This window comes from Aureimonas sp. D3 (assembly GCF_001463805.1).
GTDB classification, from domain to species: Bacteria; Pseudomonadota; Alphaproteobacteria; order Rhizobiales; family Rhizobiaceae; genus Aureimonas; species Aureimonas ureilytica_A.
In genome coordinates this window covers 1-114,142 of the sequence record NZ_BBWM01000052.1, presented here as the reverse complement: position 1 = coordinate 114,142, position 114,142 = coordinate 1, and the positions used below count along the sequence as shown (strand labels likewise).

The 114,142-nt window shown below is 64.5% G+C and carries 102 protein-coding genes, 1 tRNA gene, 1 pseudogene and 1 riboswitch (1 of these 105 cut by a window edge); of the genes and pseudogenes, 57 read left to right on the top strand and 47 right to left on the bottom strand.

Annotation, left to right across the window (positions count from 1 at the left end; translation table 11 throughout):
- The 3 genes from AUL36_RS15545 to AUL36_RS15535 all read left to right on the top strand — a co-directional run.
- Positions 1-2,842 carry the 3' portion of a phage tail tip lysozyme gene (locus tag AUL36_RS15545; RefSeq protein ID WP_062222200.1) on the top strand. Its footprint begins 155 nt before the window's first position, so only the last 2,842 of its 2,997 coding nucleotides appear in the window; its start codon lies beyond the left edge, outside the window; the stop codon is at positions 2,840-2,842.
- A 212-nt stretch (positions 2,843-3,054) separates the two neighbouring features.
- Positions 3,055-5,397, top strand: a complete 2,343-nt coding sequence (locus tag AUL36_RS15540) for a hypothetical protein (protein ID WP_156418412.1) — start codon at positions 3,055-3,057, stop codon at positions 5,395-5,397.
- Position 5,398: 1 nt separating this feature from the next.
- The gene (locus tag AUL36_RS15535; protein ID WP_062222196.1) at positions 5,399-7,990 is read left to right on the top strand and encodes a hypothetical protein; all 2,592 of its coding nucleotides are present in this window, start codon (positions 5,399-5,401) and stop codon (positions 7,988-7,990) included.
- 157 nt (positions 7,991-8,147) lie between these two features.
- Here AUL36_RS15535 and AUL36_RS24880 read toward each other — a convergent pair whose 3' ends face one another.
- The 3 genes from AUL36_RS24880 to AUL36_RS15525 are packed head-to-tail and all read right to left on the bottom strand — an operon-like array spanning position 8,148 to position 8,856.
- Positions 8,148-8,270, bottom strand: coding sequence for a hypothetical protein (locus tag AUL36_RS24880; RefSeq protein ID WP_280137994.1), 123 nt, complete (start codon positions 8,268-8,270; stop codon positions 8,148-8,150).
- An 18-nt stretch (positions 8,271-8,288) separates the two neighbouring features.
- Complete coding sequence (locus AUL36_RS15530) at positions 8,289-8,600, bottom strand: type II toxin-antitoxin system YafQ family toxin (protein WP_062222194.1); 312 nt, start codon at positions 8,598-8,600, stop codon at positions 8,289-8,291.
- Positions 8,581-8,856: a type II toxin-antitoxin system RelB/DinJ family antitoxin gene (locus AUL36_RS15525; protein ID WP_062222193.1), complete on the bottom strand. Its 276-nt coding sequence runs from the start codon at positions 8,854-8,856 to the stop codon at positions 8,581-8,583. The genes AUL36_RS15530 and AUL36_RS15525 overlap by 20 nt, the downstream gene beginning before the upstream one ends.
- Before the next feature lie 153 nt (positions 8,857-9,009).
- On the opposite strand from AUL36_RS15525, the gene AUL36_RS15520 reads away from it, so the two are divergent.
- From AUL36_RS15520 to AUL36_RS15505, 4 genes are all read left to right on the top strand, one after another.
- Positions 9,010-11,331 carry a hypothetical protein gene (locus tag AUL36_RS15520; RefSeq protein WP_062222191.1) on the top strand — a complete coding sequence of 774 codons (2,322 nt, stop codon included), beginning with the start codon at positions 9,010-9,012 and terminating at the stop codon, positions 11,329-11,331.
- A gap of 62 nt (positions 11,332-11,393) precedes the next feature.
- Entirely contained in the window at positions 11,394-12,254 is an 861-nt protein-coding gene (locus AUL36_RS15515; protein WP_062222189.1) for a glycoside hydrolase family 108 protein, read from the top strand.
- A 66-nt stretch (positions 12,255-12,320) separates the two neighbouring features.
- Complete coding sequence (locus tag AUL36_RS15510; protein WP_062222187.1) at positions 12,321-12,725, top strand: hypothetical protein; 405 nt, start codon at positions 12,321-12,323, stop codon at positions 12,723-12,725.
- Positions 12,726-12,793: 68 nt separating this feature from the next.
- Positions 12,794-15,007 carry a DUF2341 domain-containing protein gene (locus AUL36_RS15505; RefSeq protein WP_062222185.1) on the top strand — a complete coding sequence of 738 codons (2,214 nt, stop codon included), beginning with the start codon at positions 12,794-12,796 and terminating at the stop codon, positions 15,005-15,007.
- Between the two features lie 128 nt (positions 15,008-15,135).
- Here the strand turns inward: AUL36_RS15505 and AUL36_RS15500 are convergent.
- A tRNA-Thr gene (locus tag AUL36_RS15500) sits at positions 15,136-15,211 on the bottom strand.
- Between the two features lie 130 nt (positions 15,212-15,341).
- Positions 15,342-16,301, bottom strand: coding sequence for an NAD(P)H-dependent flavin oxidoreductase (locus AUL36_RS15495; RefSeq protein ID WP_062222183.1), 960 nt, complete (start codon positions 16,299-16,301; stop codon positions 15,342-15,344).
- 351 nt (positions 16,302-16,652) lie between these two features.
- Between AUL36_RS15495 and AUL36_RS15490 the strand changes: the two genes are divergently transcribed.
- The 4 genes from AUL36_RS15490 (at position 16,653) to AUL36_RS15475 (ending at position 20,420) form a co-directional block, all read left to right on the top strand.
- Entirely contained in the window at positions 16,653-17,462 is an 810-nt protein-coding gene (locus AUL36_RS15490; RefSeq protein ID WP_062222181.1) for a hypothetical protein, read from the top strand.
- 56 nt (positions 17,463-17,518) lie between these two features.
- Entirely contained in the window at positions 17,519-18,328 is an 810-nt protein-coding gene (locus tag AUL36_RS15485) for an exonuclease domain-containing protein (protein ID WP_062222179.1), read from the top strand.
- A 72-nt stretch (positions 18,329-18,400) separates the two neighbouring features.
- Positions 18,401-20,062, top strand: coding sequence for a cisplatin damage response ATP-dependent DNA ligase (locus AUL36_RS15480; RefSeq protein WP_062222177.1), 1,662 nt, complete (start codon positions 18,401-18,403; stop codon positions 20,060-20,062).
- Positions 20,063-20,153: 91 nt separating this feature from the next.
- The gene (locus tag AUL36_RS15475; protein WP_156418411.1) at positions 20,154-20,420 is read left to right on the top strand and encodes a DUF6460 domain-containing protein; all 267 of its coding nucleotides are present in this window, start codon (positions 20,154-20,156) and stop codon (positions 20,418-20,420) included.
- A gap of 9 nt (positions 20,421-20,429) precedes the next feature.
- On the opposite strand, the gene AUL36_RS15470 is transcribed toward AUL36_RS15475, so the two are convergent.
- Genes AUL36_RS15470 through AUL36_RS15460 form a run of 3 tightly spaced genes read right to left on the bottom strand, consistent with a single transcriptional unit; the run spans position 20,430 to position 22,815 of the window.
- Positions 20,430-21,329: a histone deacetylase family protein gene (locus AUL36_RS15470; RefSeq protein ID WP_062222173.1), complete on the bottom strand. Its 900-nt coding sequence runs from the start codon at positions 21,327-21,329 to the stop codon at positions 20,430-20,432.
- 20 nt (positions 21,330-21,349) lie between these two features.
- On the bottom strand, positions 21,350-22,465 hold the full coding sequence (locus AUL36_RS15465; protein ID WP_062222171.1) for a quinone-dependent dihydroorotate dehydrogenase: 1,116 nt from the start codon (positions 22,463-22,465) through the stop codon (positions 21,350-21,352).
- Positions 22,462-22,815 (bottom strand): DUF952 domain-containing protein, encoded by a 354-nt coding sequence (locus AUL36_RS15460; RefSeq protein ID WP_062222286.1) that lies wholly within the window; start codon positions 22,813-22,815, stop codon positions 22,462-22,464. The genes AUL36_RS15465 and AUL36_RS15460 overlap by 4 nt, the downstream gene beginning before the upstream one ends.
- Positions 22,816-22,974: 159 nt before the next feature.
- Between AUL36_RS15460 and AUL36_RS15455 the strand changes: the two genes are divergently transcribed.
- The 4 genes from AUL36_RS15455 to AUL36_RS15440 all read left to right on the top strand — a co-directional run bounded on the left by AUL36_RS15455 (position 22,975) and on the right by AUL36_RS15440 (position 26,345).
- Positions 22,975-23,412, top strand: a complete 438-nt coding sequence (locus tag AUL36_RS15455; RefSeq protein WP_062222170.1) for a secondary thiamine-phosphate synthase enzyme YjbQ — start codon at positions 22,975-22,977, stop codon at positions 23,410-23,412.
- Positions 23,413-23,487: 75 nt separating this feature from the next.
- Complete coding sequence (gene mscL / locus AUL36_RS15450) at positions 23,488-23,943, top strand: large conductance mechanosensitive channel protein MscL (RefSeq protein WP_058633823.1); 456 nt, start codon at positions 23,488-23,490, stop codon at positions 23,941-23,943.
- Positions 23,944-24,060: 117 nt separating this feature from the next.
- Positions 24,061-25,230, top strand: a complete 1,170-nt coding sequence (locus tag AUL36_RS15445) for a pyridoxal phosphate-dependent aminotransferase (protein WP_062222167.1) — start codon at positions 24,061-24,063, stop codon at positions 25,228-25,230.
- A complete protein-coding gene (locus AUL36_RS15440) occupies positions 25,227-26,345 on the top strand; it encodes an AbrB family transcriptional regulator (protein WP_062222165.1) in 1,119 nt (372 codons plus the stop codon). The genes AUL36_RS15445 and AUL36_RS15440 overlap by 4 nt, the downstream gene beginning before the upstream one ends.
- Before the next feature lie 68 nt (positions 26,346-26,413).
- Here AUL36_RS15440 and hemA read toward each other — a convergent pair whose 3' ends face one another.
- The 3 genes from hemA to AUL36_RS15430 all read right to left on the bottom strand — a co-directional run bounded on the left by hemA (position 26,414) and on the right by AUL36_RS15430 (position 28,991).
- Positions 26,414-27,691, bottom strand: a complete 1,278-nt coding sequence (hemA, locus tag AUL36_RS15435) for a 5-aminolevulinate synthase (RefSeq protein ID WP_062222285.1) — start codon at positions 27,689-27,691, stop codon at positions 26,414-26,416.
- 144 nt (positions 27,692-27,835) lie between these two features.
- Complete coding sequence (locus AUL36_RS24250) at positions 27,836-28,000, bottom strand: hypothetical protein (protein ID WP_192843419.1); 165 nt, start codon at positions 27,998-28,000, stop codon at positions 27,836-27,838.
- A 34-nt stretch (positions 28,001-28,034) separates the two neighbouring features.
- Complete coding sequence (locus AUL36_RS15430; protein ID WP_062222163.1) at positions 28,035-28,991, bottom strand: NAD-dependent epimerase/dehydratase family protein; 957 nt, start codon at positions 28,989-28,991, stop codon at positions 28,035-28,037.
- Positions 28,992-29,002: 11 nt separating this feature from the next.
- On the opposite strand from AUL36_RS15430, the gene AUL36_RS15425 reads away from it, so the two are divergent.
- The 4 genes from AUL36_RS15425 (at position 29,003) to AUL36_RS15410 (ending at position 33,821) form a co-directional block, all read left to right on the top strand.
- A complete protein-coding gene (locus AUL36_RS15425) occupies positions 29,003-29,554 on the top strand; it encodes a sugar transferase (protein ID WP_062222161.1) in 552 nt (183 codons plus the stop codon).
- Positions 29,544-30,239, top strand: coding sequence for an endonuclease/exonuclease/phosphatase family protein (locus tag AUL36_RS15420; protein WP_062222159.1), 696 nt, complete (start codon positions 29,544-29,546; stop codon positions 30,237-30,239). The genes AUL36_RS15425 and AUL36_RS15420 overlap by 11 nt, the downstream gene beginning before the upstream one ends.
- A gap of 283 nt (positions 30,240-30,522) precedes the next feature.
- A complete protein-coding gene (locus AUL36_RS15415) occupies positions 30,523-31,614 on the top strand; it encodes a siderophore-interacting protein (protein WP_062222157.1) in 1,092 nt (363 codons plus the stop codon).
- 464 nt (positions 31,615-32,078) lie between these two features.
- Positions 32,079-33,821: an ABC transporter ATP-binding protein gene (locus tag AUL36_RS15410; RefSeq protein WP_062222155.1), complete on the top strand. Its 1,743-nt coding sequence runs from the start codon at positions 32,079-32,081 to the stop codon at positions 33,819-33,821.
- An 84-nt stretch (positions 33,822-33,905) separates the two neighbouring features.
- On the opposite strand, the gene AUL36_RS15405 is transcribed toward AUL36_RS15410, so the two are convergent.
- Positions 33,906-36,092: a TonB-dependent siderophore receptor gene (locus tag AUL36_RS15405; protein ID WP_062222153.1), complete on the bottom strand. Its 2,187-nt coding sequence runs from the start codon at positions 36,090-36,092 to the stop codon at positions 33,906-33,908.
- Between the two features lie 370 nt (positions 36,093-36,462).
- Here AUL36_RS15405 and AUL36_RS15400 point away from each other — a divergent pair, with 370 nt between their 5' ends.
- Both AUL36_RS15400 and AUL36_RS23320 read left to right on the top strand, forming a co-directional pair.
- Entirely contained in the window at positions 36,463-37,440 is a 978-nt protein-coding gene (locus AUL36_RS15400; protein ID WP_058633816.1) for a malate dehydrogenase, read from the top strand.
- A gap of 145 nt (positions 37,441-37,585) precedes the next feature.
- Positions 37,586-38,296, top strand: coding sequence for a cell wall hydrolase (locus AUL36_RS23320; protein ID WP_306302838.1), 711 nt, complete (start codon positions 37,586-37,588; stop codon positions 38,294-38,296).
- Between the two features lie 15 nt (positions 38,297-38,311).
- Here AUL36_RS23320 and AUL36_RS15390 read toward each other — a convergent pair whose 3' ends face one another.
- The gene (locus tag AUL36_RS15390; RefSeq protein ID WP_062222151.1) at positions 38,312-39,157 is read right to left on the bottom strand and encodes an oxidoreductase; all 846 of its coding nucleotides are present in this window, start codon (positions 39,155-39,157) and stop codon (positions 38,312-38,314) included.
- Between the two features lie 186 nt (positions 39,158-39,343).
- Between AUL36_RS15390 and AUL36_RS15385 the strand changes: the two genes are divergently transcribed.
- Entirely contained in the window at positions 39,344-40,246 is a 903-nt protein-coding gene (locus AUL36_RS15385; protein WP_062222283.1) for a D-alanyl-D-alanine carboxypeptidase family protein, read from the top strand.
- 3 nt (positions 40,247-40,249) lie between these two features.
- On the opposite strand, the gene AUL36_RS15380 is transcribed toward AUL36_RS15385, so the two are convergent.
- Together AUL36_RS15380 and AUL36_RS15375 are read right to left on the bottom strand one after the other, a co-directional pair.
- Complete coding sequence (locus AUL36_RS15380; protein WP_062222149.1) at positions 40,250-41,041, bottom strand: SDR family NAD(P)-dependent oxidoreductase; 792 nt, start codon at positions 41,039-41,041, stop codon at positions 40,250-40,252.
- Between the two features lie 81 nt (positions 41,042-41,122).
- A complete protein-coding gene (locus AUL36_RS15375) occupies positions 41,123-41,788 on the bottom strand; it encodes a sulfite oxidase-like oxidoreductase (RefSeq protein WP_062222147.1) in 666 nt (221 codons plus the stop codon).
- Between the two features lie 569 nt (positions 41,789-42,357).
- On the opposite strand from AUL36_RS15375, the gene AUL36_RS15365 reads away from it, so the two are divergent.
- The 3 genes from AUL36_RS15365 to AUL36_RS15355 all read left to right on the top strand — a co-directional run bounded on the left by AUL36_RS15365 (position 42,358) and on the right by AUL36_RS15355 (position 43,862).
- Positions 42,358-42,690: a hypothetical protein gene (locus AUL36_RS15365; RefSeq protein ID WP_062222143.1), complete on the top strand. Its 333-nt coding sequence runs from the start codon at positions 42,358-42,360 to the stop codon at positions 42,688-42,690.
- Between the two features lie 3 nt (positions 42,691-42,693).
- Positions 42,694-43,050 (top strand): DUF305 domain-containing protein, encoded by a 357-nt coding sequence (locus AUL36_RS15360; RefSeq protein ID WP_062222141.1) that lies wholly within the window; start codon positions 42,694-42,696, stop codon positions 43,048-43,050.
- A gap of 71 nt (positions 43,051-43,121) precedes the next feature.
- Complete coding sequence (locus tag AUL36_RS15355; protein WP_062222139.1) at positions 43,122-43,862, top strand: phosphatase PAP2 family protein; 741 nt, start codon at positions 43,122-43,124, stop codon at positions 43,860-43,862.
- A 42-nt stretch (positions 43,863-43,904) separates the two neighbouring features.
- On the opposite strand, the gene AUL36_RS15350 is transcribed toward AUL36_RS15355, so the two are convergent.
- The 10 genes from AUL36_RS15350 to AUL36_RS15305 form a co-directional block, all read right to left on the bottom strand.
- Positions 43,905-45,008 (bottom strand): substrate-binding domain-containing protein, encoded by a 1,104-nt coding sequence (locus AUL36_RS15350; protein ID WP_058600444.1) that lies wholly within the window; start codon positions 45,006-45,008, stop codon positions 43,905-43,907.
- A 63-nt stretch (positions 45,009-45,071) separates the two neighbouring features.
- A complete protein-coding gene (locus tag AUL36_RS15345; protein ID WP_062222137.1) occupies positions 45,072-46,016 on the bottom strand; it encodes an ABC transporter permease in 945 nt (314 codons plus the stop codon).
- 14 nt (positions 46,017-46,030) lie between these two features.
- On the bottom strand, positions 46,031-46,984 hold the full coding sequence (locus AUL36_RS15340) for an ABC transporter permease (protein WP_058600446.1): 954 nt from the start codon (positions 46,982-46,984) through the stop codon (positions 46,031-46,033).
- Entirely contained in the window at positions 46,981-48,489 is a 1,509-nt protein-coding gene (locus tag AUL36_RS15335; protein WP_062222136.1) for a sugar ABC transporter ATP-binding protein, read from the bottom strand. Before AUL36_RS15335 ends, AUL36_RS15340 begins: the two co-directional genes overlap by 4 nt.
- Positions 48,479-49,204, bottom strand: a complete 726-nt coding sequence (locus AUL36_RS15330; protein ID WP_062222132.1) for an SDR family oxidoreductase — start codon at positions 49,202-49,204, stop codon at positions 48,479-48,481. The genes AUL36_RS15335 and AUL36_RS15330 overlap by 11 nt, the downstream gene beginning before the upstream one ends.
- Positions 49,205-49,249: 45 nt before the next feature.
- The gene (locus AUL36_RS15325) at positions 49,250-50,338 is read right to left on the bottom strand and encodes an NAD(P)-dependent alcohol dehydrogenase (protein WP_058600449.1); all 1,089 of its coding nucleotides are present in this window, start codon (positions 50,336-50,338) and stop codon (positions 49,250-49,252) included.
- A gap of 109 nt (positions 50,339-50,447) precedes the next feature.
- The gene (locus tag AUL36_RS15320; protein WP_082655872.1) at positions 50,448-51,392 is read right to left on the bottom strand and encodes a helix-turn-helix domain-containing protein; all 945 of its coding nucleotides are present in this window, start codon (positions 51,390-51,392) and stop codon (positions 50,448-50,450) included.
- Positions 51,389-52,786 (bottom strand): FGGY-family carbohydrate kinase, encoded by a 1,398-nt coding sequence (locus AUL36_RS15315; RefSeq protein WP_062222131.1) that lies wholly within the window; start codon positions 52,784-52,786, stop codon positions 51,389-51,391. Before AUL36_RS15315 ends, AUL36_RS15320 begins: the two co-directional genes overlap by 4 nt.
- Before the next feature lie 3 nt (positions 52,787-52,789).
- Positions 52,790-53,104 (bottom strand): L-rhamnose mutarotase, encoded by a 315-nt coding sequence (locus AUL36_RS15310; RefSeq protein WP_062222280.1) that lies wholly within the window; start codon positions 53,102-53,104, stop codon positions 52,790-52,792.
- An 11-nt stretch (positions 53,105-53,115) separates the two neighbouring features.
- A complete protein-coding gene (locus AUL36_RS15305) occupies positions 53,116-53,922 on the bottom strand; it encodes a DeoR/GlpR family DNA-binding transcription regulator (RefSeq protein ID WP_062222130.1) in 807 nt (268 codons plus the stop codon).
- Between the two features lie 190 nt (positions 53,923-54,112).
- Here AUL36_RS15305 and AUL36_RS15300 point away from each other — a divergent pair, with 190 nt between their 5' ends.
- From AUL36_RS15300 to AUL36_RS15285, 4 genes are all read left to right on the top strand, one after another.
- Positions 54,113-56,194 carry a bifunctional rhamnulose-1-phosphate aldolase/short-chain dehydrogenase gene (locus AUL36_RS15300; RefSeq protein WP_062222128.1) on the top strand — a complete coding sequence of 694 codons (2,082 nt, stop codon included), beginning with the start codon at positions 54,113-54,115 and terminating at the stop codon, positions 56,192-56,194.
- Between the two features lie 77 nt (positions 56,195-56,271).
- Complete coding sequence (rhaI, locus tag AUL36_RS15295; protein ID WP_062222126.1) at positions 56,272-57,567, top strand: L-rhamnose catabolism isomerase; 1,296 nt, start codon at positions 56,272-56,274, stop codon at positions 57,565-57,567.
- 10 nt (positions 57,568-57,577) lie between these two features.
- Positions 57,578-58,132, top strand: coding sequence for an SIS domain-containing protein (locus AUL36_RS15290; RefSeq protein ID WP_062222125.1), 555 nt, complete (start codon positions 57,578-57,580; stop codon positions 58,130-58,132).
- A 79-nt stretch (positions 58,133-58,211) separates the two neighbouring features.
- Positions 58,212-58,535 carry a hypothetical protein gene (locus AUL36_RS15285; RefSeq protein ID WP_062222124.1) on the top strand — a complete coding sequence of 108 codons (324 nt, stop codon included), beginning with the start codon at positions 58,212-58,214 and terminating at the stop codon, positions 58,533-58,535.
- Positions 58,536-58,603: 68 nt separating this feature from the next.
- On the opposite strand, the gene AUL36_RS15280 is transcribed toward AUL36_RS15285, so the two are convergent.
- The 3 genes from AUL36_RS15280 to AUL36_RS15270 all read right to left on the bottom strand — a co-directional run bounded on the left by AUL36_RS15280 (position 58,604) and on the right by AUL36_RS15270 (position 61,126).
- Positions 58,604-58,969: a hypothetical protein gene (locus AUL36_RS15280; RefSeq protein WP_062222122.1), complete on the bottom strand. Its 366-nt coding sequence runs from the start codon at positions 58,967-58,969 to the stop codon at positions 58,604-58,606.
- 134 nt (positions 58,970-59,103) lie between these two features.
- Positions 59,104-59,502, bottom strand: a complete 399-nt coding sequence (locus AUL36_RS15275) for a response regulator (RefSeq protein WP_062222278.1) — start codon at positions 59,500-59,502, stop codon at positions 59,104-59,106.
- Positions 59,503-59,734: 232 nt separating this feature from the next.
- Positions 59,735-61,126, bottom strand: a complete 1,392-nt coding sequence (locus AUL36_RS15270) for an MATE family efflux transporter (protein ID WP_244497142.1) — start codon at positions 61,124-61,126, stop codon at positions 59,735-59,737.
- 256 nt (positions 61,127-61,382) lie between these two features.
- On the opposite strand from AUL36_RS15270, the gene araD1 reads away from it, so the two are divergent.
- The 12 genes from araD1 to AUL36_RS15210 all read left to right on the top strand — a co-directional run bounded on the left by araD1 (position 61,383) and on the right by AUL36_RS15210 (position 74,594).
- Positions 61,383-62,372, top strand: a complete 990-nt coding sequence (araD1, locus tag AUL36_RS15265) for an AraD1 family protein (RefSeq protein ID WP_062222118.1) — start codon at positions 61,383-61,385, stop codon at positions 62,370-62,372.
- Between the two features lie 10 nt (positions 62,373-62,382).
- On the top strand, positions 62,383-63,312 hold the full coding sequence (locus AUL36_RS15260; RefSeq protein ID WP_062222116.1) for a Gfo/Idh/MocA family protein: 930 nt from the start codon (positions 62,383-62,385) through the stop codon (positions 63,310-63,312).
- A gap of 4 nt (positions 63,313-63,316) precedes the next feature.
- Positions 63,317-64,390, top strand: a complete 1,074-nt coding sequence (locus AUL36_RS15255) for an aldose epimerase family protein (RefSeq protein ID WP_062222114.1) — start codon at positions 63,317-63,319, stop codon at positions 64,388-64,390.
- A gap of 66 nt (positions 64,391-64,456) precedes the next feature.
- Positions 64,457-66,289: an IlvD/Edd family dehydratase gene (locus AUL36_RS15250; RefSeq protein WP_062222112.1), complete on the top strand. Its 1,833-nt coding sequence runs from the start codon at positions 64,457-64,459 to the stop codon at positions 66,287-66,289.
- 31 nt (positions 66,290-66,320) lie between these two features.
- Complete coding sequence (locus tag AUL36_RS15245) at positions 66,321-67,199, top strand: SMP-30/gluconolactonase/LRE family protein (RefSeq protein WP_058600462.1); 879 nt, start codon at positions 66,321-66,323, stop codon at positions 67,197-67,199.
- 2 nt (positions 67,200-67,201) lie between these two features.
- A complete protein-coding gene (locus tag AUL36_RS15240) occupies positions 67,202-68,119 on the top strand; it encodes a 2-dehydro-3-deoxygalactonokinase (protein ID WP_062222110.1) in 918 nt (305 codons plus the stop codon).
- Between the two features lie 6 nt (positions 68,120-68,125).
- Positions 68,126-68,767, top strand: a complete 642-nt coding sequence (locus AUL36_RS15235) for a 2-dehydro-3-deoxy-6-phosphogalactonate aldolase (RefSeq protein WP_058633791.1) — start codon at positions 68,126-68,128, stop codon at positions 68,765-68,767.
- A 164-nt stretch (positions 68,768-68,931) separates the two neighbouring features.
- Complete coding sequence (gene chvE, locus AUL36_RS15230) at positions 68,932-69,996, top strand: multiple monosaccharide ABC transporter substrate-binding protein (protein ID WP_058600465.1); 1,065 nt, start codon at positions 68,932-68,934, stop codon at positions 69,994-69,996.
- Positions 69,997-70,244: 248 nt separating this feature from the next.
- Entirely contained in the window at positions 70,245-71,306 is a 1,062-nt protein-coding gene (gene chvE / locus AUL36_RS15225) for a multiple monosaccharide ABC transporter substrate-binding protein (protein WP_058600466.1), read from the top strand.
- A 107-nt stretch (positions 71,307-71,413) separates the two neighbouring features.
- Positions 71,414-72,955 (top strand): multiple monosaccharide ABC transporter ATP-binding protein, encoded by a 1,542-nt coding sequence (gene mmsA / locus AUL36_RS15220; protein ID WP_062222108.1) that lies wholly within the window; start codon positions 71,414-71,416, stop codon positions 72,953-72,955.
- Positions 72,945-74,150 (top strand): multiple monosaccharide ABC transporter permease, encoded by a 1,206-nt coding sequence (gene mmsB / locus AUL36_RS15215; RefSeq protein ID WP_058600468.1) that lies wholly within the window; start codon positions 72,945-72,947, stop codon positions 74,148-74,150. Before mmsA ends, mmsB begins: the two co-directional genes overlap by 11 nt.
- Positions 74,151-74,300: 150 nt before the next feature.
- Positions 74,301-74,594, top strand: a complete 294-nt coding sequence (locus AUL36_RS15210) for a DUF2218 domain-containing protein (RefSeq protein ID WP_062222106.1) — start codon at positions 74,301-74,303, stop codon at positions 74,592-74,594.
- Positions 74,595-74,636: 42 nt separating this feature from the next.
- Here the strand turns inward: AUL36_RS15210 and choV are convergent, their stop codons facing one another.
- The 3 genes from choV to AUL36_RS15195 all read right to left on the bottom strand — a co-directional run bounded on the left by choV (position 74,637) and on the right by AUL36_RS15195 (position 77,833).
- Entirely contained in the window at positions 74,637-75,839 is a 1,203-nt protein-coding gene (gene choV / locus AUL36_RS15205) for a choline ABC transporter ATP-binding protein (protein ID WP_058600470.1), read from the bottom strand.
- Between the two features lie 3 nt (positions 75,840-75,842).
- Complete coding sequence (choW, locus tag AUL36_RS15200) at positions 75,843-76,697, bottom strand: choline ABC transporter permease subunit (RefSeq protein WP_062222104.1); 855 nt, start codon at positions 76,695-76,697, stop codon at positions 75,843-75,845.
- 188 nt (positions 76,698-76,885) lie between these two features.
- Entirely contained in the window at positions 76,886-77,833 is a 948-nt protein-coding gene (locus tag AUL36_RS15195; RefSeq protein ID WP_374700780.1) for a choline ABC transporter substrate-binding protein, read from the bottom strand.
- Between the two features lie 348 nt (positions 77,834-78,181).
- Between AUL36_RS15195 and betB the strand changes: the two genes are divergently transcribed.
- Both betB and betA read left to right on the top strand, forming a co-directional pair.
- Complete coding sequence (gene betB, locus AUL36_RS15190; RefSeq protein WP_244497141.1) at positions 78,182-80,284, top strand: betaine-aldehyde dehydrogenase; 2,103 nt, start codon at positions 78,182-78,184, stop codon at positions 80,282-80,284.
- Positions 80,285-80,298: 14 nt separating this feature from the next.
- On the top strand, positions 80,299-81,969 hold the full coding sequence (gene betA / locus AUL36_RS15185; protein ID WP_062222101.1) for a choline dehydrogenase: 1,671 nt from the start codon (positions 80,299-80,301) through the stop codon (positions 81,967-81,969).
- Here the strand turns inward: betA and AUL36_RS15180 are convergent.
- From AUL36_RS15180 to AUL36_RS15130, 11 genes are all read right to left on the bottom strand, one after another.
- Positions 81,962-82,738, bottom strand: a complete 777-nt coding sequence (locus AUL36_RS15180) for a hypothetical protein (protein ID WP_062222099.1) — start codon at positions 82,736-82,738, stop codon at positions 81,962-81,964. The genes betA and AUL36_RS15180 overlap by 8 nt on opposite strands.
- A complete protein-coding gene (locus AUL36_RS15175; protein WP_306302837.1) occupies positions 82,735-83,898 on the bottom strand; it encodes an electron transfer flavoprotein subunit alpha/FixB family protein in 1,164 nt (387 codons plus the stop codon). Before AUL36_RS15175 ends, AUL36_RS15180 begins: the two co-directional genes overlap by 4 nt.
- Positions 83,898-85,820: a (Fe-S)-binding protein gene (locus AUL36_RS15170; RefSeq protein WP_062222096.1), complete on the bottom strand. Its 1,923-nt coding sequence runs from the start codon at positions 85,818-85,820 to the stop codon at positions 83,898-83,900. The genes AUL36_RS15175 and AUL36_RS15170 overlap by 1 nt, the downstream gene beginning before the upstream one ends.
- Positions 85,821-85,862: 42 nt before the next feature.
- Entirely contained in the window at positions 85,863-87,905 is a 2,043-nt protein-coding gene (locus AUL36_RS15165) for an NADH:flavin oxidoreductase (RefSeq protein WP_062222094.1), read from the bottom strand.
- The gene (locus tag AUL36_RS15160) at positions 87,902-88,924 is read right to left on the bottom strand and encodes a GlxA family transcriptional regulator (protein WP_062222092.1); all 1,023 of its coding nucleotides are present in this window, start codon (positions 88,922-88,924) and stop codon (positions 87,902-87,904) included. The genes AUL36_RS15165 and AUL36_RS15160 overlap by 4 nt, the downstream gene beginning before the upstream one ends.
- A gap of 4 nt (positions 88,925-88,928) precedes the next feature.
- Positions 88,929-90,032 (bottom strand): hybrid-cluster NAD(P)-dependent oxidoreductase, encoded by a 1,104-nt coding sequence (locus AUL36_RS15155; RefSeq protein WP_062222090.1) that lies wholly within the window; start codon positions 90,030-90,032, stop codon positions 88,929-88,931.
- 9 nt (positions 90,033-90,041) lie between these two features.
- Positions 90,042-91,316, bottom strand: a complete 1,275-nt coding sequence (locus AUL36_RS15150) for an aromatic ring-hydroxylating oxygenase subunit alpha (protein WP_062222088.1) — start codon at positions 91,314-91,316, stop codon at positions 90,042-90,044.
- Between the two features lie 227 nt (positions 91,317-91,543).
- Positions 91,544-92,119, bottom strand: coding sequence for a sarcosine oxidase subunit gamma (locus tag AUL36_RS15145; protein WP_062222086.1), 576 nt, complete (start codon positions 92,117-92,119; stop codon positions 91,544-91,546).
- Positions 92,112-95,084, bottom strand: a complete 2,973-nt coding sequence (locus AUL36_RS15140) for a sarcosine oxidase subunit alpha family protein (protein ID WP_062222084.1) — start codon at positions 95,082-95,084, stop codon at positions 92,112-92,114. The genes AUL36_RS15145 and AUL36_RS15140 overlap by 8 nt, the downstream gene beginning before the upstream one ends.
- Positions 95,081-95,422, bottom strand: a complete 342-nt coding sequence (locus tag AUL36_RS15135) for a sarcosine oxidase subunit delta (RefSeq protein ID WP_058600482.1) — start codon at positions 95,420-95,422, stop codon at positions 95,081-95,083. The genes AUL36_RS15140 and AUL36_RS15135 overlap by 4 nt, the downstream gene beginning before the upstream one ends.
- 31 nt (positions 95,423-95,453) lie before the next feature.
- On the bottom strand, positions 95,454-96,710 hold the full coding sequence (locus AUL36_RS15130; RefSeq protein WP_058633776.1) for a sarcosine oxidase subunit beta family protein: 1,257 nt from the start codon (positions 96,708-96,710) through the stop codon (positions 95,454-95,456).
- Positions 96,711-96,979: 269 nt separating this feature from the next.
- On the opposite strand from AUL36_RS15130, the gene ybaL reads away from it, so the two are divergent.
- The 6 genes from ybaL (at position 96,980) to AUL36_RS15100 (ending at position 102,470) form a co-directional block, all read left to right on the top strand.
- Positions 96,980-98,830: a YbaL family putative K(+) efflux transporter gene (gene ybaL, locus AUL36_RS15125; RefSeq protein WP_062222083.1), complete on the top strand. Its 1,851-nt coding sequence runs from the start codon at positions 96,980-96,982 to the stop codon at positions 98,828-98,830.
- Positions 98,831-98,942: riboswitch (TPP riboswitch) on the top strand.
- A 155-nt stretch (positions 98,943-99,097) separates the two neighbouring features.
- Positions 99,098-100,060 carry an FAD-dependent oxidoreductase gene (locus AUL36_RS15120; RefSeq protein ID WP_062222273.1) on the top strand — a complete coding sequence of 321 codons (963 nt, stop codon included), beginning with the start codon at positions 99,098-99,100 and terminating at the stop codon, positions 100,058-100,060.
- Positions 100,057-100,254, top strand: coding sequence for a sulfur carrier protein ThiS (gene thiS, locus AUL36_RS15115; protein ID WP_062222081.1), 198 nt, complete (start codon positions 100,057-100,059; stop codon positions 100,252-100,254). Before AUL36_RS15120 ends, thiS begins: the two co-directional genes overlap by 4 nt.
- Positions 100,255-100,258: 4 nt before the next feature.
- The gene (locus AUL36_RS15110) at positions 100,259-101,029 is read left to right on the top strand and encodes a thiazole synthase (protein WP_062222079.1); all 771 of its coding nucleotides are present in this window, start codon (positions 100,259-100,261) and stop codon (positions 101,027-101,029) included.
- The gene (locus tag AUL36_RS15105) at positions 101,026-101,640 is read left to right on the top strand and encodes a thiamine phosphate synthase (protein ID WP_062222077.1); all 615 of its coding nucleotides are present in this window, start codon (positions 101,026-101,028) and stop codon (positions 101,638-101,640) included. Before AUL36_RS15110 ends, AUL36_RS15105 begins: the two co-directional genes overlap by 4 nt.
- 113 nt (positions 101,641-101,753) lie before the next feature.
- Positions 101,754-102,470, top strand: a complete 717-nt coding sequence (locus AUL36_RS15100) for a GntR family transcriptional regulator (protein ID WP_062222076.1) — start codon at positions 101,754-101,756, stop codon at positions 102,468-102,470.
- Positions 102,471-102,499: 29 nt separating this feature from the next.
- On the opposite strand, the gene AUL36_RS15095 is transcribed toward AUL36_RS15100, so the two are convergent.
- Positions 102,500-103,462: an alpha/beta fold hydrolase gene (locus AUL36_RS15095; RefSeq protein ID WP_062222074.1), complete on the bottom strand. Its 963-nt coding sequence runs from the start codon at positions 103,460-103,462 to the stop codon at positions 102,500-102,502.
- A 94-nt stretch (positions 103,463-103,556) separates the two neighbouring features.
- Between AUL36_RS15095 and AUL36_RS15090 the strand changes: the two genes are divergently transcribed.
- Positions 103,557-104,543, top strand: coding sequence for a ribonuclease T2 family protein (locus AUL36_RS15090; protein ID WP_062222073.1), 987 nt, complete (start codon positions 103,557-103,559; stop codon positions 104,541-104,543).
- Positions 104,544-104,546: 3 nt separating this feature from the next.
- Here the strand turns inward: AUL36_RS15090 and AUL36_RS15085 are convergent, their stop codons facing one another.
- The gene (locus AUL36_RS15085; RefSeq protein ID WP_058633767.1) at positions 104,547-104,843 is read right to left on the bottom strand and encodes a Dabb family protein; all 297 of its coding nucleotides are present in this window, start codon (positions 104,841-104,843) and stop codon (positions 104,547-104,549) included.
- 186 nt (positions 104,844-105,029) lie between these two features.
- On the opposite strand from AUL36_RS15085, the gene ettA reads away from it, so the two are divergent.
- The 5 genes from ettA (at position 105,030) to AUL36_RS15060 (ending at position 110,018) form a co-directional block, all read left to right on the top strand.
- Positions 105,030-106,679 carry an energy-dependent translational throttle protein EttA gene (gene ettA / locus AUL36_RS15080; RefSeq protein WP_058633913.1) on the top strand — a complete coding sequence of 550 codons (1,650 nt, stop codon included), beginning with the start codon at positions 105,030-105,032 and terminating at the stop codon, positions 106,677-106,679.
- A 102-nt stretch (positions 106,680-106,781) separates the two neighbouring features.
- Positions 106,782-108,269: a sensor histidine kinase gene (locus tag AUL36_RS15075; RefSeq protein ID WP_062222071.1), complete on the top strand. Its 1,488-nt coding sequence runs from the start codon at positions 106,782-106,784 to the stop codon at positions 108,267-108,269.
- Complete coding sequence (locus AUL36_RS15070; protein ID WP_062222069.1) at positions 108,262-108,645, top strand: response regulator; 384 nt, start codon at positions 108,262-108,264, stop codon at positions 108,643-108,645. Before AUL36_RS15075 ends, AUL36_RS15070 begins: the two co-directional genes overlap by 8 nt.
- A gap of 126 nt (positions 108,646-108,771) precedes the next feature.
- Positions 108,772-109,422: a DedA family protein gene (locus tag AUL36_RS15065; protein WP_058600494.1), complete on the top strand. Its 651-nt coding sequence runs from the start codon at positions 108,772-108,774 to the stop codon at positions 109,420-109,422.
- Between the two features lie 8 nt (positions 109,423-109,430).
- Entirely contained in the window at positions 109,431-110,018 is a 588-nt protein-coding gene (locus AUL36_RS15060) for an MOSC domain-containing protein (RefSeq protein WP_062222067.1), read from the top strand.
- Positions 110,019-110,129: 111 nt separating this feature from the next.
- Here the strand turns inward: AUL36_RS15060 and AUL36_RS15055 are convergent.
- Together AUL36_RS15055 and tsaA are read right to left on the bottom strand one after the other, a co-directional pair.
- Positions 110,130-110,432 (bottom strand): annotated as a pseudogene (locus tag AUL36_RS15055) (DUF2293 domain-containing protein); the annotation flags it as partial.
- A complete protein-coding gene (gene tsaA, locus AUL36_RS15050; RefSeq protein ID WP_062222063.1) occupies positions 110,432-110,923 on the bottom strand; it encodes a tRNA (N6-threonylcarbamoyladenosine(37)-N6)-methyltransferase TrmO in 492 nt (163 codons plus the stop codon). The pseudogene AUL36_RS15055 and the gene tsaA, both read right to left, overlap by 1 nt.
- Before the next feature lie 115 nt (positions 110,924-111,038).
- On the opposite strand from tsaA, the gene AUL36_RS15045 reads away from it, so the two are divergent.
- Together AUL36_RS15045 and metF are read left to right on the top strand one after the other, a co-directional pair.
- Positions 111,039-112,040 (top strand): ArsR/SmtB family transcription factor, encoded by a 1,002-nt coding sequence (locus AUL36_RS15045; RefSeq protein ID WP_062222061.1) that lies wholly within the window; start codon positions 111,039-111,041, stop codon positions 112,038-112,040.
- Between the two features lie 10 nt (positions 112,041-112,050).
- The gene (gene metF, locus AUL36_RS15040) at positions 112,051-112,968 is read left to right on the top strand and encodes a methylenetetrahydrofolate reductase [NAD(P)H] (protein ID WP_062222271.1); all 918 of its coding nucleotides are present in this window, start codon (positions 112,051-112,053) and stop codon (positions 112,966-112,968) included.
- A gap of 339 nt (positions 112,969-113,307) precedes the next feature.
- On the opposite strand, the gene AUL36_RS15035 is transcribed toward metF, so the two are convergent.
- A partial coding sequence (locus AUL36_RS15035) for an amidase family protein (protein ID WP_192843844.1) occupies positions 113,308-114,142 on the bottom strand: 835 nt, incomplete at its 5' end.

Sequence of the window (114,142 nt, the reverse complement as noted above, 5' to 3'; positions counted from 1 at the left end):
CGACGCCTTCCGAGAGAAGGAAGCCACGATCGACAGTCAACGCGATCTGGCAGCGAACGGACCTCGTCCATCGGAGATTTCCGGCGGCGTCACCACCACCACGACCGGCGGCGCACCGCTGGCCTATTCCGCGTCCGGTCAGCCCCTGCCGGCCCCCGCGACCGGCGGGAAGGACTTGGATGATCGCGGACGCTATATCTATCAAGGGCTTCGGAAGCGCGGTTTAAGTCACGTTGCAGCGGCGGCTTCGGTCGGCCATGGCCGGCAGGAAAGCTCTCTGAACGCAGCCGGGCCGGATGGCGATAGCGGAACCTCGTCGGGCGTCTGGCAATGGCGCAACGAGCGCCGCACCGCCTTGCAGAGTTTCGCGCAGTCGCGCGGGGCGAATTGGCGCGATGTCGATACGCAGATGGACTTCTTCGTCCATGAGCTGAAGACGAGCCCCGGCGAACGCCTCGCCTGGAACCGGCTTCAGACGGCGACGGACTACACGTCGGCGGCCGAAGCCCTCATGCACTTCGAGCGCCCCAAGGGCTACACCGCGCGGACGCCGCGCGCCGGGCATGGTTGGGACAACAGGCTCGCCAACACGCTCTGGGCGGGCGCGTTCGGTGAGGGCTACGAGGCGGGTGCGCCCGCCGCCCACGCGCTCGCGCCGACGCCGGCCCCCACGGGCGCGGCCGCTGCCATTGAGGCGATCGCACCATCTGCATCAACGCCTTCGCCCGGCGCGTCTGCCGCGACGGCCGTCGCGCCCGAAAGTGTCGGGCCGCCGAGCGTATCACGCACGGTCGAGCCGCTGGCCGCTCGCGCAAAGGGTGGCGGCTGGCGACCAACAAATTCGATTACGGTGTACGGGCGCGCCTATGACGCGGCCGGGATGCGGACATATCTCGAACAGCTCGACACGACGATCCGCGCCGACGCGGATGCGGTTTATCAGCGGTTCAAAGATGATCCCGCCGCGCTTGATGGGGCCTTCCAAGCCCTGCGCACCGTCCACATGCAGGACCATGTGTTCCCTGAGGTTGCCGCCGATTATGATAAGGCGTTTCTCCATGTCACGCAGCCATACCGGAATTTGGCGCGGGAGAGCCTGGACCAGCGTCGGAAGCAGACCGACCGAGCGGACTTCCTAACGCGCGCCGCCGAGATGGAAACGGTCACCGCTCGGAACGTCGCCGCTTTTGATCCCACGAGCGATGACGCGGCCGAGGCGATCGCGTCGAGCCAGCAGGCGCTGGACGCGCATTTCGATAGTGCCGTGGCGCGCCGTATCCTCGATCCCGACGACGCGGCCAAGGCCAAGCTCGCAAGTAGGCGGCAGACGGCCGTCGCGTTCTATGGGCGACAGGCCGAGCTTCTGAAGACGCCCGAAGAGGTCGCGGCGCTGAAGGAGACCATGCGCAAGGACTTCGCCAGCGGCGGACTGGCCGGCATCGACGGCGGCGGATGGGCCGAGCTGGAGGCAACGCTGGATCGCACCCGTGGCGAGAAGCATCGCATCGGCTCGGAAGCCGATCGGACGCTGAAGGCGCGAGGGGATTCGATCGCCGAGCGCGTCGCCGCCGGCATCGAGGTCGATAGCGCCGAGATGGGCCGCTTCATGCTCGACCGGAAGACGGCCCCGAAGGGCGCGGCGATCGTCAATGAAACCATGGAGAAGGTCAGCGCCGCGCGCATCCTGCGCGATAAACCGTTGAACGAGGCCGAAACCTATGTCCTCGGCCTGGAGCGCGACGCCTCGGCCGTGACGAACGGCACGGCGGATTTCGCGCGCGCCGAGCTGGAGCGGATGAAGTCGCAGGCGAAGGAAAACCCGGTCGGGCTCGCCGAGCGCAAAGGGCTTCTGCCGCCAGAAGAGGGCTCGCTGATCGACGCGCAATCGCCCGATGACCTGATCGGCCGCGTGAAGCTGCGCGTGGAGCGCGCCGAGCTGGCGGCCGAACATTTCGGGGTGACGCCGAAATACCTGAAGCCGGGCGAAGCGGCGGCGATCCGCGCCATGGTGGAACAGAACCCAGCGAATGCCGCTTCGCTTGCCGCCGGCATCGTGCGCGGTGCCGGGCCGCGCGTGGGTGCCGTCTTGAGTGAACTTCACGACGACGCCCCCGCTGTGGCGCAAGCCGGCATCATCCTCGCCGGCGGCGGATCGCCCAAGGCTGCGGCCGACGTGATCGAAGGCTATGGCAAGGGCGCTGACGGAAAAGCACGCCCGGCCATCCTTGATGACAAGCGGCGGGCATTCGTCGTTCAGCAGACGTTCGGCGGGGCCTATGCCGGCGCGCCCGCGTTCGGAACGCGCGCGATCGCAACGGCTGAAGCCATCGCCAAAACACGTCTGGAGAAAACCGGCATCGATCCCAAGAGCGAGGCGGCCGTTCCCGTGTTCGAGCGCGCTTTGCAGGAAGCGTCCGGCGCGGTCTTCGAGGGTGACGTGCAGTATGGGGGCATCACCACTGTTTCCCGAGGCGGGCTCTTCGGCATAGGTGCCGATCATCCTGAAGTCATCGTTCCTTCTTCGATCCGTGCGGATCGATTTGACGAAGTGATTGACGCGATCCGCGATAACGATCTCTTGCCAAAGGAGGGCGAACGTTCGCGAGTCGGTAGGCCATTCTTCACGTCCCCAGCCGTCCGCGAGAACGGCAAACCCTACAGCGCGGCCGATCTCAAAGCGGCCAAGCCTGTAGCGGTGAAGGGAGGGTATCAGTTCGCGGTCGGCGACCCGACATCGGACGATCCGCGATGGATCGGCGGCGCTGATGGGCGCCCCTTTGTGCTCGCGATCGAGGCGATGCGCCCGCTCCTTGAGGCTCGTGTGCCGGGAGCGTTCCGGTGAGTATCTTCGATTTTGCTCCGGATTACGCTTCCTCTGGAAAGACGATTACGTTTGGCGATCCATCGGACACCACCCTTTCCAAGTTGAAGCGCGGTGCAAGTGCCGTGGTCGAAGTGGGGGCGGAAGCCGGCGGGTATCTCCCTGGCGTCATGCTCGTGCAACAGGAAGCCAACCTGATTGGCAGTCTTTGGAACGACGATCAACGTTCGAAGATGGCCGAGCTAGACGCGGCCAATCATGAGGTTGCGACCTACAACAACAACACCTTCGCCCGCGAAGACGCGCAGATCGAAGCCTATCGGCGGCGCATTGATCGCATCCATGAGGTAACGGGCGTCCAGCTCCGCAACCCCATGGAGCTGCGGAAAGGGTCGGTGGTCGCGGACTACGGTGCTGGCCCTGACGTGATGGGCGGTCGTGCCGTGCTCCGCGACGAGGCTGAGCGTGAGATGGCGGACTTCCGCGCCAAGCTCGCCGAACTGAGCCAACAGCATCCCGACCAGGCGCAGCTCTTCAATCCGGATTTCGACGCCGAGGTGCGTGGCATTACCGTCGCAGCGGATCAGCGGCTGAAGGCGGCAGAGAAGGCGGCAGAGGACTTGCCCGCCATTTCGCGACTGGCGGCGACGTTGACCGGCAGCGTCCGGGGCTCTCTCCGCGATCCACTCCAGATCGCAACCTTGTTCGTGGGCGGCGGCGCTGGCGTCGCGAAGAGCGTCATCGGTAGGATCGGTCAGGTCTTTCTGACGGAAGCCGTCATCAATGCCGGCGTGGAGAGCGCCGTGCAGCTTCGCGCCCAGCAATGGCGCGCGGAGAACGGTCTCGAAAGCGGGATCGTGCCGGCACTCAAACAGGTCGGCTTGGCCGGTCTCTTCGGCGGCGCGTTCGGTGGTCTCGTCCAGGGCGGTCGTGAGGTAGCGGCGGCGCTGAAGGTGACGGATCGCGCCGGCATCGAGGCGATCGAGCGGCTGGCGACGGGCGAGGCCAAGGCCGGCGATTTCGAGGATGTGGCGCGCCGCCTCGGCGTCGAGCTCGACCCGGCCGAGCTGCGCACGGCGCGCGTCGCGGCGGACCAAAAGACACTCGACGATGCGGCGTTCGGCTCGCTGCCCGGCCTCACCGACGACGAGGCGGGCGCGATGCGCAATGCCGCGACACGCGCTATCGAGCGCGGCGAGCCCATGCCGGCGGGGCCGGTCATCAAGGCCCCGCGCGACCCTTCGGAAAATGTCGTCCTGTCGGAAGCCGTGCCGGCGGCCGAGCGTGTGGAAGTGCAGGGAAGGCCGGTGGCCTTCGAGCGGTTCGATCCGCGATCCCTCAATACCGACGCCGTCGCCTACCAGTACAAGGGCGGCGGCGACGAGGCCGGCGTGACCGATCGCCTGCGCGAGGTGAAGCGATGGGACGCCACCGCGTCGGGCAAGGTCATGGTCCACGAACGGACGAACGGGCAACGCTTCGTCGCGGACGGGCACCAGCGCCTTGGGCTCGCCAAGCGGCTGCAAGGCGAGGGCGACGCCAATGTCCGGCTCGACGGCTATTTGTTCCGCGAGGCGGACGGCTGGACGGCCGAAGACGTGCGGGCGCTGGCGGCCAAGAAGAACATGCAGGAAGGATCGGGAGAGGCGATCGACGCCGCGCGTGTCATGCGCGATCGACCCGACCTTCTGGACGATGGCTTGCCGATGTCTGGCGCGATGATGCGCAAGGCGACGGCGTTGGCCCGGCTGTCCGACGACGCCTGGGGCATGGCCGTCAACGGGGTGATCGACCAGAACCATGCCGCGCTGATCGGCGAGCTGGTGCCCGATGCCGCGATGCACGCGGCGGCGATCGCCGATCTCGCCAAGTTCGATCCCGAGACCGATCGGGTTGCGCGGACTTACATCGAAGAAATCATGGCGAGCGGCGTCCGGCACGAAACGCAGACCGACATGTTCGGCTCGTTCAATCTGGCGAAGTCGCTGATGGGCGAGCGCGTGAAGGTGTTCGACGCGGCGGTTAAGCTTCTTCGGCAGGACAAGCGTCTCTTCGACATGTTGGGTGAACGCGCCGACGTGATCCAGGCGGCAGGCAATGCGCTCGACCTCGAAGGGAATGCCGTCCGTGCGGTCACAGCGGACACTGTGGGCGAGATCGTGGGGCGCTTGGCCCGATCCAAGGGTCCGATCTCGGACGCGCTCACAGAGGCCGCAGGGCGCCTTGCTGATGGCTCCAATGCCATGCGCGAGGCAAGGGCTTTCATCGCGGACGTTCAGAACGCGATCGAGCGCGATGGACTGCCGACGCTTCTCGAAGCGCCGACGCCGCAGCTTGCGCCATCGCGTGTCGCTGAGCCGGCCACGCGCGAGGCCGAGGCGGCAGCAGGTGCGATGCCGGAAGAACAGAGCCTGTTCCAGGCCGCCGAGGCGGAAGGTCAGGTCTCGCTCTGGGAGGCGCTTCCGAACGGGACCGATGCGGAAGGCGCGACCCGATACACCACCGGCCGCGAGCTACTGGCGCAAGCCAAGCGCGACGGCTTCCTGTCCGATGCCGTGAGTTTCTGCGAGGTTTGAGATGGCGTTTCAGGATTGTTTGCGCGGCGCGATCGAGGCGGGCGACATGACACGCGAGGAAGGCGAAAGCCTCCTGCGCGACTTCGAAGGCAAGTTCGCCCAGAAGCGGCTCCAGCTCGGCGACGATGCGGCGGCCCAGGCGGCGAAGGATGAGTTGGCGCGTGAGCTGCGTGCGCAGGCGATCGAAAAGGCTCGCCGTGCCGTGCTGACCGAAAAGGCTCGGGTTCGCCTGAAGGATCGCATCCTTGGCTATCGCGACGAGAAGGGGCAGGCGGACGTGTACGAAGCGGCCGTGCAGGTGCTGTCCCACTACGGCTATGCTGGCGCGGGAAGCGTCCGGGGGCAGACGGACGCGATCATATCCATGGCGCACGGTAAGCTGACGGACCTCATGAGCGCGACGCGCCGCGACCACGTCACGGGCTTGCGCACCGCCAGCGCCGGTCTGGTGCGTGACATGGTTCGCGTTCTGCACGGGGAGACCGTGGCCGACGCGACGGCCGCCCGGTTCGCCGGCGATCTGTCCCGAGTCTTCGAGGATCTCCGCAATCGCTTCAATGCCGCTGGCGGCGCGATCCCGAAGCTCGACGGCTTCGGCCTGCCGCATTCGCATAATGGCCTCGCCATCCGTCAGGCAGGGCGCGAAGAGTGGAAGAAGTTCATTCGGCCGCTGGTCGATCCCGACCGCATGTTGCACCCGTTGACGGCCGAGCCGGTCGGCGTTGCCGGTCTCGATAAGGCGCTCGACCACGTCTTCGACAGCGTCACGACGAGCGGTTGGGCGCACCATGCGCCGCAAATGAAATCCATGGGTGCCGGCTCGCTCGCCACGCAGCGGCAAGACCATCGCTTCCTGACGTTCAAGTCGGCCGACGACTGGATGACCTACAATCAGGCGTTCGGCGAGGGCGATCCGGTTCAGGCCATGTTCCGGCATGTCAACGGCATGGCCCGCGACATCGCCGCGATGGAAGTGCTCGGGCCTAACCCGAATGCCATGGTGGAATGGATGATCCAGAATGTCCGGGCCGAGATCGCGAAAGCCGACCTCGGCAAGTCATCCTATGCAAAACTGCGAAGCAGGGCAGCGAAATGGGCGAGTGGTACGGCGCCCGGCTCCTTTGCCGAATGGCAGATGAAGGCGCTTTGGTCGGAGCTGCGTGGGGCTCCAACCGCCGCCGCTGGCATCTCGACAACCATGGATACGGTGAAGAACCTGATGAACGCAGCGCTTCTGGGCGGCGCGGGCATCACGGCCATAGCGACCGATCCGTTCATTGCTGCCGGCGCGCGGTTCCTGGGTGGCTTGCCGATCGTCCATAAGGACATGTTCGCCATGCTGAAGATGCTAAAGGCGTCGAACCGGGAGGAAATCCAGCGCGCCGGCGTGATCTGGGGCGACTACATGCATGTCATGGAAGGCGAGGCCCGGTTCGTTGGCCCGATGCTCGGCCAACATTGGTCACAGCGCCTGGTCGATCGCTCGATGATGCTGAACCTCCTGACGCCGCTGACAACGGGCCGCAAGCTCGTGGAAGCCCGTGCCTGGCAGGCGACGCTGGCCGATCATGCGGCCTCGGACTTCTCCGCGCTGCCCGAGCGACTGCGCGTGACCATGGAAGGCTTCGGGATCGACGCGGCCGATTGGGAGATCATGCGCGCCAGTGTCGATCCCGCCGGCTTCGTCACGCCCATGTCGATCGCCGATCGGGGCGGCGAGGTGCGCTATCTTCAGCCGGGGCCGGACGGCGCGCTGGTGGACGCCGAACTGGCGGCCGAGACGAAAGCGCTTCGTCACCGCGAAGTGGCCGAGAAGCTGGCCGAGCTGACGGCGGCCTGGTCGGAACGCTCGGCGCCGGGCGGGACGCCGAACGCTCGCTCCTTCGTCATGGGCGGTCTGTCGCGAGGAACATATACGGGCGAGGCCGTCAGCTTCGCGCTTCAGTTCAAGAGCTTCGGCCTGAGCTTCACGACGTTGCAGCTCGAAGCCATGCAGCGGATCACCGCCATGCAATCCGGCGGTAGAGCCGTCGCGTTTGGATATGGCACTGCCCTGGTTGCCTCACTCAGCTTGGGCGCCGCGATGGCGATGCAGATCAAGGCGCTGACTGATGGCAAAGATTTGGAGGATATGAGCCCAACCAATGGTCAGTTCTGGTGGCGCGCGATGATGCAAGGCGGTGGCTTCGGTCTGTTCGGCGATTTCATCAACTCGTCCACCAACCGCTTCGGTGGCGGCTTGCAAGACACTCTGGCTGGCCCCGGTGCCGCCTTCATCTCCGATGCGGGCAAGCTGGCGGCGATCCCGTTGCAAGCGGCGCTGGGTGAAAAGGTCAATCCCGGTCGGCAAGTCGTGGACTTCGCTGGGCGCTACACACCTGTCGTCGCGTCGAATTGGGCGACACGCGGGGCCTATCGCCGGCTCTTCCTCGATCAGCTCCAGTGGCTGACCGATCCCGAGGCCGACAAGAGCTTCAAGTCGAAGGCCCGTAGCTTGAAGAGCAGGATAGGGCAGGACTATTGGTGGGCGCCTGGTCAGGCTCTGCCGTCGCGCGGGCCGCGCATCGCTGCGCCGCCCGAGCCAAATGACTAGCTCGGGATTAGCGATGCGTCGTGCGATCCGTCACGCGATACACGCCATAGCCCAGGGCAAAGACGATGGCGGGCATAACGAAAAGGGCGAAGAATTCGAAGAGCGTCACGGCTGGAGCCTTCCGGGGATGCGCCTTGCCACCGAAACGGATTCGCTTTCAGCGCTTTCCATACTTGCGGTCGAACGCGCGCGCATTGCGTCCGAGCCAGAGATAGCCGACCAGGGCCATGACGAGGCCGCCGACAGGCAGCGGCCACGCGGTTCCGAGAAGTTCATCCATTGCCGGATTCTCCTGCGCTTACTCGAAGAGTTCTGCATGGGTGCCCGTACGGGTAAACACGACCATGGTCTTGGTCAGCTTGTAGATCAGCAGGAAGTCACCGCCGACGTGAAGCTCTTGATAGCCGTCCCATTGGCCGGTGAGGGTATGGTCGAGCCATTCCGGCGGCAATGGCCGTTCGTTCGCCATGACAAGGAACATGGCCTCGCGCAGGCGGACCATGTCGAGCCGTCCAGCCTTGTTGTGTCGATCCCAGTCCTTTCGAAACTCCTTGGTGTAATCGGAGGCCAGCGGCAGGGCCGCTCGCTTGCTACTCGCGGCCCGTTTCAAGCGCGTCCATCATCTCGTTAGCGTTGGAAAAGCGGGCGGCGCGACGGGACGCGATCTCGTCCGCTTCGGCCATCGCCGCGCGGGTCGTCGCATTGGGGACGCGAATGTCGAACGGGATCGCGCGGTCATGCGCCACGCGGGTTAGGAATATGTTCACCGCGCTGGACAAGGTCAGGCCCATCGCTTCCAGAGCTTCGGCCGCATTCTTTTTCACGGTCTCGTCAATCCGCGTGGTGATGGTTGTGGTCGCGGGCATGGCAACCTCCATAGTCAGGATGGTGTGTTACATTGTCATACGGGCAGCGAATGGCAAGAGGTGACAGAGCGTCTTTCTAACCTCCTTCCGCTGAGCAGCAGTTAAGGGGGATTCATCGCCACCATGCTGGCGGGGTCGCTTCGGAGCCCTGCCATGACCAATCCTTATCCGCTGCCCCGCCAGACGCGCGAGACCGCCCCGATCGCCGGCGACGGGCGGTCGACTTATGGGCCTTTCGCCTTTCGCATCTGGGACGCAGAGGACGTGATCGCCGAGGTGAGCCGCGCGGGAAAAGCCTATGCGCCCGAGGCCGTCACCATCCAGAAGGTCGCTGGTCAGCCCTTCGATTATTTCACCGCGACCTTCGCCACAGCGCTTCGCAATGGCGACAAGGCGGTGCTGCAAGGGCGGCGCTTGCATGAGCGCGCCATCGACGTTTTGCGCGGTGGTGTGGTCGTCGGCAATGCCCTGGAGCGCGAGCTGACGGCGATCGGCACGGTGTTGCAGGAACTGCGGCGTGATGCTGATCGGGCGCTGTCGGGCGACCATTTCGGCGGCGGCTCGTCGGGGGGGGACCTCGGGATTTCGGACATTGCCGGTCTGAAGGAAGCCCTTGAGGCTTGCGAACAGATTGCGAACAAGAACAAAGCCAACGGCTATGCGGGGCTTGGCACCAACGGAAAGTTGTCCAAGGCCGTCCTTCCCGATTTGAGCGGCGGCGGGGCGGTGACGGTCGCGACACGCTCCGATCTGGCTGGGAGCCCCACGGGCAGCGGCATCGCCCTTTATCTTGCCGAGGCGGGGCGGGAAGGCATGTGGCTGTGGCGCGAGGGCGATTATGCCGCCCGTGTCGCGGCGGACCCGCGACAAGCGCAGTATGTGGCGTCCTCTACCGTCAGCGCCGGTCTTGGCTGTTGGGTGCGCGCCGATGTCGAGCATCTTCAGGTCACGCGCTATGGCGCGGTTCCCGCGACCAAGTCGTCCGCGTCAGAGAACGCGAGCGCCTTGCGCGCGGCGATCGACACGGCCAGCGCCAGCGGAGGCGGCGAGATCGTCATTCCTGCCGGCACCTGGCATCTCGACAGCAAGGTGGACAAGACGCTTCAGAAAGGTGGCGTCAGGCTGAGCGGCGCCGGGCCTGACGTGACGCGGCTCGTCTTCACAAAGGGCGATGGCGGTGTTCACCTGACCTATCCCGACGATGGTTGGTGGTTCGACGGAATGGCAGGCGTCGCCCATCTGAGCGATCTAAGCCTCGTGACCACGCAAGCCAGCGGCGGTGTCGCCTTCAGCATCAATGGACGCACCGTGGGCGGCCGACCGATGGAGCCGACGACATTCGAGAATGTCCGGCTGCGCGGCGACGCAGCCGACACCTATTGGACCACGGCCATCGATCTTCTCGATGTCAGCTTGTCTCGCTTCGACACGGTGCAGGTCTTCAACGCCGTCGCCGATCCCAGCAAGGGAACCGGCTTTTCGATCCGCTCGTCCGGATCGGGCCGCGATCCCGTCGAGCATCTTCTGAACAATTGCGGCGTGACATATGGCGCGGCGGCCGTGCAGGCCGGCTCCTATGTCGAAGGCATCCAGATCAACAACGCCGTCTTCGTCGCCACCGACTACGGTGTCTATTGGGATGCGTCCGCCACGGCCGAAAGCCATCTCGGCCTCGTCAACAGCCATATCAACGCGCGCCGGTGCTGCGTCGCCCTGGCGCGGGTTCATCACAGCCTCATTCAGGGGAACCTGTTCTTCATTCAGGCGAGCGACACCAGCGTCGGCCTCAGCCTCAACAGCGTCGGGGAAACCGACATCAGCCACAACGTCCTTCGCGGCAACGGCGGGAACACCGCCATGTACATCGAGGACAAGCTCGGCGAGATGGCGACCCGCCGCCTCAGCATCGGCCGCAATCTCCTGGCCGGTTTCCAGACGGGCTACCTCATTGCAGCCAACGCGCAGAACATCGTTCTCAACGAAGCGGATCAGGTATTCCAGCAGGTCAACACCCCGATCATCAACAACAGCGGAAAGTCGCTTTACCCATCGGCGAGGGGAACGCCTCGCGGCGGCACGTTCTCCCATGTCGGCGGCGTGTCGCTCTCTGCCGACACGGAACGGTTGCTCCTGTGGAACTCGATCGTCCAGCAGGACAATCCCGGCAACGACATGGCCGATGGTATCTGGCGCGCTCCAGAGGCCGGCGTCTACATGTTCGCCGCCTCGATCAATCTGAACGCCAATTCCGGCGCGGATACGAAGTCCTTCCTGTTCGCCAAGTACAACAACAACGAGGTGTCGGCTCTGACCGAATGCTGGCGCAACGGCGGATCGCCGGGCCGCATGAACCTTTCGTTGGTGCGGTGGATGAATGCCGGCGACACGATGCAGTTCACCGTCAACCCCGGCAATGTCGCGACCTCGACCGAATCCGGTTCCCGCAACCTGCTGCACGTTCGCAAGATCGGCTGACGGCGCACTTGAGGGGCTGACGGCCCCCTTACTCTGACGGCTCCCGCACTGGAGCCGTCGCCATGGTCGCAGCCAATTACAGCCCCGCTCTCGCCCGCATCCTCGTGCACGAGGGCGGCTATGCCAACCATCCCAAAGACCCCGGCGGGGCGACGATGAAGGGCGTGACGCAGCGCGTCTATGACGCCTTTCGCGCACGCTCCGGACTGCCGAAGGTCTCCGTCCGGGCGATCAGCACCGCCGAGCTGGAGACGATCTACGCCGACCAGTACGGCCGCGCCGTTCGCTTCGATCAGCTCCCGATCGGGCTCGACTATGTGGTGTTCGACGGCGCCGTTCATTCCGGCCCCGCGCAGTCGGTGAAGTGGCTCCAGCGCGCGCTTCAGGCCCTCGGCCTTTATGCTGGCAAGATCGACGGCATCCCCGGCAACGGGACACTGGCGGCCGTCGATCGCGTCACCGACGTGGACGCGTTGATCGCTCGCATCTGTGACCTGCGCCTGGCCTTCCTGAAGGCGCTCAAGACCTATGCCACGTTCGGCAGAGGCTGGCGCGCTCGTGTCGATCAGGTCGGCGACGCCGGGCAGGATTGGGCGGACGGCTCGGTTCCGGCCGACGCGAACCTCTCTTACGAGCCCGGCATGGAAGTGAAGGCGGTCGTCGCCGACGCGGCGCTCCCGCCCGCGCCGATCGCAACGCCGACGATCGGCGCCGCCGGCGGTGGCATCGCGGTCGCGATCGAAGCCGCCCGCCAGCAGGTTCTTCCCTTTGCCGGCCTGTCCGGCCTGGTCGATCATGTCCTCTTCGCCCTGACACTCGCCGGCTCGGCCGTGGCGATCGGCGGCATGGCTTGGGGCGTCTATGCCCAGCATCGCCGCTCGACCGTCGCGGCCGTGCTCGATCTCGACCAGGCTGCGGCATGAGGTGACGCGATGGCCCTCTGCGACGCCGAACCCCTCAACAAACAGGCAGGCAGGAGAACCGGCGTCGTGAGCTGGCTCACACAGAACTGGAATGTGCAGACGGTGATCGCGGTCGGGGCGGTGGCGTTCGCCGCCGCCTCGACCTTCTTCACCACGGGCTACAAGATCGAACGGCTGGAAGAGTTCAAGGCCACGCACGAGGCGTACCACAAGGAGCGGTCGAACGAGCTGGCGGAACTCGCCGGTCGAAACGAACAGCGCTTTGCCGGGATCGACGCCCAACTGCGTCGCGTGGACGAGCTGACGTTCCGCGTCGCTCGCGCCGACGAAAGCATTTCCTCGACCAAGGAGGCGATCGGCAAGCTCGAAGGCACGGTGAACAGCCTGACCTCCGACATCCGCGTCATGCGCGAAATCCTGGAGCGCATGGACAGCCGCCGCCTGCCATCGCCCCGCACGCCGGCCAACTGACCCGGCCACAGTTCCGGGTCGCCTGTCGGTCCGCGAAGCTCCCCAACTCCCAACAAGGTAGACCACCCATGGCGTTCAAGCTGAATGCGTTGTCGCGCGTCGCGACAAGCGATCGCGGCAACCGCGAGCGGACCAACTTCTATGTCTATTCCACCGGCGACAGCGCGGCCGAGATCACGGCCGATGGCTATTTCAGCGGCGCACTCCAGTATGCCGACCTCGATGTCGGCGATGTGATCGACTGTGTGTGTGCGGTTCGCGATACGCCAACGGCCATGAAGATGATTGTCTCCTCGGTCGTGAAGGCCGCGAACGCGGCAACGGGCATCGTGCAGGTGCGACAGAACAGTGCGGCAGGGGGGAGCATTCCCGTTTCCACCAACTGGACGCAGGAACGCGCCGTCACCATCGCCAACACGGCGGGCGCGGCGGCGACGGGCTACCAGAGCCTGGTCCTGCTCGATGCCAGCAACTTCGACTTCGTCGGCGTCGATGCCGCCGGCAACGGGCTGCGCTTCCTCGACAGCGACCGGGCGACGGCGCTGCCCTACTGGATCGAGACGTTCGACGCCTCGGCCAAGACCGCCCGTGTCTGGGTCAAGGCGAACCTTGCGGCGGGCGCGACCAAAACCGTCTATCTCTACTCGGGGAAGACCGACGCGGTGTCGAAGTCCCGCATCGACGCGACCATGGAGTTCGGCGACGACTTCAAGGGAACGCCGGGCTGGATGCGCGAGGTCGTGGTGAACCCGATCGTGAAGGCCGTGCCGACGACCTGGCGCGCCGACATCGCAGGCGACCCCATGGTGATCAAGCCGAGTGCGTCGCGTCCGCGCTGGGGCGCCTTCTACTTCGGCGCCAACGGCAATGGCGGTGGGATCGGCTACATGGAAGCCGACAAGGACGCCGCGTCCTGGGACGGCCGGACCTGGCTGGACAAGTCGGCGGACCCGATCCTCGCCGCCGGTGGCCCCGATGACATGCACTTCGCCATCAAGCCGTCCGTCTTCGAAGAGGGCGGCAAGCTGCATATGGCCTATGCCGGGCGGACGAACGGGGCGAACTGGAAAATCCTCTACGCCACGGCCGACGCCGACAAGCCTCTCGGTCCCTGGACGAAGGTGGGTGTCCTGCTCGCGCCGGACGGTTCCGAGGCTGAAGGCTCGCGCATCGACTGCCCGTGCTGGTTCCGCGACCCGAAGGACGGCAAGGTCAAGCTCTACTATTCGGGCAACGAGGCCGTCGCCAACGAGCCCCGGAACATGCTGCTCGCCACGGCCGAGTCGTTCGCCGGCCCGTTCACGCGCCGCAGCCAGCCGCTGGTCATGCACTCGGCCGTCAAGGATTCGATCTCGTGGATGGCCGGCGGTCTCGGCGGCATGTCGATCCGCATCCTCGCGGATGGCACCTACGAGATGGCCTATAACGCGTTCGACGCGGACGGCATCTCGCGCATGGGACGCACGACCAGCACGGACGGCGTGACCTGGACGCTGAAGGCGAGCGATCTGATGTTCGATCGCATCGCCGGCGCCTGGGACGCGGTGAAGCTCTATCGCCCCTGCATCTACGACATCGGCGATGGCGTGATGCGGCTTCTCTACAACGCCCTCGGCGGGACCGAGAACATCGGCTATGCCGAGTTCGGCACCGTCTGGGATGCGTCGAAGTGGACGCCGAACTATCAGGGACAGGCGCGTCAGCACATCGAGAACGGCGCGCTGCGCTTCGAGGAAACGCAGGGCAGCAATCCCGGCAACTACTTCATGATGACCTCGGCCTATAAGCCGGGCGACAATATCGTGGTGGAAGCGCGGGCCAAGCTCCTGGCCTTCCATGATTCGGGCTATGCGGAGGTGGCGCCGATCCATCTCTCGGGCAATCGTCCGTTCCCGTCCAATCCGGCGCCCGCGCACTTCCTGTTCGTCTCGGCCAACAGCAAGGACGTTCGCCACCAGAACGCCTATGCCCCATCTGGCGGCTGGCCTTGGGGCTCGGAAGACGTGGTGCTGGGCAGTCTCCCGACGATGGGCACCTATCACCGCTATCGCGCGACGCTCAGGTCCGATTCGAAAGACTGGGAAGTTCTGTCGGACGCCAGCGTCTCGCTCGGCAAGGTCTCGGCCAACACCGATGACCCGCTGACCAACGATCTCCCGCTGGCCTTCGGCCTGCATGGGGCCGGCATGGACCTCGACTTCGTCTTCGCGCGCAAGCACATGACGACGCCACCGACCGTCAGTGTTGGGGCGGTGAACGCGGTGTCCCGCGCGGATCTCTGATTGGGACTGAAAGGCGCTCGCTGACCCGGAGGTGAGAGCCCAAAGGTGAGAGGCTTAAGTGAGATTTCTCACCCTCTCACCTGTTCTCATGATGTTCTGCGGTGAGGAGCGTAAAGCCTTGAAAAGACTGGTGCCGCTTAGGTGACTCGAACACCTGACCCCATCATTACGAATGATGTGCTCTACCGACTGAGCTAAAGCGGCTTGACCTTGCGTTCCCGCCGGCCGTGAGCGAGTAACTACCCAATTCATCGGACGGCCGCAAGAGGGAAAATCGAAATTTGGGCCGTTCGGGAAAGGCGGCCGGTAAGTCTCTGAGTTCCTTCGGTATCGATCAGATGGACCCGAGCCGAGAGCGGGCGGCGGCGTATTCCCGTTCGAATCGTTCGATGAGATTCGCAGTGGGAACGATGGAGTCGATAGAGCCGATCCCTTGGCCGGCGCCCCAGATGTCCTTCCAGGCCTTGGCAGCCTTGTCGCCAGCAAAATCCATCTTGGACGGATCGGATTGGGGAAGGTGATCGGGGTCGAGGCCGGCCGCGAGGATGGAGGCACGCAGGTAGTTGCCGTGAACGCCGGTGAAGAGATTGCTGTAGACAATGTCGGTCGCGTGGCCATCGACAATGGCCTGCTTGTAGACCTCCGCGGCGTTGGCTTCGTCCGTGGCGATGAAGGCGGAGCCGATATAGGCCCCGTCCGCCCCCATAGCTTCGGCCGCCAGAATGCCCGCGCCATTTGCGATGGCGCCCGAAAGGAAGAGCGGGCCGTCGAACCAGCGGCGGATTTCGGACAAGAGGGCGAATGGCGACAGCGTACCGGCGTGCCCGCCTGCGCCGGCCGCCACGGCGATCAATCCATCCGCGCCCTTCTCGATGGCCTTGCGCGCGAAGCGGTCGTGGATGACATCGTGAAGGACGAGGCCGCCATAGGAATGAACGGCTTGGTTGACCTCTTCGACCGCCCCGAGCGAGGTGATGACGACGGGAACCTTGTGATCGACGCAAACCTTCAGATCCGCTTCGAGGCGCGCGTTGGATTTGTGAACGATCTGGTTGACGGCAAACGGCGCGGATGGGCGATCGGGATGCGCCGCGTCGTGAGACGCGAGCGCCTCCTCGATCTCGAAAAGCCAGTCGGTCAGAGCCTCGGCGGGGCGCGCGTTGAGCGCAGGGAACGCGCCGATCACGCCCGCTCGACATTGGGCGATGGTGAGCGAAGGACGTGAAATGATGAACAAAGGCGCGGCGATCGCGGGAAGTCGCATACGTGCATGGATAGAAGAGGGAAGACCCATGGTGCAATCGCCTTTGACGTAAACGTAATACTAGACCTAACGCAACGGGTGCAGGCTGCCAAGGGAGGGAGCTTGCTGCAGCGCGTGAGGTTGACGCTGCGCGGCTACCTCCATGGTTAGGCCGGATATAGCGCAGTGTAATTCTACGAGAGCCGCAACCGTATGCTTTAAGCTCGGATAAACCGAAGCTTCTCTTCGATCTCATTTCTCCTGCACAGGCCGAGAGGAGACGTCAGCCTTAACCATAGTGGCGGATTGGCAACGCAGCTGCGATTTTGCGCTGCACTTGGTCCCGGAAAGGGCGGATTCGCGTTGGAACCTGACTGCGTCGTCATCTGGAAGGTCCCGCTCATGCCGTCTCGCTCCAAGCGCTTTGCCCTGGCTGCAGCCGGCGTGCTGACGATCTGCACCTTGGGGGCTCTCGGAAGCGGTTTCTCGATCGAGGCCGATGCGGGCAGTCCGACCATCACCCCGAACCCCGCCGGCCCGGATGTGGCGGAAGTCGCCGCCTCTCAGGATGTGGCGGCGCCGTTTGGGGGAAATTGCTCGGAAGAGTGCGAGACCAGTCTGGCGCTCCTGTCGGATAGCGACCGGGAGGGTTTGATCGACCTGCCGAGCCGTGTGCAGCGAACCCTGGCGGCCATCGGCCCGATCAAAGGCGATGGCGGAACCAAGGCGGCTGCTGAGGTCGCGACGCATCTCAGCGATCCGAATGTCGAAAAGGCCGCTGCGCTTCCCGGTGTAGAAGAGACGTTGGCCGCCCCCTTTGAAGCGGAGGGCGGCGATGTCGACTGCACGCTGCGTTGGTTCGGCTTCCTGGATCAATCGGTCCGAACCGTCGGAACCCATCGCTGTCGAATCGGGAAGGCGGCGGACGGCGCGGTGACGATCGAGAAACTGACCGGTGAGCGCTTTCTGGTGCATCTTGCGCCTCTCAACGATCGGTTTTCCGCCTATCTCGGCCGATCTTTCCTGCCGGATCAGGATGAGCGGGACTATGATTTGAAATCGCCCGTGAATGCCGGAAACGCCAATTTCGGAAATATTTCGGGCTTGGCCACCATCAGCGGCGGCCAGATCGTTCTGATCGGCGGGTCGGAACTCGGCATGTCGCCGCCGGACGATACGTTCTTCTCGGTCCTCACCTTGTCAGGTCGCTGACCCGATTGCCGCATGACCCTTGCGATCGAAGCTGTATCGGCCGATCTTGAGAGGGCATGAGCTCGATTTTTCCGCCTGCCCCCATCACGCCTTCGCTTTTTCCCGAAGCCCGCTCCTTCGTTGTCCGCGTGATCGACACGGAAACGGCGGGGCATAAGCTGGAGGAGGATGCCGTCATCGAGATCGGTTCGGTCGATCTCGATCTGGCGAATGGCCGCATCTTCCATTCGATGCAGACGATGGCCGATCCGGCCGGCGTCGAGATCAACCCGCACGCACGGCGGGTCCATAAGATCACGGATGAGATGCTGAAGGGCGCGCCGCCCTTTGCCGAGGCGGTTCGCCCCTTCGCGGAGGCAACGATCTTCGCCGCTCAGCGCGCCAGCTTCGATCGCTCCCGGCTGCGCCTCGCGGGCACGTGGCTCTGCACCTACAAACTCGCCCTGCGCGCCTTTCCCGATGTGCGCGCGCATGGGCTCCAGTCGCTCGTCAAATATGTGCCGCTCGATCTTTCGGATGTGGAAACCGAGTTGCAGGGCCTGCATCCGCACCGCGCGCTATTCGACGCGCTCTGCACGGCGGTGCTGCTTCGGCGCATCACGGCCGAGCTTCTGCCACGCTGCCGCGATCTCACGGACTTCTTGGAGCGCGCGGAGCGCGTCTCGAACGAGCCTGCGCTCCTAGCCCGACTTCGCTTCGGGCGGTATCGCAACGCCGCGCTGCGTGACGTGCCGAGCGATTATCTGGAATGGCTGGTGCGAGAGCCGGGGATGGATGCCGACGCTGTCTATACCGCGCGCCATCATCTCCAGCGTCGGGCCGACCAGGCCGTTGCGGCCATGGCGCGGCCGCTTCCCGCCGCCTGACCGCCTTCCGAAAAGGCAGACCGGCGCTAAGTCAGAGAGGGAACACTCTTTCGTTCCTCGGAGCTGGTCGCCTTGCAGCGTTTTGCCGAACTCCTCGACCGTCTGGTGCTGACGCCGTCGCGCAACGGCAAGCTGAAGCTGATGGTGGATTATTTCCGCACGGTGCCCGACCCCGAGCGCGGCTACGCACTGGCCGCGCTGACGAGCGAGCTGGACATTCGCTCCGTCAAACCCGCCATGCTGCGGGATCTGATGACGAGCCGGATGGACGAGGTCCTGTTCGGCTATTCCTATGATTATGTCGGCGATCTTGCGGAGACGATCGCGCTCGTCTGGCCCTCGCCGCTTGATGGCGAGGCGAGGGGGCGCAACGATGTTCCGAGCCTTGCCGAAGTGGTCACGACGCTGGATGCCGCCACACGCGCCGAGGGGCCCAGGCTCGTCGAAGACTGGCTCGATCGTCTGGATTCGTCGGGTCGCTATGCCCTTCTGAAGCTCGTGACGGGTTCCTTGCGCATCGGCGTCTCTTCGCGCCTTGCCAAGCAGGCTCTGGCCGATTTCGGATCGAAGGACGTCGCCGAGATCGAGGAGCTTTGGCACGGGCTGCGCATTCCCTATCTCGATCTCTTCGCATGGCTGGAAGGCGATGCCGAGAAGCCCGTGTCGGCCGCCGCCTCGCCCTTCCGGCCCGTCATGCTCTCGCAGCCGCTGGAAGCGCCCGATTACGGACGGATAGACCCGGCGGCCTATGCCGCCGAATGGAAGTGGGATGGCATCCGCGTGCAGGCGACGGTGGAGCGCGGCGTTCGGCGCCTCTATTCGCGCACGGGCGACGACATCTCCGGGGCCTTTCCCGACCTTCTCGACTTCATGACCTACGACGGCGCGCTGGATGGCGAGCTTCTCGTGGCGCGCCCGGCAACAAAGGCCGGCGCTCCGAAGGTGGAGCCGCATGGCGGGGCGGTGCAGGACGACATTGTCGTCGGCACCTTCTCCGACCTTCAACAGCGGCTCAACCGCAAGAGCGTCTCGGCCGCCGTGATGAAGAAGCATCCGGTCTTCCTGCGCACCTACGATCTGTTGCAGGAAGGGAGCGAGGATTTGCGCGCGTTTCCCTTTGCCGAGCGCCGGAAGCGGCTGGATCGGTTCGTGGCCGAGCTCGAGCCGACGCGCTTCGATATCTCGCCCTTCGTGCCCTTCGCCGATTTCGAGGCCTTGTCGAAGCTTCGCGCCGAGCCGCCTCATCCCGTTATCGAAGGGCTGATGCTGAAGCGCTGGGACTCGGCCTATGTGCCCGGTCGGCCGAAAGGCCCGTGGTTCAAGTGGAAGCAGGACCCGCGCCTGATCGACGCCGTGCTGATGTATGCCCAGCGCGGCCATGGCAAGCGCTCCAGCTTCTATTCCGACTATACGTTCGGCGTCTGGACGGGGCCGAGCGATCAGCCGGAGCTCGTGCCGGTGGGCAAGGCCTATTTCGGCTTCACGGACGAGGAGCTGAAACAGCTCGACAAATATATTCGCGACAACACCATCGATCGCTTCGGCCCTGTGCGCTCGGTGCGCGCCGAGCCTGATCACGGGCTTGTGCTGGAAGTCGCCTTCGAGGGGCTGGCGCGTTCGACCCGCCACAAGTCTGGGGTCGCCATGCGGTTTCCGCGCATCTCGCGGCTGAGATGGGACAAGCCAGCCTTCGAGGCCGACCGGCTGGAAACGCTTCAGGCCATGCTCGAATGAAAGCCCTCCACCTTCACACGTGGATGAACTTGCATCGCCACAATCGCGTCTCTACGTCATGGCTCCCGAAGGTTTTGAGAGAAGGATCGCCATGTCCGGCCGTATGACGAGTTTTCTGGGCGGCTCGCCCCTGTCGGTAGCGGTCAGGCTGCTCGTCATCTCGCTGCTGGTCGGCGTCGTCCTGTCTTGGCTGGACCTTCGCCCGACCGAGCTGTTCAACCATCTGGTCTATCTCGTGGAGTCGGCTTGGCTGAGCGTCTTCGGCTCGCTGAACCGTACGATCGATTACGTGCTGATGGGCGCGGCGATCGTCGTGCCGATCTTTCTGATCTCGCGCTTCCTCAAGACGCGCGGCTGATCGGAAACGTCAGACGAACTCGGCTGCCACGCGGTGCAGGATCGTGTGGCGGCGCGCCAGCGTCTCGATATCGCGGGAATAACCGCCGCCGATGACGCCCGCGACCGGAATGAAGCGGTCGCGGAAAAAGCCGATGATGCGCCGGTCCCGCTCGGCGAGACCGTCATTCGACAGCGACAGGCGACCGAGCCGGTCCTCGCGATGCGGATCGACGCCCGCATTGTAGAAGACGATGTCGGGCCGGGCTTGCGTGAGGGCGTGTTGGAGAAGATCCGGCAGAAGCGCGAGATAAGCCTCGTCCTCCATCCCATCGGGAAGCGACACGTCGCAGTCCGACTGCGCCTTCTCCTGCGGATAGTTGCGCTCGCCATGCATGGAGAGCGTATAGACGAGCGGGTCGCCGGCGAAGATGCGCGCCGTGCCGTCGCCCTGATGCACGTCGCAGTCGAACACGAGAACGCGCCCGAGCGTGCCCTCATGCAGCAGTGCGGCCGCTGCCACGGCGACGTCGTTGAACACCGAGAAGCCCGCGCCGCCCGTTCGGCTGGCGTGATGGCTGCCGCCGGCCGTGTTGCAGGCCAGCCCCGTGTCGAGCGCCAGCCGCGCGGCCAGAAGCGTGCCCCCCGTCGCGCAGCGCGAGCGGAGGGCGACACGCGCGTCGACCGGAAATCCGATCGCCTTTTCGATCGTCGGGGAAACGCGCTGTGTCAGCACGGCCTCGACATAGGCCGGGTCGTGGGCCAGTTCCAAAGCCTCGACAGGCGCGGGGACGGGCTGGTGAAAGCCGCGCGGCACCAATCCGTCCTCCACCAGAATTTCGGCCAGCCGCGTGAACTTGCGCATCGGGAAGCGATGCGCCTCGTCGAACAGCGCGTCGAAGGCGGGGTGGTGAACCAGCGGAAGCGGCATGAAAGCGGCGCGACCCGGCGTCAGGGCCGGATCGCCTCCCAGCCGATCGGCGGATCGCGCGAGAGGATCTCTTCCATCTTCGTGTCCCGCAGCTGGCGGATCGTGTCGAGCCCGGTCTCGTCGAGGAAGCGGATCATGTCGTTGAGGATACGGATCGGCAGGTCCGGCCCGCCATAGACCATGGCGGAATACAGCTGCACGAGATCGGCGCCCGCCTCGATCTTGGCGAGCGCCGTGCGCGCGTTCTCCACGCCGCCGACGCCGATCAGCGGGAAGTCGGGCCCGAGCGCCCGGCGGAAGGCCGCCAGGACATAGGTCGAGCGGTTGAAGAGCGGCCGGCCGGAGAGACCGCCGGTCTCGTTCTCATGCCGGCTGCCTTCGATGCCGTGGCGCGAGAGCGTCGTGTTCGAGACGATCAGCCCGTCCACCTTGCGCCGCTTGGCCGTCTCGGAAATAGCCTCCACTTCTTCCAGCGACAGATCGGGCGCGACCTTGAGGAAAAGCGGCTTGCGATCCGTCGCCGTCAGCGCCGCCGCGCCGTCGCGCGCAGCCACGGCATGGGTCAGGAGATCGTCGAGATCCGAGCCCTTCTGAAGGTTGCGCAAGCCCGGCGTGTTGGGCGAGGAAATGTTGATCGTGAGATAGCGAGCGAGTTCCGCGAAGCGGTGAATGCCGGTCACATAGTCGCCGATCCGATCCGTCGAATCCTTGTTGGCCCCGATGTTGACGCCGACGATTCCCGCCTTGCGCGCGCGCCTTTCCATGCGCTCGGCGACTTCGGCATGGCCTTCATTGTTGAACCCGAGCCGGTTGATGACGGCGCGCGCCTCGGGAATGCGGAAGATGCGCGGCTTGGCATTGCCCTCCTGCGGCAGGGGCGTCACCGTGCCGATCTCCACGAAACCGAAGCCGAGGCGCAGTATCGCGTCCGGCACCTCGGCGTTCTTGTCGAAGCCGGCGGCAAGCCCAAGCGGATTGCCGAAGGTGAGGCCGACGAGTTCGGTGCGCAGGCGCGCATCCAGTGGAATGTCCCGGCGCGGCACGAGGCCCCGCTTCAGCGCCTCGATCGCCAGCCCATGCGCACGCTCCGCGTCGAGCTGGAAGATCAGCGGGCGGGCGAAATCATAAAGGCTCATTGAACGCTTTCCGGGAAGACATGAAGCCCGTCCTCACCGAGCGGCAGGTCCTGAACATAAAGGACGGCGTCGAGGGAGAGGGGCGCATAGAGGTGGGGGAAGAGGGCGCCCCCGCGCGAGGGCTCCCAGACCAGCGCCTTTCCGAGCGGCTCGGGGTCCACCGCCACCAGAAGAAGCGCCGTCTGCCCGCCGAAATGCTTGGCGGCCGTTTCACGAACCTGCGCGGCGGTCGAGAAGTGGATGTAGCCATCCGCGAGGTCGATCGGCGCGCCGTCGAAGCGCCCCTTCGCCTCGGCATCCAGCCAGGCATCGCGCGGTGTCAATTTGTAGATGGGGGCGTTCGTGCTCATGCTCGTTCCGCTGCCAGAGACGCCGAGGAAAATCAATTTGTCTCTCGATGGCAACCACAAGAAGGCGGGATTGCCCAATGGTTTGCCAGAGCACCACCCTTGCCTGAGCCGGTCAGGCGCTATCCTTCCGCCGGTTGAACCTTGAGGGGGCCGTGCATCATGCAGCTCATCGACCGACACTTCATCGAAACGCTGGCCATCGAAACGCGCGGTCGCGGCTTCACCGACATTTCGCGCCGGCTGGACGACATCCTGCGCCGCCATGGCGCGGGCGAGGGGCTGGCGACGATCTTCATTCGTCACACCTCGGCGTCGCTGACCATTCAGGAAAACGCCGATCCCGACGTGCGGGAGGACCTGCTTTTGGCCTTCGATCGCCTTGCGCCCGAAAGCGCGCCCTATGTTCATACGCTGGAAGGGCCGGACGACATGCCTGCCCATATCAAGACGGCGCTGACCGACACGAGCCTTTCGGTGCCCGTGTCGGATGGTCGCCTGATGCTCGGCACATGGCAGGGCATCTACGTTTTCGAGCATCGCGCCCGGCCGCATCGGCGCGAAATGGTTGTGCATTTCGTCGGCTCGGCCGCCGGCTGAACGAGCTGCCCTTGCCGCAGCCAGCACTCTTCACAAGTCTGTCAGGGACAATCGGTCGCGCGGAGAAGGTGGGGAATGCTCAAGGAGTTTCGCGAATTCGCCCTCAAGGGCAACATGGTCGATCTGGCGATCGGCATCATCATCGGCGCGGCCTTTTCCGGCCTCGTCAATTCGATCGTCGCCGATCTGTTCATGCCGCTGATCGGTCTCGTGACGGGCGGTGTCGATTTCACCAACAAGTTTCTGGCGCTCAGCTCCAGCGTGACCGCCACGAGCCTGGCGCAGGCGCGTGAGCAGGGGCCTGTCCTCGCTTATGGCAACTTCATCACGCTCTCCATCAACTTCATCATCGTCGCCTTCGTCCTGTTCCTGATCGTCAAAGGTATGAACCGCCTGAAGCGGCAGGAGGAGCAGAAGCCCGCCGAGGAGAAGAAAGTGCCGCGCGAGGAAGAGCTTCTGGAGGAGATCCGCGATCTTCTGGCGGCGCGCGAGCGGGTTCGCCCCGGTCAGGTGCCGGGAACGGGACTTTGATGCCTTCACCCTTCCGTTTCCCCTCCCTAAGGGGTTGACGGTTCGCGCGGAAAGATCGACTCCCGGCTGTGGCTCGCCCTGTCCGGCGGGCGGCAGTATCGGGGTGAGTTCGCGGGCATGAGCCATCTTCATCGTCTTCGTGCGGGCGCTTTGGCTGTGCCTGAAAGCGGCATCGTCGCGGTCATCAACCACGCGCGCGGGCGCGATGGACTGATTCCGCTTTGGGCTGGGGAGGGCGATCTGCCGACCCCATCCTTCATCGCGGATGCAACCGCGCAAAGCCTGAAGGCTGGCGAAACCTTCTACACTTGGCAGCGCGGCATCCCCGAGCTTCGCTCGGCCCTCGCATCCTACACCGAGCGCCTTTATGGCCGCCCGACCTCGCCGGAGCGGATCTTCGTCACCGGCTCGGGAATGCACGCGATCCAGACCGTCGTCTCGGCGCTGGTCGGCGAAGGCGACGAGATCGTCTTTCTGGCGCCCCTTTGGCCGAATTTCGAGGCCGCCGCCGCACTGACCGGCGCCAAGACCGTTCCCGTCGAGCTTCGCTTCGACGGCGTGGATTGGCGCTTCGAGCCCGAGCGCCTGCGCGCGGCGATCACACCGCGCACCCGCGCGATCTTCATCAATACGCCGAACAATCCGACCGGCTGGACGGCCGATCGCAAGACGATCCGCGCCATTCTGGATATCGCGCGCGAAGCGGGAATCTTCGTCATCGCCGACGAAATCTACTCGCGCTTCTTCTATGAGGGTGGCCGCGCGCCGTCCTTCCATGACGAGATGCGCGACGATGACGCCGTGATCTTCGTCAATTCCTTCTCCAAGAACTGGGCGATGACGGGCTGGCGCGTCGGCTGGATCGAGGCGCCCAAGGAACTCGGCGCGCTGATCGAGAACCTCGTTCAATATTCCAACTCGGGTGTCGCGGCCTTCATGCAGCGCGGCGCGGTGGCTGCGATCGAGCAGGGCGAAAGTTTCGTCGATGAGCAGATCGAGCGAGCGCACAAAGCGCGCGACATCTTCACCCAAGCGCTTCTATCGACCAACCGCGTGCGCCTCGCGCCGCCGGCCGGCGCGTTCTATGCCTTTTTCGCGATCGATGGCATCGACGATGGCTACAAGGCCGCCTTCCGCATCGCGGACGAGGCGGGCGTCGGCCTCGCGCCGGGCACCGCCTTCGGCACGGGAACGCGCGCCTATCTCCGCGCTTGCTTCCATCGCCGTCTGGACGAGGTGGAAGAGGCTGCGCAGCGTCTGGCGCATTGGATCGGAAACGAGGCTTGAGCGCGCTCGGAGCCGCCGCGAGGCTGGCTCTGACGCTCGCCATCGGCACCATCGGGGGGGCTTTGGCCCATTCCGTCGATCTGCCGGTGGCTTGGCTCCTCGGCGCGACCATCACCGTCGCTGTGGCCAGCCTGTCTGGCGTTCCCATTCTGATTCCCACCCAGCTGAGGGACGCGACCTTCTTCATCCTCGGCATTCAAGCCGGCTCGGGCGTGACGCCCGATGTCGTTCATCAGCTTGCCCTCTGGCCGCTGTCCTTCGTCATCCAGATGGTCGGCGTCGCCTGCGTGGCGGCGGCCACCAATGTCTTCTTGCGCCGCACGTTCGGATGGGATCGCGAAACCGCGCTCTTCGCCTCGCTGCCGGGCGCGCTGTCCTTCGTGCTCGCCGCCGCGTCCGAAACCAAGGCGGATATGACGCGCATCATCGTGGTGCAGTCCACGCGCCTGCTTTTGCTCATCGGCGCGCTGACGCCGCTTCTGGGTTGGCTGGAGGGTGGCGACACGATCAATGACGGCGTTCGCGGCGGCATCATCGGCTCTCCGCTGCAATATGTCCTGCTGATCGGCTCGGCTCTCCTTCTCGCCTGGGCGGGCGTTCGCTCGCGCGTTCCCGGCGGCCTGATCCTCGGCGCGCTTCTCGCCAGCGCCTTCATGCACGGAACCGAGATCGCGCCGGTCGCCATTCCCGGCTGGATCGCGACCCCGGCTCTGGTGGTTCTGGGCTGCACAATCGGCGGCCGTCTGCGGCGCGAAGATCGCACCGCCATGTTCCAACTGCTGCCAGCTTCGCTGGGGGCCTTCGCCATCGGCATCACCTTGTCGGGAGCGGCAGGCGTCGTCGCGCTTCTCCTGCTCGGCATCTCCTTCGGCAAGATCGCGCTCGCCTATGCGCCGGGCGCGCTGGAGGCGCTGACGGTTCTGGCTTTCCAGTTCGATCTCGACCCAGCCTATGTCGCCGCGCACCACGTCGTGCGCTTCATGTGTCTGGCGATGATCGTGCCGATCCTCGCGCGGCGTTTTTCGCGTCAACGCAGCGAAGACTCGATCATCGCGCGCGAAGCCGCGCCGGGCGCGGATGCGCATGATACGAGCGACCCCGACGCTCGGCGCTGAGGCCAAGCCGCAAAACGAAAAAGCCGGGCGAGGCCCGGCTTTCATCAGCTTCAAACGCGTTGGGACGATCAGCCGCCGGCCTGCGCCACGACGAGCGAGGTGACGTCTTCGCGGCGCTCCTCATGGGTCGGCCGGGTCGACGCGAAAGGAATGCCGAGCGCAGTCCAGGTCTCGACCAGCGCGTCCCGTAGCACCGCGATCAGCGCGTCGTCATGCAGCGGCGTCGGTGTGATCCGCAGGCGCTCCGTACCGCGCGGGACGGTCGGGTAGTTGATCGGCTGGATATAGATGCCATGGACCTGGAGGAGACGGTCACTCGCTTGCTTGCACAGCTCGGCATTGCCGACCAGCACCGGCACGATATGCGTCTCGGAGGGCATGACCGGCAGATCGGCCGCCGAAAACTCGGCCTTGGCGCGCGCGGCCTGGCGCTGCTGACCACGCCGCTCGCTCTGCGACTGCTTGAGATGGCGGATCGAAGCGACGGCCGCTGCCGCCAGCGCCGGGGGCAGGGCGGTGGTGAAGATGAAGCCCGGCGCGTAGGAGCGCACGGCGTCGACCAAGGCGCGGCTGCCCGCGATATAGCCGCCGAGAACGCCGAAAGCCTTGGCGAGGGTGCCCTCGATCACGTCGAGCCGATGGGCGACGCCTTCGCGCTCGCAGATGCCGGCCCCGCGCTCGCCATACATGCCAACCGCATGGACCTCGTCGATATAGGTCATGGCGTTGTAGCGATCCGCGAGATCGCAGATTTCGGCGATCGGCGCGATGTCGCCGTCCATCGAATAAACGCTTTCGAAAACGATCAGCTTGGGCCGCTCCGGATCGGCCGCCTTCAACAGCTCTTCCAGATGCTGAACGTCGTTGTGCCGGAACACATGCTTGCGGCTGCCCGACTTGCGCACGCCCTCGATCATGGAGGCGTGGTTCAGCTCGTCGGAAAAGATCAGGCAATCAGGCAGGAGCTTGGCGATGGTCGAGATCGAGGCTTCGTTGGAGACGAAGCCCGAGGTGAAGACCAAGGCCGCTTCCTTGCCGTGCAGATCGGCGAGCTCGCGCTCCAGCTCGACCAGCGGATGATTGGTGCCTGAGATGTTGCGCGTGCCGCCGGCCCCCGAGCCCATGCTCGTGGCCGCATTCGTCATCGCCTGAAGAACAGCCGGATGCTGGCCCATCCCCAGATAATCGTTGGAACACCAGACAGTGATTTCGCGCGCTTCGTTCTCGTGGCGCCAGATCGCCGTCGGGAACCGACCGACGATACGTTCCAGGTCCGCGAAGACCCGGTAACGCTTTTCGGCGTGGAGAGCTTCGATCGCGGATTCGAAGTGGGACTGGTAGTCGATCATCCGGAACTCCTTCGTGAGAAGGGTTCTAAGGTTCTGGAACTTCAATGTCCATCGCTGGAAATCAGCTATGGACTGTCAAAAAGGAAGGGTGCCATGCAAGATCGCATGGCGGCGTGCGCGGCGACCGCGAGGGGCGCTTTTTTACTCGCTGTCCTCTTCGTCGTCCGGCATCAGGCCGGTGCGTTCCGCGCCCTCGCTGCGCGCGCGCGCCTGCGCCTTTCGGCGTCGAAGATTCTCCTTCAACGTTTCCTCCAGTCGCTTCTGGCGTTCGAGTTTGGCGGGATCGACCGGTGTGTGTGCGCTCATGCGACGCATCCTTAGATGGGGTTGCCGAGGGGCATCAAGCCTGGAGGCCGAGGGCTGCGCGAAATCCAGCCTCGGTGCCTTGGGTCGGCGTCCAGCCGGCGGCTGATATCTTTCCCGTGTCGGCTTCGAGGCGGGCGAACAGACGATCATAGGTCGCGCCCTTGCCCAGAAGCGCGGCAGCACTCCGCATCGGGACGCCGGGCAAGGACAGGACGCGCGCAGGTCTTTCTTCGATGTCGCGCACGGTTCGGATGATCTCCCCGACGCTCAAGGCATCCGCGTCCGCGACCAGACAGGTTTCGTTCGCGACCCGCCGGGATTCCAGCGCGAAACGGCAGGCATCCGCCGCATTGGCAAGCGAGAGAAGGCTGCGCCGTCCGCCGCCGCCAAGAGGCAGCGGGTAGGACTTTTGCGCCAGCCGCAGAAGCGTGTGGAGACCACCCCGGCCGCCCGGACCATAGACCGGGGCGAGACGAAGGATCGTCCATTGTGTCGGCGAGTCCTCCAGCGTGCGCACCAGTTCTTCTTCGGCGGCGAATTTCGACGCGGCATAAGTGTTCTGGGGGGAGACGGGATCGTCTTCATGGATCGGGTCTGGCGAGAAGGGGTGCACGAGCAGCGTCGAAGTGAACACGAAGCGCCGCGCCCCGCGCCGGATGGCCTCCACGGCCAATGCCTTTGTGGCCGTGACATTGGCGCGCATGAGCGCGGCGTCGTCGCGCGCCACGGCCTCGCCGCGTTCGGGATTGAGCGCGGCCAGATGCAGGATGGCGTCCAGCTTCGTCGGCCAGCCCGGCCAATCGCCCGCCAGCGCGAGGTCGCTCGGGAAGCCCGCCTCGCCCCGACGCGGGGCCAGAACCTCGTGGCCCTCGGCACGCAGAAGCGGGACGAGCGTCCGGCCGATAAAGCCCTGTCCGCCGGTGACGAGGATTCGCATGTGCTTCCAGCCTTCCATGACGCGCTGCTTGCTCAAACGCTTGAGTTGCGGCAATCGCTAAGGCCATGAAACGCTTGTTCGACATTCTGGCAAGTCTGGCCGGCCTTTTGGCGCTGGGCTGGCTGATCGGCCTTCTTGTGGTCCTGGTGCGCCGGGATAGTCACGGCCCCGGCATTTTCGCGCAGGTGCGCGTGGGTCGGCATGGCCAGCCCTTCACCTGCTACAAGCTACGCACCATGCGGCAGGGCACGGCGAATGTGGCGACGCACGAAATGTCGAGTTCGGCGGTCACGAGCCTGGGCGAAAGCCTGCGCCGCTACAAGCTGGACGAGCTGCCCCAGCTTTGGAACGTCTTGCGCGGCGATATGAGCTTCGTCGGCCCCCGCCCGTGCCTGCCCGTTCAGCGAGAGGTGATCGAGGAGCGCGAGAAGCGCGGCGTCCTCGCCCTGCGACCGGGCATCACCGGGCTGGCGCAGGTGAGCGACATCGACATGTCGACGCCTGTTCGTCTGGCGGAGGCCGATGCCGAATATCTGGCGACCCGCAGTTTCGTCGGCGATCTCGTTCTGATCCTTCGCACGGTGACGGGCAGCGGGCAGGGCGATCGTGTCCGCTAGCGGCGCGATCCGCATCGCGACCTGGAACATTCATGGCTTCTTCGGTGAGGGACGTCGGCCAGATTTCGAGCGCACGATCCGCTGTATCCGAGCCATGGATGCCGACATTTTGGCTCTTCAGGAAGTGGACGGACGCACGCATTTGAGGCGTGAGCCCTTCGCTTTCGAACGTCTGGCGGAAGCCTTGGGCGATCATTTCGCACCGGCGCCCCTGTTCGGGCGCACTGGGCGCGAATACGGCCACGCCCTCTGGTCACGCTTTCCCCTTGCCGATGTTGCAATCCAGCGCTTGCCCGGACCGGGCTTCGAGCCCCGCGCCATGATCGACGCGCGGGCGCAGACGCCGTTCGGACCCTTGCGTCTTCTCTCGCTGCACCTGGGGCTTCGCCCGGCCGCCCGGCGCGCCCAGGCCGATGCCGTCGCCGCGCTGGTGGAGCCCGGCGAGGCGAGCGTGGTTCTGGGAGATTTCAACGAATGGCGCAGCGGCGGCCCGGTGGACCGGCGTCTGCGCTGCGTTCTGCCCGAGGTCGCCCACCCACCGAGTTGGCCCGCCAGGCGCCCGCTTGTTCCGATGGATCGCCTTTATGCGAGCGAGGCGCTGCGCTTCAGCGACATCCGCGCTTGGACCCAGGCCGCACCCGCCTCGGATCATCTGCCTGTCATCGCGACGCTTCGGCGGGCCTGAGCTGGCGGTGTCCAGCCCATCTGCGGAGGCTCGTTGAGGGGGCGTCGTCCAGCTCGCCTGACAAGAGCGCCGCGGTCGAACAGGTCGAGCGCGCCGCGAAGAGGCTGATTTGCCCTGGAGCGGAACATCGCTCGATGCGGGCGGCACAGTCGAGCCACCGGTCAGTTTAGAAACATGATAATAATAATCATGTTTATTGACCGGGCTGCAAAGTCCGCGCTACGTCAGGGCCGAAAGGAACAGGCCCGATCCCTTATCGGTGTCTTGGTGGATAGGGCTCATCATGAAAACCGGCTTCGTGGCGCATCTTGCCATTCCGATGGATGATCCGAACTGGTTCTGCGCCGAACTGGCGCGCCATCTCCCTGATGACATGCCCCATCCGATCGACCCCCGGAATGAGACCGTTCTGCCGCTTTACGGCACACTCGCGCGCATCCGCCCCGCCGAGAAAGGTCTGTCGATCGCGCTGGAGGCGGAGGACGCCGCGCAGCACGGCGTCGCCAAGGGGATCGTGTCCTATTACGTGCAGGCAGTGATGGGAGAAGCCTGCCCGCCGCTTGAATGGACGGGCGACGGCGCGGGCGTGAAGGAGCTTCCGCATTTTCGCGAAATGCGCGTTCTCTCGACGCAATGGTTGGGGCCGCGCATGATCCGCGTCGAGCTTGCGGGCGACAACCTCCAGCGCTTCGCCAGCGATGGGCTGCATATGCGCCTTCTCTTTCCGCCTGCGGGGCGCGAGCCCGTCTGGCCAACCGCCGGGCCGGCCGCCCTGCCGATCTGGCCCGAAGGGGAGGACGCGCTGACGACGCGCGTTTACACGCTGCGACGGGTCGACCCGGCCGTGGGGCGCGTCAGTGTCGATGTCGTGCTTCACGATCCCCCCGGTGCGGGCTGCCGCTGGGCGCGCACGGTCCTGCCGGGCGACCGCGTCGGGATGCTGGGTCCTGGCGGTGGCGATATTCCGGCCAAGGACTGGGTTCTGGTTCTCGGCGACGAAACGGCGCTTCCCGCCATCGCCCGTTCGCTGGAAGAGATGGCGCCCGATGCCAGGGGCGAGGTCTTCATCGAGGTGGACAGCGCTGCGGACGAGTTGCCACTGGAGAAGCCCGATGGCGTTTCGGTGCGCTGGCTGCACCGGGAGGGCCAGCCGGCCGGAACCACGACGCTGCTGATCGACGCCGCGCGATCCGTCACCTGGCCGGGCGGCCCGAATGTCTTCGTCTGGGCCGGCGCCGAGTTCGAGGCCTTCAAGCAGATTCGCCAGTTCTGCCGGAAGGAACGCGGACTGAAGCGGAACCAGCATTTGGTGGTCGCCTATTGGCGGCGCGGCCTCACGCAGGATTCCGCCACCAAGGATACGGACGACGAGTGAGGTCGCCCGAGGCGCTCGCCCGTCGGGCGAGGGGAGCCCGACCAGAAAGTTGGATGGAAGGCCACCGTGTTCACGAGCCGCGCCCCTTGTGGCTCGGTGCGTGCCTCGCCCGGCGCGTGGAACACGCCTTGGACACGCCGCTAAAATCCGTTCGGCACCCTCCCGGTTGGGCCCTGCCTGATGTCAGCTCGCAGGGTCACACAGGGGCCAGCTAGGCGCTCGCAGTGCTTCAGTTCGGCTTCGGTTCTGCAGGCAAAAACGATAACGCTCTGAAGCGATAGCGCGTAGAAAAGACCGTCTCACGCTTTGCCTGACGAAGCAGGGCCAGTGCTGGCTCAGAGTAGGTCTGAAGTTGACTTCGCAAGTCTTGATTTCTAAAGCCCGCTCAGGCTGTCTGAAATCGTCGTGCGATCGTCGCCGGTCTGGATTATGCCCAGCCGAACATGCCGAAAGGACGAGAGCCGATGTTGTCGCGCTTCTTCAGCTATTACGCGCCGTGGCGCGGCCTCTTCATTCTCGATTTCTCCTGCGCGGTTCTGGCGGGCCTTCTGGAACTCGGCTTTCCCGTCGCGGTGAAGGTCTTCGTCGATAACCTCCTGCCGAGCGGCCAGTGGGGTCTGATCGTTCTCGCCTCGATCGGTCTTCTCCTGATCTATCTCCTGAACACCGGGCTGAATGCGATCGTGACCTATTGGGGCCACATGCTCGGCATCAACATCGAAACGGAGATGCGGGCCAAGGCCTTCGCGCATCTGCAGAAACTCTCCTTCAGCTTCTTCGACAATCAGAAGACCGGCCATCTGGTCGGCCGGCTGACCAAGGATCTGGAAGAGATTGGAGAGGTAGCGCATCACGGGCCGGAAGACCTGTTCATTGCCGTCATGACCTTTGTCGGCGCCTTCCTGCTCATGCTCTCGGTGCATGTCGAACTGGCGCTGATCACGGCTGTGATCGTGCCGATCGGCACCTGGGCGACGACCCATTACGGCGCGCGGATGACGACGACGTGGCGCGAAATCTACGGCAGCATCGGCGACTTCAACGCGCGGATCGAGGAGAATGTCGGCGGCATCCGGGTGGTGAAGAGCTTCGCCAATGAAGGCCACGAGACGGCGCTCTTCGCCGTCAACAATCAGGGCTACCGCGCGCGCAAGCTCGACGCCTATCGCATCATGGCCTTCAGCCAATCGCTGAACTACCTGTCCATGCGCCTGACGCAGATCATCGTCATGGTCGCCGGCACGTGGTTCGTCATTTCAGGTGATCTCTCCTATGGCGGCTTCGTCGGCTTCCTGCTTCTCGTGAATGTCTTCTTCCGTCCGGTCGAGAAGATCGCGGCCGTCCTGGAATCCTATCCCAAGGGCATCGCCGGCTTTCGGCGCTATCTCAACTTCCTCGATACGGAACCGGACATCGCCGACGCGCCGGGTGCCGTGGCGCTGCCGGCCGGCCCCGGCCGAGTCGAGTTTCGCGGCGTCGCGTTCGGTTATCCCTCGCGTGGTTCGGTCCTGAAGGGGATCGATCTTTCCATTCGCGCGGGCGAGACCGTCGCCTTCGTCGGCCCGTCCGGCGCGGGCAAGACCACGATCTGCTCGCTGGTGCCGCGATTCTATGACGTGACCTCGGGCGCGATCCTGATCGACGGGATGGATGTGCGGGAGGTCACGCAGGACTCCTTGCGCCGCCGCGTCGGCGTCGTCAGCCAGGACGTTTTCCTGTTCGGCGGCACGGTGCGCGAGAATATCGCCTATGGCCGGCTGGATGCCTCGGAAGACGACATAATGCGCGCCGTCGAGCGGGCCCATCTCGGCGAGACGATCGCGGCGCTTCCGCAGGGGCTGGATACGGTCGTGGGCGAGCGCGGCGTCAAACTGTCGGGCGGCCAGAAACAGCGCCTGTCCATCGCCCGCATGTTCCTGAAGAATCCGGACATCCTGATCCTCGACGAGGCGACTTCGGCTCTGGACACGGAGACCGAACGCATGATCCAGGCTTCGCTACAGGAACTCGCGGAAGGGCGCACAACGCTGGTGATCGCCCATCGCCTTTCCACCATCCGCCATGCCGATCGCATCGTCGTCATTTCGGACGGGCGCCTTCTCGAAGAAGGCAGCCATGATGAGCTGATGGCGCGGGAGGGGAGCTATCGCCGGCTGGTCGAGGCGCAGCACGGCATCCTCAACGACGAGCGGCAGGCGGCGGAATAAGACTTCGACGCTAGAATCGAGCATCATAAAAGCGGCGGCCCCAAGAGGAGCCGCCGCTTTTGTCGTCTTATCATACGTTTGGCGTCAGAAGTTGAAATGCGCCTTCAGAAGGCCCGAGCGCCCTTCGGCGTAGCCGCAGGTCACGGAGGTCTGGCAACCCGCGACATATTTCTTGTCAAAGAGATTGTTCACGTTGAGCGACAAGCCCCACGTCTCGCGATCGTAGCGAACGGCCGCGTCGAAGACCGTCGCATCCGGCACTTTCAGCGTGTTGGCGTTGTCGGCGTAGGAATCGCCTTGGTAGCGCACGCCGCCGCCGAGCGAGAGCCCGTCGAGCGAGCCGCCCTTCACCGTATAATCCAGCCAGAGCGAAGCCATGATCTCCGGAACGAGGTAGGGGCGCTTGCCGATGACGGAGGCGTCGGCGTCGTCCTCGATCGTCAGGTCGAAGGCGGTGAACGCACCCGTCACGCGCCAGTTCGGATCGAGATTGACCTTGCCTTCCAGCTCGACACCGCGCGAATTGATCTCGCCCACCGTGCGCGGGATGAAGAAGGGCGCGACCGACTGGAGCGTGTTGCGACGGGTCAGGTCGAAGAGCGAGGCCGTGAACACGCCGTCGATGAAGCTCGGCGCGTATTTGATGCCGATCTCGTATTGCTCGCCTTCCTCCGGCACGACGCCGTTGCCGCTGGCATCGGTTCCGATCTGCGGATTGAAGAAGCGCGAGGCGCTGACATAGGGCACGAACCCGTTGGCGAATTCATAGGCGAGGCCCGCGCGCCCGCTGAATGAGCCGTTGCGGGTCTCGTAATCCGCGTCCGCCGCTGAGCGGTCGTCGCGGTCGATCCACACGCCGTCATAACGCCCGTTGAGGGTCAGGATGAATCCGTCTCCGAACTTCGCCTGTTCCTGCGCGTAGAGGCCAAGCTGGTTGAGGTCGATCACCTCGTTCAGATAGGGCGCGTAAAGCGGTGCCAGACGGTTCGTATAGACCGGATTGGTCGGGTCCAGCGGCGAGGCCGCGCCCACGGCTTGTACTTGGTCGATGCGGAAGAACTTGTAATCCACTCCCGCCATCAGCGTGTGCCTCACAGCGCCCGTATCCAACTCGACGCTCGCGCGGTTGTCGGTCGTGAGCGTATCGACCTCGGTATCGTGACCGAAATTCAGCCGGTTCAGGAGATAGGGCGGGCCGACCGGCTTCTCGAAGCCGCCGAAGCCCGAGGTGGGATCATACCAACCGAAGAAATAGGGTCCGTATTCGTTGCGCTGGTCGTGGCCGTAGCGCGTGTTGGAACTCAGCGTCACCCCGTCGGCCGTCTTGTGCTCGAACTCGTAGCCGAGAAGAATCTGCCGATTGAGGAATTTGTCGAGGTCGGGCTCGGAATAGAAGAGATGCTCGCTGATCCGACCGAAGGGTGCAGGCACGACGCTGCCGAAATAGGGCAGGAACCCGTTCACGTGGTTCTGGTCGTCATATTGGTAGTTCAGATAGAGATTCAAACGCGTGTCGGCGTCCGGCGCGTAGGTGAGGTTCGGCGCGATCAGGCCACGGAAATTCTCGGCATAGTCCGTGTCGGTGTCGCCGCCCTTCACCTTGCCCAGCAGACGGTAGCTCCAGGCGCCGTCATTCGTCAGCTTGTCGGCGAGATCGAAGGCCACGTAGCCGTTGGGCGAGCCGTCGATGCCGGCCTCGACATAGCGGATGCGATCGCCCGTCGCGCGCTTGGAGACGGAGTTCACCACGCCGCCGGGATTGCTACCGCCGTAGAGAACCGAGGCCGGGCCGCGCAGCACCTCGACGCGCTCCAGAAGGAACGGGTCGATGATGAAGCCGCCAAAGGCGTAGGAATAGAGATTGAGCCCGTCGAGATAGACGCCCGACTGCGTGGCGTTGAAGCCCCGGATATAGATCCAGTCCGTATCCGTGTCGTTGCCGAAGGGCTGCGCGAAGACGCCGGGCGTATAGCGCAGCGCCTCGTCCACCTTCTGCACGCCCCGATCGGCGAGTTCTTCCTGCCCGATCACCGAAACGGACTGCAGCACCTCGATCAGCGGCGTGTCGGTTTTCGAGCCCGTGGTGGTGGCTTTGGCGACATAGCCGTCGACCGGCCCCGTGCCGGCCGAGGTGCCGCTGCCCGCCCCGCCATTGCCCTCGACGGTGACGGTCTCGAGGACGACAGGTTCCTGCGCGATGGCGGGAGCCGGCAAGGAACAAAGCGCACAGCCGACCAGAAGCGCGCGGCGAAGGGAGGGGAGGGAACCCATGCAAAACTCCAACAGAAAGTTTCTGCACCTTACGGCTATGAACATGATCTAAGGAGTCATGTTTTCTGCGCGATCGAATTCCGACAACGATATGTGACGGATTCAACACGCGATTTCGAAACGTTCCAATTTGCCGCTCGTCAGCGCCATGCCGATTCGCAGGGAGCTTGAGGAGAGCCGCCAACGCCTCGGACGCCGGCGCGCTTTAATCGGTTTGATCCGACGGGCGTTGGCCGGCCCGGCATTTTGAATCGGTTTTTCTGCAAATCGGCCGGTTTTTCCCGGTTTTCGTCATGGATCGGCAAGGTCAATCGCGCTAGTGCCTGCCGCAGACCACGCGGGTCCCATGCCAGGAGCGAAAGGTATTCCCATGACGCAGCCCAAACGCATCGCCGTCACCGGCGCGGCCGGTCAGATCTGCTACTCCCTGCTGTTCCGCATCGCCAATGGCGACGTCTACGGCAAGGATACGCCCGTCGTGCTTCAGCTCCTCGACCTGCCGCAGGCCCAGAAGGCCGTTCAGGGCGTCGTCATGGAACTCGAAGACTGCGCCTTCCCGCTTCTGCAGGGCGTCACCATCACGGACGATCCGGCGACCGCCTTCCGCGACATCGACGCCGGCTTCTTCGTCGGCTCGCGTCCGCGCACGCAGGGCATGGAGCGCCGCGACCTGCTATCGGCCAATGCCGAGATCTTCCGCACCCAGGGCCGCGCCCTCAACGAAGGCGCCAAGCGCGACGCCAAGGTGATCGTGGTCGGCAATCCCGCCAACACGAACGCCATGATCCTGGCCGCCAACGCCAAGGATTTCCCGACCGAGAACGTCACCGCCATGCTGCGGCTCGACCATAACCGCGCCCTGACGCAGTTCGCCAAGAAGGCGGGCGTCAGCGTCGATGCGATCGAAAAGTTCGTCGTGTGGGGCAACCATTCGCCGACCATGTTCGCCGACTGGGCCAACGCCACAGCCGACGGCAAGCCGCTGCCGCAGGTGATCGGCGACGAAGCCTGGTACAAGGACACGCTGATCCCGACCGTCGCCAAGCGCGGCACGGCGATCATCGAAGCGCGCGGCGCGTCCTCGGCGGCTTCGGCGGCCAATGCCGCCATCGACCACATGCGCGACTGGATCTCCGGCTCGAACGGCGACTGGGTCTCCATGGGCATCTCGTCTGATGGCTCCTACGGCATCCCCGAGGGCATCATGGCCGGCGTCCCGGTGATCTGCTCGAACGGCTCCTACGAGCGCGTTCAGGGCCTGAAGCTCGACGCGTTCGCCCAGCAGATGCTCGATCGCACGGTGGCCGAACTGGTGGAAGAGCGCGAAGCCGTCTCGGCTCTCCTCTAACTTCCGCCCGTTTTTACGGATTTGGGAAGGGCGCTCCGCGAGCCTCGCGGGGCGCCCTTTCGCATTCTCGGGTGCGCGACAACCGCTCGTTAAGCCTATGCTGCGAGACTTGGGGCTTCTGGGTCACATCGCCTTCGGAAATCTCATGCCCTCCAGCCGCTCCATCCTTCTCTGTCTGGCCTTGGGAAGTCTGGCGGCGGCCGGCGGCTGCGCCACGGTCCAGCCAGGGATGAGTTCGGAGGAGTGCCTCGCGCGGGCCATGTATTTCGAAAGCAACCGCTCCAGCGAGGAGGGGATGATGGCCGTCGGCACGGTGGTGATGAACCGCTTGGAATCGGGCCGCTATCCCAAATCGGTTTGCGGCGTCGTCGGCCAGCCCAACCAGTTCGCGCCGGGCGTCCTGACCAAGCCCATGGGCCGGGGCGGCGATCTCGCCAAGCGCACGGCGCGGCGCGTCCTGCACGGCGAGCGCCATTCGCGCGTCCAGAAGGCCATGTTCTTTCATACCGCGGGCTATTCCTACCCCTATAAGAACATGAACTACCTGACGATTCAGGGTGGGAACGCCTTCTACGAGAAGCGGCGCGACGCCACCCAGACGCAGTTCATGGTGGCCGAACGCGAGCGTGCCGAGCGGGAAGGGCGGCTGCCCTACAACCCGCCCGAACGCGCGGCCGCCGCCATCGCGGCCGCCCAGACGCCGGCCCCCGCCATCATGACGACCCCGACGCAGACCAGCCGCATCGCTCGCCAGGTGGCGGCCGGGCGCGGCGGCAGGCTACCGCCACCGCCCAGCCGGGAGGCGACCCTCCCGGACATGTCGATCGAAGAGCTGATCCAGAAGAACGGCGGCTGATCCGCCGCTGATCCTTTACTCCGGGAAGTCGGCCGACAGGCTCTCGCTCTTCAACCGCTCGATTTCGGCGAGGCGCTCGCGCAGCTTTGCCGTCACGCCGTCATAAGCGATGCGTCCGAGGACGAGGTGGCGCGGCGGCTCGGCCATCTCGGTTACGCGGATCATCGCCTCGCCGGCGCGCACGGGATCCCCCGCCTGCTTGCCGCTGATGTCGGCCGTGCCCTTCAGCCGCGCGCCCGCCGTCGGCGCATAGGCCTCGATCCGGTTGGGCGTCTGGCGCAGCGACCGGCCGGCCCAGTCGGTGCGGAACGGGCCGGGCGCGACGCAGGTGACGGAAATGCCGAGCGGCTTCACCTCGGCCAGAAGCGCATCCGAGAAGCCCTCCACCGCGTGTTTCGTCGCGGCATAGTATCCCGAGCCCGGAAATCCGATGAAGCCCGCCTGCGACGTGAGGTTCAGGATATGGCCCTTGCTCTGCCGGCGCATGATGGGCAGCACCGCGCGCGTCATGGCGAAGAGGCCGAAGACATTGGCGTCGAACTGATCGCGGATTTCCTGGGCGTCGCCTTCCTCGATCGAGGCCTGATAGCCGTAGCCGGCATTGTTGACGAGAACGTCGATCCGGCCGAACCGCGCCTCGGCTTCCTTCACGGCGGCGTCGATCGCCTGCTCGTCCGTCACGTCGAGATCGACAGCCAGCGCGCGCTCGCCATGTCCTTCCGTCAGATCGGAAAGACGCGACTTGTCGCGCGCGGTGACGACGGCGTTCCAGCCGCGATTCAGCACCAGCTTCGCCAGTTCGCGGCCGAAGCCAGTGGAGCAGCCTGTGATGAACCAGACGGGCGTTTGCGTCGATGACATGGAACAATTCCTCTGTGAGAGAACGGCGCGGCGGGTTGGTTTACCCGGCTGACTGTCGTTCGGCTTAACTGGAACGAAACCATGTTGGGACCACCCTCGGATTGATTTGCAACGCCCGGACATCGGCCGGGCGCAACCTTATGCGCCGCGCGATCCCTCGTGCGCGCCAGCCGTTCGGACGTTCCCGTGTCGTTCATCTCCGCCCGCGTCTCGACCCGCCTCGTCGCGGCCCTTCTGGCTCTCGGACTGGCTGGTTGTCAGTCCGTCGATCTGTCGCGCAACGATCTGGCGGCCGGCCTGTCCGCGCAGTCGAAGGCACCGGCCTTCCAAGTCGGCAATGGCGAGATCGTGCCGGTGCGCGCGGGCTCGGCCATCGTCGTGGACGCCGATTCGGGCAAGGTGCTCTTCAGCGACGATCCGGACGGGCTGCGCCATCCCGCCTCCCTGTCCAAACTTCTGACGCTCTATCTTCTGTTCGAGGCGATCGAGGCCAAGCGCGTGACGCTCGACACCGATCTCGTCGTCTCGACCCATGCCGCCTCGCGGCCTCCCTCCAAGCTCGGCCTGCGCCCCGGCTCCACGATTAAGGTGCGCGACGCTATGTACGCGCTGGCCGTGAAGTCGGCCAACGACGTCGCGACTGTTGTGGCTGAAAATCTCGCCGATGGGTCGGAAGAGGCTTTCGCGCGGCGGATGAACATGACCGCCCGCCAGATCGGGATGCGCCGCTCGAACTTCGTGACGCCTTCGGGCCTGCCGGACGATCTGCAAATCTCGACCGCGCGCGACATGGCGGTGCTGGCGCTCCAGATCCGCAAGCGCTTCCCCGGCTTCGTGCCGCTCTTCTCGACGGAGAGCTTCGACTATGCCGGCCGGCACTATATCTCGACCAACAAGCTCCTCGGCCGCGTTCCGGGCGTCGACGGAATGAAGACCGGCTTCGTCAACGCCTCGGGCTTCAATCTCGTCGCCTCCGCGCGCCGCAACGGGCGGGGCGTCATCGTCGTGGTCATCGGCGGGCAGACGGGCCGGGCGCGGGATATGAGAGTCGAGCAGCTGATCGACACCTATCTCGGCCCGGCGACCTGACATTCAAACCGTGCGCAGCATTCCGCCATCGACGAAATAGGTCGAGCCAACCGAGTAGCTCGCCTTGTCGGAGCAGAGGAACACGAAGAAATTCGCCAGTTCCTCCGGCGAGCCGAAGCGCTTGATGGCGGCGTGCTCGTCGGCGACGCCCTGGAGATAGCCTTCCCAGTCGCCGCCTGAATTCTCCGTCAGCTGACGCGCGGTCTTCTTCCAATCGGGCGTCAGGATCAGGCCGGGATTGATGCAGTTGACCCGGATGTTATCGGGGATCAACTCGGTCGCGAGGCACTTGGAGAACATCATCAAGGCGGCCTTGGTGACGTTGTAGATGGGCTCGTACCAGAGCGGCTGCACCGCGCAGATCGAGGCGTTGTGAAGGATCACCCCGCCGCCCCGCCGTTTCATCTGTGGCGCGATCCCGCGCGCCAGACGCACGGCGGCCATGACATGCAGGTCCCAGTAGGACTGCCATTTCTCGTCCGGGGCCTCCATCACCGTCTCGTTCGAGCCGGTGCCCGCATTGTTGATCAGAATGTTCGCGCCGCCGAACCGCGTCTGTGCCGCTTCGATCACGGCCGCCGTGCCCTCGGGCGTCGCGACATCGGCCGCAAGACCCAGCGCCTCGACACCATATTGGCTGGCGATGCGCGCAGCTTCCGCCTCGACCCGCTCGGCTCCACGTGCGACGAGGAGCACGTATGCGCCCTCCGCTGCCAGCGCCTCGGCCACGGCCAGCCCGATGCCGACCGAACCGCCGGTGATCACGGCAACCTTGCCGCCCAAGCCCATATCCATCGAATCTCTCCCTCCCATGCCCGGCGTTGCCGCCGGCGTAGGGGAGTGTGGGGCGGGCGGCTGAGGAAGACCAGCCTCGGATTAGTCGGAATAGCGCTCCTCGGCCCAGGGGTCGCCGCGATTATGATAGCCACGCACCTCCCAGAAGCCCGGCTGGTCGCGGTTGCGGAACTCGATGCCGCGCAACCATTTCGCACTCTTCCAGAAATAAAGATGCGGGACCATGAGGCGCACCGGGCCGCCATGCTCGGCCGTCAGCGGCTGGCCCTCCCATGCGTGAACGAGCATCGCGTCGGGCGCGGCGAAATCCTCAAGAGAAAGATTTGTGGTATACCCGTCATAGGAGGACAGGACCACGAAGGCGGCGTCGGGCTTCGGCTTTACGATCTCCAGGAGATCGCGCGTCGAAACGCCCTTCCAATGATTGTCGTAGCGCGACCATGTGGTGACGCAGTGAATATCCGTCACTTCCTCGCTTTGGGGCTGCGCCTGAAAGGCGGTCCAATCCCAGACCTGCACATTCTCCACCGCTCCGTTGATCGTCAGCTTCCACTGACTTTCGTCGACCTGTGGCAGAAGGCCGAGATCGAGAACCGGCCAGTTCTTGACGAGATGCTGACCCGGCGGCAGACGTTCCGTCTCGGGGCGGGCGTGGCGGCCCGTCAGGAAGCGCCCCTCGCGCGCCCAGCTTTCCTTGGTACGGGTGAGCTTGGTGTCGGGATGGTCGGGATCGTTGGGTTCGCTCATGCCGTTCTGCGCTCCTGTTTCGAGGATGACGTGGCGATTTTGAAGGGCATGGCAAGGGTCATGTGACCAAGATGGCGGCTTGATTTCGAGCGGGACCGCGACAAGTCTGAACCCGATGTCCTTCGCGCGAACCCTCTCGAGATCACGCTCTCAAGCCGCAGCACTCAACGGCTGCGGCCTTCGCCTGTTCATGGTGCTGGCCTTTCTGCTGGCGGCGGCGGGCTTTCCAACAGGCGGTCACGCGCAGATTCATTCCGCCAAGCCCTGCGCCGAAGCCACCATGCTCTCGGACCATCATGGTACCCCTCCGGGCAGTGCGATGAACGGGCCATGCTGCTTGTTTCATTGCGTGCCCGTCGCGCCGTTCGCGCTTCTGTCCGCGGCAAGGCCGCTTATGCGCTCGGCTCGTATGCCGCTCGTGCTCCAGATCGCCCCACACGGGGTGACGCCGCCCGTTCTCGCGCCACCGCCGCGAGCCTGAAAGTCTTCGAGCCCCGTTTTATTCCCGGTCCAGACCTCGAGCGCCACACCGACGCCGAGCGGACCCCCGCCATTCAAAGGATTTCACGATGAACCCCATGAAAATGGATATGCAGGCCTGCATCGACGCCTGCCTCGATTGCTACAAGACCTGCCTCTCCTCCGCCTCGCATCATTGCCTGGAGGCGGGCGGCCCGCATACGGAGCCCGCGCATTTTCGGTTGATGCTCGCCTGCGCGGAGATGTGCCGGGCGTCGGCGCATCTGATGCTTCTGGGAACGGATGCGCACCGGCATTCCTGCTCGGCCTGCGCCGAGATCTGTGCGGCCTGCGCGGATGATTGCGAGCGTGTGGGCGATATGGACGCCTGCGTCGCGGCCTGCCGCCATTGCGCGGACGAATGCCGGAAGATGGCGGCTTGAACCATGAACCGGACCTCGATCGCTCTCTCCGTTCTGCTCGCTGTCACCAGCGTTCCCGCATTCGCGCAGGATCATTCCGCCCATAGCGGGGCACATTCCGAGGCGTCGCAGGCCTATATGCAGGCCATGAAGCGCATGGATGCGGATATGTCCGCCATGCCGATGTCCGGCCAACCGGGCGTCGATTTCGCGCGCATGATGATCCCGCATCATCAAAGCGCGATCGACATGGCCAATGCCTATCTCGCCAGCGGTGAGAACGACCCGACGATCCGCAAGATCGCCGAAGACGTCGTCGCCTCGCAGGAGCGCGAGATCGGCGAGTTACGTGACTGGCTGAAGAGCAAGGGTGCGCAATAAATTCTGCGGGAGCCGGGCCAAGGCCCGGCTCTCCCTCTCGCCGGCTCGAGAGCCGGCTATATCTCGATGGCATGACCGATCGATCGACCGCGCCCGGCGCGCCCTCTTCGTCCCGTTTTCGCCGCCTGCCGATCCTTGGCCGGATCGAAGCCAAGCTCCTGCTTTGGCTCGTCGGCTTGTCCGGCGGACTGTTCGGATTTCTGTCCATTGCCGGCGAGGTGCGGGAAGGGGATACGCACGCCTTCGACGACGCGATCCTGCGCGCCTTGCGCGAGCCCGGCCGACCGGACGATCCGATCGGCCCGTTCTGGCTGGAAGCGGCGCTGCGGGATATCACTGCGCTCGGCGGCTATACCGTCCTGACCATGATCCTCGTCGCGGCCGTCGCCTATCTGCTGCTCAACGGCAAGCGCGCCGCTGCGCTGCTCGTCTTCGGAGCGGTGGTGGGCGGAACGGCTTTGTCGAATGTGCTGAAGGTTTTCTTCGACCGGCAAAGGCCGGATGTCGTCGGCCATCTCGTGGACGTTCACAGCCTGTCCTTCCCGAGCGGGCACGCCATGCTTTCGGCCGTCACCTATCTGACGCTCGGCGCACTGCTTGCGCGAACGGAAGAGCGCTTCGTGATGCGGGCCTATCTCATCGGCGTCGCGGTCGTGCTGACGCTGCTTATCGGTGCGAGCCGGGTTTATCTTGGGGTGCATTACCCCACCGACGTTCTGGCCGGTTGGTGCGCCGGCGCGACCTGGGCCTTTCTCTGCCTGCTCATGGCGCGCTGGCTTCAGCATCGCGGACAGGTCGAGCCATCGGATTGAGGCTAGGTGGCGCGGCTTCGAAAAGCCGCGCCATGTTCGGTTTTAGAAGTCGAAGTTGTTGATGTCGGCCTTGGTGAAGACCTTCGGCGCGCCGAGCAGAATCTGGCTCTGGTTGACGATCTGTAGATCGCCCAGACGCCCGGCCTTGAAGCTCGTGTCGCCCGGCTTCAACGTGCCGTCCGCAACCGCGCGCATGGCGAGGCCTGCGGCATAGCCGAGATCCACGGTCGACCAAAGCACCGTCGACTTGATGCAGTCGCCGTTGATATAGGGCTTCATCGCGTTGGGGAGGGCGAGGCCGACCACCGACACCTTGCCGCAGAGCTTGTTCTGCTGAACGGCTTCGGCGGCGGCGGGCGTCGCGACCGAGGTCATGCCGAGGATGCCCTTCAACTCGTCGCCATATTTGTTGATTAGCGTCTGCGCCTGATTGAAGGACAGGATGTTGTCCTCCTGCGCTTCCACCGTCTCCAGGAACTTCAGCTTCGGGTGGCACTTCTCGGCATAGCCCTGCATCTCGCTGATCCAGCGGGACTGGTTGGGCGTCGTGAAGGTCGAGGTGACGATGGCGAAGGAGGCGTCTTCGCCGACTTCGGAGGCTAGCTGATCGATGAGCGCCTTGGCGACGCCGTTCGGCTGCGCCTGATTGACGAACCACTGGCGCGCGTCGGCTTCCGCATCCGCGTCATAGCCGACGACGTTGATGCCCGCTTCCAGCGCACGCTTCAGAACCGGCGCGATGGCCACCGGATCGTTCGCGGCGAAGAGAATGCCGTCCACGCCCGACGTGATGTAATTGTCGATGAAGGTGATCTGCTCGTCGATATTGGCCTTGGTCGGACCGTCGGTCGTGACGGTCATCGAGCCGGTTTCCTTGGCGGCTTCCTGAATGCCCTGCGCAGTCGAGTTGAAATAGCCGACGCCCACGAGCTTCGGAATATCGACCACCTTGAGCGGCTTGCCCTTGCGATCGGGCGCGCCGGTCGGCGTGCCGCCATTGTATTCGCCAGGGGGAACGGGCGTGACCGAGGCGTCGCAGGCGAGCGGATTGGCCGGCGCGCCGTCGCCGCCGGTCCAGGCGCTCTGCGCCATGGCCGGAGCGGTGAGAAGGCTGGTGCCCAGAAGCAGGGCGAGCATGGTGCGCATTGTTATTCCTCCCAAATGGAACGGTTGTGAACCGACCCCCTCCCGAGGGGCCGAAGGCCACTCTCAATCGCTGGAATAGCGACGAAGAAGATTGGAAACGAGAACGGCCGCGATCAGCACGAACCCGATGATGACGATCGTGCCGTCGCCTTTGACGCCCGACAGCGCGAGGCCGTTCTTCAGAACCTGCACGAGGCACAGGCCGATCAGCGTCCCGACCACGAGCCCGCGCCCGCCGAAGATCGAGGTGCCACCGAGAACCACCGCAGTGATCACGTCGAGTTCGATGCCCGTGCCCATGTCCGAGCGCGTGGTGGAGACGCGAGACACGAAGACGAGGGCGGCAAGCGCCGAGACGAAGCCCGAAGCCGAGTAGATTAGAAGCTTCGTGCGCACCACGTCGATGCCCGAAAACTCCGCGCCCATCTCGTTGTTGCCGATGGCATAGGTGGCGCGGCCGAAAGCCGTGAAGCGCAGGATGAAGAAGCCGACGAGGGCGACGATGGCGAGTAGCCAGAGTTGCGTCGGCACGCCCAGAACATTGCCCTGACCCAGTACGAAGAACCAAGACGGGTAGCCGCGGATCGACTGGGCCTGGCTGATGCCTTCCGCCAGACCGCGATAAAGGGCGAGCGTCGCCAGCGTCGCAATCAAAGGTGGCACGCGGAAGCGCGTGACGATCAGCCCGTTCACAAACCCGGCGAGCGTCCCGACCACGAGGCAGAGCACTATGGCGACGGGCAGTGGCAAGCCGAGCGTCTTCCAGAACACACCGACCAGAATGGCGCAGAGCCCAAGGATGGACCCGACCGAGAGATCGATGCCGCCCGTGATGATGACGAAGGTCATCACCACCGCGATCAGCCCGACCTCCGTCATCAGGCGACCCTGGTTGAGGAGGTTGGCTGCGGTGAAGAAGCGCTCGTTGTCGACGGCGAGAACCGCGAGCGCGACAGCGAGGATGAGGGCCAGAAGCGCCTCGTGGCGGAGAAGAGAGCGAAGAGCCATGATGATATACCTCCTCAGCCCGTCCGCCCGCGCCGCGCCATGTCGATGAGCACGGTGGCGAGGATCAGAATGCCCTGAACCGCGCGCAGCCAGTAGGCCGAGACGTTCAGGAAGATCAGCGACGAGCCGATGGCTGCGAAGAGAATGGCCGCCAGCGTCGAGCCGGTCACCGTGCCGATGCCGCCTAGGATCGAGACGCCGCCGACCACCGAAGCCGTGATGATGATGAGTTCGAGCCCGTTCGGAACGGTGGACTGGATCACCTGAAGCTGCGTCGCGAAGAGAATGGCAGATACCCCAGCGATCATGCCGTGAATGGTGAAGACCTTCACGATCGTTCGGTTATAGGGGATGCCCTCGGCTTCCGCCGCCTCGCCATTGCCGCCGACCGCGTAGATCGAGCGCCCGAAGGCGGTAGAGCGCAAGAGGAAGGCCGCGACGATCGTCATCACCACCATGAACCAGACGGGCGAGGGGATGTCGAAAAGGCGAAATTGCGCGAGCTGGAACTCCGGTGGCAGGCCGGAAATCCAGGCACCGCCCGTGGCCGTGATGAGCCCGCCGCGCAGGATCGAGAGCATGGCGAGTGTCGCGATGATTGAGGGCACCTTGAGATAGGCGATGACGGCGCCGAGCAGCGCATTGACCGCCCCGCCGATCAAGACGGGTAGCAGCCAGGCCACCCAGACAGGATAGCCATTGGTGACGAGAAGGCCGCTGACCGTCGCGAGAACCCCGATCAGCGCGCCGACGGATACGTCGATATGGCCGGAGATGATGACCATGGACATGCCGATCGCGGCGACCGCGATATAGGCGTTGCCGACGAAGATCGAGGTCAGGTTGTTCTGCGAGACAAAGCGCGGGTTGAGCCAGCCGACCACGAGAAACAGAGCGACGATGGCCAGCAGCAGCAGGATTTCCTGCCCCGAGCCGGACAGGCGGCGGGAAAGAGAAGGGCCGGTCATGCGGCGTGTCCCGTCATCATGGCCGAGCCGACCACCTCGGGCGTCGCCTCGCTGCGTGGCAGGATCGCGGACATGCGCCCGCCATTCATCACCAGCACGCGGTCGCTCATGCCGAGCACTTCCGGCAATTCGCTGGAGATCATGATGATGGCGAGGCCTTGGGCGGCGAGTTGGTTCATCAGCTTATGGATTTCGGTCTTGGCCCCGACATCGACGCCGCGCGTCGGCTCATCGAGAATGAGAATGCGAGGATCGGTGGCGAGCCATTTGGCGATCACCACCTTCTGCTGATTGCCGCCCGACAACTGGGCCACGACTTGCCCGGGGCCGCGTGCGCGGATCGCGAAGCGCTGGATGGCGTCGGCTGCGATCGCCGTTTCGCGCGTGGTATCGACCACGCCGCGCCGGGTCAGCCGGTTCAGGATCGCCATGGAGACGTTTTCGCGGATCGTCTGCGGGCGCACGAGGCCGTGCTGGGCGCGGTCCTCCGGCACATAGGCAATACGATGGGCGATGGCCTCGCGCACGCTGCCGACCGTGACCGCTTGTCCGTCGATCAGGATGTCGCCCGAGGTCGCCGGCGTCACGCCGAAGATGGTTTGCGCCAGCTCCGTTCGCCCCGAGCCGACGAGGCCGGCAATGCCGAGAATCTCGCCCGCGCGCACGGAAAAGGACACGTCGCTGACCTTGCCGGCATGAGCGAGGTTCTTGACCTCCAGCACCGTTTCGCCGAGCGGAATCGTGTCCTTGGGGAAGAGCTGGTGAATGTCGCGGCCGACCATCATGGAGACGAGGGCGGCTTCGGTCACGTCATTGGCGGCGCGCGTGTCGATCGTCTTGCCATCGCGCAACACCGTGATGCGGTCCGAGATTTCGAAAATCTCGTTCATGCGGTGGCTGACATAGATGATGCCGACACCCTCCGCCCGCAGCGAGCGCACGACATCGAGCAGCCGGCGCACATCGGCCTCGGCGAGCGCGGCCGTCGGCTCGTCCATGATGAGAACGCGCGCGTCGCGCGACAGGGCGCGGGCGATCTCGACGCGCTGCCGGTTGGCGACCGAGAGGCGGGAGACCTTCTCGTCCACGTCCAGATCGGGGCAGTCGAGCCGGTCCAGAATGGCGCGCGCCTTGCGGCGCATCTCGTTCCAGTCGATCAGGCCGCGCCCGGTCTTGGGCGCATGGCCGAGAAAGATGTTCTCAGCCACCGTCATCGCCGGAAACAGAAGGAGCTCCTGATGGACGACGGCGATGCCGGACGCCTTCGCCTCACCGGGGCCTGAAAAACGTACGGGCGCGCCGTCCACTTCCACCGTGCCGGAATTGGGCTGATGGGCCCCCGACATGAGGCGGATCATGGTGGACTTGCCCGCGCCATTCTCGCCCATCAGAGCATGGACCTCGCCGGCGCGCAGATCGAAATCGACGCCGCGCAGCACCTGGACCGGGCCGAAGGACTTCTCGACGCCACGCAGCGCGATGATGGGCGCGGCGTCAGTTGGCAAGGAAGCCTCCGTCGATCGGCAGCGTCACGCCGGTCAGCATGGCCGCCGCGTCGCTCAAGAGGAACAGGATGACCTCCGCCACGTCCTCGGTTTCGGCGAAACGACCGATCGGGGTGCGTGCCAGCATGGGGCCGCCCTTCTCCGGCGCTTCCCAGGCGACGCGGGCGAGATCGGTCAAGGTAATGCCAGGCGCCACGGAATTGACGCGAATGCCGTGCGGCCCCAACTCGTTCGCCATGACCCGCGTCAGCCCATCCATCGCGCCCTTGGAGGCGCAATAGGCGGCGTGATCGCGAAAGCCGAGAAAGGACGAGATGGACGAGACGTTGACGATCGCGCCCTTGGCCTTTCGGGCGACCAGATCCCTCGCGAAGACCTGCGAGACGATAGCGGCCGAGCGCACGTTCACGGCCTGAACCGTGTCGAAGGACTCGTCCTTCATCTCCAGGAACGGTTCGAGAATGTTGATGCCCGCGCAATTGACCAGCATGTCGGCCGGCAGGGCCTCGGCGGTGATCCGACGTGTCTCCGCGGCGTTGCCGAGATCGACGCTGAGGCCGCGCGCGCCTGTCTCGGCGGCGAGACTGTCGAGATCGGCCTGTGAGCGGGATAGCGCGACGACCTTGGCGCCGCGCTGCGTCAGAAGCTCCACCGTGCGCCGGCCGATGCCCTTGCCTGCGCCCGTGACGATGACGGTCTTACCTTCGAAATTCATAGGGCTCCTCCCAAAGCTTTCGTGATCGCGGCCGGTAGGCCGGCGCTATGCGCCGGGGAGACCCATGGTGATCTGCATCTTGACCTGCCCCTTGGGGGCGGACGCGGCGTCCTGAAACGCCTCGACGCTCTTCTCGAACGGATAGGTCCGCGTGATGAGGGGCGAGACGTCGATCGCGCCGGAGGCCAGCATCGCCACGCATCTCGGGAAGACATGGGCATAGCGGAACACGTGCTCGACCCGCGCTTCCTTCAGCATGGCGGCCGACACGTTATAGGCGGGGTTGGACAGCGGGATGCCGACGAAGACCACCACGCCGCCGGGGCAGAGCGGTTCGAAAATATCGGCGATCGCCCGCTCGGAGCCGGCGCATTCGTAGATCACATCCGCGCCCCAACCCTCGGTGCGGGCCTTCACGACCTCGGCTAGGTTTTCGCGCGACACGTTGACAGTGGAGACCGAGCCGAGCTTGCGAGCGATCTCGAGCTTCGTGTCGTCCACATCGCTGACGATCACATGCGCGCAGCCGCCTGCGAGCGCGGCGAGCACCGTGACAAGACCGATCGGTCCGGCGCCGATCACGACCGCGATATGGCCGGGCGCGGCCTTGGCCTTGGTGACGGCATGAACGCCCACCGCCAGGGGTTCCACCATGGCGGCGGCGGCGAAGGTCACGTTATCGGGCAGTTTGAAGGTGAAGGCTTCCGGATGCACGACGCTCGGGCGCAACACGCCATGGATCGGCGGTGTGGCCCAGAAGCGCACGGCGGGATCGAGATTGTAGAGGCCAAGCCGCGTCGCGCGCCCGTTCGGATCGGGAATGCCGGGCTCCATGCAGACGCGGTCGCCGGCTTTCAGCGTCGTCACCGCCGAGCCGGTCTCGGTCACGATCCCGGACGCCTCATGGCCGAGGATCATGGGCTCGCGCACCACGAAGGGGCCGATAGCGCCATGGGTGTAGTAATGCACGTCCGAGCCGCAGATACCGACCGTGTGGATGGCGATGCGAACGTCGTGAGGCCCGAGCGGCTCGTCCAGCTGGAAATCGCGAAGCGAAAGCTGGTCCTTGGCTTCGAGCACGAGGGCGCGCTGGTCGGTCGGATCGACCGTAGGAACAGGGGCGACGGAAGACATCCGATGGCCTCTCCTTGTCATGCAGTGTTGGAATGGATGCTATGCAGCCTCGTCGCGGATCGCGACACCAATTCAGGCGGGTTTCCAAACTTTCTTGCGTTTCTTCGGGCTAGGCTGTTGCACGCTGCATCAGGGGAGGGCGCTGGATACGGCGTGTCGTTGCCCTGTAACCGCTGGGCGTCTCTCCGCAGACCATGAAGAATCGCCTGTTGAAATTGGCAGTGTTGTTGAAGCCGGTTTCAAAGCAGATATCGGTGATCGACTTGTCGCTGGTGGCGAGAAGCTGACAGGCGGCCTGCACGCGCAGATGGTTCACATAGGCCGAAAAATTGTGTCCGGTCTGATGCTTGAAGAAGCGCGAGAAGGCTGTCGCCTCCATGTTGCAGACATCCGCGGCTTCCTGCAGCGCGATGTCTCGGCGGAAATGCGCGCCCAGAAACGCGATCACGCGCTCCAGCTTGCGCGAGGCGCTGGTGTGAAGGCCAAGCGCGGGCGCGCATCTCGATAGCGTGCGCCGTTCCGCCCGGCAGGTGGCGAGGTCTGCCATCAGGCTCAGAAATGCGAGCAGTCGATGCGGACCTTCCAACTCGCCGATGTCGCAAAGTTTCTTGCGCCCTCGTTCGGCCGTCTCGCCGATGAACTCGACGCCGAAAGCCGCCTCCTGCAGCAGGGCGGCGACCTCGGCGAACTCAGCAAAGGCGTGGGACAGACGATCCGCGATCTCGCCGCTGAACTGCACCAGCACGTCGCGCTCGCGTAAGCTTGTGCCGGGCTCAATGGCGCTGACCCAATTGTGCGGGAGGTTCGGCCCGGTCAGGATCAGGCTTCCGGCCTCGAACGGGCCGACATGATCCCCGATCATCATGCGGCCGGAGCTCTCACGGATGAGATGCAACTCGTATTCCGGGTGGCAGTGCCATTTGGCGAGGTGATGCGGATAATCATGCGTGGCCCAGCGGAAGGACTCGCGCGGTCCGCAGAGAATCACCTCCAAGGCCGGCCCGTTCGGTGGCGTCGGCTCCAGCATAAGCGCGCGTGACGCGGACATGCTCATGGCGATATGCCCTCCATCGCATTCAGCCGCTCGCGCCAACGCGCCGCGTAGTCGGACAGACCCGGCAAAGACGCGAGCGCTAGCGGCGTGTCATCAGGCCCTTGTGGCTTTGCGCCGTCGCGCCCCGACGCCAGAAGCGCGGCGCCCGCGCTGGTGCCCGTGCCCTGCGTCGGTGCGAAAACCGGCCGACCCGTCAGGCCTCCGAGCGCCCGCAGGAACAGCGCGTTGCGCGCGAACGGCCCTTCCACGATGGTCGGCCCCGCCGCGCCGATCAACGTAAGGCTTTCATAGGCCATCAGAGCCACGTAAAGGCTCGCAGTGGCGGTACGCTCGGCCGCCGATAGGTTGTGAGACGGGTGCGACCAACCGCCCTGGCCGTGCGGGAATGGGCCAGTTCCCGTTGTGATCGGCGGTGTCACCATCAGCCCGCGCGCCATCACGGCTTTCACCACGTCGTCTCCCGGCGTTTCCGGCGAGCGGTCCGTCAGGATGTCGAATTCGCGCCCGCCCATGAACAGGGCCGAGGGCACCGGGCGGCCGAAGGCATCGACATAGGCCAGCATGTTCCGGTCGGGATCGAACGCTTTCGCTTCACCGCCAATGGAGAATCCGACGACCCAGGTTCCCGTGGACAGGACGGCGAAAGGGGCCTGCCGCGTCAGGAGATGAGGCAGAAGCGATGCGTTGGAATCGTGAATGCCACAGAAGACAGGGATTTCTTGCCCCCCCAAGCCGATCCGTTCGGCGAGGTCCGACTTCAACGGACCCAAACGATCGAAGGCGCTGCGCAGCGGCGCAAACAGAGCGCGCCAGCCCATTCGATCCACCAGCGAGGAGAAGTCACCGCGCTCGGGCGACCAGAGGTCGGTGTGGCTTCCCAGCGAACTCGCCTCGCAGGCCGCCAAGCCCGTCAGCCGATAGGCCCAATATTGTGGATAGGTGAGAATGTGCCGGGTCGCGGCGAAGCGTTCGGGAAAGCGGGTCTGGAGCCAGAAAAGCTGACGCCCGACATTCAATCCGTTCGCCATGGCGGGGGACAGCGTTTCGGCAAAGTTTGGCCGGATCGCATCATAGGCTTCGCTTCCCTCCAGCGGCGCCTCGTAGTCGATCACGGGAAGGGCTAGGTCCTCGCCTCCGACCAAAGCGACCGAAGCACCGTGCGCAGTGATCGAGATGGCGTCCAGCCTGGGCTCGGTTGAGAAGGCGGCGAGACTTTCGATCAGAAAGGCGAAAAGCGCGTCCGTATCGTAATGCGGATAGGGACCGTCTTGCCGGATGATGTTAGGGCGCGAACGGACAGCGAGGTCGCACCGCTCGCTGAGGTCGTGCAGCACCAGCTTGGCATTGGTCTTTCCGATATCGACGACGGCGACGAAGCGGGGCGCATCGCTCATGGCTCAATCCATATGAAACATCGGCACGAGCGGCACGGCCACGGGCTCGTTTCCGGGATGGGTGTCCATGATATCGGCCATCGCGGCCCACCAGCGCTGCATCACGGGATGGTCCGGCAAGGCCGCCATGCCGTGATCGCGCGGGCGCTTCAGGACGCCGAAGAGGCAGTTCGTCTCGGGGTCGAGAAAGATCGAATAGTCGCTGACGCCGGCCTCGCGCAGCAGGGCGACGAGTTCGGCCGGAATGGCATCGTGTCGCGCTTTGTACGCGTCCGCCTGGTGAGGGTGAAGCCGCATACGGAAGGCGTAGGTTTCCACGCTGTCGGCGCTCATGACTCGCTCCTCGGTGGCTCGCCCTTGGGCTCCAGCACTGCCACGATCAGGCGAAGCCCGGCGCTTTCGATCATGGCAGCGGAGCGGTCGTCGATCCGCTCGTCGGTGATGAGGATGTCGGCCCGCTCCAGCGGCGCGATGATGAAGCTGGAGCGATCGGCGAATTTGCTGGCATCGGCCAGGATCACCAGCTCATCGGCCTGCCGCATGAGGCGCTGTTCGGACTGGATGATGAGCGGGTCCGATTCCGCGAAGCCCAGCGGCGAAATGCCCTGCGCGCCCATGAACATGCGCCTTGCGCGGAAATGCGCGATCCCGTCCGCGTCGAACGGCGAGAGGATCAGGCCCTGCTCGCGATAGACCGCGCCGGCCGGCAGCAGGACGCCGCATTGTGAATGCTGAAGGAGATGCTCGGCGATCGGAAAGGAATTGGTCAGCACCTGCAAACGGAGCCCCGTGAGGTAATGCACCATGCCGAACGTGGTCGAGCCGCCATTGATGATGATGGCGCTGTCATCCTCGCATAGGCGCGCGGCCTCGCGGGCGATGGCGAGCTTCTGCTGCGCGTTGCGGGTCTGGAGCGTGCCGAAGCTTTCGCCGGAGACGGCGCGAGGCAAAGCCTGTTTCAAGGCTTCCGCGCCGCCCCGCACGCGCCTGAGCTTCTTCTGCGAATCGAGCAGCGCGATGTCACGGCGGACCGTCGCTTCCGAGGCGCCCGTCAGCGCGGCGAAGTCCTGAACGGTCGCCACCGAGCGCCCTTCAATGGCGCTCAGGATCATGCGATGACGCTCCCGCTCGTGCATTCCCTGTCCTCCCGAACCTGACGTTCCGCTCTTATCAGTCTTCTGTCAATCATCTTCGATCACGAATAATCATTGTGCAACGCAACATGATCGAACTTGATCGATCCTGTTGACAGATGGGGATTGCGAGCGGATGGTTCGCGCCGTCGCGAGAGGCTTTCGCGGCTGCCGAAGGAGGAGGCTTTCGCCCATGACCACCAAGCTTTTGGACAATCGCTGGGACGACGCCAAGGCGGCGGGCATGAGCGAGTCGGAGCGACTGCTCTATCGCTCGAACCTTCTCGGTTCGGACAAGCGCATCACCAATTACGGCGGTGGCAACACCTCGGCCAAGGTCGAAGAACGCGATCCGCTCACCGGTGAGACCGTCACCGTCCTCTGGGTCAAGGGTTCGGGCGGCGATGTCGGCACGATGAAGCTGGACGGCTTCGCGACGCTCTACCAGTCCAAGCTCGAGCAGCTGCGCGGCATCTATCGCGGGCCGGAGCATGAGGACGAGATGGTAGGCCTGCTCAGCCACTGTACCTTCAATCTCAACCCGCGCGCGTCCTCCATCGACACGCCGCTGCACGCCTATCTCCCGTACCCCCATGTCGATCACATGCATCCCGATGCGGTGATTGCCATCGCGGCGACCGGGCGCTCGCGCGAGCTGACGCGAGACATCTATGGCGAGGAGATCGGCTGGTTGCCCTGGCGTCGTCCAGGCTTCCAGCTCGGGCTCGACCTCTCGCGCTTCGCGGCGGAAAACCCGCACGCTAAGGGTGTCGTCCTGGAAAGCCATGGCCTCTTCACCTGGGGCGAGACCGCGAAGGAGTGCTACGAGACGACGCTTCGCATCATCAATCGCGCCATCGAGTGGTTCGATGGACAACTGGCCGGCAAGCCGGCTTTCGGCGGTGAGAAATGGCCGGCGCGTGATGTGGCCGAGCGCCGGCAGGTCGCCGCGCGGCTCATGCCGGAAATCCGCGCGCGGATCGGCGTCGAAGAGCGCAAGATCGGCCATTTCGACGATTCACCGGCCGTTCTCGAATTCGTCGGCTCGAACCGTCTGGAGGAGCTCGCCGCGCTCGGCACATCCTGCCCCGACCATTTCCTGCGCACCAAGATCCGCCCGCTCGTCCTGCCGTACAACGGCGATCTGGATGCCCTGGTCTGCGGTCTGGATGTGGCCGTAGAAGCCTATCGCGAAGGCTATCGCGCCTATTACGAGCGCTGCCGCCACGACAACAGCCCGGCGATCCGCGATCCGAACGCGGTGATCTATCTCGTTCCGGGCGTCGGCATGCTGTCGTTTGCCAAGGATAAGGCGACGGCGCGCATCGCCTCGGAGTTCTACGTCAATGCCATCAACGTCATGCGCGGGGCATCCGGCGTCGACACCTATCGGGGCCTGCCCGAGCAGGAAGCCTTCGACATCGAGTATTGGCTTCTGGAAGAGGCCAAGCTTCAGCGTATGCCCAAGCCCAAATCGCTGGCCGGGCGCATCGCCTTCGTAACGGGCGGGGCCGGCGGCATCGGCCGCGCGACAGCCGAGCGGCTGATGGGCGAGGGCGCCTGCGTGGTGCTAGCCGATATCGATGCCGGCGCGCTGGACGCGGCAAGGGCCGATTTCGCCAAGCGCTTCGGAGCCGATCAGGTGCGCGGCGTCATCGCCAATGTCACCGACGAGGCGGCGGTCGCGAAGGCTTTCGAGGATGCCGCTACGGCTTTTGGCGGCCTCGACATTCTCGTGTCAAACGCCGGCATCGCTTCGGCCTCGCCGATCGAGGATACGACTCTCGAGGTCTGGAACCGCAATATCGACATTCTCGCGACCGGCTATTTCCTCGTCTCGCGCGAGGCCTTCCGGCTGTTCCGCAGACAGAAGCTTGGCGGCTCCATCGTCTTCATCGCCTCGAAGAACGGTCTGGCGGCCTCCGCCGGCGCGTCCGCTTATTGCACGGCGAAAGCTGCGGAAATCCATCTGGCGCGCTGCCTCGCCCTGGAGGGCGCGGAGGCCGGCATCCGCGTGAACACCGTGAACCCCGACGCCGTGCTGCGCGGCTCCAAGATCTGGAGCGGCGAGTGGCGCGAGCAGCGCGCGGCGTCCTCCAAGATCGGCGAGGAGCAGCTGGAGGAGCACTATCGTCAGCGCTCGCTCCTGAAGCGTTCGGTCTTCCCGGAGGACATCGCGGAAGCGGTCTACTTCCTCGCGAGCGACCTGTCGGCCAAGTCCACCGGCAATATCGTGAATGTGGACGCGGGCAACCAGATCTCGTTCACGCGCTGATCGGCACCGAAACCAGAGACCACGCCCGGCCGGGAGACGAGGCCGGGCAGTTTCACCAAGGCAGGGGAGGACGGCGCATGGCCGCACGGATCGATCGAGACGTTATCGACAAGAGCAACGAGCAGTTCCAAGAGGCACTGGAGGCCGACTACGCCGCGCTCGGTGCGCGACTGGACCGACGCGGCATTGCGATCGACGACATCAAGCGGAAGGTCGCGGGCTTCACGGTCGCCATTCCCTCCTGGGGCGTCGGGACCGGCGGTACGCGCTTTGCTCGCTTCCCGGGCGGCGGCGAGCCGCGCGGCATCTTCGAGAAGCTGGACGACTGTGCCGTGATCAACGACCTCGGCCGCGCCACTCCCGCCGTCTCGCTGCATATCCCCTGGGACAAGGCCGAGCCCGCCGACCTGCGCGCCAAGGCCGAGGAACTGGGGCTCGGCTTCGATGCGATGAACTCCAATACGTTTCAGGATCACCCCGACGATCCGAGACAGCCACTGTCCTACAAGTATGGCTCACTGTCGCATACGGACGCAGCCGTACGGCAGCAAGCCGTGGAGCACAATCTCGAAACCGTATCGATCGGCGAAGCGATCGGCTCCAAGGCGCTGACCGTCTGGATCGGTGACGGGTCGAACTTCCCCGGGCAGAGCGATCTCGGCCGGTCCTTCGAGCGTTATCTGGGTGCGATGAAGGAGATCACGAAGGGTCTGCCCGCCGACTGGCGCATCTTCTCGGAACACAAGATGTACGAGCCGGCGTTCTATTCGACGGTGGTGCAAGACTGGGGCACGAGCTACCTGACGGCGGTGGAACTGGGCGAGAAAGCCTTCTGCCTCGTGGATCTCGGACACCACGCACCGAATGTGAATATCGAGCAGATCGTCTCTCGGCTCATTCACTCCCGCAAGCTTGGCGGCTTCCACTTCAACGATTCCAAATATGGCGACGACGATCTCGACGCCGGCTCGATCGATCCGTTCCGTCTCTTCCTCGTCTTCAACGAACTGGTGGAAGCCGGCGCACGGTTGGACGCGCTGGGTCCGTCCTACATGATCGACCAGTCGCACAACGTCACCGACCCGATCGAAAGCCTGATCCGTACGGCCGGCGAAATCCGCCGCGCCTATGCGCAGGCGCTGCTGGTGGATCGCGCGGCCCTGCGCGGCTTTCAGGACGAGAACGACGCGCTCATGGCCTCCGAAACGCTGAAAGCCGGCTTCCGCTTCGATGTGGAGCCGATCCTCGCCAAGGCGCGGTCGGAAGCGGGCGGCGCCATCGATCCGATCGCCGCGTACCGCACGAGCGGCTATCGGCAGCGTGTGTCGCAGGAGCGCCCGGCTTCGCGCGGCTCTGGCGGCGGCATCGTCTGAGGGGATAGACATGAGCGATTTGTATCGGTCTGCGATCGATGAGCTTGCCGGCGCCGTGTCCGGCATCGATGACGCGCGAGTGGACGAAGCCTGCCGGCTCGTCGCGAATGCGCGTCATATCTGCACCTATGCGGGCGGGCGCGAAGGGCTTCAGCTCAAGGGTTTCGCCATGCGCCTGTTCCACCTCGGCCGGTCGGTCTCGGTCGTGGGCGACATGACGGTACCGGCTCTGGGCGAGGGGGATGTATTCCTCGTTGTGTGTGGACCCGGCGAAATCTCGACGTCTCTGGCGCTGATCGGCGTCGCGAAGGCGGCCGGCGCGAAGATCGTGGTCGTCACCGCGCAGCCCTCCGGCCGCGTGCCCGCTTTGGCCGATCATGTGTTAACCATACCGGCCCAAACCATGGCGGACGATCAGGGCGCCAATGCTTCCTCGGTTCTGCCCATGGGCTCGCTTTTCGAGGGCGCGCTCTTCGTTCTGTTCGAGGTGATGGTGCTGAAGCTGAAGACCTTGCTAGGAGAGTCCAGCGAGACGATGCGCGCCCGGCACACGAATATGGAGTAGCTCCGCCAAGACCCGATGGGGAACCGGCCCAAAGCCTTCCAGTTGTCGCCTTGAGGTTCAAGCGAGCAGGGAGATCACCATGCCCCAAGGCGACAAGTCGAAATACACCGACAAGCAGAAGCGAAAGGCCGAGCATATCGCGGATGGCTATGAAGAGCGCGGCGTACCCGAGGCGGAAGCGGAGCGCCGGGCTTGGGCCACCGTGAACAAAGACAGCGGCGGAGGCAACAAGAGCGGATCGGGGCGCGGCCATCCCGATACGCACGCGTCGTCGCACAAGGGTGGCGAGAGGGGTGGCAAGGCGAGCGCGTCACGAAGCGCCGCCGAGCGTTCGGCCTCGGCCAAGAAGGCTGCGGAAACGCGTAAACGAAATGCCGACAAGGCTGCTCACGCTTCTCAATGAGGCGATGTGACCGGCATCAAAAAAGGGCGGCTGGAAGGCCGCCCTTCTCGTTTGATGACTATCCGAACTTACTTCGCCGGCACGGTCGAGTTCTCGCCCGCGCTCGTGCCGGGGACGGGGTTGTTGGTCTCGGTCGGAACCGAAGTCGCATCGCCAGACGTCATGGGCTTGCGAACGGGTTGCGTGCTGTCGATGCCGCTCGTATTGCCGGGAACAGGAACAGAGGTCGCGGCCGCGGATGTATCGCCCTTCGGGGCGTCCTGATTGGTGGTAACGGTGCTGGCCGCGCCAGCCGGGACAGCCGAATTCTCGCCCGCGCTGGTGCCGGGAACTGGATTGGTCGTTTCCGAAGACTGCGCGAAGGCCGCGCCACTCAGGAGCATCGTCGCAGAAACGGCAGCCAAAAGTGTCTTCTTCATGCCGATCGACTCCATGTGATCTTGCTGATCCGAGCGTTATGCTCTCGATCCATCAACGGATACTGAAGTGAAAGGTTCCCGATGGACAGGCGGTTTGCGTGGGCTGGGGCAAGGCGCTCGCTCTCGAAATCACCCGTGAAGCTCTGCGTTCACGCGTTGTTGGCGGCTGATGGCGATCGATCCGACATCGCGCATTCCAGCGTTTTCAGGAGAATGCGCCCGTCGCACGGCTTGTTGCAAACCGCGACCCCTGGATAGCGCTTGGCGAGAACACTCTGCTCGCCCTGTCCTGTATGGAACACGAAGGGAACATCGTTGGCGGCCAGATAATCGGCAAGCGGATAGGAGGTCTCGCCGTGAAGATTGAGATCGAGCACCACGGCATCGAAACGGCCGGACTGCGCTACGCCCGTCGCTTGGCCCAGCGTGCTGGCGCAGATGACCTCTGCCCCGGAGTCGGCGAGTTCACATTCCAGATCCAGCGCGACCAGGAACTCGTCCTCAACGACGAGAACACGCTTTCCGCGCAGACCATCTGCTTGCCGCATCTTGCTCAAGTCCTTGTTGAAGTCCGCCCGTGCCACAAGAGCAGTTTCCGAACGCGCGATGGTCGAACCGGCTCAATGCACCCGGTCATGCCTTTGTCATCAGGGCCTCGGGTCATTCTCACCTTCCACCGCGCAGCGGCGTGACCCGCCATTGATGTAAATGTAGAAGGATTCCCGACAAGGGAAGTTGTGAAATTGTCACGCTACGACGTCGGAGCAGTCTCGCGACAGTTTAGGCGGTAGCGCCCTGCCGCCATTTTCGCTCCAGGCCGACAAAGCGGGCGCTCATCAGAATGGCAGCGACGAGGAGCCCTCCTGCCAGTCCCCACCAGACGCCAACCCCTTTCCAGCCGGCGACGAAGGCCAGTCCGTAGGCGACCGGCATTCCCACCAGCCAATAGCTGGCGACGGCGATGAACATGGGAATGCGCGTGTCCTTCATGCCGCGCAGAATGCCGCTTGCCGTCACCTGGAGCGAGTCCACGATCTGGAACGCGGCGGCCACGGCCAGAAGCGGGATGGCGGCTTGAAGCACCGCCTGCGCATTGGGCTGGCGCATGTCGAGATAAAGCCCGATCAGGAGTCCCGGCGCGACCCAGAACACCATGGCGGCGGTGCAGGAGATCACGCCGGCCACGATCAGGGAAATGCGCGCCGCGCGCTCCAGATTGGCCGCGTCATGCCGACCGAAAGCCGTTCCGACCCGCACGGTGGCCGCGCTCGCAAGACCCAGCGGGATCATGAAGGAAATCGAAGCGAGCTGAAGCGCGATCCCGTGAGCCGCGAGTTCCAGTGTGCCGATCCAGCCCATCATCACGGACGCCGCCGTGAAGAGGCCGACTTCGGCGAGGATCGTCGCGCCGATCGGCCATCCCAGCCGCAGCACCTCTCGAAAGGCGGGCCAGTCCGGCGCGTGGAAGCGCCGCCAGATATCGAAGACCTCAAGCCCTTGCGCTCGGCTCGTATAGGCGAGGAGCAGCAGAAAGGTTGCGATCGATGTTCCAACGGAGGCGATCCCCGAGCCTGTGAGGCCGAGCGCCGGTGCGCCGAAATGGCCGAACACGAGGATATAGTTGAACAGCGCGTTGAGACCTGCACCCAGCAGCGTGATCCCGAGCACGACATTCGGGCGCTCCAGCGCGCTGAGATAGGAGCGCAGCACGAAGGTCGCGAGATAGGGCGCCATGGACCATTGCAGGACGCGCACATAGTCCCCAGCCTCGGCCGCGATCGCCGGTTCCTGACCGAGATGCACCAGAATGGTTTCGGTGAACCAAAGCGGAACCATCACCAGAAGGCTGTAGAGGATGACGACCCAAAGCCCCATCCGCACTGAACGGCGCACGCCGCGCACATCGCCATTGCCATGCGCGGCCGCCGCCACGGGCATGACCGCATAGGCAAAGCCCGAGCCGAACATCCAGAACACGTAGAAGGTCTGTGTGGCGAGAACCGCCGCCGCGAGCTGGGCCGCGCCGAGTTGACCTATCATCACCGTGTTGGTGACGTTGATCGAGATCTGCGCCAGCTGCGCGCCGACGAGCGGCAGGCCGAGCGCAAACGTCGCCTTCAGATGCCCGCGCCACGGCAGGAGCTTCGGCTGGGGGGAAGAAGCTGTCGGCATGGTCATGTCGGCCCGTCGGCATCGCAGGGGAAGGCGATCCGGGGTAGAACGCGGTCAAGGGCATGTCCAGTCGCATCGAGAGAACGCCCGGTTCTTTCGCGGCGCAGCATCGAATTATCGGTGTGTCCCGGAGCGTGCGCCTGCCTGCCGATTGACAAGACTGGAGCCCTTCGAAATAACGCAGACAATTGAGCCTTCTTGCGCGGGCGCGAGGATGGCTTGGAGACGGGCTCCCGACCGATCGGATCGTATTGCGATGGCACTTCGACTTCTTCAGGTAAAACTCGGTGGCCATCTGGCCGTGGTCGCCAGTGACGATGCGGGCGCGGCGCATGTCGTTCCTGGATATGCCTCCGTCTACGAACTGGCCGGCGCGGCGATCCGTGAGGGCAAGAGCTTGTCCGATCTGGTCGCACAGGCCGGGCAGGGCGAGAGTGTCGATCTCGACGCGGCGCTGGCCGAAGGGCGGATCGGTCTCCCCATCCATCATCCCGACCCCGCGCATTTCATCGTGGCCGGTACGGGCCTCACCCATCTCGGCTCGGCTGACGGCCGCGACAAGATGCACAAGTCCGCCGCGGGCGAGCATGTCACCGACTCCATGAAGATGTTCCGCATGGGTCTTGAAGGCGGCAAACCGGCCGAGGGCGATGTCGGGGTGCAACCCGAGTGGTTCTACAAGGGCGACGGTTCCTGCCTCGTCGGCCCTGGCGAGCCGCTGACCTCGCCCTCCTTCGCATTGGATGGCGGCGAGGAGCCGGAACTGGCGGGCATCTATATGATCGGCCCGGACGGAACGCCGTTTCGTCTTGGCTTCTGCCTCGCCAACGAGTTCTCCGACCATGTGACCGAGCGCGGCAACTATCTCTGGCTCGCCCATTCCAAGTTGCGCGAAGCCTCGCTCGGCCCTGAGCTTCTGGTCGGCGAACTGCCGGATAGCGTCGAGGGCACGTCTCGTATCCTGCGCGGCGACGACGTCATCTTCGACAAGCCCTTCCTGTCGGGCGAGGCGAACATGTCGCATTCGATCCGCAATCTGGAACATCATCATTTCAAGTATGATCTGTTCCGTCGGCCGGGCGATCTGCATGTTCATTTCTTCGGAACGGCCACGCTGTCGGTGACGCATGGCGTCAAGACCGAGAATGGGGACCGGTTCGAGATCGACGCGCGCCCGTTCCGCCTGCCGCTGGTGAATACGCTGGCGAGCGCCAGCGAGACGCCGGTTTCGGTGAAGGCGCTTTGAGGGACGCAGGATGACGCTTCGTACCGCCATTGTCGGCCTCGGCAAGATCGCACGGGATCAGCACGTTCCTTCCATCGCCCAGGTGGAAGGTGTCGATCTCGTCGCCATCGCCAGCCGCAACGCCTCGCTGGACGGGCTGCCGTCCTTTGCCGACGTGAATGAACTCCTTGCGGCGGTCGGCGGCGAGGTGGACGCCGTGTCCCTTTGCACGCCGCCGCAGGGACGCCATGCGCAGGCCGAGGCCGCCTTGCGCGCCGGCAAGCATGTGATGCTCGAGAAGCCGCCGGGTGCGACGGTGAGCGAGATCGCGCCGCTCGTGTCTCTGGCCAAGGAAAAGGGCGTCACGCTCTTTGCCACATGGCATTCGCGTTACGCTTCGGCCGTGGAGCCCGCGCGTGCTTTCCTCGCGGATGCCGGCATTCGCTCGGTTCATGTCGAGTGGAAGGAAGATGTCCGCAAGTGGCACCCGAACCAGGATTGGATCTGGCAGCCGGGCGGCCTCGGCGTGTTCGACCCTGGCATCAATGCGCTGTCGATCGTCACGGCCATTCTGCCGCGCCCGATCTTCCTTCTGCGCTCGGACCTGTCCTTCCCGGAAAACCGCGCCGCGCCGATCGCGGCCGATCTGGAATTCACCGACGCGCTGGGGACGCCGGTTCGCGCGGAGTTCGACTGGCGCGAGACGGGCGGCGAGACATGGAGCATCCATGTCGAGACCGACATGGGCAAGCTCAGCCTGCGCGAGGGCGGCAAGAAGCTCTTCATCGATGACGTCCTGACGGTGGACGAGCCCGATCAGGAATATGCGGGCCTGTATCGCCGCTTTGTCGAACTGACGAAGACGGGCGCGCTGGATGTCGATTTATCGCCGCTGCAGCACGTCGCCGACGCATTCCTTCTCGGCCGCCGCCGCGCGGTCGAAGCCTTCATCGAGGAATAGGGTGATGGCGGTCGGCATTTCACGGCGCTCGTTCGGAAAGCTCGCCTCGGGAGAAGAGGTCGAGATCGTCACGCTGCGTGCGGGTGACGGGCTCGAGGCCTCGGTCCTCACCTATGGCGCGACGCTTCAGGCGCTCAAGGTGCCGGACCGGAACGGGCATGTCGCGGACATCCTTCTCGGTCATGAAGATCTGGCCGGCTATGTCGATCATCGCAGCTTCTTCGGAGCCACCATCGGTCGTTATGCCAATCGCATTGCGGGCGGGCGCTTCGAGTTGGATGGTGAGTCTTTTGAGGTCGAGCCCAATGACGGCGCCAATGCGCTCCATGGCGGCGAGCATGGTTTCGATCGCCATCTTTGGACGATCGACGCGATCGGCGATGGCGAGGTGCCCTTCGTCATTCTTAGTCGGCATAGCGCGGACGGCGAAGGCGGCTTTCCCGGCGCGCTCGACGTTCATGTGACCTACCGGCTCCGTACCAACGCGCTGGAGATCGACCTGCGCGCCGTTAATGGCGATAGGCCGACGGTCGTGAACCTTACCAACCACGCCTATTTCAATCTCGGCGGCGCGCTGGAGCCGAGGGATATCCTGTCTCACGATCTGCGGATTGCAGCGGAACGCTACCTGCCGATCGACAGCGGATCGATCCCGGAGGGAGGCCCACTGCCGGTGGCCGGAACGCCCTTCGACTTCCGCGAGATGCGAGCGATCGGCGCGCGCATTCGCGAGGCGCATCCGCAGATCCTGACGGGGCGTGGCTACGACCACAACTACTGCCTGGATAGCCGCGAAAGCGCCGATGGTCGCCATCTGGCGGCCCGTGTCGAGGACAGGGCGTCGGGCCGCGCCATGGAACTGTGGACCGACCAGCCGGGCGTGCAGTTCTATTCCGGCAACTTCCTGAACGGGACGATATCGGGCAAGAACGGCCGGTCCTACCGCATGGGCGATGCCTTCTGCCTGGAGCCGCAACTCTATCCCGACACGCCCAACCGGCCCGATTTCCCGTCGGCGCGTCTCGATGCGGGGGCGACCTATCGCCACCGCTCCGCTTTTCAGTTTTCGACGATTTGACCGCAGCGCTCGTCCATGCCCAAAGCATACGAGCGTCGGCCTGACACAGACCAGGGGAAAGACCCAATGAGCAGCGAACTCACCAGCCCCAACGGCGGCGCCGCGCACGGGCGCGCCCACACCAAGCTCCGCTCGCGCGCCTGGTTCGACAATCCCGAAAACGCCGACATGACGGCGCTCTATCTCGAGCGCTACATGAATTTCGGCCTTAGCCAGGAAGAGCTTCAGTCCGGCCGCCCGATTATCGGCATCGCGCAGACGGGGTCGGACCTCAGCCCCTGCAATCGCCATCATCTGGAACTTGCCAATCGCCTGCGCGAGGGCATCCGTGAGGCCGGCGGCATCGCGATCGAATTCCCGGTTCATCCGATCCAGGAAACCGGCAAGCGCCCGACGGCGGGTCTCGATCGAAACCTCGCCTATCTCGGCCTGGTCGAGGTGCTTTACGGCTATCCGCTGGACGGCGTCGTGCTCACCATCGGCTGCGACAAGACCACGCCGGCCTGCCTCATGGCGGCGGCGACGGTCAATATTCCAGCGATCGCGCTTTCGGTCGGCCCCATGCTGAACGGCTGGTTCCGCGGCCAGCGCACGGGCTCGGGCACGATCGTCTGGAAGGCCCGCGAACTGATGGCGAAGGGCGAGATCGACTATGCGGGCTTCGTGAAGCTCGTCGCCTCGTCCGCGCCGTCCACCGGCTATTGCAACACGATGGGCACGGCCACCACGATGAACTCGCTCGCCGAGGCGCTGGGCATGCAGCTGCCCGGCTCGGCGGCGATCCCCGCGCCCTATCGTGACCGCCAGGAAGTGTCCTACCGCACGGGTCTACGCATCGTGGACATGGTTCGCGAAGACCTGAAGCCGTCCGACATCCTGACCAAGGACGCCTTCATCAACGCCATCCGCGTCAACTCCGCCATCGGCGGCTCGACCAACGCGCCGATCCATCTCAACGCCTTGGCCCGCCATATCGGCGTCGAGCTGACGGTGGACGACTGGCAGAAGTTCGGTCAGGACATCCCGCTGCTGGTCAATCTCCAGCCGGCCGGTGAATATCTGGGCGAGGACTACTACCATGCCGGCGGCGTGCCGGCGGTGGTCAATCAGCTCATGACCCAAGGGCTGATCAAGGAAGACGCACTGACCGTCAACGGCCGGACCATCGGCGAGAATTGCCGTGGCGCGATCATCGAAGACGAGAACGTCATCAAGACCTATGACAAGCCGCTGAAGGAAAAGGCCGGCTTCCTGGTTCTGAAGGGCAATCTCTTCTCCTCGGCGATCATGAAGACCTCGGTGATCAGCCCCGAGTTCCGCGATCGCTACCTGAACAATCCGAACGACCCCAACGCCTTCGAAGGCAAGGCCGTCGTGTTCGATGGTCCGGAGGACTATCACCACCGGATTGACGATCCCGCGCTCGGCATTGACGAGAACACGGTTCTCTTCATGCGCGGCGCCGGCCCGATCGGCTATCCCGGCGCGGCCGAGGTCGTGAACATGCGCGCGCCCGACTACCTCATCAAGAAGGGTGTCACCTCGCTCGCCTGCATCGGCGACGGCCGTCAGTCCGGCACGTCGGGCTCGCCCTCGATCCTCAACGCTTCGCCCGAAGCGGCGGCGGGCGGCAATCTCGCGGTGCTCAAGACCGGAGACCGGGTGCGCATCGATCTGGGACGCGGCACGGCCAATATCCTCATCTCCGACGACGAGCTGGCCGAGCGCCGCGCAGCGTTGAAGGCCGAGGGCGGCTACAAGTACCCGGATCACCAGACCCCCTGGCAGGAGATTCAGCGCACGCTGGTCGGCCAGATGGAGACTGGCGCCGTCCTCGAAAACGCGGTGCAATACCAGCGTCTCGCGCAGACGCGCGGCGTGCCCCGCGATAACCACTAAGCGGCGCACGGAACATGAGAGGGCTTGCGGCTTGAGCGATATCGCCATCGAGATCCTGTCGGATCAATCCTGCCATCTAGGCGAGGGGCCGTGCTACGACGGTCGCACCAACACCGCCTGGTGGTTCGACATTCTCGAAAGCAAACTGTTCGAGGCGCGGCTCTCCGCCGGTTCCGTGACCGTCCATGATCTGCCGTCGATGGGGAGCGTCATCGCCCCCATCGACGCTCGGCGTCATCTGGTAGCGACCGCCGATGGGCTTTTCGTGCGCGATGCCGCAAGCGGGCGCATGGAACTGCATACGCCGCTGGAATCCGACAATCCGGCCACGCGCTCCAATGACGGGCGGGTGCATCCCGCCGGCGCGCTCTGGATCGGGACGATGGGGCGTCGCGCCGAGGAGGGCGCGGGCGCGATCTACTGGTTCCGGGATGGCGAGGTTCGCAAGCTCTATTCCGAGATCACCATTCCGAACGGCATCTGCTTCTCGCCGGATGGGCGCTTCGGGTATTTCACCGATACCCATGCCGGGATCTATCACCGCGTGCCGCTCGACCCGGACACCGGCCTACCGATCGGCCAACCATCGATTCTTTACGATCATCGCGGCGGCGAAGGCGGCCTCGACGGCGCGGTCGTGGATGCCGAAGGTCTGATCTGGAGCGCGCGCTGGGGTGCCTCCTGCATCGACGTCTACACCCCGGAAGGCGACCGGGTGCGCACGATCCGCGTGCCGGCGACGCGCCCGAGCTGCCCGGCTTTCATCGGTCCCGATCTCGATCGCCTCCTGGTGACGACGGCCCGAGAGGGCATGAGCGAAGCCGATCTCCAGGCCGATCCCAAGGCCGGCATGACGCTCGTCCTCGATGTCAACGCACGCGGAATTCCTGATCCGCTGGTTCGGATTTGATCATGCTGCCGACTTATGCCGCCGTCGATTGGGGCACCACGTCGTTTCGCGCGTGGGCCATCGATGGCAAAGGGAATGTTCTCAACGAGACGCGCGCGCGAGACGGGTTGACGACAGCCGCCGAGCGGGGCTTCGAAACGGTGCTCGAGCAGCATCTGGCTGCGCTCGGTCTCGGCCCCGATGCGCCCGCCATTCTATGCGGAATGGTCGGCTCGCGCGCCGGCTGGGTGGAAGCCGCCTATCTAGAAACGCCGCTGGAACTCGGCGACCTCGGCGCGCGCGCGATCAAGGTTCCGGGGATCGCGCGTCCGGTCTTCATCCTGCCGGGGCTGGCGCAGCGCGCCTCCTGGGAGCCCGACGTCATGCGGGGCGAGGAAACCCAGCTTCTGGGCGTCGTCGCAGAAGGATACCGCACCGGCCTCGTTTGTATGCCCGGCACCCATTCCAAATGGGTATCCTTGTCCGGCGGGGTGATCGAAGCCTTTTCGACCTTCATGACAGGCGAATTGTTTCAGCTGCTGCGCTCGCAATCCATTCTCAAGCAGGCGGTGGAAGGCGAGGGGGCGGTTGCCGCGACCCCGGCCTTTCTGGATGGTGTGCGGAGAGCTTTCGAAGCGCCGGCCTTGGCCACCAACTTCCTGTTTTCGATCCGGGCTGGCTGGCTCCTGCATGGGGCGGCGCCGACCGATCAGGCCGCGCGCCTCTCGGGCCTGTTGCTCGGTCTGGAACTCGCGGGCGCGGCAGAGCGCCATGGCGATCTGCACGGGGCGGCCCTTCTCGCGTCCGGCCCGATCGCCGATCTTTATGTCGCCGCGTTCGAGGCCATCGGCATGGGCACGTTCCGCCGACTGGATGCCGACTCCTGTGTGCGGCATGGGCTGGCCCAGGCCGCCATATCCCTTTTCAGCAAAGAAAGCTGATCGTCCATGACCGCTACCCGCATTCCCTGGCCGCAGCTTCGTCGTTCGCTGGTCGCCATTCTGCGGGGGATTCGCCCCGAAGAAACCGAGGCCATCGTCACCACGCTGATGGAGGCCGGTTTCGAGGCGATCGAGATTCCGCTGAACTCGCCGGACGCGTTCAATTCCATCGGCAAGGCCGTGCGCCTGGGGACGGACGCGCATTACATCGGCGCCGGCACCGTTCTCTCCGTCGAGAATGTCGATCGGCTGGCCGATGTCGGCGGTCGTCTTCTGGTTTCGCCCAATGTCGATGCCGCCGTTCTCCGGCGCGCGGGCGAGCATGGCATGGTGACGATGCCGGGTGTCTTCACGCCGACCGAAGCCTTTCAGGCGCTCGCGGCCGGCGCTTCGGCGCTCAAGTTCTTCCCGGCCAATGTCCTGGGCCCGGCTGGCGTTTCGGCCGTGCGCGCCGTTCTGCCGAAGGATTGCGAAGTCGGCGTCGTCGGTGGCGTTTCCGAGACTGATTTCGAGGGTTTCGCCAAGGTCGGTGTCCGCGCCTTCGGGCTGGGCTCCTCGCTCTACAAACCTGGGATGGATATACAAGAAATACGTGCACGAGCCGATCGCACCATCTTGCTCTACGACCGCATATTCGGTTTAGGATAAATCAGGCGGCTGGAAGAATTCCGTTGTCGCTGTGGTGACGATCGGATAATCGTCAGACAAATTCGAATTCGGCGAGGAGAGGCCGGCTTCGAATCGGCGGCGCGGGTCAGGGCCGTGATGTCTGTGAGGGAACCGTTGCGACGGTTTCATTCGGGAGGGACAGAATGAAGACGATGAAAACGCTGCTGGCTGCGGTGGCATTGGGCGCGATGGCGTTTGCGGGTGCAGCATCCGCACAGGACAAGGCCGTCGTCGGCGTGTCCATGCCGGACAAGTCTGTCGCGCGATGGATCGCCGACGGCGCCAACATGGTGAAGACGCTGAAGGACAAGGGCTACGACGCCGATCTTCAGTATGCGGAAGACGACGTCTCGACCCAGCTCTCGCAGATCGAGAACATGGTGACCAAGGGCGCGCAGGTTCTGGTGATCGCGCCGGTCGATGGCACGACGATGACCGACATCCTTCAGAAGGCCGCCGACAGCGGCATCAAGGTCATCGCCTATGATCGCCTGATCCGCAATTCGCCGAATGTCAGCTATTATGCGACCTTCGACAATTATCAGGTCGGTGTGCTTCAGGCGACCTCGATCGTCGACGCGCTCGGGCTGAAGGACGGCAAGGGCCCCTTCAACATCGAGCTTTTCGGCGGCTCGCCGGACGATAACAACGCCTTCTTCTTCTACAACGGCGCGATGAGCGTGCTGCAGCCCTATATCGATCAGGGCAAGCTCGTGATTCCGTCGGGCCAGACCGGCATGAACGTCGTCGGCACGCTGCGCTGGGATGCGGCGACCGCACAGGCCCGCATGGATAATCTCCTGTCGGCTCACTACACCGACAAGAACGTCGATGCGGTTCTGGCTCCGAACGACGTGCTCGCCATCGGCATCATTTCGTCGCTCAAAGGCGTCGGCTACGGCTCGGGCGACAAGAAGATGCCGGTCATCACCGGTCAGGACGCCGAGCTGCCTTCGGTAAAGGCCATTCTCGCCGGCAACCAGACCTCGACCATCTTCAAGGACACACGCGATCTCGCCAAGGCCGCCGTGGGCATGGTCGAAGCGACGCTCGGCGGGAAACAGGTCGAGGTCAACGACACCAAGACCTACGACAATGGCGTCAAGATCGTCCCGGCCGAGTTGCTGAAGCCGATCCTCATCACCAAGGACAATGCGGTCAAGGTGCTGGTGGATAGCGGCTACTACACGGCCGATCAGCTGAAGTAAGCTGTCTGATCGGCGCCGGCTTCCCGTCTGCGCCGATCACGCCTTCGCCGCCTGATCGGCATGGCTCTTCGCGAGGCCACGCGAATGTCCGGCGCGCAGCTGCCGCGCCGGGATCAATACGAATGTCTCCACCGAGCCCATCAGGGATGCTGCGGCCTTCGAGCGTCGCAAGCCGAAGGGCCGGGATGAGGCAGTCGCGAACTCGCACGACGGTCGAACCGGCGTGTGTTCATCAAAAGGGGAGAAGCATGAAGTCTCTGAAGATTCTGGCGGCGGGCGTCGCCCTCGGTCTTACGCTGATGTCGGGCGCCTTCGCGCAGGACAAGGGTGTCGTCGGTATCGCCATGCCGACCAAGTCGTCCACCCGCTGGATCGCAGACGGCGACAACATGGTGAAAGTGCTCCAGGAGCGCGGCTACAAGACCGATCTGCAGTACGCGGAAGACGACATCCCGACCCAGCTCTCGCAGATCGAGAACATGGTCACCAAGGGCGCGAAGGTGCTCGTGATCGCGTCCATCGACGGCACGACGCTGACGGACGTCCTTCAGCAGGCGGCCGACAGCGGCATCAAGGTCATCGCCTATGACCGCCTGATCCGCAATTCGGGCAATGTCGACTACTACGCGACCTTCGACAACTTCCAGGTCGGCGTGCTCCAGGCCAGCTCGATCGTTGACTCGCTCGGTTTGAAGGACGGCAAGGGCCCCTTCAACATCGAACTCTTCGGCGGCTCACCGGACGACAACAACGCCTTCTTCTTCTACAACGGCGCGATGAGCGTGCTGCAGCCCTATCTGGACTCGGGCAAGCTCGTGATTCCGTCGGGCCAGAAGGGCATGGACACGGTCGGCACGCTGCGTTGGGACCCCTCGGTCGCGCAGGCCCGCATGGATAACCTCCTGTCGGCCTACTACACCGACAAGAATGTCGACGCGGTTCTATCGCCCTATGACGGCCTGTCGATCGGCATCATCTCCTCGCTGCGCGGCGTCGGTTACGGCTCGGGCAACAAGAAGATGCCCGTCATCACCGGCCAGGACGCCGAGCTGCCTTCGGTGAAGGCGATCATCGCCGGCAACCAGACTTCGACCATCTTCAAGGACACGCGCGAGCTGGCCAAGGTCACGGTCGACATGGTGGACGCGATGGCCGCTGGTAAGGAAGTCCCGGTCAACGACACCAAGACCTATGAGAACGGCGTCAAGACCGTTCCGTCCTACCTCCTGAAGCCGGTCCTCGTAACCAAGGACAACGTGACTCAGGCTCTGATCGACACCGGCTACTACAAGGCCGACGAGATCAAGTAAGATCGCATGCGGGCGGGGCGGGTATCCTTCAAAGGGTTCCGCCCCGCCGTCTCTCATCGGGGCCGCGCCTGAGACGCCGGTTCGGCCCGTTCAATTCGAGGTCGCCGATGGCTCCCATTCTAGAAATGCGCGGCATCACCAAGACGTTTCCGGGCGTGAAGGCCCTCGATAACGTCAATCTCTCGGTTCAGGCCGGCGAGATCCATGCCATCTGCGGCGAGAACGGCGCCGGCAAATCGACCCTGATGAAGGTTCTGTCGGGCGTCTATCCGCACGGCACCTATGAGGGCGATATCCACTTCGAGAACGAAGTGCGGTCCTTCAAGGACATCGCCGATTCCGAAAAGCTCGGCATCATCATCATTCACCAGGAGCTGGCGCTCGTTCCGCTTCTGTCGATTGCCGAGAACATGTTTCTCGGCAACGAGATGGCGAAATGGGGCGTGATCGACTGGGACGCAGCGCACGCGCGCACGCGCGAACTGCTGGCCCAGGTCGGTCTCAAAGAATCCCCCATGACCCTGATCAAGGATCTGGGCATCGGCAAGCAGCAGCTGGTCGAGATCGCCAAGGCGCTCGCCAAAAAGGTGCGACTTCTCATTCTGGACGAGCCCACAGCGAGCTTGAACGAAAGCGACAGCCAGGCACTGCTCGATCTCCTTCTGGAGTTCAAGAAGCAGGGAATGTCCTCGATCATCATCTCGCACAAGCTGAACGAGATCGCGCGCGTCGCCGATTCCATCACCGTCATTCGAGACGGGACGACAGTCTCCACCATCGACTGCCGCGCCGAGCCCATTTCGGAAGACCGCATCATCCGCGACATGGTCGGACGCTCGCTGGAGGATCGCTATCCCAAGCGCGTCCCCAAGATCGGCGAGATGCTGTTCGAGGTGAAGGACTGGAACGCCTATCACCATCTGAATTCCAGCCGGCAGGTTCTCAAGAACGTGTCGCTCAACGTGCGCCGGGGCGAGATCGTCGGGATCGCCGGCCTGATGGGAGCGGGTCGCACGGAACTCGCCATGAGCGTGTTCGGCCGCTCCTACGGGCGCAACGTATCGGGCGAAGTCCGCATGAGCGGCAAGCCCGTGGATGTCTCGACCATCAACCGGGCGATCGACGCGGGCATTGCCTATGTCACCGAGGATCGCAAGCATCTCGGCCTGATCCTCAGCGATGACATCAAGCAGAACATCTCGCTCGCCAATCTCGAAGGCGTCAGCTCGGGCGGCATCATCGATCCGCACAAGGAGCAGGAGGTCGCGGAAGACTACCGCCGCCAGCTCAAGATTCGCTCCTCCGGCATCTTGCAGAAGACCCTCAACCTTTCGGGCGGCAACCAGCAGAAGGTCGTGCTGTCGAAATGGCTTTTCTCGAATCCCGATCTCCTGATTCTCGACGAACCGACGCGCGGCATCGATGTCGGCGCCAAGTTCGAGATTTATTCGATCATCAACAAACTGGCCGATGAAGGGAAGGCCGTTCTCATGATCTCGTCGGAAATGCCCGAGCTGCTCGGCATGTGCGACCGGATCTATGTGATGAACGAAGGCCGGATCGTCGCGGAGATGAAGGCGGCCGAAGCCTCCCAGGAAAACATCATGCGAGCCATCATTCGCTCCGGAGCACAGACCCATGAGCATTAAGACCGTCGACGAGACAGAGCGGGGCGGGGGCAAGGGTGCCGCCTGGGGCGTGCTGAGCGGCCATATCCGCGAATACGGAATGCTGATGGCGCTGGTCGTCATCATGGCCTTCTTCCAGTTCATGACGGGCGGCGTTCTCATGCGCCCGCTGAACCTGACGAACCTGATCCTGCAGAACAGCTACATCGTCATCATGGCGATCGGTATGCTGCTCATCATCATCACCGGGCATATCGACCTGTCGGTCGGTTCGGTGGCGGGATTCATCGGCGGCCTCGGCGCCGTCTTGATGGTCAATCACGGCTTCAGCGGCCTGACGGCAGCGGGCATCGGTCTTCTTGCGGGCGCGCTGATCGGTGCCGCGCAGGGCTATCTCGTCGCCTATTTCAAGGTTCCGTCCTTTATCGTTACGCTGGCGGGCATGTTGGTGTTCCGCGGTTTGACGCTCAAAGTGCTCGGCTCGGCCTCCATCGGTCCGTTCCCGGAAGGGTTCCAGAAGCTCTCCAAGGGCTTCATCCCCGATTTTCTGGGCGGCACGGGTGGCCTCCACATGACGACGCTTCTGATCGGCGCGGTGGCCGCCGCGACGATCGTCATCCTGTCGATGCGCAAGCGCGCCAAGCAGGCGAAAGCCGGCCACGTGGATGAGCCGATGGGGCTCTTCGCCGGCCGCAACATCTTCATCGCCGCCGCGATCATGCTCATCACCTATCTGATGGCATCCTATAACGGCTTCCCGAACGTTCTGATCGTCATGGCGCTACTGATCGCGGTCTATGGCTTCATGACGACGCGCACGACCGCCGGCCGCCGCATCTATGCCGTTGGCGGCAACGAGAAGGCAGCCAAGCTGTCGGGCATTCGCACCGAGCGCCTGACCTTCTTCACCTTCGTCAACATGGGCGTTCTGGCGGCGCTGGCTGGTCTCATCTTCGCTGCACGCCTTAACTCCGCCACGCCGAAAGCCGGCGTCGGCTTCGAGCTCGACGTGATCGCCGCCTGCTTCATCGGTGGTGCTTCTGCCTATGGCGGCGTCGGCAAGGTGATGGGCGCGGTGGTCGGTGCCTTCATCATGGGCGTCATGAACAACGGCATGTCGATCCTGGGCATTGGCATCGACGATCAGCAGGTCATCAAGGGCCTCGTCCTGCTCGCCGCCGTCTGCTTCGACGTCTATAACCGCAACAAGGCCTGATCGTCTCAACGCAGGCGTGAACATGCGAAAGGCGCCGGGAGCGATCCCGGCGCCTTTCTTCTTGTGCTTGCGAAACCGGCTCAGAAAGCGAGACAGCTAGTGGAGCCGGATGTATGAAGTGACTATGAATATGAATTGAAAGGTCACGATATGCCGGAGAGAAACGCCCTTGTCGCGACCGCTCATGCCAGCCGCTATCTCCAGCAATTGTGCAAACACTGGGCGCACAAGTTCGCGGTCGAGTTCACGCCATCTCACGGCGAGATTGCCCTTCCGTCGGGGGCGTTGGTGCTGGATGCGACGGACGAGGCTCTCGAAATTAGGATCCGCAGCCCGGAAGACACAGTGCTGGATCACTTGGAAGGCGTCGTCGCCGATCACATTCTTCGCTTTGCCTTTCGCGAAGAGCTGCGCTTCGACTGGCGGCGTGGCAGTCCGGCATAGGGGGCGGCCCGCGCGAGGCGGTGCCGCCAGGCCGCGAACCCGTCAGGCGCGCGGTTCGGCTCGTTGAAGCAGGCCGCGATAGATTTCCTCGTTGTCGCAAAGCCCCGCCAAGCGGCCGAGGTCGTCCACCAAAAGGATAGGGTGGTTGGTCTGGCGCTTCAGGGCGATCGCGGCACGCAGCTTCAGATCGACCGGCGCGACGATGACGTCGCAGGCGTGAGGGACGCGCCCTTCTTCGCCATCGGCATGACCGAGCGTTCCGCCATGCCCTTCGATCCGAACACAGACAGGCCGGTCGGCACTGTCCACTTCGAGTCTTACACCGCCGGCATCGTCCAGGAGCAGCATATCGCCCTCGCGTTTCAAGGAGTGAAGCGGTCGCATTACGGCGGAGCCGCGCAACACGTTGAGCGGGTTCATATGGCGCACGAACTCCGCGACATAAGGCGTCGCGGGCCTCAACAGGATGTCGTCCGGCCGGCCCCATTGAACGATATGGCCGTCCTGCATGATGGCGATGCGGTTGCCGAGTTTGAGCGCCTCGTCCAGATCATGGCTGACGAAGAGGATCGTCTTGCGGATGGATTTTTGCAGCTCCAGCAATTCGTCCTGAAGCTTGGTGCGAATGAGCGGATCGAGCGCCGAAAAGGGCTCGTCCATCAGGAGAATATCCGCATTCGTTGCGAAGGCTCGCGCCAGGCCGACGCGCTGCTGCATCCCGCCCGAAAGCTCGTGAGCGTATTTGTCGGCCCATTTCGTCAGGCCCACCATGGCGAGTTTCTCGTCCACGATCCGGTTGCGCTCGGCAACGGGCAGGCCCTGCAGCTCCAGACCGAGCCCCGCGTTCTGCCGGACGGTGCGCCAGGGCAGGAGGGCGAATTGCTGGAAGACCATCGACACGGTGTGTGTGCGGATATCGCGCAAGGTCGTCTCGTCGCAGGCGGCGACATCGATCGCGCGCTCGCGATGTCGCACCAGAACCTCGCCGCGCGCCACGTCATTGAGCCGATTGACCGCGCGCAGGATCGTGGATTTGCCCGAGCCGGACAGACCCATCAGGACGCAGATCTCGCCTCGATCGACAGTAAAGCTGACACCAGCCGCACCCAGGACGGCGTTCGTCGCCTGCAGGATTTCGTCTCGTGTCTTGCCTTGATCGACCAGACGGAGCGCTTCTGCGCGCCGCTCGCCGAAGACGATGTCGAGATTACGGAATTCGATCGCGGGAAGGGTGGTCTCGGCCATAGGTCAACGTCCTTTTGCGCGACGCGGTTCGGGCGCCTTGCAGATTCGATCGAGAAGGATGGCGAGGATGACGATGGCGAGCCCGGCCTCGAAGCCCATGCCGATATTGACGGTGTTGAGGGCGCGCACGACGGGCTTGCCCAGTCCATCAGCACCGACGAGAGCTGCGATCACGACCATCGAAAGGCTCAGCATGATGCATTGCGTGACGCCCGCCATGATGGTCGGCAAAGCGTGTGGCAGCTCGACCTTATAGAGAAGTTGGCGCTTGGTGGCGCCGAATGCGCTGCCAGCCTCATGCAGGGCGCTCGGTACGGCGGATATGCCGAGATAGGTGAGTCGGATGGGAGCCGGAAGGGCGAAGATGACCGTCGAGATCAAGCCCGGCACAGCGCCGAGACCGAAAAGCACGAGCGTGGGGATGAGATAGACGAAGGTCGGGATCGTTTGCATCAGATCGAGAAAAGGCCGAAGGGCCGTGTAGACCCAAGGGCGATGGGCTGCGACGACGCCGAGCGGAACGCCGATCAGCACGCAAACGAGGGTCGCGCAGAAGACGAGGGAAAGGGTTTGGATCGTCTCCGTCCAATAGCCGAGATTGACGATCAGAAGCAGGGAGAAAACGGCAAAAAGCGCCAGCCCGATCGAGCGGTGAAGCAGCCATGCGCCTGCGGCGACGAGCGCGATGAAGACGAGCGGAGGGATCAAGGACAGGCCTGCGGTCAGGCCGTCGATCAGCGCGCCTAGAACGAGCGAGATCGTGTCGAAAAAGCCCTGTGCGTGGCTTGTCAGGCCATTCACGAGGTCGCGAAGCCAGACCCCGAGGGGTATCTTATGATTGGTCAGCCAATCGAGCATACAGGATGATCCCTTGAGTCTCGGCTCGAAATGAAAGGCCGGCGCCGTATGAGAGGCGAAGAGCGCCAGAGGGCCGGCAGGAGACTATAGACGGTGCGGCGGTGACCGCTGCGTCAGCGGCCCCGAGGGGTACACGAAAACAAAAAGAGCGCTCGGCCTGAAGGTCAGGCCGAGCGACAGTTCTCAGATCATTTCGAAAGAGCGGCGGACACGGCAGCCTCTGCTGGCTTTCCGTCGAATGTCGTCACACCGTCGAGCCAAGGCTTCCAGGTCTCGGGATGGGCTGCGAGCCATTGTTTCGCGGCGGCCTCGGGCGCCTTTCCGTCATTCAGGATCGCGCCCATGATCTCGTTTTCCATCGGCAGCGAGAAGACGATATTCGAAAGCAGTTTGCCCACATTCGGACACTCGGTCGTATATCCCTTGCGAACTAGGGTGTAGATCGTCGCGCCACCATAGTTGGGGCCGAATACATCGTCGCCGCCTGAAAGGTAGGAGATCTTGAAGTTCGAGTTCATGGGATGGGGCTCCCAACCCAGGAAGACCACGGGCTTCTCACCGCGCGTCTGACGCGCGACTTGGGACAGCATGCCTTGTTCGGAGGACTCTACCAGTTCGAACTTGCCGAGGCCGAACTTGTTGTCGGCGATCATCTTCAAGATTAGCCGGTTGCCGTCATTGCCAGGTTCGATGCCGTAGATCTTGCCACCGAGCTGGTCGTAGAACTTTCCGATATCGGCGAAGGATTTCAGGCCTTCATTGTAGAGATAGGTCGGTACGGCCAGCGTATATTTGGCGCCTTCCAGATTGACGCGCACCGTTTCGATAGACCCGTCCTTCTTGTAGGGCGCGAGATCGGCCTCCATGGTGGGCATCCAGTTGCCGAGAAAAACGTCGATATCCTTGTTCTTCATGGAGGCGAAGGTGACAGGCAAGGCCAGCACGTCCGTCTTGGGCTTGTAACCCAAGGCCGATAGAAGAGTGGAAACCGAAGCCGTCGTCGAGGTGATGTCTGTCCATCCCACATCGGCGAAGCGAACTGCCTGGCAGCTCGCCGGATCTGCGGCGCGTGCCGGTGGTGCCGAAGCGGCCAGTGCCAAAACGAGGCCTGTCAGGGCGAGGGGGCGGGACATCATCATTCGGTATGCTCCTGATCATAGAGAGCCAAAGCTCTCGGGCGCAAAATACACGATGTCAGTCGCTGATCGGTGGAACAATCAACGGGTTTGAAGCCATTCCAAATGCGTTCCGTGGATCTGTCAAGACGTCTATTGAACAATCGTTCAATATTATGGAAGCCAGAGCATTCTTAGATGAAAGCTTGATCGTTCTGCTTCTGATTTGTGCGTTGCATGATGGATGCGAGCTTAAACTTTTGTAGGAAAACGTGTCGCTCCCGTCCTGCTGAGCTCGAATGCCTTGATTGAATGACCGATCAGTTTCTGCTATCGCCCCTCTACTCCCGGAGGTGAACGATGGCTCGCATGGACAGTGTTTCGCGATTCGGCGCAGAGGATCAGCGGCGTCGGCAACTCATCGAGGCGACGATCGACGCGCTCGCCGATGTCGGCTTTGCCGCCTCCAGCCTGTCGGAAATCGCGGGCCGGGCCGGGGTCGCGCCCTCGCTCGTGTCGCACTATTTCGGTGACAAGGAAGGGCTGCTGGAATCCACCCTGCGCCATCTGGCCAACCGTGTTTCCAACAGCGCGCGGCTGCGGCTGGCGCGCGCGGACGGGCCGCGCGAACGCATTCAGGCCGTTATCGACGCCAATCTCGCTCCGGAAGAATTCGACGCGCGCACATGTTCGGTCTGGCTCGCTTTCTGGGGGCAGGTGCTGCACTCGGCACGGCTGAAGCGCGTTCAGCGTGTCTACCAAAAGCGCATGCTGTCCAATCTGCGGCATGACCTCAAATTTCTCTGCAACGCGGACGACGCCAACCGGATCTCGATTGCCATAGCGGCCGTGATCGACGGGCTCTGGCTTCGCTCCACCTTATCGGACGTGGCGGAGACGGATAGTTTCTCAGCCCGTGCCATCGCCACGAGCTTTGCCGATCAGCAGATCGGCGCGGCGCGGCCCCGTGATTCGGGTGAGATGGTGCGTACCCCCCGGCGCGCCGACGGCGTGCGCGTTCTGACGAGCCATGTCGGCGGCGACTATCTGCCGCTAGCGTCAGACGCCGAAACCTTTCCGACGCTCAATCCGGCGACGGGCGAGGTTCTGGCGGAAATCGCCATCGCCGGTGAAGCCGAGGTCGATCACGCCGTGGCCGTCGCCCGCGAGGCACAATGGGCCTGGGGCGCGATGACGGGTGCCGAGCGGGGCCGCATTCTTCAGCGCGTGGCGATGCGCCTGCGTGAGCGCAACGGCGAACTCGCCATGCTGGAGACGCGCGACACCGGCAAGCCGATTCAAGAAACACAGGCGGTCGATGTTCTTTCGGGCGCCGACTGTATCGAATATTTCGCGGGGCTTGCCGCGAGTCTGGCGGGCGAGCATGTCGATCTCGGCCCCTCGGCGTTCGGCTACACGAGGCGCGAGCCGCTGGGCGTCGTGGCCGGGATCGGGGCGTGGAATTATCCGATCCAGATCGCTTGCTGGAAAGCTGCCCCCGCGCTCGCGGCCGGAAACAGCTTCATTTTCAAACCGGCCGAACTGACGCCGCTGACCGCGCTGAAGCTTGCGGAAGTGATGACCGAGTGCGGCGTTCCCGCCGGGGTGTTCAACGTGGTGCAGGGGGATGGGCGCACTGGCCGTCTTCTCTCCCGCCATTCCGGCATCGCCAAGATTTCGCTGACCGGTGAAGTCGGTACCGGCAAGAAGGTGATGGCCGACGCCTCCTCCACCCTGAAGCAGGTGACGCTGGAGCTCGGCGGCAAGTCGCCGCTGATCGTATTCCCCGACGCCGATTTGGACGACGCGGTCGGAGGCGCGCTTCTCGCCAACTTCTATTCCGCCGGTGAGGTCTGTTCCAATGGCACCCGCGTCTTCGTGCACGAGGACGTGCGTGAGGCATTCCTCGCGAGGCTCGCCGAACGTACGCGCGCTATGGTGGTGGGTGATCCCTGCGACCCCGCGACCCATGTCGGCGCGCTGATCTCGCAAGCACATATGAGCAAAGTGCTGTCCTATATCGAGGAGGGGCAGCGCGAGGGTGCGCGGCTCCTCGTCGGCGGTAACCGAGAGACGACGGGGGCGCTGGCCAAGGGCTGTTTCGTGCAGCCGACCATTTTCGACGCCTGCACCGACGATATGCGCATCGTACGCGAGGAAATCTTTGGTCCGGTCATGACCGTCCTGTCCTTTCGAGAAGAGGATGAGGTCATCTCCCGCGCCAACGACACTCCGTTCGGCCTGGCGGCAGGCGTCTTCACGCGCGATCTCGGACGCGCGCACCGCGTCGTGGCGAAGCTTCAAGCCGGCACGACCTGGATCAACACCTATAACATCACGCCGATCGAACTACCCTTCGGCGGTGTCAAGCAGTCGGGTCTCGGGCGCGAGAACGGGCGAGCAGCGCTTCTCGCGCATACGGAAGTGAAGAGCGTCTACGTCAATCTCGGTTCTGTCGACGCACCCTATTGATCGGAGGACAAGCCATGTCTGTCGAAAGCTTCGATTATGTGATCGTGGGCGCCGGCTCGGCGGGCTGCGTTCTGGCCAACCGGCTGAGCGAGGACGGGAAGAGCACCGTTCTCCTGCTGGAGTTCGGCGGCTCGGATCGCTCGGTTCTGATCCAGATGCCGAGCGCGCTGTCGATCCCCATGAACATGAAGAAATACAATTGGGGCTACGAGTCCGAGCCCGAGCCCTATCTCGGCGGACGGCGTATAAATTGCCCGCGTGGTAAGGTGCTGGGCGGCTCCTCCTCGATCAATGGCATGGTCTATGTGCGCGGTGCGCCGGCCGATTTCGATCGGTGGGAACGCGAAGGTGCGTCGGGCTGGAGCTATCCCGACGTTCTGCCCTATTTCCGCAAGGCCGAGCACCGGCGCGCTGGGGGCGATCCCTATCGCGGCGATGAGGGCGCGCTTCACACGACCTATGGCACGCTGGAAAATCCGCTCTATCAGGCCTTTGTCGCAGCTGCCGGAGAGGCCGGCCATGCACTGAATCAGGACATCAACGGCGCGACCCAAGAAGGTTTCGGCCGGATGGACATGACCGTCCACGAAGGGCGGCGCTGGTCCACCGCCAACGCCTATCTGAAGCCCGCGCTGGGCCGGCCGAACCTGAAGGTCGAAACCCACGCGCTGGTCGAGCGCGTGCTTTTCGACGGGCGCGTCGCTTCTGGCGTTGCGTATCGCGTGGGAGCCTCGGAACGGCGTGCGATGGCGCGGCGCGAGGTGATTCTCTCAGCTGGATCGATCAATTCGCCCAAGCTTCTGAAACTCTCCGGCGTTGGACCAGCCGGCGAACTGCGCGATCTCGGGATCAATGTCGTGGCCGATCGGCCGGGCGTCGGCGAGAACCTTCAGGACCATCTGGAATTCTACTTCCAGGTGGCTTGCCGCGAGCCGATCACCCTGTTCTCGGCCATGTCGCCCTTCGCCAAGGGGACGATCGGGGCGCGCTGGCTGTTCACCAAGAAAGGGCTCGGCGCCACCAATCATTTCGAGAGCTGCGGCTTCATCCGATCCTCGCCCGATGTCGAGCACGCCGATATCCAGTATCATTTCCTGCCGCTGGCCGTGACCTACGATGGGAGGGGGCTGGCATCCGAGCACGGCTTCCAGGCCCATGTCGGGCCGATGCGCTCCAAGTCTCGCGGCCATGTCCGACTGGCCTCACGCGATCCGGCCGAGGCGCCGCGCATCCTCTTCAACTATATGAGCCATCCCGACGACTGGGCGGAGATGCGCGCCTGCGTGCGACTGACTCGCCAGATTTTCGCGCAGCCAGCCTTCGATCGCTATCGCGGTCGCGAGATCCAGCCGGGCGAGAGCGTGCAGAGCGACGCGGAGATCGACGCCTTCATCACCCAGCATGTTGAAAGCGCCTATCACCCCTCCTGCACCTGCGCGATGGGAGCGCCGGGCGCGACGATGAGTGTGGTCGATCCGCAGACGCGCGTCATCGGTGTCGACCGACTGCGCGTGGTGGATTCGTCGATCATGCCATCGATCACCACGGGCAATCTCAATGCGCCGACCATCATGATCGGAGAGAAGGCGGCCGATATCATCCGCGATCGCGCGCCTTTGCCTCGTGCGGATGTGCCCTACGAGCGCGTGGCCTTCCTGCCTGCGCCCGCGCAAGGCGTCATGTAGCGCGGCTGTCTTTGACGGCGGGAAGGGCGCCAATAGCGCGCAAATGCCGGAGAATGGCTCGGGCCGCCATCTCCGGCTCGGGATCGACCAGCAATTCGCCCCCGGTGCTGGCCGCCATTTCGGTCGCCGCCTTCAAGCGATCGGCGGCGCTGCCGCCCGTGGCCGATGCCTTTACCTTTGCCCGCTGACGCATGGGGCGTTCCAATGGTCCGGGCGACGTATCCAGCTCAGCTTCGATGCTCCGAGTTTCGATCAGGCCTCGGCGTTCCTGCGCATAGGCGTAGGCGCGCGGTGGCGGGGCGGCTGGATGAAGCGTGACGATGAGCGGACCTGTTTCCTCACAGATCAATCGCTCACCCTTCGGCAGGGCGGAGGCGACCTTGAACCCATCCGACATCCGCTCCACCGACACGGCATCGGCGAGGATCGGCCATCCCAAGGCGTCCGCAAAGCGATAGGGCACGAGACCTGTTTCATCCGCGCCGACGGATCGTGGACCCGCCAGGACGAGATCGGGCTGAAAGCGCTGGAGCTCGGCCACGAGGGGCAGTACGGGGTCGGCGGTCGGCTGGGTTCGCAGGTGAATGAGACGGGGCAAGCCGTGCCCCAAGGCGCTCGCCGCCGCGACGCAATCCGGCCCGGCATGGAAACCCACGATATCGCCGCCGAGATCGAGCGCCATGGCCACGGCCTGAGCCTCGATGCGGGACAATGCCGGCCGCTGAGACACGGGATGGAGGCTGGCCGAAAGGAGGATCGCGATTTTCAAGGCTGCTTCTCCTGAGCCAGGCGCAACAGCGCCTCCATCACGGGCTGCGCATCGGCGACGATGGCAAGCTCCGCCCGTTCCACCATGGCGGCGTGAAGGTCGGTGTTGACCGCGATCACATGCCGGCACCCGGCAATGCCTTGAAGGTGTTGGGGCGCGCCGGCGATCCCCAGCGCGAGGTAGCAATCGGCCGCCAGCACCGTTCCCGAAGCGCCGACCTGCGCCGCGCGGGGCATGTCGCCGCTATCGCAAACGACGCGGCTAGCGCCCGGCGTGCCGCCCAGCGCTGCCGCAACATCGCGAAACAGTTCGAAGTCCCGAATGCCATTGCCGGCGGAAACCACGAAATCGGAATCTGCCAGAGGCAGCGAGCCGCGCGCCGGCCGAACGCGTTCGACGGCGCGCTTCGCTTGAGGAAGATCGAGTGAAACAATGCGCCCCTCGCGCGGCGCGTCCGAGCGCAGCGGCACCATGTCGGGCGCGAGCGTGAGAATTTCGGGGCATTCCGCCTGTTCCTGATCGACCTTGCGCCCGCGCACCGCGCGCACGAGACCCCGCGCGCCGATCTGCTCCACGCTGGAGAACAGCGCCCATCCAAACCGCGCGGCCAGGCGCCGGGCCAGATCGCCGCCGCCCGGCGTTTCTGGCAGCATCATATGGGCCAGCGGGATGGCGGTTCGCAGCGCCAGCGCGGTCTCGAAACGATCGGCCGGATGCGCCGAGTCCGGGAGGAGGACAACGCGGTCGGCCCCGGCCGAACCCCCATCCTCCACCTCGCGGTCTATGGCGAGTACGACGCCGCCAGCGGCTCCCGCCGCGATGCGTGCCGCCGCCAGCAATTGGCGATCCATCGGCGTCAGCGGACCTTTTCCGGGATCGGCGATGACGAGCACGCGCAGGGCCGCATCCTCGACCCGAACCACAGCAGGCTTGCTTTCAGGGATGGGCGCGGCTTGAGCAGCGCTCGCCAAGAGGGAGACATGCTGCGTGCGGTCGATACGCAGGCGCGGAGCAAGGCGCACGGTCTGGGACGCCGCCTCCTGCCTCGGATCGCGTCGGGGCCGGCCGCTGCGTTGCGTGAGATCGTAGCGAGGCCTTGCGCCAGAGGACGGCAGGAGGTGAGCGGAGCGCTCAAGGCGTGGGTCGCGGCGAAGACGCATCAGGCGAACTCCTTGGCACGGGCCGCCGCATTCGGCGTCCCCGCGTCCGTATCGAGCGCCCGCAAAACGAGTTCGGCAATGTCGAAGACATCCGGGCGCGCGCCGACCACGCCTTCCAGCATGGCGGTGCATTGCGGGCAGGCCACGGCCACTAGTTCGGCGCCGGTTTCCTGCGCCTGCGCGATGCGCAGATCGGGAATGCGGCGCTCGCCGGGAATGTCCGTCACCGGCGCGCCGCCACCGCCGCCACAGCACATGGAGCGCTTGCCAGAGCGCGCCATCTCGCGGCGCTCCAGACCCAGCCTGTCGAGAAGCCGACGTGGCGCGTCCACCTCGCCATTGTAGCGGCCGAGATAGCAGGGGTCGTGATAGGTGACGGGTTCGGGGCCGAGCGCGCGCAGAGGCAAGCGCCCGGTCTCGGCCAGCTCATCCAGAAAACCCGTATGGTGCACCACGTCGTAGCGGCCGCCGAACGCCGGGTATTCGTTGCGAAGGACATGCAGCGAATGCGGATCGGCCGTCAGGATGCGGTCGAACCGGTATTGCGACAGGGTCTGGACGTTCAACCGGGCCAGACGTTGGAAGCTGGCCTCGTCACCCAACCGGCGCGCGAGATCGCCGCAGTCGCACTCTTCCGCTCCAAGAATGGCGAAATCGACCTCGGCCGCGCGCAAAAGTTCAACCAGAGCCCGAAGTGTGCGGCCCGTGCGCAGATCGAAGGCATTGGTCCCGAGCCAGAGAAGCACGTCCGCTTCGCCCTTGTCCCGCATCAGCGGAACGGGCAGACCGGCGGCGAAGTCGCCGCGCGCGCTGAGCGGCGCGCCGCCCGGCTCATCCGCGCCGCGCAGTTCGGTCAAAACCGCTTCGGCCTTGGCCGGAACCGCGCCGCGCTCCAGCGTCTCGAAGCGGCGCAGATCGACGATGGCGTCCACGTGCTCGATCATCATCGGGCATTCCTCCACGCAGGCGCGGCAGGTCGTGCAGCTCCAGAGCGTATCGGGATGGATCATCGCGCCTTCGCCGATGATGGATCGATGCAGGCCGCTGACGCCCGCCACCGGGCGGGCCTGCGGATAGTCGCTGCCGGCATAGGCGGGATTGCCGCCCGGCGTGCTGGCAGCGGCCAAATCCTGGATCAGGCGCTTGGGGTTCAGCGGTTGGCCGGCGGCAAAGGCCGGGCAGGCCGCCTCGCATCGGCCGCATTGGATGCAGGCGTCGAAGGCCAGCAGGCGGTTCCAGGCGAAATCAGCGGGCTCTTCCGTACCGAGCTTCGAAGCGTCCAGGTTCAGCGGACGAAGCGCCGTCTCGCGTTGGCCTTCGAAGCGACCCGGCCGTGGGTGTGCTGCCAAATGCAGCGCGCCCGTCAGCGCATGGCGCATGGGCCCTTTACCGGTTTGCCAGGCAAGGCCCAAGCCGCCGCCAAGCGCCAGTGCCGCACCCAAAATCGAGACGGCAGCGGGCCCGTTCAAAGCGAGGCTGAGAGACAGCATCGTCCCGCCGAGCGCATAGGCTAGAAGCAGGAAGGGTAGGATTTGAAACGCGCCGCCCGACAGCCGCTCGGGCTTTACAGGATAACGCCGGGCACCGACGGCTAGCGTGCCCGCGAGCATTGCCAGAAACAGGAGTGTCACGACGCCCCAGAAGAGGCGGGATGCGCCGAGCGGGGGAAGGAGACCAAGCAGCGCCAGACCGGATGCGCCGATCAGGCCGCCGGCCACCGCCGCGTGCATCCTCGCCGCATAGGGGTCGCGTGCCACGACATGATGAACGTCAACGAGATAGCGCCGGGGCACGGCGGCGAGCCCTTTGGCCCAATCGACAGGGGCGGGCGCGCCCGCGCGCCAGATGGCGATGCGCGGGGCCATGCGGACCGCAGCAAGAGCGATCATCGCGAGAACCAGAAGCGGCAGAACCCAGTTCATCCTACGCTCCCTGTCTCGAAGCCCGTGCGAGCCCGGGCATGCTTAGAGGTCCTTGCAGAGACGCAGCGCGTCGTAGATGGCGGCGTGGATGTTGCGGCCCGCCACCGCGTCCCCCAGCCGGAACAGCTGAAAGCCGTCCCCGTCCTTCGGCTGCGGACGACCCTCCACCAGGGCTTCCTGGTCGATCTGGCCCCGGTTCACCGACTTGGCCTTGAGGTCGAAATAAAGCCCGTCCACCGGGAGCGTGCCGTAATCCACGACGACGCGGTCCACCACGCGCTCTTCCTCGGCGTCCGTATGGGTGTTGCGCAGTGCGGCGACCAGACGATTGCCCTCGGGATAGATCTCGATCAGCTCGACATTGGGCGTCATCATCACGCCGAGCTTGTAGAGTTCGCGGATATGGATCGGCTGGTTGGTGGTGCCGATTTCCTCGCCGATCATCCGGTCATGCGTCGCGATCTCGACGAGGCAGCCGCGCTTGGCCATGAATTCGGCGGTGGATGAGGCGTTGTGCTGACCCTGCTCGTCATAAAGGAGGATCGAGCCGGTCGGCTCGACCTTGCCGGACAGGACATCCCAGGTCGAGATCGCGAAGTCGTGCGCGCCCTTGGCATGGCCGAGGTTCGGCAGCCCGCCCGTGGCGACGATCACCACATCCGGATTTTCGGCCAGAACGGCGGCCTCGCTCGCTTCCGTGCCGAGCCTGACATCGACGCCGAGCTTGGTGACTTGGCCTTGCAGCCAGCGCGGAATGCCCGACAGAGCCTCGCGCCACGTGCCCTTGGACGCGATACTGATCTGCCCGCCGAGGCTCGGCTGCTTCTCGAACAGGACGACGCGGTGTCCGCGCTCGGCCGAGACGCGCGCCGCCTCCAGCCCCGCCGGGCCGCCGCCGATCACGACGATCGTCTTGCGCGGGCCGTCCGTCCTCGCGATGACATGCGGCATCTTCGCTTCGCGGCCGGTCGCCGCGTTCTGGATGCAGAGCGCATCCCCGCCGACATAGATCCGGTCGATGCAATAGCCCGCGCCGACGCATTGGCGAATATCGTCCGCGCGCCCCTCCTGAAGCTTTTTGACGAGATGCGGGTCGGCGATATGGGCGCGCGTCATGGCGACCATATCGACATGTCCCTCATGCACCGCGCGCGCGGCGGTCGCCAGATCGGTGACGCGCTGCGCGTGGAAGACGGGCACGTCCACCTCGCGCTTGATGGCGCTCGGCAGGAACAGGAAGGGCGCGACCGGAAAGCTCATGTTGGGGAGCGAGATCGCGTGGGCGATGTGGTCGCGCGCTTGACCGCCGATGATGTTGAGAAAGTCCACGAGGCCCCGGCGGGAATATTCCGTCGCGATGGCCAGAAGGTCTTCGTGCGTCAGCCCATCCGCAACCATCTCGTCGCCGGACATGCGGATGCCGATCAGGAAATCCTCGCCCGCCGCCTCGCGCATGGCCTCCAGCACCTCGATGCCGAAGCGCATCCGGTTCTGGAGCGAGCCGCCATATTCATCGGTGCGCTGGTTGATGGAGGGCGACCAGAACTGATCCACGAGATGGCCATGGGCGGCCGAAATCTCGCAGCCGTCGAGCTGGCCTTCTCGCGCGCGGCGCGCGGCCTCGGCAAAGCCCCGCACAACGCGCTGGATGTCCTCCTTCTCCATCTCCTTCGGGACCGAGCGCGAGGCCGGTTCGCGCCGCACCGAAGGCGCGATGGTCGGCATCCAATTGTCGGTATTGTCCTTGGTGCGACGGCCCATATGGGTCAGCTGAATCATCAGCTTGGCGCCGTGGCGATGAACCCGATCGGCGAAGGACTGGAAATGCGGGACGACGCTGTCGTCGGTCAGCGAAATCTGCGCCCAGGGCGTCGCCGGGCTGTCGATCGCGACCGAGGATGAGCCGCCGAACATGGTCAGGCCGATGCCCCCCTTGGCCTTTTCCTCGTGGTAAAGCTGGTAGCGCTCCTGCGGCTTCCCGTCCTGGCCATAGCCCGGCGCGTGACTGGTGGACATGACCCGGTTGCGAAAGGTCACGCCGCGAATGGTGAGGGGTTTCAGCAGCGCTTCGGCGTGGGCGATCATGACAGGCTCTCCGCAAGCGGAACGGAAGGAACGGGGCGGATCGGGGCAGGAGCGCGGGTCGCGACCCGCTCGGCGCGCGGCGCATGGCCGAAGCGGCGGCGATAGGCGGCCGAGAAATGCGCCGAGGAGACAAAGCCGGACGCGACGCCGACGGCAGTGACGGCGAGGTCGGATTGGCGCAATAGCTCGCGGGCATGGTCAAGCCGGAGCGCCATGGAGAATTCGGCCGGACCCATGCCGGTATGCTGGCGAAACAGCCGTTCCAACTGGCGAGGCGAAAGCCCGACGCGAGCGGAGACCGCCGCGACGGTGAGCGGCGCACCGATCGTCTTGGCCATCAAGGCCCCAGCCTGTTCCAGCGCGGGATGGCGCAGGCCCTTGGAGCGAAGCGGCGCATGCTGTGGCTCGGCCCCGCCGCGCAAGCGATCCATGACGAACTGCTCCGACATGCGTTCGGCCACGTTGCGCCCCAGCCGCGCCTCGATGAACGCGCCCATCATGTCGATCGGCGCCGACCCGCCCGTGCAGGTGAAGCGGTCTCGGTCGATGACGAAGAGATCGTCCACGAAGTCCACGCCCTGGAATTCTTCCCGGATGGCGCCGAGATTTTCCCAGTGAATGGCGCAGCGATAGCCATCGAGAAGTCCGGCTTCGGCCAAGGCAAAGCTGCCGGTGCAGAGCGATCCGAGGCTGACCTTGCGGCGCGCGAGGCGACGTAGCGCTTCGCGCGTCGTCCGGTCGATCGCGCGCCGGATGTCGATGCCCCCGCACACGAACAGAATGTCGAGAGCGGCTGCCTTATCGAGCGCCACGGTCGGGGCGAGCGTCAGGCCACCCGAAGCTCTGGCCGGCGCGCCGTCGAGCGTCAGAACCTGCCAGGAATAGATTTCCGTACCGGCCACGTAATTGGCCATCCGGCACGCTTCGATCGCCGCCGAGACGGCGATCAGCGAATAATTGGGCAGCGTCAGAAAGCCGAACCGCGTGAGATCGGCCAGCGGGAGAGCCCCGGCGCTCATGATCCTACCGCTCGATGACGACGTCGGAGCGCGGCTTGGCGCAGCAGATGAGAATCTGCCCCGCGTCGATCTCGCGCTGGCGAATGCCGCCCTGATGGGTCATCTCAACCTCACCCGACACTTTCTTCGACTTGCAGGTGCCGCAGAGCCCCTTGGTGCAGGACGAGGGAAGGCGCAGGCCCGCGCGCTTGGCGGCTTCAAGGATCGGCATGTCCTCCGGACATTCCACCACACGCTTGGTCTTGGCAAATTCGATCCGGAAAGTACGGGCGGCCGGGGCCATCTCCTCGGCGGCCGTCTCGACCTCGGCTTTCTCGCCGGGCGAAAGCTCCTCGAAATTGAAGCTTTCCTCGTGATAGCGCGCCATGTCGAAGCCCGCGCCTTGCAGCATAGTGCGAACGGCGTTCATGAAGGGCGAGGGGCCGCAGACGAAGACTTCCCGCTCGCGGAAATCCGGCGCGACGGCTTCCAGCACTCCGGCGGACAGACGCCCGCGCAGGCCCGGCCAGCTTCGTCCCGGCGCGTCGCTTTCGCAGACATGCGCGACGCGGATCGAGCGATTGCGCCGGCTCATCATGGCCAGCTCGTCATCGAACACGATGTCGGCCGGCGTGCGGGCGGCGTGGAGAAAGACCGTGTCGCGGATTTCGGCCAGATCATAGGCCGCGCGGGTCATGGACATCATCGGCGTGACGCCGCTGCCGCCCGAGATCAGGAAATATTTGCCGGACGCCGACACATGGCGCGCCCAGGAAAACTCACCCATCGGCCCGGTCGCCTTCAGCGTCATGCCGGGCTTGAAATGATCATGCAGCCAGTTCGACACCGGACCGTTCGGCACGCGCTTTACGGTGATGGAGCAGGTGTCGGGTCGGGTCGGGGAGGCCGAGATCGTGTAGCAGCGGTAGATCGTCTCACCCGAAATCTCGAACTCGAAGGTGAGAAACTGGCCGGGGTCGAAGACGAAGCGGCGGCGGGTGCGCGGTGCGAAGACGAAGGTCTTCACATCGTGAGTTTCCTCGCGCACCGCGCGGCAGACGAGGATGTCGTCTTCCTCGGGGTCCCAGAGATGGAAGCCGGTGGGCGCGGAAGCGGAAGCCTGATCCATAGCGGCCTCTCAGAGCGACGGAGAGGTCGTGTCGAAATGCGCGCGCATTCGGCCGATATACCAGTTGCAGAATTTCTCCACGAGCATCTCGGTGTGGGGCGAGTAGGGGCCTGGCTCGTAGGCCGCGGTGCGCGCGCCGGACTGGCAGAAGCCGACCAGCTCGGAATCCTGCGCGTTGGTCGACATCCAGACGCTGATGAGATTCTCGAGGTCGTAATCGACGCCTTCCACCGCGTCCTTATGGACCAGCCATTTGGTGCGCAGGAGCGAGCGCTCGGCATCCAGTGGGATCACCGAGAAGGTGACGGCATGATCGCCCATGAAGTGATGCCAGGAATTGGGCTGCGTCCAGAAATGCAGTCCGCCCATCTTCGCGCTGGGGAAGCGTCCCATCGGAATGCGGCAGGCGGCCTTGGTGTCCATCGTGTGGGACTCGCCGTCGCCGTCGAGCGGCAGGCGCTCTGTGCGATAGCCCGTCACCATGTCATCGAGATGCTCCAGCATCCGGCTGGGAATGCCTTCGTTTTCCCATTCCCGATGGCTGTCAGTCACGAGGCAGCCGTAGCGCGCGGCCTGCTCGCGTTCGGCTTCATCGAGCTCTTCCGGCGCAAAACCGAAGCCATAGGCAAACAGCGGCACGGTCAGTTCGGGATGGTTGGCCCCGCAATGGTAGCACTCGCGGTTGTTCTCCATCGTCAGCTTCCAATTGCCCGGCTCGATCAGATCGTGCTGATAGGCAATCTTGGCCTCGCGGATGTTGTGCGGCGCGATATAGGGGCCCATCGCCTCCGCCATCTCGTCGAAATCGGCCGGCGGCTCCTCCGCGAGGCAGATGAAGATCAGGCCTTCGAGCGAGCGGACATGAACCGGCTTCAGCCCGTGGCATTTGCGGTCGAAACCCTCGCCCATATGCTCGGCGTGGATCAGCGCGCCGGACAGATCGTAGGTCCAGGAATGGTAGCGGCAGACGAGATTGCCGACCGTCGTCTTCTCGTCATGCACGAGGCGCGCGCCGCGATGGCGGCAGACATTGTGGAAGGCTCGGATTTCATTGTCGTCGTCACGCACGATCAGGATCGCGTTCGCGCCGATATCCACCGTCATCGCATCGCCCGGCTCCTGCACATCGGGCTCGACACCGACGAAGATCCAGGTCTGCTCGAAAATCGCTTCCAGATCGGCCGCGAAAATCTCGGGGCTGGTATAGAACGGCGCTTCCAGCGAATAGTTCGGCCGGCGGCGGCGGATCAGCGACAGGAGCGGCGTGGTGGTGCGGTCGAGCATTGACGGTTCCCCGTAAGAGGGTGGCGACAGCTCTAGTCTGGAACCATTCCGAGGTCATAACTTCCATTTTTGCGACACAAACTGTCAAAAACGCGACATGCCCGAACATAGTCACACCGCTAATTCTTTGTGCAATGCGAAGGGTTTAGCAGTTGCGGGAGCCTCGAAACGCATGCGGCGCCAACCCGAAGGCCAGCGCCGCTGAAGGAGGTATGGTATTTCGCCTGTCAGTCGTAGGAGCGAGCTGCTTCGATAAGATAGCCAAGCGTGTAATTGGCGAAGGATCGCCAGACATCGATCTGGAACTCCTCCGCACCGATTCGCTGCAGAATGATCTCCGTCTTGGCCAGAACCGTGCGGGTCGCCATTCCGACCGGGAAAGCGCGCAGGTCGAGATCGAGAGGGCAGCCGCACGCGAGGACGCTGGCGGCTTTCGGGCCCGTCAGCGCGAAGCCGAGCGAGCGATGGCTGACCTCGACCAGCGAATGAGGGATGCCCTCCAGCGCGGCTTCGATTCCAGCAAAGAGGGTGCCGGCTTGATTATAGGGGGCGACGAGCAGCCATTCGTCCGGCCCGAGCCACAGGACGCGCCGATCCGCTCCCTCGTTGAAGCGGCAGGCCTCCCGCGGCAGGGCGAGGCCGAAGCTTTCCTCTACGCGGGCGAAACCATGGTCCTGGCGCAGGCGCAGGCGCAGCGCGAAGCGGGCGCGCGGGCCGAGGCTCTCGATTCGGACGGGCGAACCGGGGCCGCCAAAAGGTAGGGCGATCGGCGCGGGGCCGGGGGAAATCGCGGCGTCAAGCATTGAGGCGCTCATTCGCTTTGTCGTGGAACACGGGATCGACAATGGTCGCGGCGATACGCCCGCCGGGCATCGGAATGTCCACCGTCTCGCCGATCCGGGCGCGACCGTTGCGCACGAGAGCCAGCGCGATGGAGCGGCCGAGCGTTTCGGAGCGATAGGACGAGGTGACATGGCCGAGCGCGGGGATGGAGGCGGGCGCTGCGGGATCATTCATGTGATCCACGACCTGCGCGCCTTCTTCCAGAACCGTCTGCGGCTCCAGCGTCAGAAGGCCCACCATCTGCTTGCGACCGGAAGCCGAGAGGGCGGGACGCGCCAGAGAGCGCATGCCGACGAAATCATGCTTCTTCTTCGCAACCGCCCAGGTGAGGCCGACATCATCAGGAACAGCCGTGCCGTCCGTTTCCTGGCCGACGATGATGTAGCCCTTTTCGGCGCGCAGAACGTGCATCGTTTCAGTGCCGTAGGGCGTGATGCCGAATCTCTGGCCCGCCTGATGAACGGCTTCCCAGACCTTGCGCCCTTCGCTGGCCGGCACGTTGATTTCGAAGCCGAGTTCGCCGGTGAAGGACACGCGCCAGAGCCGCATCGGCACGCCGGCGATCCGCCCTTCGCGCCAGGTCATATGCGGCATGGCCTCTTTGGAAAGATCGACCCCGTCCACCAGCGGCTCGATTACCCGCCGCGCATCCGGCCCCTGTACGGCGATGACGGCCCATTCCTCGGTGGTCGAGGTCAGCCAGACATCGAGATGCGGCCATTCGGTCTGGAGATAGTCCTCCATATGGTTGAGGACGCGCGGCGCGCCGCCCGTGGTCGTGGTGATGTGGAAGCGGTCTTCCGCGATGCGGGCGATCACGCCGTCATCCATCACGAACCCGTCCTCACGCAGCATGACGCCATAGCGCAGGCTGCCGACGGCGAGCTTCTTGAACGGGTTGGTGTAGAGCCGGTCCACGAATTCGGCGGCATCCGGTCCGACGACCTCGATCTTGCCGAGCGTGGAGGCGTCGAACATACCGACCGACGTGCGCACGGCGCGGCATTCGCGGGCCACCGCCGCATGAATGTCTTCACCCCCGCGCGGGAAGAAATGCGCGCGCTTCCAGATGCCGACATCCTCGAATTTCGCGCCATGCTCCACCGCCCAACCATGGATCGGCGTGGTGCGCACGGGGTCGAAAAGCGGCCCGCGCGCAATACCGGCGAAATTCCCGAAGGTCGTGGGAGAATAGGGCGGGCGGAAGGTGGTAAGACCGATCGCGGTTTCCGGCCGCTTCAGTTCCTTCGACACGATGGCGAGCGCGTTGATGTTGGACAGGCGTCCCTGGTCGGTCGCCATGCCCGTCGTCGTGTAGCGCTTCACATGCTCGATGGAGCGGAAGCCTTCCTGCGTCGCGAGGCGAACGTCCTTCGCCGTCACGTCGTTCTGGAAATCCACGAAGGCTTTCACCTTGCGCGGATCGCCGGCATGGAAGGTCGCGCCCCGGAACGCGCCGTGGCCGACCGGCATCTCCTCGACCCTATAGGGCGAGGCGCCACCGCCGCCCGCCGCGTGCCCGTCCGCCAGCGCTCCGGCCAGATCGAACACGCCCCGGCAGGCGCCGGCCGAGCGTTCCTGCTCGACCGATTCGGCTGGGATATAGGCTTCGATCGTCTCGTCCCAGCGCATCTTGCCGCGCGACTGCGAGAAGAGCGAAATGGTCGGCGTGAAGCCGCCCGACATCAGAAGGCAATCGCATTCCAGCGTTTCGCCCGTCTGCTGACCCTCGCGAACCAAGGTCGCGGAGCGGATGCGAAGACGGCCCGAGGTCGCCGAAACGGCGGTGCCAGGATGGATGGCGATGCCGGCTTCTCGCGCCTTCTGCACATAAGGCCCATCGGGCGCGGCGCGCAGATCGGCGATGGCGGCGATGGTGACGCCGCGTGCCTTGAGGTCGAGCGCCGCGCGATAGGCGCTGTCGCCGGCCGTGACGATGACGGCGCGGTGGCCGGGCAGGACGCCGTAGCGCACCGCATATTGACGCGCGGCCTCGGCCATCATGACGCCCGGCCGGTCGTTGCCGGGGAAGACGAGCGGGCGCTCGATGGAGCCCGTGGCGAAGACGACGCGGCCGGCGCGCACCTGCCACATGCGCTCGCGCGGCAGATGGCCGGGCGGGTTCGCCAGATGTTCGGTCACCCGCTCGGCGAGGCCCAGCAGATTGTGCGGGTAGAAGCCGAAGGCCGTGGTGCGCGGCAGAAGCGTCACATTCGGGCGCGAGCGCAGCTCATGCAGCATGTGCATGGCCTGGATCGGCGCGGTGTGCCCGTCCACCACCGCCTCGCTCTCGTGCAGAAGCGAGCCGCCCATTTCGCTCTGCTCGTCGCACAGGATCACGCGCTGCGACGGGTCTTGCGACGCGGCAAGCGCGGCAGCGAGGCCAGCCGGGCCGGAGCCGACCACCAACACTTCGCAATGGGCGAAGATTTGCGCGTAGCGGTCGGGGTCGGGCAGGGTCGGGGAATGGCCGAGGCCGGCTGCGCGGCGGATGATCGGCTCGTAGAGCTTCTCCCAGGCCGAGCGTGGCCACATGAAGGTCTTGTAGTAGAAGCCGGCCGAGAAGAACTTGCCGAGGATGTCGTTCGCCGCGCCGACATCGAAATTCAGCGACGGCCAGCGGTTCTGGCTCAGCGCGTTCAGGCCGGAATAAAGCTCCACTTGTGTCGCGCGCAGGTTCGGCGCGACCCGCGCCGCGTCGCGGCGGATATCGACCAGCGCGTTCGGCTCTTCCGAGCCCGCCGTGACGATGCCGCGCGGGCGATGATATTTGAACGACCGGCCGACGAGATGGACGCCGTTGGCAAGCAGCGCCGAAGCCAGCGTATCGCCCTGATAGCCGCGATAGCTCTGCCCGTCAAAGGTGAAGCCGAGCGAGGCCGTGCGGTCGATCCGGCCGCCGGAAGAGGTGCGAAAACGGTTCATCGAGCAACCTCCCCGGACCATGTGCCGACATTGTCTCCGCTGAGCGCCGGGCGATGCTCTTCGACGCCGTCCGGTCGGGGCTCGCCGATCTTGTAGGTCGTCACGAAGAAGTCGGTTCTCGTATCGCGCACGGCGTTGAAGAAGCGCGCGCAGCCATGGATATGGCGCCAGCGCTCGGCATGAAGCCCGCGCGGGTTGGAGCGTGTGTAGAGGAAGGCGCCCCAATCGTCCGCACCCACGTCCGACGGCGTTTCCGCGCGCATCACATGCGCTTCGCCGGCATAGCGGAATTCGAGTTCGGGGCGGGGGCCGCAATAGGGGCAGGTGATCAGAAGCATCGGTCGGCCTCGCGGGGGAGGAAAGGGCGGGTCAGTGCGCGACGGCGGCGGCCGCCGCCTCGTCGATCAGGACGCCATCGCGGAAGCGCTCGATCGTGAAAGGCGCGTTGATCGGATGCGGCTCGTCGCGGGCGATCGTGTGGGCGAAGAGATTGCCGGAGCCCGGCGTCGCCTTGAAGCCGCCCGTGCCCCAGCCGCAATTGACGTAGAGACCTGGGACCGTTGTCTTAGCGAGGATCGGCGAGCGGTCGGGCGTGACATCCACGATGCCGCCCCAGGAGCGCAGCATCCGCACCCGGCGGAAATCGGGAAAGAGATCGCAGATCGCATCCAGCGTGTGATTGGCGATATGGAGCCCGCCGCGCTGCGTATAGGACGTGTAGGCGTCCGTTCCCGCGCCGATCACCAGCTCGCCCTTGTCGGACTGAGAGATATAGGCGTGGATCGTGTTGGACATGACGACGCAGGGCACGACGGGCTTCAACGGCTCCGAGACAAGAGCCTGCAGCGGGTAGCTTTCGAGCGGCATCCGCAGACCGGCCATGTCCATGACAACCGAGGTATTGCCAGCGGCCACGACGCCGATCTTGCCGGCCTCGATCGCGCCGCGCGTCGTTTCGACGCCCGTCACCGCGCCATTGGCTCCGCGCCGGATGGCCGTCACCTCGCAGTTCTGGATGATGTCGACACCCAGCGCCGAGGCCGCGCGGGCATAGCCCCAGGCGACGGCATCGTGCCGCGCCGTGCCGCCGCGCCGCTGGAGCGCGCCGCCGAGCACGGGATAACGCATGGTCGAGGCGTCGATATTGAGCGGCGGGCAGTAGTCCTTGCACTCCTGCGCGCTCAGCCATTCGTTGTCTACACCCGCCAGACGGTTGGCATGGACGTGGCGTTTGAAGACCTGAATGTCGTGAATGTTATGGGCGAGCATGAGCACGCCGCGCGGGCTGAACATGACGTTGTAGTTCAGATCCTGCGACAGGCCTTCCCAAAGCTTCACGGCATGGTCGTAGAGGGCCGCCGACTCTTCGAACAGGTAGTTCGAGCGGATGATCGTCGTGTTTCGGCCCGTATTGCCGCCGCCAATCCAGCCCTTTTCCAGGATCGCCACATTGCGGATGCCGTGCTCCTTGGCAAGGTAATAGGCCGTCGCCAAGCCATGGCCGCCACCGCCCACGATCACCACGTCGTAGCGGCTCTTGGGCGATGCGTCGCGCCATTGCGCCTGCCAGCCCTTGTTGGAGCCGAGCGCCTTGGCGATGATGGAAAAGCCGGAAAACTTCTGCATGGATCGATCCGATCTGCGGTGTCGGACATCACACTCGCACCCGCGAAACCGCCGCCGCGATGACGGATGCGGCGTCGGCTTTGTACGAATCCGACATGTGTCCTGTCTGCGACATCGGGCTCGAGACAAGGCTCCGCCAAGTCGAGCGGCGGCACCCGAAAAACCCTGCATTCGAAGCGTCTTTTCTGCTGCATCGGCCGGCCCCATCGCCTAACACCGGAGGGTCGCCTCGACACTGGACTCGTTTCAAACGCCGGGAGCCGTCGACCATGCTGCACGACATGCCGCTGATCGAAACCATCGTCGCGGGTCTGGGCCTGGCCTTTCTTCTAGGTACGCTGGCGCATCGGCTCGGTGCGTCCCCGATCGTGGGTTATCTCCTGGCCGGCGTCGCGGCCGGGCCGTTCACGCCCGGCTTCGTGGCGGATCAAGGCCTGGCGGGCGAGTTGTCTGAGCTGGGCGTCATTCTTCTCATGTTCGGTGTCGGTCTGCATTTCTCGCTGGGCGATCTCCTGTCCGTGCGGGCCATCGCGCTGCCGGGCGCCATCGCGCAGATCGCGGCGGCGACGCTCTTCGGCATGGCGCTGTCCTGGCTTCTGGGCTGGGGGCTGGGCGCGGGCCTCGTCTTCGGCCTCGCCTTGTCGGTCGCCTCCACGGTCGTTCTCTTGCGGGCCATGCAGGAGCGACGGTTGATCGAAACGGCGCGCGGGCGCATCGCCGTCGGCTGGCTGATCGTGGAAGACCTCGCCATGGTTCTGGCGCTGGTTCTCCTGCCGGCCTTCGCGGGGCCGCTGGGGGGTGACCCGTCCGCCGTGCATGGCGCGAGTTCCGATCTGGGCTTCGGCGTTCCCGGCATCATTCTCGTGACGGTGTTCAAACTCTGCATCTTTGTGGTCTTGATGCTGGTGGTCGGCCGGCGGGTCATCCCTTGGCTCCTGCAACTCACCGCTGCCTCCGGCTCGCGCGAGCTGTTTCGCCTAGCCGTGCTCGCCATCGCGCTCGGCGTCGCCTTCGGCGCGGCCTCGCTCTTCGGCGTTTCGTTGGCGCTCGGCGCCTTCTTCGCCGGCATGATCATGAGCGAATCGGAGCTCAGCCATCGCGCGGCCGAAGATTCGCTTCCCCTGCGGGACGCCTTCGCCGTCCTGTTCTTCGTCTCGGTCGGCATGTTGTTCGACCCGGCCTCGCTGATCTCCGATCCGCTGCCGGTTCTGGCGACGCTGCTGATCATCGTCGTCGGCAAGTCGCTCGTCGCCTTCGCTCTGGTGCGCCTGTTCGGTCATCCGACCTCGACGGCGCTCACCATTTCCGTCTCGCTGGCGCAGATCGGCGAGTTCTCCTTCATCCTCGCCACGCTGGGCCTGAACCTGAAAATTCTGCCGCCCGAGGCGAAGAACCTGATTCTCGGCGGCGCGATCCTGTCGATCGTCCTCAATCCGTTTCTTTTTGCCTGGGTCGATCGCTGGCGGCAGGCGGAGGGCCGCTCGGCTCTGGAAGGCGGCGGTGACGAGGGGAACGATACGACCTCGAGTGAGACGAGCGAGAGGCAGACGCATATTCCGAGCGGCAGTGTCGCCATCGAGGACGGCGCGCTGCGCCGCACGGAGCTGAGCGATCATCTCGTGCTCGTCGGCTATGGGCGCGTCGGCTCCAAGATCGCGCGGCGGCTGGCCGATGCCGGCCGCGCCTTTCTTGTAATTGAGGACGCCGACAAACGCGTCGCGCGGGTGCGCGCGGCCGGGTTCGAGACGGTGGTGGGGAACGCCGTGAAGCCCGAAGTTCTGGACGCCGCGCATATTGCCGGCGCGCGGGACCTGGTGCTCGCCTTTCCCAACAGTTTCGAGGCCGTCGCCATGATCGCGGCAGCCCGCGCCGCCAATCCCGACATTCGCATCACCGCCCGCGTTCATTCCGGCGAACAGCGCGAACGCCTGATCGACGCGGGGGCCGATACGGTGATCAATGGCGACGAGGTGACGGCGCAGGCGATCGCCGATCATGTCCTCTCCTTCGGGCCGGATGCGCCGGGCGCAAAAGGGCCGATCTTTGCCGATGACCACGGGCAGCTTTCGGAACCGTCCGATGGCGATGAGTTGACAGAGCCAGCCGAACGCTTACCCTGAGAAGCATCCAGGGGGAGTTCCAGCAGCGGAACTGAGAGGCCGGAGCACGATCCGGCGACCCCACGAACCTGATCCAGTTCGCACTGGCGTAGGGATGGAGCGTTTGCGCCTCTGACAGGGATGCACCGCTCGGCCAAGAGGCCGACGCCGCGCGTGCACCTGTTGGAGCGAGCGTTCCGCTCCCGTCCTGCGAGCGGCTCGCGCTTTGGCGGAGACGATGATGACCTCGACGCAACGCTCTTTCGTTTTGGACGCTCGTTCGCGCGCATGGTGATCCATGTCCTGGGGGCCGGAGTCGCCGGGCTGACGACGGCCGTTCGGCTGGCCGAAGAGGGGCGGTCCGTCGTCGTGCACGAGGCCGCAACGGAACTCGGCCAGCGCGCGGCCTCGTGGCTCGCGGGGGGAATGCTCGCGCCCTATTGCGAGGCGGCGACGGCGGACCCCGCCATCATCGAGCCGGGTCTGCGCGGCATCGACTTCTGGGCGGACCGGGTGCCGGTCGAGCGGCGGGGAACGCTTGTTCTGGCCGCGCCGCGCGATGCGGCCGATCTTCGCCAGTTCGCCGCCCGCACCAAGGCTCATCGCCTGCTGGATGCGGACGGCATCGCCGAGATCGAGCCCGATCTCGCCGGGCGGTTTCGCCAGGGATTGTTCTTCGAAGAAGAAGCGCATCTCGATCCGCGCCAAGCCATGGCCTCTCTCGTTCGGCGAATTCAGGATCTCGGCGGTACGTTGCTGTGGGGCTCGCAGGCCGAACCTGCCGCGTTGTCGAGCGAGACCGTCGTCGACTGCCGCGGTCTCAAGGCTCACGCGCCGGGTCTTCGCGGCGTGCGCGGGGAGATGGTCCTGGTGCGCAGCCGCGACGTCAGTCTGGCCCGGCCGGTTCGCCTTCTGCATCCGCGCTGGCCGATCTATATCGTGCCGCGCGAGGACGGGGTCTTCATGATCGGCGCGACCATGATCGAAAGCGAGCGCGGCGGGCCGATCACCCTCCGCTCGGCGGTGGAGCTTTTGACAGCGGCCTTCTCCTTGCATCCGGGGTTTGCCGAAGCCGAAATCCTGGAAACGGGCGCTGCCTGCCGCCCGGCTTTTTCCGACAATCTGCCGCGCGTGACGCAGAGCGGACGCCATGTCTGCTTCACCGGGCTCTATCGCCATGGGTTTCTCCTGGCGCCCGAGCTTTCCGGGCAGGCGGCCCGCGCCGCACTATCCCTCATGGAGGCCGCATGATCCTGCATTTGAACGGTAACCCGTGCGAGGTCGAGGCGGGCTCGCTCGATGCGCTGCTTCGGGAACTCGGCGTCGAGCCCGAAGCGGTGGCGACCGCGCTCAACGGCGAATTCGTGCCGCGCGGCGAGCGGGCGGACACCCCGCTTGCTGCGGGCGATAAGGTTGAGCTTCTCAGCCCGATGCAGGGAGGGTGACGCGATGCGCATCTACGATCGGACCTTTTCCTCCCGCATGATGTTGGGCACGGCGCTTTATCCCTCGCCGGCGATCATGCAGGCGGCTATCCGCGCGGCGGAGCCGGCGCTGGTCACCGTGTCGCTTCGCCGCGAGCAGAATCTCAGCGCGCCGCGTGGGCCCGGCTTCTGGGACGATCTGCGCGCGCTCGGCGTGGCATTTCTACCGAACACGGCCGGCTGCCACACGGTCAAGGAAGCGGTGACAACGGCGCGGATGGGCCGCGAGCTTCTGGGCACCGACCTCGTCAAGCTTGAGGTGATCGGCCATGCCGACACGCTGCAGCCCGATGTCTTCGGTCTGGTGGAAGCCGCGCACATCCTGTCGGGCGAAGGCTTCCGCGTCCTGCCCTACACGACCGAAGATCTGGTTGTAGCCGAACGGCTGGTCGAGGCGGGCTGCGAGGTGCTGATGCCCTGGGCCTCGCCGATCGGCTCGGGTCTCGGGCTCAACAATCGCTATGGGCTGCGCTCGCTGCGCGCGCAGTTCCCCGACGTGACGCTGATCGTCGATGCAGGGCTCGGCCGGCCGAGCCACGCGGCCGAGGCTCTGGAACTCGGCTATGATGGGGTTCTTCTCAACACCGCCGTTGCTACATCGGGCGATCCGGTCGCGATGGCACGCGCCTTTCGTCTGGCGGTGGAAGCCGGGCGGCTCAGCTTCGAAGCGGGCGCGATGGAGCCGCGTGATATGGCGGCGCCCTCGACACCCGTTTTCGGAAAGGCGGTTCTATGAGCGCCTCTCGCCTCGTGCTCGATGCTTTCTACCCCGTGATGCCGGATGCCGCCTGGATCGAGCGGATCGTGCCGCTCGGGGTCAAGCTCGTGCAACTTCGCGCCAAGGATATGCCCGACGCCCGCCTGCGCGAGGAGATTCGCCGCTCGCTGGCGGTCTGCAAGGCCCATGGATGCCAGCTCGTCGTGAACGATCACTGGAGGCTGGCGGCCGAGGAAGGCGCGGATTTCGTGCATCTGGGCCAAGAAGATTTGGTGGAGGCCGATCTGACAGCGATCCGTGCGGCCGGACTCAAGCTCGGTCTGTCGACGCATGACGAGGCCGAACTCGAAACCGCCCTGTCGGCCCGGCCGGACTATGTGGCGCTGGGTCCGGTCTGGCCGACCATTCTCAAACAGATGCCCTGGGCTCCGCAGACGCCGGAACGATTGCTGATCTGGCGCAAGCGCGTCGGCGGTCTTCCCTTGGTGGCTATCGGTGGTCTCCGGCCCGAGCGTGCCGAAGCGGTGTTCCAGAATGGCGCGGACAGCGCGGCCGTGGTGACAGACATCACCCTGCACGCCGAACCGGAAGCTCGTGTCCGGGAATGGTTGGCCATCACGCGCAGATGACATGTCGATGCAACCTGAATGCAACTAATTAGCCAGCGGTTTGCACTTTTTAGTTGATCTTTCATGCAACCTAAAGCATGTTTCCTGCATAGGTTATCTATCAGGGGACGTAGATGTCGGTCGCGAAATCGTTCAACACCCGGCCGCTCTATCAGCAGGTGGCGGACGAGTTCGTCGCGCGCATCGTGTCCCGCACGTGGGCGCCTGGCCAACTCATCGAGAACGAAGCGGAGATCGCGCGATCGCTCGGCATCAGCTTGGGGACGGTGCGCAAAGCCTTCGACATCCTGACCGAAAACAAACTGCTGGAGCGCCATCAAGGGCGCGGCACGGTCGTGGTGGATTACGAGGCGGAGAAGACGCGCAGCCGCTTTTCCAACATTCTCGATCGCTCGGGCAATCGCGTCTCGGGCGACGTCACCATGTCGGGCCATGACCTGGCCGTTCCGCCGGCGCCGATCGCGGATCGCCTGGGTCTATCGGAGCGTGTGCCGGTCCTGACCTTCGAGCGTCGTCGAACCTATGCCGGGCGCTTGTTTCTGATCGAAATGGTTTATCTCCGCGTCGCCGTTGCCACGGCAACGATGAGCCCGGCCGAAATGGTGCAGCTGTCGAAAAGCCGCTGGATGGGGCACGACATCGCGACCTACAAGGTGGAAAAGGTTGCCAGCGCGACGGCGGAGGACGAGGATAGAGCCGCGTTCGGTCTGAGCGGTGAGTCAGCGATCCTGACGCTGGACCGCGTGATCTACTCCTACCAGAACAAGGCGCTGGAACTTCGCATCGGCCGCTGCCATCTGGGCGGCGATCTTCTTTATTGCTCCGACTGACGTGACGTGCCGAAAAGAAGGGCATGCGGTCATGCGATTTTCTGACGTCGCTGCCCGCTCGGCAAAAGGCAGCGATCGATAAAGGCGTGCAGCTGCTCGACCGCTTCGCTGCGCATCGGCTCGATCTCCAGAAGCACCTCGTGCCGTGCGCCCTGCACGACATGGCAATGCACATCGAGACTGCCGGCTTGCTCCAGGCGAGCGGCGAGCGATCGGACCGCAGCGCCTTTCGCGGTGGCCGGGTCTTCGCTGCCGCCCAGACAATGGATCGGCAGGCGATGAGGCAGGTCGCCGAGCGGAGTCACGCTGGCCCCGGCGCTTTGCCAGTTCAGAATGTCTTCCACCATGGAAATGGTGGGCGTCCATCCGCAAAGCGGGTCCGCGATGTAGCGGTCCACTTCGCTTTCGTCATGGGTCAGCCAGTCGAAGGGCGTGCGTCTCGGCTGAACCGAACGGCTCCAAACGTCGAACGTAGCGCGGGCAAAGAGCGCGCTCGCCACATCCGAACCTTTCAGCGCCTTTTCCGCCTTGAACGCCACGGTGCCGAGCCGCTCCGACCAGCCGCGCTCGAAGCTGGCGTTCCAGAGCGCCAGCCCCGCCAGCCCTTCGCCGAAGGTGCGCGCATGATTGAGCGCGATATAGGCGCCCATCGAATGACCGAGCACCACGACCGGCTTTCCCGGACAGTCGGCTTCAGCCTGATGGCGCACGGCCTGCACGTCGCGCAGGACCTTCGCCGCGCCATTGCGCCCTCCGAAGCGGCGGAGCGGCGCGTCGAGAGCGGTGGTTGATCCGTGTCCGCGATGGTCATGGGCATAGACGGCGATACCGAGTTCCGCCAGTTCGCGCCCGAGCCTGGCGTAGCGTCCCGAGTGCTCGGCGAGCCCATGCAGGATGAGAAGCACGGCTCGCGCCTCACCCTCGGGAAGGAAACGATGAAGACGCAGGGCCGCGCCGGTCGGACTGTCGAGAAGGGTAGAACTGGCGAGCACGGGACAAAAGCCGATATGCAGACGGAAAACTGACGCAGACTTGGCGTAAGCGCGGAAAAACGCAATCCGCTGGTCTCAAATTCGGGGATGGATCATGGTTCGACGCTTGGGCTTCCTGCTGATGGGAGCCGGCCTCCTGTTCTCGGTCGCGTCCGCCAAGGCGCAGGTCCCGATGAGTGGGGAATTCGTGGCGGAGGCGAGCTGCTTCGCGACACCCTCCATCCGCTCGGACAACAATCCCGGTCGCATCGTGACCGAGCCCGGACGGCACTATGACCTCATCGGGCGAAACGCGATGCCGGGCAGTCATTACCTGATCCGCGTACCGGGGGCGGACCCTGAGCGGCGCTGGGTGCCTTACGGATGCGGGCGCGTGACGGATGGGAACTCGTCGGCTGATCGCGACGCTTCGCCGCCACCGGCTGGAGGCCACACGGATTCCTTCGTTCTGGCCGCAAGCTGGCATCCCGCCTTCTGTGAAACGCGGCCGAAGCGCACCGACTGTCGCTCGGGCGGGGTAGCCGGTCATGGTTTATCGCTTCATGGACTATGGCCGCAGCCGCGCGGACGCGAATATTGCGGCGTGTCCGCTGCCGTTCGGGCCGCCGACGAATCCGGGCGCTGGCGCGACCTGCCACCGGTCGAAATCAGCGCGGCGACCCGGGAGGGGCTGGCGCGTGTCATGCCCGGCACGGTTTCTCAGCTCGACCGGCACGAGTATTGGACCCACGGCACTTGTTACGATGGCGGTGCGGAGGCGTATTTCGTGCAGTCCATTCGACTGATCGATGAACTCAATGCCTCGCCCGTTCGCGATCTCTTCGCCAACGCGATCGGACGCGAATTGAGCGCGGCCGAGATTCGGGCGGCCTTCGACAAGGCGTTCGGTGCGGGGGCGGGGGCTCGCGTCCTCTTGGACTGCGAAAGCGACGCGGCGGGGCGCCGGCTGGTCGGAGAGTTGCGGATTTCGCTGCGCGGCGCACCGGGGCAGGGCGCGAGTCTGGGCGAACTCATCCGGGCCGGCGATGCCACCGCGCCCGGTTGCCGCGCGGGACGCGTGGACGCGCCCGGTTTCGGCTGAGCGTCAGGCCCGGTCGGGCACTTCGTAATCGGCCGAATAACGGATCTCGCGTAGGGGACGGACGCTCCGCGTGGAGGCGTCGTAGATCGGGTCGGCCTTGTAGGCCGCGAGCGCTTCTCGATCCTTGAACTCGGCATAGACGACCAGATCGACATCATTGCCCATCGGGTCGACGCGGGCGTTCTCGACGACCTCGAAATGCTCGTGATGCCGGATGGCACCGAGGGTTTCGAGCCCGGCTTTGATGCGGGGCAGGTCGGCCTTGTCCTTTGCGCTGAAGAAGACGATGTGCCGGATCATGTCGGCTCCGCTTTCGAGAAATCGGTCCCGCGCTGCATCCGCTCTTCGATGCGGTGCGTCAAGCGGGGAGTGGGGCGCAACCCGGCCGGACGCATTTTCCTTGCCGCCTTTGTTGCTCATCGGGACGCCATGGCTTACCTGTGCGCCAACTCTTGCCCAAGTCATTTCTACGGGGACGCGCGCTCGATGGCACGCCAATTCATCTACCATATGGCCGATCTCACGAAGGCCTACGGCACCAAGAAGGTTCTGGAGAACATCCATCTCTCCTTCTACCCGAACGCCAAGATCGGTATCCTGGGCCCGAACGGCGCCGGTAAATCGACGCTGCTGAAGATCATGGCCGGCGTCGATAAGGACTATACGGGTGAGGCCTGGGCCGCCGACGGCGCGACGGTGGGCTATCTCTCGCAGGAGCCCAAGCTCGACGAGTCGAAGACCGTCTTCGAGAACGTCATGGAAGGCGTCGCCGACAAGAAGGCGATCCTTGATCGCTACAACGAACTGATGATGAACTACTCCGACGAGACCGCGGAGGAGGGTGCCAAGCTTCAGGACGTGATCGACGCGCAGAACCTCTGGGACCTGGAAAGTCAGGTCGAGATGGCGATGGACGCTCTGCGCTGCCCGCCGGGCGATGCTTCCGTCGCGCCTTTGTCGGGCGGTGAAAAGCGCCGCGTGGCGCTGTGCAAGCTGCTCCTGTCGAAGCCCGATATTCTGTTGCTCGACGAGCCCACCAACCATCTTGACGCCGAGACGATCTCCTGGCTCGAAAAGCACCTGCGCGAATATGAAGGCGCGGTGCTGATGATCACGCACGATCGCTACTTCCTCGACAATGTGACGGGCTGGATTCTCGAACTCGATCGCGGTCGGGGTATTCCTTACGAAGGCAACTACTCGGCCTATCTCGAGAAGAAGTCCAAGCGCATGGTGCAGGAAGGCCGCGAGGACGACGCGCGCGGACGCGCCATCGCCCGCGAGCGCGAGTGGATTCAGCAGGGCGCCAAGGCCCGCCAGACCAAGTCGAAGGCTCGTATCAAGGCCTATCACGAACTGGTCGAGGCGGCCGAAAACCGCAGGCCGGCCGATGGCAAGATCGTCATCCCTACCTCGGAGCGCCTGGGCAACCGCGTCATCGAGGTGGAGAATCTATCCAAGAGCTACGGCGACCGGCTTCTGATCGAGAACCTCTCGTTCCGTCTGCCGGCCGGCGGCATCGTCGGCATTATCGGCCCGAACGGCGCCGGCAAGACGACGCTCTTCAAGATGATCACGGGCAAGGAAACGCCGGACTCCGGTGCCGTCCATATCGGCGAGACCGTGGATCTCGGCTATGTCGACCAGAGCCGCGATCATCTCGACGGGTCGAAGACCGTCTGGGAGGAAATCTCGGGCGGCGTCGACATCATGAAGCTCGGCAAATACGACATGAACAGCCGCGCCTATGTCGGCAACTTTAACTTCAAGGGCCAAGACCAGCAGCAGAAGGTCGGCACACTCTCGGGCGGTCAGCGCAACCGCGTGCACCTTGCCAAGATGCTGAAGTCCGGCGGCAACGTCATTCTTCTCGACGAGCCGACCAACGACCTCGATACCGAAACGCTGGCCGCCCTTGAGGACGCGCTGGAGGAATATGCAGGCTGCGCCGTGGTGATCAGCCACGATCGCATGTTCCTCGATCGTCTGGCCACGCATATCCTCGCCTATGAAGGCGACAGCCATTGGGAATGGTTCGAAGGGAACTATGCCGATTACGAGCAGGACAAAATCCGTCGTCTCGGACCGGAATCGGTCAATCCCAAGCGCCCGACCTACAAGCGTCTGACGCGTTAAGCAGCTGAATGGGGGAAAGCCACTTTCCAAATCGAACTTCCCCCTTACGTCTGACAAATTGGCCTTGCCAGGGAGCAGGCGTAGGGGGAAAGGAGAGAGGAATTGGATCGCATCGGCTTTCAACAATTCTTCCAAGCGCTTCCCAGCCCACATATGCTGCTCGACCGGGACTTGAACTTCGTGGCGGTCAATCGCGCCTACGAACTGGCGACCGAGCAGACCAGTTCGAGTCTGGTCGGCCGCTACCTGTTCGAGGCCTTTCCCAACGATGGGGACGCTGGCCGGCGCCTCCGGGAATCGCTCGATCGCGTTCTGGCATCGGGCGAGCCCGATACACTGGCCTATATCGAGTACGACATTCCGGTGCCCGCTTCGAAGGGCGGGGGGATGACGAAGCGATATTGGACGGCCATCCATGCTCCGCTGACCGACGACAGCGGTCAGGTCGCCTACATCCTTCAAAATACAGTGGACATTACCGAACTCGTGCAGTTGCGCGAGGCGGCGTCAGCGCCCAGCTCGCTGTTTTCCGGCGGCGTCGCTCTCGTCCAGCGCGCGAGAGAGGCGGAGAAAGTCATTCGTGACGGCGTTGGGCCGACACAGCAGTTCCGCTCGCTGTTCGAGGATGCACCCGGAATGGTGGCGCTTCTCTACGGGCCGGACCATGTCATCACTTATGCCAATGCGGCCTTGAAGCGTTTTTTCGGGCAGCGCGAGCTTCTGGGGCTTCCGGTTCGGAAGGCGTTTCCCGAATTGGAATGTGAGGAGCCGAGCGGGTTACTCGGCCGGCTGGACAAGACCTACCAAACGGGCGAGTCGGCGGTCGGGTTCGCGACGAGCATTCGACTGCGCGATCCAGGGTCGGATCGGCTTCGGGAGTATTTCGTCGATCTCTCGCACCATCCCGTGGCGTCGCCGACCGGTCAGGTGTCGGGCATCTTCATTCAAGGGTATGACAGAACCGAGGCTGTACGCGGGCAGCGTCACCAGAAGTTCTTGTTGGATGAGCTGAATCATCGCGTTAAAAACACGCTATCCACGGTGCAGTCTCTGGCTCGGCGAAGCTTCCGCGCGACGATCGACCGCGAGGATGCACGCCGTGTGTTCGAAGGGCGAATTCTGGCACTCTCGAACGCTCACAATCTCCTCAGCCAGCACCATTGGGAAGCGGCCGATCTCGCCGCCATCGCTCGGCTGGAATTCGCGGCCCTGCCGCCCGAGCGAATTACCACAAAGGGCGGCCGTTTCGATCTCAGTCCGAAGGCCGCCATCGCCCTGGCGATGGTGTTCCATGAGCTGGCATCGAATGCCTTGAAATATGGATCTTTGGCGAAGAATGACGGCCGCGTCTGCGTGCGTTGGGAGACACGCGGTGAGACGCTGGAGCTGATCTGGCGGGAAACCGGTCCGGATCTTCCTGAAACGCAGGATGAGTTGAAGCCCGGTTTTGGGATGCGCATGTTGGAGCGCATCGTGACGGGCGAGCTCGAGGGGCGATTGGAACTCGGCCTCGGACCGTCCAGCCTGACCTGGACACTCGCCATCCCCCTGTCCGAACTCGAAGCGGCAAAGGCCCTCTTGGATGACTGAACCAAAGGGGCTCGAAGGGCTTCGCATCTTCGCGGTGGAGGACGAATCCCTCGTCGCCATGCAGCTCGAGGACATTCTGGACGAGCTGGGCTGCGTCGTGGCGGGGCTTGCGATGCGCGTCGATCGCGCGCAGGCCATGCTGGATTCAGAGCCCGGCATCGACGCCGCCATCCTCGACATGAACATCGCCGGCGTGAAGGTCTATCCTGTGGCCGAGCGCTTGCGTGCGCGCAACGTGCCGATTGTCTTCGCGACGGGTTACGGGCTGGAGGGGATCGAAATGGAGTGGCGCGTTTTCCCCGTCCTGCAGAAGCCCTACACCGCCGAGCAGATCGCGCGCGCTTTGCTGCAAGCCATTCCCCTGACGAACAAGTGATCTGAAGACCGCCGTAGGCTCGTGTTTCCGGCGTCTTGCTGACAGCCTTGCCATGTCCAAGCGAAACGGCCGTGCTATCTCAACGGCTAGTTCATCGCCTCGGCCAAGCTAGGATCGCATTCGCCTATGGATCAGTTCGTTCAGGGTCTCATGCAGGATTTCGGCGTGGTCGGAATCGCGTTCCTGATGTTTCTGGAAAACATCTTCCCACCGATCCCCTCCGAAATCATCATGCCTCTGGCAGGCTATCAGGCAGCCACGGGTGAGCATTCGATCTGGGCCGTTATCATTGCCGGGACGATCGGGTCGCTCCTCGGCATCTTGCCTTGGTATTATCTTGGCCTCGTGGTCGGCGAACAGCGTATCGTGCGGCTGGCGGATCGGTTCGGCCGATGGATCACGATGACCGCCGAGGACGTGGAGGCGGCGGACCGCTGGTTCCGTCGCTACGGAATCTGGGCCGTGCTGTTTGGCCGCCTCGTGCCGACGGTGCGAACGCTCATCTCCATCCCCGCCGGCCTCGCGCGGATGCCGCTCCTCACCTTCCTGGCCTTCTCGGCGATCGGCACGCTGGCCTGGACGGCGGGTTTGGCCTTTGCCGGATACCTTCTGGCGCAGCAATACGATCTGGTGGACCAATATATCGGCCCGGTCTCGAACTTCGTCATCCTTGCCGTGGTCGCGATCTATCTGTACCGCGTCATCACCTTCAAGCCGAGCCGGCGCACGCAGCCGATCGACCTGAAGTCCGATGAGCATCCGCATCGACAGGGCTGACATCACTCATGCGCAAGCCGGCCATCAAACTGAAGGGCACCGTCGCGGGCCTTTACCGGACCGAAGGCAAGGGCTTCGTGACATCTCCGGTCGATAGGCTGGACCTCGGCTTCGATGGGATTGCAGCCGATGCGCATGGCGGGCCGACCCGAAAAACGGGCGGCCGCGAGCCCTGGTATCCGCGTGGCACCGAAATTCGCAACGAGCGTCAGCTTTCGATCCTGAGCCTGAATGAACTCGCCGAGGTCGCCGAGACCTTGGCGATCCCCGAGCTGCGGCCGGAATGGATCGGCGGCAATCTCACGCTGGAGGGCCTTCCGCGTCTCAGCGAACTGCCGCCGCGCACCCTCCTGTTTTTCGAGAATGGCGTCACGATCAAGATCGACGGCGACAACGGGCCTTGCCGTCTGTCGGGGCGATCCATCGCGCAGCATTATCCCGAGCGAACCGACATCGAATTCGGCTTCGTGAAGGCGGCCAAGCACAAGCGAGGCCTTGTGGCCTGGGTGGAGAAGCCTGGCAGCATCAGCCTGGGCGAGGCATTCGAGGCTCGGCTGCCGGAGCAGTGGATCTACGATCCGAACGAAGAGCGCTGACGCCTTTCAATCCGCGTCCGGTCTCGGGCGCGCTTTGGGCGGCAGCGGAGTGGATTCGTCCTCGCTCCCATCTTCCTGCGGCTCATTGTCGTTATAATCCCAGCCCTCATCCTCGTCCGCTTCGGACACGAGGTGGCGTGTTGCGCCCCATTGATCGAGCACCTCGTTGATCGCCTCGACCACGAAGAACCGCGCCTCGTCCTTCTCGTAGCCCTCGTCGCGCAACTCGTCATAATCGGTGTGCTGATGCCGGATATGCGCGAGCGTCGCCAGCCAAACGGCGCTGGCCGGCAACAGGCTTTTCATGTGGCGCGACCCCGCCGCCGTGCGGATCGCCTCCGCGTCGAGATAGGGGACGCGAGGGATCAGAAGCGTCAGGTTGCGCGCGATGGACTTCTGGCGTTCCGTGGCCATCAACCCTCGCTCGGACGATCGACGGTATCGAAATAGGGTTTGATGTCGAGAAGGGGCGTCCCGTCCAGAACATCGATCGCGTCGATCACCAGCTGCCCCGACGCCGGATCGACGTCCAGAAGACGCACGAGATGTAGGCCGATCGGGTTGGGGCGAACTGGGGAGCGCAGAGCGAATGTGCCCGATGCGATCTCGGCAGAGCGAGGTTTCTGCACGGCCAGATCGCGCCGCGATTGATGCAGCCATGTCAGGAGATGGACATGGCGTCCCGCTGCCAGGTTTTGCAGCGCGGCGCGGAACGGCGCGTCGATTTCGACTGTCGCCTTCTGGTTGGTGTCGCGGGCGACCCGCATGTTCTTGGGGCAGTCGGTTCGATCGGTCCAAGGGGAGCGGATGCGGCCGATAAAGGCCAGCCGCGCGTCATCCGCCGTCGAGGCGTCGAAGGGCAGGGTCGTTTCGCCCGGCCGAATGGAGGTTTTCTCAAGAGTCATGGGCGAAAGAGTATCGGGCTCGTGAAGCCCGTGCAAACGCGATGGAACCCACTTGCATCTTTCGCCTGCAACACATAAACATATCTTTATGTGTTGGCGCAAAGGAGGCGCGGTCATGGCGGCGTCTTTCGATGCGACGGTGGAAATTCTGAAGGCTCTCGGAGAACCGACGCGCCTGCGCCTCGTCATGCTCTTGTCGAGCCATGATCTGACCGTTTCCGATCTCACTTCCATTCTCGGCCAATCGCAGCCGCGCATTTCGCGTCATCTGAAGCTTCTGGTCGAGTCGGGCGTCGTGCATCGATATCAGGAGGGAGCCTGGGCTTATTTCCGGCGTAGCGACGATGCGCTGATCGCGACCCTGGTGGACGCGCTTCTGTCCGGCGTCGTGGACGAAGACGGGCGCTTGGCGGGCGACCGCGAGAAGCTCGAACATGTTCGCCTTGAGCGGGCGGAGCGCGCGGCCCATTATTTCAGCCGCAACGCCGAACAATGGGACCGGATTCGCTCGCTTCACGTGCCGGATGTCGAAGTCGAAAGCGCGCTTCTGGATGTGCTTGGCGACGAGGGCATCGAGTCCGTCCTCGACATAGGCACGGGCACGGGCCGGCTTCTGGAGCTCCTGTCACCGCGCTGCGAGCGTTCGCTGGGGATCGACGCGTCTCGCGAAATGCTGTCGATCGCCCGCGCCAAGCTCGACGCGGCGGGTCTCAGCCGCGCCAGCGTGCGGCAGGGAGATGCTTATCGTCTCCCCGTGCCGCGCGGCAGTTTCGAACTCGCGACGCTCCATCAGGTCCTTCATTATCTCGACGATCCTGCCGCTGCCATTCGCGAGGCGGCAGCGGCGCTGGCACCGGGCGGGCGTCTTGCCATTGTCGATTTCGCGCCGCACGGGCTGGAAACACTGCGCACGGAACATGCGCATCTGCGGCTCGGCTTCAGTATTGAGACTCTCAGCGCCTATGCCCAAGCCGCCGGCCTTCGCGTCGAGACCATTCGCGCGCTTCCGCCGAAAGGCGAGAGGGCTGACGCGCTCACCGTTCTTGTTCTCCTGGCCCGACGGCCGCACGCCGCCATCCCGCTCGATCCGGCCGCGCGCCCGGTCGAGGCAGCCTGAAGGAATGTCCATGATCCAGCGTCGTTCGCAGCGCTCGCCCTTCCGCGTGTCGTTCGAGTTCTTTCCGCCCAAGACACCGAAGATGGAAGAAGGGCTCTGGGACTCGATCCAGCGCTTGGCTCCGCTCTCGCCCGATTTCGTGTCCGTGACCTACGGTGCCGGCGGTTCGACGCGCGAGCGCACGCATCACACGGTTAAGCGCATCCTGAGCGAAACGCCGCTGAAGCCGGCGGCACATTTGACCTGCGTCGATGCGAGCCGCGACGAAGTGGATGCCGTCGTGCGTCAATATCGTGAAACCGGCGTGCGCCATTTCGTGGCCCTGCGCGGGGACGGTCAGGCGGGTGCGGGCGGTGCCTACGAGGCGCATCCGAACGGCTATCGCAACGCGGTGGATCTCGCCGCTGGTATCAAGGCGATCGATCCCGAGATCGAGATTTCCGTTTCGGCCTATCCCGAGAAGCATCCCGAAAGCCCGGACTTCGCAACCGACATCGACCTCCTGAAGCGCAAGGTCGATAATGGCGCGACGCGCGCCATCACGCAGTTCTTCTTCGATAATGATGTGTTCGAACGCTATGTCGAGCGCGTTCGGCGGGCCGGCATTTATGTGCCGATCGTTCCCGGCATTGTTCCGATCCACGACTTCACCAAGATTTCACGCTTCTCGGCCGCAACGGGCGCTTCCATTCCGCTCTGGCTGGCCGAGCGTTTCGAAGGCCTGGAGAACGATCCGCAGACGCATAGCCATGTGGCGGCGGCGGTCTGCGCCGAGCAGGTGCTCGATCTCGCCGAACGCGGGATCGGCGATTTCCATTTCTATACGATGAACCGGGCCGATCTCGTCTATTCGATCTGCCATATTCTCGGCTTGCGTCCGTCGGCCGGCGGCGATGACAGGACGGATCGTATCGAGCAAGCTGCGTAACGAGAAAGGGCCGGATGAACCGGCCCTTTCTGTGTCATTGGCAACCTGACGCTGCGATACGGCTTCCGCGAAAACCGTTTGGCATCAGGAAATGAAACCGACGACCATGGCACCGACAAAGGCGAAAGCCGCCGTCGCCATGATCAGATTCAGAGAGCGTACCCGTTCCATCACGATCTCCTCCTCACAGGATGTTACCAGTCTTCATGATCTGTTTAACATCGTAAAGAGGGATTCGTTTCCCAAGGCTCGTCCGAAAATATGCGGCTCGGTGAAGCCGATGAGTTTCAACGGCTTGAGCTGTCGTCGTCATGCTGAAAAAAGTGTGAAACGCTGTCATTAAGAGGGTGGGGTGACGATCTCCAGGTCCTGAAGCTGCCGCTCCAAGAGAGCGGCACCGGCAAGCGCCCGCGCATCCTGCCCGAACCGGGCGATGATCGAAACGCCGAGAGGAAGGCCTTCCCGTGATCTGCCAGCCGGCACGTTGACGCAAGGCACGCCAGCGCCGGTCCAAAGCCGGTTGAAGGCAGGATCGCCCATCCCGTCCTGCCGCAGGGGAGCGGGGCCGGGAGCGGAGGGGGCGAGGATGATGTCGCAGGTTTCGAACAGGCGCGTGACCTCTCGCCGCCCCGCGCGAGCTGCGCGGCGGGCGCTGTCATAGTCCGCCGGGGCGATCGCCGCGCCGGCCGTAAGAACGCTGAGGAGTTCCGCGTTCAGCTGTTCGGCATGGTAGCGCCGTTCATGAAGCAGGGAGATCGCGCCTTCGAAAAGCTGGATGCGCTCCTGCGCGTCGCGCGCGGCGGCCAGAGCGTCGGTTTCGTCAATGTCCAGGATATCGCATCCCGCGCGCTCCAGCCTGCGCGCGGCGTGGGCCATGGCATCGATCATGCCCTGATGCAGAAGATGGTCGATCCGCGAGCGGTAGAGGCCGACGCGAATGGGCGGTGTGTCGTCCGTGATCCGCATCGGGCGGCCCGACAGGATGTCGCTCAGCAGGGCGGCGCTCGGCACATCGGCGGCGAAGAGCCCGGCCGTGTCCAACGACCAAGCGAACGGTTTCATGCCGACGGTCGGCAGAAGGCGAAAGCTCGGCTTGAAGCCGACCGCGCCGCAGAAGGCGGCGGGGCGGATGATCGAACCCGCCGTCTGCGAGCCGAGAGCGGCAGGTACGAGA

Coding starts and splice junctions, on each gene's coding strand:
- AUL36_RS15540 (WP_156418412.1), top strand. CDS start 3,055: ATGGCCGAGCTAGACGCGGCCAATCATGAGGTTGCGACCTACAACAAC.
- AUL36_RS15535 (WP_062222196.1), top strand. CDS start 5,399: ATGGCGTTTCAGGATTGTTTGCGCGGCGCGATCGAGGCGGGCGACATG.
- AUL36_RS24880 (WP_280137994.1), bottom strand. CDS start 8,270: ATGGATGAACTTCTCGGAACCGCGTGGCCGCTGCCTGTCGGCGGCCTC.
- AUL36_RS15525 (WP_062222193.1), bottom strand. CDS start 8,856: ATGCCCGCGACCACAACCATCACCACGCGGATTGACGAGACCGTGAAA.
- AUL36_RS15520 (WP_062222191.1), top strand. CDS start 9,010: ATGACCAATCCTTATCCGCTGCCCCGCCAGACGCGCGAGACCGCCCCG.
- AUL36_RS15515 (WP_062222189.1), top strand. CDS start 11,394: ATGGTCGCAGCCAATTACAGCCCCGCTCTCGCCCGCATCCTCGTGCAC.
- AUL36_RS15505 (WP_062222185.1), top strand. CDS start 12,794: ATGGCGTTCAAGCTGAATGCGTTGTCGCGCGTCGCGACAAGCGATCGC.
- AUL36_RS15495 (WP_062222183.1), bottom strand. CDS start 16,301: ATGGGTCTTCCCTCTTCTATCCATGCACGTATGCGACTTCCCGCGATC.
- AUL36_RS15490 (WP_062222181.1), top strand. CDS start 16,653: ATGCCGTCTCGCTCCAAGCGCTTTGCCCTGGCTGCAGCCGGCGTGCTG.
- AUL36_RS15485 (WP_062222179.1), top strand. CDS start 17,519: ATGAGCTCGATTTTTCCGCCTGCCCCCATCACGCCTTCGCTTTTTCCC.
- AUL36_RS15475 (WP_156418411.1), top strand. CDS start 20,154: ATGTCCGGCCGTATGACGAGTTTTCTGGGCGGCTCGCCCCTGTCGGTA.
- AUL36_RS15470 (WP_062222173.1), bottom strand. CDS start 21,329: ATGCCGCTTCCGCTGGTTCACCACCCCGCCTTCGACGCGCTGTTCGAC.
- AUL36_RS15465 (WP_062222171.1), bottom strand. CDS start 22,465: ATGAGCCTTTATGATTTCGCCCGCCCGCTGATCTTCCAGCTCGACGCG.
- AUL36_RS15460 (WP_062222286.1), bottom strand. CDS start 22,815: ATGAGCACGAACGCCCCCATCTACAAATTGACACCGCGCGATGCCTGG.
- AUL36_RS15455 (WP_062222170.1), top strand. CDS start 22,975: ATGCAGCTCATCGACCGACACTTCATCGAAACGCTGGCCATCGAAACG.
- mscL (WP_058633823.1), top strand. CDS start 23,488: ATGCTCAAGGAGTTTCGCGAATTCGCCCTCAAGGGCAACATGGTCGAT.
- AUL36_RS15445 (WP_062222167.1), top strand. CDS start 24,061: ATGAGCCATCTTCATCGTCTTCGTGCGGGCGCTTTGGCTGTGCCTGAA.
- AUL36_RS24250 (WP_192843419.1), bottom strand. CDS start 28,000: ATGAGCGCACACACACCGGTCGATCCCGCCAAACTCGAACGCCAGAAG.
- AUL36_RS15425 (WP_062222161.1), top strand. CDS start 29,003: ATGAAACGCTTGTTCGACATTCTGGCAAGTCTGGCCGGCCTTTTGGCG.
- AUL36_RS15415 (WP_062222157.1), top strand. CDS start 30,523: ATGAAAACCGGCTTCGTGGCGCATCTTGCCATTCCGATGGATGATCCG.
- AUL36_RS15410 (WP_062222155.1), top strand. CDS start 32,079: ATGTTGTCGCGCTTCTTCAGCTATTACGCGCCGTGGCGCGGCCTCTTC.
- AUL36_RS15405 (WP_062222153.1), bottom strand. CDS start 36,092: ATGGGTTCCCTCCCCTCCCTTCGCCGCGCGCTTCTGGTCGGCTGTGCG.
- AUL36_RS15400 (WP_058633816.1), top strand. CDS start 36,463: ATGACGCAGCCCAAACGCATCGCCGTCACCGGCGCGGCCGGTCAGATC.
- AUL36_RS23320 (WP_306302838.1), top strand. CDS start 37,586: ATGCCCTCCAGCCGCTCCATCCTTCTCTGTCTGGCCTTGGGAAGTCTG.
- AUL36_RS15390 (WP_062222151.1), bottom strand. CDS start 39,157: ATGTCATCGACGCAAACGCCCGTCTGGTTCATCACAGGCTGCTCCACT.
- AUL36_RS15380 (WP_062222149.1), bottom strand. CDS start 41,041: ATGGATATGGGCTTGGGCGGCAAGGTTGCCGTGATCACCGGCGGTTCG.
- AUL36_RS15375 (WP_062222147.1), bottom strand. CDS start 41,788: ATGAGCGAACCCAACGATCCCGACCATCCCGACACCAAGCTCACCCGT.
- AUL36_RS15365 (WP_062222143.1), top strand. CDS start 42,358: ATGAACCCCATGAAAATGGATATGCAGGCCTGCATCGACGCCTGCCTC.
- AUL36_RS15360 (WP_062222141.1), top strand. CDS start 42,694: ATGAACCGGACCTCGATCGCTCTCTCCGTTCTGCTCGCTGTCACCAGC.
- AUL36_RS15355 (WP_062222139.1), top strand. CDS start 43,122: ATGACCGATCGATCGACCGCGCCCGGCGCGCCCTCTTCGTCCCGTTTT.
- AUL36_RS15350 (WP_058600444.1), bottom strand. CDS start 45,008: ATGCGCACCATGCTCGCCCTGCTTCTGGGCACCAGCCTTCTCACCGCT.
- AUL36_RS15345 (WP_062222137.1), bottom strand. CDS start 46,016: ATGGCTCTTCGCTCTCTTCTCCGCCACGAGGCGCTTCTGGCCCTCATC.
- AUL36_RS15340 (WP_058600446.1), bottom strand. CDS start 46,984: ATGACCGGCCCTTCTCTTTCCCGCCGCCTGTCCGGCTCGGGGCAGGAA.
- AUL36_RS15330 (WP_062222132.1), bottom strand. CDS start 49,204: ATGAATTTCGAAGGTAAGACCGTCATCGTCACGGGCGCAGGCAAGGGC.
- AUL36_RS15325 (WP_058600449.1), bottom strand. CDS start 50,338: ATGTCTTCCGTCGCCCCTGTTCCTACGGTCGATCCGACCGACCAGCGC.
- AUL36_RS15320 (WP_082655872.1), bottom strand. CDS start 51,392: ATGAGCATGTCCGCGTCACGCGCGCTTATGCTGGAGCCGACGCCACCG.
- AUL36_RS15315 (WP_062222131.1), bottom strand. CDS start 52,786: ATGAGCGATGCGCCCCGCTTCGTCGCCGTCGTCGATATCGGAAAGACC.
- AUL36_RS15305 (WP_062222130.1), bottom strand. CDS start 53,922: ATGCACGAGCGGGAGCGTCATCGCATGATCCTGAGCGCCATTGAAGGG.
- AUL36_RS15300 (WP_062222128.1), top strand. CDS start 54,113: ATGACCACCAAGCTTTTGGACAATCGCTGGGACGACGCCAAGGCGGCG.
- rhaI (WP_062222126.1), top strand. CDS start 56,272: ATGGCCGCACGGATCGATCGAGACGTTATCGACAAGAGCAACGAGCAG.
- AUL36_RS15290 (WP_062222125.1), top strand. CDS start 57,578: ATGAGCGATTTGTATCGGTCTGCGATCGATGAGCTTGCCGGCGCCGTG.
- AUL36_RS15285 (WP_062222124.1), top strand. CDS start 58,212: ATGCCCCAAGGCGACAAGTCGAAATACACCGACAAGCAGAAGCGAAAG.
- AUL36_RS15280 (WP_062222122.1), bottom strand. CDS start 58,969: ATGGAGTCGATCGGCATGAAGAAGACACTTTTGGCTGCCGTTTCTGCG.
- AUL36_RS15275 (WP_062222278.1), bottom strand. CDS start 59,502: ATGCGGCAAGCAGATGGTCTGCGCGGAAAGCGTGTTCTCGTCGTTGAG.
- AUL36_RS15270 (WP_244497142.1), bottom strand. CDS start 61,126: ATGCCGACAGCTTCTTCCCCCCAGCCGAAGCTCCTGCCGTGGCGCGGG.
- araD1 (WP_062222118.1), top strand. CDS start 61,383: ATGGCACTTCGACTTCTTCAGGTAAAACTCGGTGGCCATCTGGCCGTG.
- AUL36_RS15260 (WP_062222116.1), top strand. CDS start 62,383: ATGACGCTTCGTACCGCCATTGTCGGCCTCGGCAAGATCGCACGGGAT.
- AUL36_RS15255 (WP_062222114.1), top strand. CDS start 63,317: ATGGCGGTCGGCATTTCACGGCGCTCGTTCGGAAAGCTCGCCTCGGGA.
- AUL36_RS15250 (WP_062222112.1), top strand. CDS start 64,457: ATGAGCAGCGAACTCACCAGCCCCAACGGCGGCGCCGCGCACGGGCGC.
- AUL36_RS15240 (WP_062222110.1), top strand. CDS start 67,202: ATGCTGCCGACTTATGCCGCCGTCGATTGGGGCACCACGTCGTTTCGC.
- AUL36_RS15235 (WP_058633791.1), top strand. CDS start 68,126: ATGACCGCTACCCGCATTCCCTGGCCGCAGCTTCGTCGTTCGCTGGTC.
- chvE (WP_058600465.1), top strand. CDS start 68,932: ATGAAGACGATGAAAACGCTGCTGGCTGCGGTGGCATTGGGCGCGATG.
- chvE (WP_058600466.1), top strand. CDS start 70,245: ATGAAGTCTCTGAAGATTCTGGCGGCGGGCGTCGCCCTCGGTCTTACG.
- mmsA (WP_062222108.1), top strand. CDS start 71,414: ATGGCTCCCATTCTAGAAATGCGCGGCATCACCAAGACGTTTCCGGGC.
- mmsB (WP_058600468.1), top strand. CDS start 72,945: ATGAGCATTAAGACCGTCGACGAGACAGAGCGGGGCGGGGGCAAGGGT.
- AUL36_RS15210 (WP_062222106.1), top strand. CDS start 74,301: ATGCCGGAGAGAAACGCCCTTGTCGCGACCGCTCATGCCAGCCGCTAT.
- choV (WP_058600470.1), bottom strand. CDS start 75,839: ATGGCCGAGACCACCCTTCCCGCGATCGAATTCCGTAATCTCGACATC.
- choW (WP_062222104.1), bottom strand. CDS start 76,697: ATGCTCGATTGGCTGACCAATCATAAGATACCCCTCGGGGTCTGGCTT.
- AUL36_RS15195 (WP_374700780.1), bottom strand. CDS start 77,833: ATGATGTCCCGCCCCCTCGCCCTGACAGGCCTCGTTTTGGCACTGGCC.
- betB (WP_244497141.1), top strand. CDS start 78,182: ATGGACAGTGTTTCGCGATTCGGCGCAGAGGATCAGCGGCGTCGGCAA.
- betA (WP_062222101.1), top strand. CDS start 80,299: ATGTCTGTCGAAAGCTTCGATTATGTGATCGTGGGCGCCGGCTCGGCG.
- AUL36_RS15175 (WP_306302837.1), bottom strand. CDS start 83,898: ATGCGTCTTCGCCGCGACCCACGCCTTGAGCGCTCCGCTCACCTCCTG.
- AUL36_RS15170 (WP_062222096.1), bottom strand. CDS start 85,820: ATGAACTGGGTTCTGCCGCTTCTGGTTCTCGCGATGATCGCTCTTGCT.
- AUL36_RS15165 (WP_062222094.1), bottom strand. CDS start 87,905: ATGATCGCCCACGCCGAAGCGCTGCTGAAACCCCTCACCATTCGCGGC.
- AUL36_RS15160 (WP_062222092.1), bottom strand. CDS start 88,924: ATGAGCGCCGGGGCTCTCCCGCTGGCCGATCTCACGCGGTTCGGCTTT.
- AUL36_RS15155 (WP_062222090.1), bottom strand. CDS start 90,032: ATGGATCAGGCTTCCGCTTCCGCGCCCACCGGCTTCCATCTCTGGGAC.
- AUL36_RS15150 (WP_062222088.1), bottom strand. CDS start 91,316: ATGCTCGACCGCACCACCACGCCGCTCCTGTCGCTGATCCGCCGCCGC.
- AUL36_RS15145 (WP_062222086.1), bottom strand. CDS start 92,119: ATGCTTGACGCCGCGATTTCCCCCGGCCCCGCGCCGATCGCCCTACCT.
- AUL36_RS15140 (WP_062222084.1), bottom strand. CDS start 95,084: ATGAACCGTTTTCGCACCTCTTCCGGCGGCCGGATCGACCGCACGGCC.
- AUL36_RS15135 (WP_058600482.1), bottom strand. CDS start 95,422: ATGCTTCTGATCACCTGCCCCTATTGCGGCCCCCGCCCCGAACTCGAA.
- AUL36_RS15130 (WP_058633776.1), bottom strand. CDS start 96,710: ATGCAGAAGTTTTCCGGCTTTTCCATCATCGCCAAGGCGCTCGGCTCC.
- ybaL (WP_062222083.1), top strand. CDS start 96,980: ATGCTGCACGACATGCCGCTGATCGAAACCATCGTCGCGGGTCTGGGC.
- AUL36_RS15120 (WP_062222273.1), top strand. CDS start 99,098: ATGGTGATCCATGTCCTGGGGGCCGGAGTCGCCGGGCTGACGACGGCC.
- thiS (WP_062222081.1), top strand. CDS start 100,057: ATGATCCTGCATTTGAACGGTAACCCGTGCGAGGTCGAGGCGGGCTCG.
- AUL36_RS15110 (WP_062222079.1), top strand. CDS start 100,259: ATGCGCATCTACGATCGGACCTTTTCCTCCCGCATGATGTTGGGCACG.
- AUL36_RS15105 (WP_062222077.1), top strand. CDS start 101,026: ATGAGCGCCTCTCGCCTCGTGCTCGATGCTTTCTACCCCGTGATGCCG.
- AUL36_RS15100 (WP_062222076.1), top strand. CDS start 101,754: ATGTCGGTCGCGAAATCGTTCAACACCCGGCCGCTCTATCAGCAGGTG.
- AUL36_RS15090 (WP_062222073.1), top strand. CDS start 103,557: ATGGTTCGACGCTTGGGCTTCCTGCTGATGGGAGCCGGCCTCCTGTTC.
- AUL36_RS15085 (WP_058633767.1), bottom strand. CDS start 104,843: ATGATCCGGCACATCGTCTTCTTCAGCGCAAAGGACAAGGCCGACCTG.
- ettA (WP_058633913.1), top strand. CDS start 105,030: ATGGCACGCCAATTCATCTACCATATGGCCGATCTCACGAAGGCCTAC.
- AUL36_RS15070 (WP_062222069.1), top strand. CDS start 108,262: ATGACTGAACCAAAGGGGCTCGAAGGGCTTCGCATCTTCGCGGTGGAG.
- AUL36_RS15065 (WP_058600494.1), top strand. CDS start 108,772: ATGGATCAGTTCGTTCAGGGTCTCATGCAGGATTTCGGCGTGGTCGGA.
- AUL36_RS15060 (WP_062222067.1), top strand. CDS start 109,431: ATGCGCAAGCCGGCCATCAAACTGAAGGGCACCGTCGCGGGCCTTTAC.
- tsaA (WP_062222063.1), bottom strand. CDS start 110,923: ATGACTCTTGAGAAAACCTCCATTCGGCCGGGCGAAACGACCCTGCCC.
- AUL36_RS15045 (WP_062222061.1), top strand. CDS start 111,039: ATGGCGGCGTCTTTCGATGCGACGGTGGAAATTCTGAAGGCTCTCGGA.
- metF (WP_062222271.1), top strand. CDS start 112,051: ATGATCCAGCGTCGTTCGCAGCGCTCGCCCTTCCGCGTGTCGTTCGAG.